The sequence below is a fragment of the Pseudomonas sp. HS6 genome (assembly GCF_023375815.1).
Taxonomy (GTDB): domain Bacteria; phylum Pseudomonadota; class Gammaproteobacteria; order Pseudomonadales; family Pseudomonadaceae; genus Aquipseudomonas.
The window spans coordinates 224647-335905 of sequence record NZ_CP067412.1 but is presented as its reverse complement, the minus strand read 5'-3'; the positions used below and the strand labels follow the sequence as shown (position 1 = coordinate 335905).

General features: G+C 60.5%; 121 protein-coding genes and 2 tRNA genes. 73 read left to right on the top strand and 50 right to left on the bottom strand.

Annotated elements, in window-relative coordinates:
- Positions 1 to 29 precede the first annotated feature (29 nt).
- Positions 30 to 1037: an RNA polymerase sigma factor RpoS gene (rpoS, locus tag JJN09_RS01700; protein WP_007954831.1), complete on the top strand. Its 1008-nt coding sequence runs from the start codon at positions 30 to 32 to the stop codon at positions 1035 to 1037.
- Positions 1038 to 1526: 489 nt separating this feature from the next.
- Here the strand turns inward: rpoS and fdxA are convergent, their stop codons facing one another.
- The 4 genes from fdxA to JJN09_RS01680 form a co-directional block, all read right to left on the bottom strand.
- Positions 1527 to 1850, bottom strand: a complete 324-nt coding sequence (gene fdxA / locus JJN09_RS01695) for a ferredoxin FdxA (protein WP_007908827.1) — start codon at positions 1848 to 1850, stop codon at positions 1527 to 1529.
- Between the two features lie 163 nt (positions 1851 to 2013).
- The gene (mutS, locus tag JJN09_RS01690) at positions 2014 to 4596 is read right to left on the bottom strand and encodes a DNA mismatch repair protein MutS (RefSeq protein WP_249485184.1); all 2583 of its coding nucleotides are present in this window, start codon (positions 4594 to 4596) and stop codon (positions 2014 to 2016) included.
- Between the two features lie 202 nt (positions 4597 to 4798).
- Positions 4799 to 4966 (bottom strand): hypothetical protein, encoded by a 168-nt coding sequence (locus JJN09_RS01685; RefSeq protein ID WP_249485183.1) that lies wholly within the window; start codon positions 4964 to 4966, stop codon positions 4799 to 4801.
- A gap of 11 nt (positions 4967 to 4977) precedes the next feature.
- Positions 4978 to 5688, bottom strand: a complete 711-nt coding sequence (locus JJN09_RS01680; protein WP_249490879.1) for a zeta toxin family protein — start codon at positions 5686 to 5688, stop codon at positions 4978 to 4980.
- A 205-nt stretch (positions 5689 to 5893) separates the two neighbouring features.
- Here JJN09_RS01680 and JJN09_RS01675 point away from each other — a divergent pair, with 205 nt between their 5' ends.
- The 49 genes from JJN09_RS01675 (at position 5894) to recX (ending at position 44286) form a co-directional block, all read left to right on the top strand.
- A complete protein-coding gene (locus tag JJN09_RS01675) occupies positions 5894 to 6628 on the top strand; it encodes an XRE family transcriptional regulator (protein WP_249485182.1) in 735 nt (244 codons plus the stop codon).
- Positions 6629 to 6776: 148 nt separating this feature from the next.
- Entirely contained in the window at positions 6777 to 6965 is a 189-nt protein-coding gene (locus tag JJN09_RS01670) for a hypothetical protein (RefSeq protein WP_134825654.1), read from the top strand.
- Between the two features lie 215 nt (positions 6966 to 7180).
- The gene (locus tag JJN09_RS01665) at positions 7181 to 7615 is read left to right on the top strand and encodes a tail fiber assembly protein (RefSeq protein WP_249485181.1); all 435 of its coding nucleotides are present in this window, start codon (positions 7181 to 7183) and stop codon (positions 7613 to 7615) included.
- Between the two features lie 129 nt (positions 7616 to 7744).
- Positions 7745 to 7942: a Com family DNA-binding transcriptional regulator gene (locus tag JJN09_RS01660; RefSeq protein WP_249490878.1), complete on the top strand. Its 198-nt coding sequence runs from the start codon at positions 7745 to 7747 to the stop codon at positions 7940 to 7942.
- Between the two features lie 5 nt (positions 7943 to 7947).
- Positions 7948 to 8526, top strand: coding sequence for a DUF642 domain-containing protein (locus JJN09_RS01655; RefSeq protein WP_249485180.1), 579 nt, complete (start codon positions 7948 to 7950; stop codon positions 8524 to 8526).
- Positions 8527 to 8633: 107 nt separating this feature from the next.
- On the top strand, positions 8634 to 8972 hold the full coding sequence (locus tag JJN09_RS01650; RefSeq protein ID WP_096819604.1) for a phage holin family protein: 339 nt from the start codon (positions 8634 to 8636) through the stop codon (positions 8970 to 8972).
- Positions 8973 to 9045: 73 nt separating this feature from the next.
- Positions 9046 to 9567 carry a hypothetical protein gene (locus JJN09_RS01645; protein WP_249485179.1) on the top strand — a complete coding sequence of 174 codons (522 nt, stop codon included), beginning with the start codon at positions 9046 to 9048 and terminating at the stop codon, positions 9565 to 9567.
- 3 nt (positions 9568 to 9570) lie between these two features.
- Positions 9571 to 10179 carry a phage baseplate assembly protein V gene (locus JJN09_RS01640; RefSeq protein ID WP_249485178.1) on the top strand — a complete coding sequence of 203 codons (609 nt, stop codon included), beginning with the start codon at positions 9571 to 9573 and terminating at the stop codon, positions 10177 to 10179.
- A gap of 14 nt (positions 10180 to 10193) precedes the next feature.
- Entirely contained in the window at positions 10194 to 10526 is a 333-nt protein-coding gene (locus JJN09_RS01635; protein WP_249485177.1) for a phage baseplate protein, read from the top strand.
- Positions 10523 to 11518, top strand: a complete 996-nt coding sequence (locus tag JJN09_RS01630) for a baseplate J/gp47 family protein (RefSeq protein WP_249485176.1) — start codon at positions 10523 to 10525, stop codon at positions 11516 to 11518. The genes JJN09_RS01635 and JJN09_RS01630 overlap by 4 nt, the downstream gene beginning before the upstream one ends.
- Positions 11515 to 12150, top strand: coding sequence for a phage tail protein I (locus JJN09_RS01625; protein ID WP_249485175.1), 636 nt, complete (start codon positions 11515 to 11517; stop codon positions 12148 to 12150). Before JJN09_RS01630 ends, JJN09_RS01625 begins: the two co-directional genes overlap by 4 nt.
- Positions 12151 to 15450, top strand: coding sequence for a tail fiber protein (locus JJN09_RS01620; protein ID WP_249485174.1), 3300 nt, complete (start codon positions 12151 to 12153; stop codon positions 15448 to 15450). It begins immediately after the preceding gene.
- Between the two features lie 9 nt (positions 15451 to 15459).
- Complete coding sequence (locus tag JJN09_RS01615; RefSeq protein WP_249485173.1) at positions 15460 to 15969, top strand: DUF4376 domain-containing protein; 510 nt, start codon at positions 15460 to 15462, stop codon at positions 15967 to 15969.
- Between the two features lie 86 nt (positions 15970 to 16055).
- Positions 16056 to 16475, top strand: coding sequence for a phage tail protein (locus JJN09_RS01610; protein ID WP_249485172.1), 420 nt, complete (start codon positions 16056 to 16058; stop codon positions 16473 to 16475).
- Between the two features lie 98 nt (positions 16476 to 16573).
- Positions 16574 to 16759 (top strand): hypothetical protein, encoded by a 186-nt coding sequence (locus tag JJN09_RS01605; protein WP_248744319.1) that lies wholly within the window; start codon positions 16574 to 16576, stop codon positions 16757 to 16759.
- A 2-nt stretch (positions 16760 to 16761) separates the two neighbouring features.
- Entirely contained in the window at positions 16762 to 17928 is a 1167-nt protein-coding gene (locus tag JJN09_RS01600) for a phage tail protein (protein WP_192559916.1), read from the top strand.
- Positions 17928 to 18434 (top strand): phage major tail tube protein, encoded by a 507-nt coding sequence (locus JJN09_RS01595; protein WP_249485171.1) that lies wholly within the window; start codon positions 17928 to 17930, stop codon positions 18432 to 18434. The genes JJN09_RS01600 and JJN09_RS01595 overlap by 1 nt, the downstream gene beginning before the upstream one ends.
- 153 nt (positions 18435 to 18587) lie before the next feature.
- Positions 18588 to 19169 carry a phage tail assembly protein gene (locus JJN09_RS01590; protein WP_249485170.1) on the top strand — a complete coding sequence of 194 codons (582 nt, stop codon included), beginning with the start codon at positions 18588 to 18590 and terminating at the stop codon, positions 19167 to 19169.
- Positions 19170 to 19321: 152 nt separating this feature from the next.
- The gene (locus JJN09_RS01585) at positions 19322 to 21487 is read left to right on the top strand and encodes a phage tail tape measure protein (protein WP_249485169.1); all 2166 of its coding nucleotides are present in this window, start codon (positions 19322 to 19324) and stop codon (positions 21485 to 21487) included.
- Positions 21484 to 21867, top strand: a complete 384-nt coding sequence (locus JJN09_RS01580; RefSeq protein WP_249485168.1) for a phage tail protein — start codon at positions 21484 to 21486, stop codon at positions 21865 to 21867. The genes JJN09_RS01585 and JJN09_RS01580 overlap by 4 nt, the downstream gene beginning before the upstream one ends.
- Positions 21860 to 22072, top strand: a complete 213-nt coding sequence (locus JJN09_RS01575) for a tail protein X (RefSeq protein WP_249485167.1) — start codon at positions 21860 to 21862, stop codon at positions 22070 to 22072. The genes JJN09_RS01580 and JJN09_RS01575 overlap by 8 nt, the downstream gene beginning before the upstream one ends.
- A gap of 9 nt (positions 22073 to 22081) precedes the next feature.
- Complete coding sequence (locus tag JJN09_RS01570; protein ID WP_249485166.1) at positions 22082 to 23110, top strand: phage late control D family protein; 1029 nt, start codon at positions 22082 to 22084, stop codon at positions 23108 to 23110.
- Between the two features lie 61 nt (positions 23111 to 23171).
- Positions 23172 to 23756, top strand: coding sequence for a hypothetical protein (locus JJN09_RS01565; RefSeq protein WP_249485165.1), 585 nt, complete (start codon positions 23172 to 23174; stop codon positions 23754 to 23756).
- The gene (locus JJN09_RS01560) at positions 23753 to 23932 is read left to right on the top strand and encodes a DUF2635 domain-containing protein (protein WP_007954893.1); all 180 of its coding nucleotides are present in this window, start codon (positions 23753 to 23755) and stop codon (positions 23930 to 23932) included. The genes JJN09_RS01565 and JJN09_RS01560 overlap by 4 nt, the downstream gene beginning before the upstream one ends.
- Positions 23932 to 25428: a phage tail sheath subtilisin-like domain-containing protein gene (locus JJN09_RS01555; protein WP_249485164.1), complete on the top strand. Its 1497-nt coding sequence runs from the start codon at positions 23932 to 23934 to the stop codon at positions 25426 to 25428. The genes JJN09_RS01560 and JJN09_RS01555 overlap by 1 nt, the downstream gene beginning before the upstream one ends.
- A gap of 67 nt (positions 25429 to 25495) precedes the next feature.
- On the top strand, positions 25496 to 25843 hold the full coding sequence (locus tag JJN09_RS01550) for a phage tail tube protein (protein ID WP_249485163.1): 348 nt from the start codon (positions 25496 to 25498) through the stop codon (positions 25841 to 25843).
- Positions 25840 to 26136 carry a phage tail assembly protein gene (locus tag JJN09_RS01545; protein ID WP_003222226.1) on the top strand — a complete coding sequence of 99 codons (297 nt, stop codon included), beginning with the start codon at positions 25840 to 25842 and terminating at the stop codon, positions 26134 to 26136. The genes JJN09_RS01550 and JJN09_RS01545 overlap by 4 nt, the downstream gene beginning before the upstream one ends.
- Before the next feature lie 130 nt (positions 26137 to 26266).
- The gene (locus JJN09_RS01540) at positions 26267 to 28375 is read left to right on the top strand and encodes an apolipoprotein A1/A4/E family protein (protein ID WP_249485162.1); all 2109 of its coding nucleotides are present in this window, start codon (positions 26267 to 26269) and stop codon (positions 28373 to 28375) included.
- Positions 28362 to 29597, top strand: coding sequence for a DNA circularization protein (locus JJN09_RS01535; protein WP_102621401.1), 1236 nt, complete (start codon positions 28362 to 28364; stop codon positions 29595 to 29597). Before JJN09_RS01540 ends, JJN09_RS01535 begins: the two co-directional genes overlap by 14 nt.
- Positions 29598 to 29600: 3 nt before the next feature.
- The gene (locus JJN09_RS01530; RefSeq protein WP_249485161.1) at positions 29601 to 30644 is read left to right on the top strand and encodes a phage baseplate assembly protein; all 1044 of its coding nucleotides are present in this window, start codon (positions 29601 to 29603) and stop codon (positions 30642 to 30644) included.
- A 28-nt stretch (positions 30645 to 30672) separates the two neighbouring features.
- A complete protein-coding gene (locus JJN09_RS01525) occupies positions 30673 to 31182 on the top strand; it encodes a phage baseplate assembly protein V (protein ID WP_249485160.1) in 510 nt (169 codons plus the stop codon).
- A complete protein-coding gene (locus tag JJN09_RS01520) occupies positions 31182 to 31580 on the top strand; it encodes a phage GP46 family protein (protein ID WP_085729851.1) in 399 nt (132 codons plus the stop codon). The genes JJN09_RS01525 and JJN09_RS01520 overlap by 1 nt, the downstream gene beginning before the upstream one ends.
- Complete coding sequence (locus JJN09_RS01515) at positions 31570 to 32616, top strand: baseplate J/gp47 family protein (protein WP_249485159.1); 1047 nt, start codon at positions 31570 to 31572, stop codon at positions 32614 to 32616. The genes JJN09_RS01520 and JJN09_RS01515 overlap by 11 nt, the downstream gene beginning before the upstream one ends.
- Complete coding sequence (locus JJN09_RS01510) at positions 32604 to 33203, top strand: YmfQ family protein (RefSeq protein WP_249485158.1); 600 nt, start codon at positions 32604 to 32606, stop codon at positions 33201 to 33203. Before JJN09_RS01515 ends, JJN09_RS01510 begins: the two co-directional genes overlap by 13 nt.
- Positions 33204 to 33214: 11 nt before the next feature.
- Complete coding sequence (locus JJN09_RS01505; RefSeq protein WP_249485157.1) at positions 33215 to 34372, top strand: phage tail protein; 1158 nt, start codon at positions 33215 to 33217, stop codon at positions 34370 to 34372.
- Entirely contained in the window at positions 34369 to 34884 is a 516-nt protein-coding gene (locus JJN09_RS01500; protein ID WP_249485156.1) for a phage tail protein, read from the top strand. Before JJN09_RS01505 ends, JJN09_RS01500 begins: the two co-directional genes overlap by 4 nt.
- Positions 34885 to 35024: 140 nt before the next feature.
- The gene (locus tag JJN09_RS01495; RefSeq protein WP_249485155.1) at positions 35025 to 36119 is read left to right on the top strand and encodes a phage tail protein; all 1095 of its coding nucleotides are present in this window, start codon (positions 35025 to 35027) and stop codon (positions 36117 to 36119) included.
- Between the two features lie 7 nt (positions 36120 to 36126).
- Positions 36127 to 36693: a tail fiber assembly protein gene (locus JJN09_RS01490; protein WP_249485154.1), complete on the top strand. Its 567-nt coding sequence runs from the start codon at positions 36127 to 36129 to the stop codon at positions 36691 to 36693.
- A 22-nt stretch (positions 36694 to 36715) separates the two neighbouring features.
- Complete coding sequence (locus JJN09_RS01485) at positions 36716 to 37642, top strand: hypothetical protein (RefSeq protein WP_249485153.1); 927 nt, start codon at positions 36716 to 36718, stop codon at positions 37640 to 37642.
- Positions 37642 to 38109, top strand: a complete 468-nt coding sequence (locus tag JJN09_RS01480; protein ID WP_249485152.1) for a phage tail assembly chaperone — start codon at positions 37642 to 37644, stop codon at positions 38107 to 38109. Before JJN09_RS01485 ends, JJN09_RS01480 begins: the two co-directional genes overlap by 1 nt.
- A 41-nt stretch (positions 38110 to 38150) precedes the next feature.
- A complete protein-coding gene (locus tag JJN09_RS01475; RefSeq protein WP_249485151.1) occupies positions 38151 to 39071 on the top strand; it encodes a phage tail protein in 921 nt (306 codons plus the stop codon).
- 2 nt (positions 39072 to 39073) lie between these two features.
- Positions 39074 to 39514, top strand: coding sequence for a phage tail assembly chaperone (locus JJN09_RS01470; protein WP_249485150.1), 441 nt, complete (start codon positions 39074 to 39076; stop codon positions 39512 to 39514).
- Positions 39515 to 39560: 46 nt separating this feature from the next.
- Positions 39561 to 40760: a carbohydrate-binding protein CenC gene (locus JJN09_RS01465; protein WP_249485149.1), complete on the top strand. Its 1200-nt coding sequence runs from the start codon at positions 39561 to 39563 to the stop codon at positions 40758 to 40760.
- Between the two features lie 8 nt (positions 40761 to 40768).
- Positions 40769 to 40987 carry a hypothetical protein gene (locus JJN09_RS01460; protein WP_249485148.1) on the top strand — a complete coding sequence of 73 codons (219 nt, stop codon included), beginning with the start codon at positions 40769 to 40771 and terminating at the stop codon, positions 40985 to 40987.
- Between the two features lie 33 nt (positions 40988 to 41020).
- The gene (locus JJN09_RS01455) at positions 41021 to 41584 is read left to right on the top strand and encodes a glycoside hydrolase family 19 protein (RefSeq protein ID WP_249485147.1); all 564 of its coding nucleotides are present in this window, start codon (positions 41021 to 41023) and stop codon (positions 41582 to 41584) included.
- Positions 41566 to 42096 carry a lysis system i-spanin subunit Rz gene (locus tag JJN09_RS01450; protein WP_249485146.1) on the top strand — a complete coding sequence of 177 codons (531 nt, stop codon included), beginning with the start codon at positions 41566 to 41568 and terminating at the stop codon, positions 42094 to 42096. The genes JJN09_RS01455 and JJN09_RS01450 overlap by 19 nt, the downstream gene beginning before the upstream one ends.
- A 68-nt stretch (positions 42097 to 42164) precedes the next feature.
- Entirely contained in the window at positions 42165 to 42665 is a 501-nt protein-coding gene (locus JJN09_RS01445; RefSeq protein ID WP_249485145.1) for a CinA family protein, read from the top strand.
- Between the two features lie 83 nt (positions 42666 to 42748).
- Positions 42749 to 43807, top strand: a complete 1059-nt coding sequence (gene recA, locus JJN09_RS01440; protein ID WP_249485144.1) for a recombinase RecA — start codon at positions 42749 to 42751, stop codon at positions 43805 to 43807.
- Between the two features lie 8 nt (positions 43808 to 43815).
- Complete coding sequence (recX, locus tag JJN09_RS01435) at positions 43816 to 44286, top strand: recombination regulator RecX (RefSeq protein WP_249485143.1); 471 nt, start codon at positions 43816 to 43818, stop codon at positions 44284 to 44286.
- Positions 44287 to 44358: 72 nt separating this feature from the next.
- Here the strand turns inward: recX and JJN09_RS01430 are convergent, their stop codons facing one another.
- Positions 44359 to 45477, bottom strand: a complete 1119-nt coding sequence (locus JJN09_RS01430) for a TIGR00730 family Rossman fold protein (protein ID WP_249485142.1) — start codon at positions 45475 to 45477, stop codon at positions 44359 to 44361.
- A 353-nt stretch (positions 45478 to 45830) separates the two neighbouring features.
- On the opposite strand from JJN09_RS01430, the gene JJN09_RS01425 reads away from it, so the two are divergent.
- On the top strand, positions 45831 to 46025 hold the full coding sequence (locus JJN09_RS01425) for a hypothetical protein (RefSeq protein WP_096819566.1): 195 nt from the start codon (positions 45831 to 45833) through the stop codon (positions 46023 to 46025).
- 17 nt (positions 46026 to 46042) lie between these two features.
- Here JJN09_RS01425 and JJN09_RS01420 read toward each other — a convergent pair whose 3' ends face one another.
- Positions 46043 to 46468, bottom strand: coding sequence for a PA3611 family quorum-sensing-regulated virulence factor (locus tag JJN09_RS01420; RefSeq protein WP_096819565.1), 426 nt, complete (start codon positions 46466 to 46468; stop codon positions 46043 to 46045).
- 189 nt (positions 46469 to 46657) lie between these two features.
- Between JJN09_RS01420 and JJN09_RS01415 the strand changes: the two genes are divergently transcribed.
- The 3 genes from JJN09_RS01415 to JJN09_RS01405 all read left to right on the top strand — a co-directional run bounded on the left by JJN09_RS01415 (position 46658) and on the right by JJN09_RS01405 (position 48719).
- Entirely contained in the window at positions 46658 to 47401 is a 744-nt protein-coding gene (locus JJN09_RS01415; RefSeq protein WP_249485141.1) for a tRNA-uridine aminocarboxypropyltransferase, read from the top strand.
- 229 nt (positions 47402 to 47630) lie between these two features.
- Positions 47631 to 48281, top strand: coding sequence for a response regulator transcription factor ErdR (erdR, locus tag JJN09_RS01410; protein ID WP_085647827.1), 651 nt, complete (start codon positions 47631 to 47633; stop codon positions 48279 to 48281).
- 75 nt (positions 48282 to 48356) lie between these two features.
- The gene (locus JJN09_RS01405) at positions 48357 to 48719 is read left to right on the top strand and encodes a diacylglycerol kinase (protein WP_003222276.1); all 363 of its coding nucleotides are present in this window, start codon (positions 48357 to 48359) and stop codon (positions 48717 to 48719) included.
- On the opposite strand, the gene JJN09_RS01400 is transcribed toward JJN09_RS01405, so the two are convergent.
- Positions 48716 to 49642: a LysR family transcriptional regulator gene (locus JJN09_RS01400; RefSeq protein ID WP_249485140.1), complete on the bottom strand. Its 927-nt coding sequence runs from the start codon at positions 49640 to 49642 to the stop codon at positions 48716 to 48718. The genes JJN09_RS01405 and JJN09_RS01400 overlap by 4 nt on opposite strands.
- 144 nt (positions 49643 to 49786) lie before the next feature.
- On the opposite strand from JJN09_RS01400, the gene fpr reads away from it, so the two are divergent.
- Complete coding sequence (gene fpr, locus JJN09_RS01395) at positions 49787 to 50566, top strand: ferredoxin-NADP reductase (protein WP_007908723.1); 780 nt, start codon at positions 49787 to 49789, stop codon at positions 50564 to 50566.
- Between the two features lie 68 nt (positions 50567 to 50634).
- On the opposite strand, the gene tsaA is transcribed toward fpr, so the two are convergent.
- The 6 genes from tsaA to rimO form a co-directional block, all read right to left on the bottom strand.
- On the bottom strand, positions 50635 to 51333 hold the full coding sequence (gene tsaA, locus JJN09_RS01390) for a tRNA (N6-threonylcarbamoyladenosine(37)-N6)-methyltransferase TrmO (RefSeq protein ID WP_249485139.1): 699 nt from the start codon (positions 51331 to 51333) through the stop codon (positions 50635 to 50637).
- 185 nt (positions 51334 to 51518) lie between these two features.
- A complete protein-coding gene (locus JJN09_RS01385; protein WP_249485138.1) occupies positions 51519 to 52289 on the bottom strand; it encodes an SDR family oxidoreductase in 771 nt (256 codons plus the stop codon).
- Positions 52290 to 52416: 127 nt separating this feature from the next.
- Positions 52417 to 52884 (bottom strand): DUF1456 family protein, encoded by a 468-nt coding sequence (locus JJN09_RS01380; RefSeq protein WP_249485137.1) that lies wholly within the window; start codon positions 52882 to 52884, stop codon positions 52417 to 52419.
- 73 nt (positions 52885 to 52957) lie between these two features.
- The gene (locus JJN09_RS01375; protein ID WP_096819560.1) at positions 52958 to 53668 is read right to left on the bottom strand and encodes an rRNA pseudouridine synthase; all 711 of its coding nucleotides are present in this window, start codon (positions 53666 to 53668) and stop codon (positions 52958 to 52960) included.
- Positions 53669 to 53750: 82 nt separating this feature from the next.
- Positions 53751 to 54224 carry a GNAT family N-acetyltransferase gene (locus JJN09_RS01370; RefSeq protein WP_166220962.1) on the bottom strand — a complete coding sequence of 158 codons (474 nt, stop codon included), beginning with the start codon at positions 54222 to 54224 and terminating at the stop codon, positions 53751 to 53753.
- A gap of 112 nt (positions 54225 to 54336) precedes the next feature.
- Positions 54337 to 55674 carry a 30S ribosomal protein S12 methylthiotransferase RimO gene (gene rimO, locus JJN09_RS01365; RefSeq protein ID WP_249485136.1) on the bottom strand — a complete coding sequence of 446 codons (1338 nt, stop codon included), beginning with the start codon at positions 55672 to 55674 and terminating at the stop codon, positions 54337 to 54339.
- A 289-nt stretch (positions 55675 to 55963) separates the two neighbouring features.
- On the opposite strand from rimO, the gene JJN09_RS01360 reads away from it, so the two are divergent.
- Complete coding sequence (locus JJN09_RS01360) at positions 55964 to 57865, top strand: potassium transporter Kup (RefSeq protein ID WP_249485135.1); 1902 nt, start codon at positions 55964 to 55966, stop codon at positions 57863 to 57865.
- 261 nt (positions 57866 to 58126) lie between these two features.
- Here the strand turns inward: JJN09_RS01360 and JJN09_RS01355 are convergent, their stop codons facing one another.
- The 4 genes from JJN09_RS01355 to JJN09_RS01340 form a co-directional block, all read right to left on the bottom strand.
- Positions 58127 to 59419, bottom strand: coding sequence for a virulence factor family protein (locus JJN09_RS01355; RefSeq protein WP_249485134.1), 1293 nt, complete (start codon positions 59417 to 59419; stop codon positions 58127 to 58129).
- Positions 59419 to 62058 carry a bifunctional lysylphosphatidylglycerol flippase/synthetase MprF gene (gene mprF / locus JJN09_RS01350; protein WP_249485133.1) on the bottom strand — a complete coding sequence of 880 codons (2640 nt, stop codon included), beginning with the start codon at positions 62056 to 62058 and terminating at the stop codon, positions 59419 to 59421. Before mprF ends, JJN09_RS01355 begins: the two co-directional genes overlap by 1 nt.
- 279 nt (positions 62059 to 62337) lie before the next feature.
- Positions 62338 to 62414 (bottom strand) — tRNA-Met (locus JJN09_RS01345).
- Positions 62415 to 62623: 209 nt separating this feature from the next.
- Positions 62624 to 62700 (bottom strand) — tRNA-Met (locus JJN09_RS01340).
- Between the two features lie 280 nt (positions 62701 to 62980).
- Here JJN09_RS01340 and dinB point away from each other — a divergent pair.
- Positions 62981 to 64042 (top strand): DNA polymerase IV, encoded by a 1062-nt coding sequence (dinB, locus tag JJN09_RS01335; RefSeq protein ID WP_249485132.1) that lies wholly within the window; start codon positions 62981 to 62983, stop codon positions 64040 to 64042.
- A 48-nt stretch (positions 64043 to 64090) separates the two neighbouring features.
- On the opposite strand, the gene JJN09_RS01330 is transcribed toward dinB, so the two are convergent.
- From JJN09_RS01330 to JJN09_RS01315, 4 genes are all read right to left on the bottom strand, one after another.
- Positions 64091 to 65044: a hypothetical protein gene (locus JJN09_RS01330; protein WP_249485131.1), complete on the bottom strand. Its 954-nt coding sequence runs from the start codon at positions 65042 to 65044 to the stop codon at positions 64091 to 64093.
- 17 nt (positions 65045 to 65061) lie between these two features.
- Positions 65062 to 66777, bottom strand: a complete 1716-nt coding sequence (locus tag JJN09_RS01325) for a proline--tRNA ligase (RefSeq protein WP_249485130.1) — start codon at positions 66775 to 66777, stop codon at positions 65062 to 65064.
- Between the two features lie 115 nt (positions 66778 to 66892).
- A complete protein-coding gene (locus JJN09_RS01320) occupies positions 66893 to 68452 on the bottom strand; it encodes an AmpG family muropeptide MFS transporter (protein ID WP_249485129.1) in 1560 nt (519 codons plus the stop codon).
- 43 nt (positions 68453 to 68495) lie between these two features.
- Positions 68496 to 68849 carry an MGMT family protein gene (locus tag JJN09_RS01315; protein ID WP_085729882.1) on the bottom strand — a complete coding sequence of 118 codons (354 nt, stop codon included), beginning with the start codon at positions 68847 to 68849 and terminating at the stop codon, positions 68496 to 68498.
- 164 nt (positions 68850 to 69013) lie between these two features.
- Between JJN09_RS01315 and JJN09_RS01310 the strand changes: the two genes are divergently transcribed.
- Positions 69014 to 70021, top strand: a complete 1008-nt coding sequence (locus JJN09_RS01310) for a DUF481 domain-containing protein (RefSeq protein WP_249485128.1) — start codon at positions 69014 to 69016, stop codon at positions 70019 to 70021.
- A gap of 122 nt (positions 70022 to 70143) precedes the next feature.
- On the opposite strand, the gene JJN09_RS01305 is transcribed toward JJN09_RS01310, so the two are convergent.
- Entirely contained in the window at positions 70144 to 70353 is a 210-nt protein-coding gene (locus JJN09_RS01305; protein ID WP_002554837.1) for a cold-shock protein, read from the bottom strand.
- Positions 70354 to 70707: 354 nt separating this feature from the next.
- Here JJN09_RS01305 and dcd point away from each other — a divergent pair, with 354 nt between their 5' ends.
- Positions 70708 to 71274, top strand: coding sequence for a dCTP deaminase (gene dcd / locus JJN09_RS01300; RefSeq protein ID WP_096819549.1), 567 nt, complete (start codon positions 70708 to 70710; stop codon positions 71272 to 71274).
- A gap of 106 nt (positions 71275 to 71380) precedes the next feature.
- A complete protein-coding gene (locus JJN09_RS01295; RefSeq protein WP_096819548.1) occupies positions 71381 to 71590 on the top strand; it encodes a hypothetical protein in 210 nt (69 codons plus the stop codon).
- A 39-nt stretch (positions 71591 to 71629) separates the two neighbouring features.
- Here the strand turns inward: JJN09_RS01295 and pdeM are convergent, their stop codons facing one another.
- From pdeM to JJN09_RS01240, 11 genes are all read right to left on the bottom strand, one after another.
- Positions 71630 to 72286 carry a ligase-associated DNA damage response endonuclease PdeM gene (gene pdeM, locus JJN09_RS01290; protein WP_249485127.1) on the bottom strand — a complete coding sequence of 219 codons (657 nt, stop codon included), beginning with the start codon at positions 72284 to 72286 and terminating at the stop codon, positions 71630 to 71632.
- Entirely contained in the window at positions 72286 to 74772 is a 2487-nt protein-coding gene (locus JJN09_RS01285) for a ligase-associated DNA damage response DEXH box helicase (RefSeq protein ID WP_249485126.1), read from the bottom strand. Before JJN09_RS01285 ends, pdeM begins: the two co-directional genes overlap by 1 nt.
- Positions 74773 to 74831: 59 nt before the next feature.
- Positions 74832 to 75596 (bottom strand): ABC transporter ATP-binding protein, encoded by a 765-nt coding sequence (locus JJN09_RS01280; RefSeq protein ID WP_249485125.1) that lies wholly within the window; start codon positions 75594 to 75596, stop codon positions 74832 to 74834.
- 13 nt (positions 75597 to 75609) lie between these two features.
- Positions 75610 to 76728, bottom strand: coding sequence for a succinylglutamate desuccinylase/aspartoacylase family protein (locus JJN09_RS01275; protein WP_249485124.1), 1119 nt, complete (start codon positions 76726 to 76728; stop codon positions 75610 to 75612).
- A 12-nt stretch (positions 76729 to 76740) separates the two neighbouring features.
- Positions 76741 to 77451 (bottom strand): ABC transporter permease, encoded by a 711-nt coding sequence (locus tag JJN09_RS01270; RefSeq protein WP_096819545.1) that lies wholly within the window; start codon positions 77449 to 77451, stop codon positions 76741 to 76743.
- The gene (locus JJN09_RS01265; RefSeq protein ID WP_249485123.1) at positions 77448 to 78176 is read right to left on the bottom strand and encodes an ABC transporter permease; all 729 of its coding nucleotides are present in this window, start codon (positions 78174 to 78176) and stop codon (positions 77448 to 77450) included. The genes JJN09_RS01270 and JJN09_RS01265 overlap by 4 nt, the downstream gene beginning before the upstream one ends.
- A gap of 56 nt (positions 78177 to 78232) precedes the next feature.
- On the bottom strand, positions 78233 to 79015 hold the full coding sequence (locus JJN09_RS01260; RefSeq protein ID WP_249485122.1) for a transporter substrate-binding domain-containing protein: 783 nt from the start codon (positions 79013 to 79015) through the stop codon (positions 78233 to 78235).
- Between the two features lie 219 nt (positions 79016 to 79234).
- Positions 79235 to 80923 (bottom strand): ATP-dependent DNA ligase, encoded by a 1689-nt coding sequence (locus tag JJN09_RS01255; protein WP_249485121.1) that lies wholly within the window; start codon positions 80921 to 80923, stop codon positions 79235 to 79237.
- The gene (locus JJN09_RS01250) at positions 80920 to 81954 is read right to left on the bottom strand and encodes a ligase-associated DNA damage response exonuclease (protein ID WP_249485120.1); all 1035 of its coding nucleotides are present in this window, start codon (positions 81952 to 81954) and stop codon (positions 80920 to 80922) included. The genes JJN09_RS01255 and JJN09_RS01250 overlap by 4 nt, the downstream gene beginning before the upstream one ends.
- A gap of 279 nt (positions 81955 to 82233) precedes the next feature.
- Entirely contained in the window at positions 82234 to 84684 is a 2451-nt protein-coding gene (locus tag JJN09_RS01245; RefSeq protein ID WP_249485119.1) for a penicillin acylase family protein, read from the bottom strand.
- A 146-nt stretch (positions 84685 to 84830) separates the two neighbouring features.
- Positions 84831 to 85475, bottom strand: a complete 645-nt coding sequence (locus JJN09_RS01240) for a glutathione binding-like protein (RefSeq protein WP_249485118.1) — start codon at positions 85473 to 85475, stop codon at positions 84831 to 84833.
- A gap of 147 nt (positions 85476 to 85622) precedes the next feature.
- Between JJN09_RS01240 and JJN09_RS01235 the strand changes: the two genes are divergently transcribed.
- Entirely contained in the window at positions 85623 to 86180 is a 558-nt protein-coding gene (locus JJN09_RS01235) for a cysteine hydrolase family protein (protein ID WP_249485117.1), read from the top strand.
- 145 nt (positions 86181 to 86325) lie between these two features.
- On the opposite strand, the gene JJN09_RS01230 is transcribed toward JJN09_RS01235, so the two are convergent.
- From JJN09_RS01230 to JJN09_RS01215, 4 genes are read right to left on the bottom strand one after another with little or no spacing between them, the layout of a single operon-like run.
- Positions 86326 to 86538, bottom strand: a complete 213-nt coding sequence (locus JJN09_RS01230; RefSeq protein ID WP_053155520.1) for an SEC-C metal-binding domain-containing protein — start codon at positions 86536 to 86538, stop codon at positions 86326 to 86328.
- A gap of 5 nt (positions 86539 to 86543) precedes the next feature.
- Positions 86544 to 87044: an LEA type 2 family protein gene (locus JJN09_RS01225; protein ID WP_249485116.1), complete on the bottom strand. Its 501-nt coding sequence runs from the start codon at positions 87042 to 87044 to the stop codon at positions 86544 to 86546.
- A gap of 31 nt (positions 87045 to 87075) precedes the next feature.
- The gene (locus JJN09_RS01220; RefSeq protein WP_096819536.1) at positions 87076 to 87552 is read right to left on the bottom strand and encodes a YchJ family protein; all 477 of its coding nucleotides are present in this window, start codon (positions 87550 to 87552) and stop codon (positions 87076 to 87078) included.
- A gap of 4 nt (positions 87553 to 87556) precedes the next feature.
- Positions 87557 to 88054: a DUF6231 family protein gene (locus JJN09_RS01215; protein WP_249485115.1), complete on the bottom strand. Its 498-nt coding sequence runs from the start codon at positions 88052 to 88054 to the stop codon at positions 87557 to 87559.
- 199 nt (positions 88055 to 88253) lie between these two features.
- On the opposite strand from JJN09_RS01215, the gene JJN09_RS01210 reads away from it, so the two are divergent.
- The 4 genes from JJN09_RS01210 (at position 88254) to JJN09_RS01195 (ending at position 90955) form a co-directional block, all read left to right on the top strand.
- A complete protein-coding gene (locus JJN09_RS01210) occupies positions 88254 to 88949 on the top strand; it encodes an OmpA family protein (RefSeq protein ID WP_249485114.1) in 696 nt (231 codons plus the stop codon).
- Positions 88950 to 89039: 90 nt separating this feature from the next.
- Positions 89040 to 89762, top strand: coding sequence for an OmpA family protein (locus tag JJN09_RS01205; protein ID WP_249485113.1), 723 nt, complete (start codon positions 89040 to 89042; stop codon positions 89760 to 89762).
- Positions 89763 to 89925: 163 nt separating this feature from the next.
- Positions 89926 to 90204: a DUF1145 domain-containing protein gene (locus tag JJN09_RS01200; RefSeq protein ID WP_249485112.1), complete on the top strand. Its 279-nt coding sequence runs from the start codon at positions 89926 to 89928 to the stop codon at positions 90202 to 90204.
- Positions 90197 to 90955, top strand: coding sequence for a collagen-like protein (locus JJN09_RS01195; RefSeq protein WP_249485111.1), 759 nt, complete (start codon positions 90197 to 90199; stop codon positions 90953 to 90955). Before JJN09_RS01200 ends, JJN09_RS01195 begins: the two co-directional genes overlap by 8 nt.
- A gap of 50 nt (positions 90956 to 91005) precedes the next feature.
- Here JJN09_RS01195 and JJN09_RS01190 read toward each other — a convergent pair whose 3' ends face one another.
- Positions 91006 to 91470, bottom strand: coding sequence for a CopD family protein (locus JJN09_RS01190; RefSeq protein ID WP_249485110.1), 465 nt, complete (start codon positions 91468 to 91470; stop codon positions 91006 to 91008).
- Positions 91471 to 91569: 99 nt separating this feature from the next.
- Between JJN09_RS01190 and dinG the strand changes: the two genes are divergently transcribed.
- The 5 genes from dinG to pdxH all read left to right on the top strand — a co-directional run bounded on the left by dinG (position 91570) and on the right by pdxH (position 99302).
- Complete coding sequence (gene dinG, locus JJN09_RS01185; protein ID WP_249485109.1) at positions 91570 to 93714, top strand: ATP-dependent DNA helicase DinG; 2145 nt, start codon at positions 91570 to 91572, stop codon at positions 93712 to 93714.
- Between the two features lie 95 nt (positions 93715 to 93809).
- The gene (locus JJN09_RS01180) at positions 93810 to 96167 is read left to right on the top strand and encodes a beta-galactosidase (protein WP_249485108.1); all 2358 of its coding nucleotides are present in this window, start codon (positions 93810 to 93812) and stop codon (positions 96165 to 96167) included.
- A gap of 94 nt (positions 96168 to 96261) precedes the next feature.
- Positions 96262 to 97407, top strand: a complete 1146-nt coding sequence (locus tag JJN09_RS01175; RefSeq protein ID WP_249485107.1) for a serine hydrolase domain-containing protein — start codon at positions 96262 to 96264, stop codon at positions 97405 to 97407.
- 113 nt (positions 97408 to 97520) lie between these two features.
- Entirely contained in the window at positions 97521 to 98630 is a 1110-nt protein-coding gene (locus tag JJN09_RS01170; RefSeq protein WP_249485106.1) for an OmpA family protein, read from the top strand.
- A gap of 24 nt (positions 98631 to 98654) precedes the next feature.
- Positions 98655 to 99302, top strand: coding sequence for a pyridoxamine 5'-phosphate oxidase (pdxH, locus tag JJN09_RS01165; protein WP_096819525.1), 648 nt, complete (start codon positions 98655 to 98657; stop codon positions 99300 to 99302).
- A gap of 5 nt (positions 99303 to 99307) precedes the next feature.
- Here the strand turns inward: pdxH and JJN09_RS01160 are convergent, their stop codons facing one another.
- Positions 99308 to 99544, bottom strand: a complete 237-nt coding sequence (locus JJN09_RS01160) for a hypothetical protein (RefSeq protein ID WP_249485105.1) — start codon at positions 99542 to 99544, stop codon at positions 99308 to 99310.
- 167 nt (positions 99545 to 99711) lie between these two features.
- Between JJN09_RS01160 and JJN09_RS01155 the strand changes: the two genes are divergently transcribed.
- Positions 99712 to 100176 carry a glycine zipper 2TM domain-containing protein gene (locus JJN09_RS01155; RefSeq protein WP_007969461.1) on the top strand — a complete coding sequence of 155 codons (465 nt, stop codon included), beginning with the start codon at positions 99712 to 99714 and terminating at the stop codon, positions 100174 to 100176.
- Between the two features lie 83 nt (positions 100177 to 100259).
- On the opposite strand, the gene JJN09_RS01150 is transcribed toward JJN09_RS01155, so the two are convergent.
- The 4 genes from JJN09_RS01150 to nhaA form a co-directional block, all read right to left on the bottom strand.
- A complete protein-coding gene (locus JJN09_RS01150; protein WP_249490877.1) occupies positions 100260 to 100493 on the bottom strand; it encodes a hypothetical protein in 234 nt (77 codons plus the stop codon).
- A 17-nt stretch (positions 100494 to 100510) separates the two neighbouring features.
- A complete protein-coding gene (locus tag JJN09_RS01145) occupies positions 100511 to 100741 on the bottom strand; it encodes a hypothetical protein (RefSeq protein WP_249485104.1) in 231 nt (76 codons plus the stop codon).
- On the bottom strand, positions 100738 to 101928 hold the full coding sequence (locus JJN09_RS01140; RefSeq protein WP_249485103.1) for a colicin E3/pyocin S6 family cytotoxin: 1191 nt from the start codon (positions 101926 to 101928) through the stop codon (positions 100738 to 100740). Before JJN09_RS01140 ends, JJN09_RS01145 begins: the two co-directional genes overlap by 4 nt.
- A 132-nt stretch (positions 101929 to 102060) precedes the next feature.
- Positions 102061 to 103248 carry a Na+/H+ antiporter NhaA gene (gene nhaA / locus JJN09_RS01135; RefSeq protein ID WP_249485102.1) on the bottom strand — a complete coding sequence of 396 codons (1188 nt, stop codon included), beginning with the start codon at positions 103246 to 103248 and terminating at the stop codon, positions 102061 to 102063.
- A 246-nt stretch (positions 103249 to 103494) separates the two neighbouring features.
- Here nhaA and JJN09_RS01130 point away from each other — a divergent pair, with 246 nt between their 5' ends.
- Positions 103495 to 104589, top strand: coding sequence for a PLP-dependent cysteine synthase family protein (locus tag JJN09_RS01130; RefSeq protein ID WP_096819518.1), 1095 nt, complete (start codon positions 103495 to 103497; stop codon positions 104587 to 104589).
- A 133-nt stretch (positions 104590 to 104722) separates the two neighbouring features.
- Here JJN09_RS01130 and JJN09_RS01125 read toward each other — a convergent pair whose 3' ends face one another.
- The 3 genes from JJN09_RS01125 to JJN09_RS01115 form a co-directional block, all read right to left on the bottom strand.
- Positions 104723 to 106336: an NAD(P)/FAD-dependent oxidoreductase gene (locus JJN09_RS01125; protein WP_249485101.1), complete on the bottom strand. Its 1614-nt coding sequence runs from the start codon at positions 106334 to 106336 to the stop codon at positions 104723 to 104725.
- Positions 106337 to 106431: 95 nt separating this feature from the next.
- Entirely contained in the window at positions 106432 to 107085 is a 654-nt protein-coding gene (locus tag JJN09_RS01120; protein WP_249485100.1) for a COG3650 family protein, read from the bottom strand.
- A gap of 59 nt (positions 107086 to 107144) precedes the next feature.
- Positions 107145 to 107744 carry a short chain dehydrogenase gene (locus JJN09_RS01115; protein ID WP_192559958.1) on the bottom strand — a complete coding sequence of 200 codons (600 nt, stop codon included), beginning with the start codon at positions 107742 to 107744 and terminating at the stop codon, positions 107145 to 107147.
- 103 nt (positions 107745 to 107847) lie between these two features.
- Here JJN09_RS01115 and JJN09_RS01110 point away from each other — a divergent pair, with 103 nt between their 5' ends.
- Entirely contained in the window at positions 107848 to 108762 is a 915-nt protein-coding gene (locus tag JJN09_RS01110) for a LysR family transcriptional regulator (RefSeq protein ID WP_249485099.1), read from the top strand.
- On the opposite strand, the gene JJN09_RS01105 is transcribed toward JJN09_RS01110, so the two are convergent.
- Genes JJN09_RS01105 through JJN09_RS01090 form a run of 4 tightly spaced genes read right to left on the bottom strand, consistent with a single transcriptional unit; the run spans position 108753 to position 111199 of the window.
- Positions 108753 to 109226, bottom strand: a complete 474-nt coding sequence (locus tag JJN09_RS01105) for a DoxX family protein (RefSeq protein ID WP_249485098.1) — start codon at positions 109224 to 109226, stop codon at positions 108753 to 108755. The genes JJN09_RS01110 and JJN09_RS01105 overlap by 10 nt on opposite strands.
- 2 nt (positions 109227 to 109228) lie before the next feature.
- Positions 109229 to 109981: a DUF2063 domain-containing protein gene (locus JJN09_RS01100; RefSeq protein ID WP_249485097.1), complete on the bottom strand. Its 753-nt coding sequence runs from the start codon at positions 109979 to 109981 to the stop codon at positions 109229 to 109231.
- Positions 109978 to 110865 (bottom strand): DUF692 domain-containing protein, encoded by an 888-nt coding sequence (locus JJN09_RS01095; protein WP_249485096.1) that lies wholly within the window; start codon positions 110863 to 110865, stop codon positions 109978 to 109980. The genes JJN09_RS01100 and JJN09_RS01095 overlap by 4 nt, the downstream gene beginning before the upstream one ends.
- 25 nt (positions 110866 to 110890) lie before the next feature.
- Positions 110891 to 111199 (bottom strand): DUF2282 domain-containing protein, encoded by a 309-nt coding sequence (locus JJN09_RS01090; RefSeq protein ID WP_096819509.1) that lies wholly within the window; start codon positions 111197 to 111199, stop codon positions 110891 to 110893.
- Between the last annotated feature and the right edge of the window lie 60 nt (positions 111200 to 111259).

Here is a 111259-nt window from a genome sequence, read left to right as displayed (position 1 = left end):
GGGGTCGAACTCACCAAAGGACTATAACAATGGCTCTCAGTAAAGAAGTGCCGGAGTTTGACATCGACGATGAGGTTCTCCTGATGGAGACCGGCATCGATTCGGATTCGATGTCGAATGATGAAGGGGCTGCTCCACCTTCCGTTCGTGCCAAATCCAAACACTCCGCTTCACTTAAGCAACACAAGTACATCGACTACACTCGGGCACTCGATGCCACGCAGCTGTACCTCAACGAAATCGGCTTTTCCCCATTGCTCTCTCCGGAAGAGGAAGTTCATTTTGCGCGTTTGTCGCAAAGTGGCGATCCCGCCGGGCGCAAGCGCATGATCGAAAGTAACCTGCGGCTGGTGGTCAAAATCGCCCGGCGTTACGTCAATCGGGGGCTGTCGCTGCTGGATCTGATCGAAGAGGGCAACCTCGGGCTGATCCGGGCGGTGGAAAAGTTCGATCCCGAGCGCGGCTTCCGCTTCTCGACCTACGCGACCTGGTGGATCCGTCAGACCATCGAGCGCGCGATCATGAATCAGACCCGGACCATCCGGCTGCCGATCCATGTGGTCAAGGAGCTCAACGTGTACCTGCGGGCTGCACGGGAGCTGACGCAAAAACTCGATCACGAACCTTCACCCGAAGAAATCGCCAACCTACTGGAAAAACCGGTGGGCGAGGTCAAGCGCATGCTGGGCCTGAACGAGCGGGTTTCTTCGGTCGACGTCTCGCTGGGTCCTGATTCGGATAAAACCCTGCTGGACACCCTCACGGATGACCGTCCGACCGATCCATGTGAACTGCTGCAGGACGACGACCTGTCGCAGAGCATCGATCAATGGCTCTCGGAGCTGACCGACAAGCAACGCGAAGTGGTGGTACGCCGCTTCGGCCTGCGCGGTCACGAGAGCAGCACGCTGGAAGATGTAGGCCTGGAGATCGGCCTGACCCGGGAACGGGTGAGACAGATCCAGGTGGAAGGCCTCAAGCGCCTGCGTGAAATCCTCGAGAAAAACGGCCTCTCGAGCGAGTCGCTGTTTCAATAAGCGCCTTGCATGATCGCCACAAAAAGCCCCGACTGGTTCGGGGCTTTTTGTTTTCTGCGGCAAAGCGGTTTGCTTCCCCGGGTTTGTAGTCTCGCGTTGTAAGCCCTGGCTTACTCTTTCGTAAGTGTTCGCTATTTTTACACTGCGGCAGACGTCCATTGAGTTTGCTGAAGGCATTCAAGCTGCTGATTTGTATGGTTATTTTTAAATATTAAGTGCTTATGACAGCCTGTTTTAGCTGAGCCGGCCGGTTGCGGCTGTCAGGGAAATCTCTAGTATCTGAGTTGTGTCGACGGACAGACACGCCCTTCAAGGAAGAGGGGAAAGGACATCGCAGGACGTGATTCATCAGGACGATGAAAAGGAACACAGGGAATAGGGAAAAAATGTGGGCGGGTCAAACCGCCCCTTTTTTTTGCCTGAAATAAAGCAAAACCCTGAAAAGCAAAAAAGGCCCGCGAGGGGCCTTTTCTTCAAACGCGGGACAGATCAGCGTTCGAGGTCTTTGATCTTGCCTTTGACGCCATCCCACTCTTCGGCATCCGGCAGCGATTCTTTCTTCTCGGTGATGTTCGGCCAGATTTCCGCCAGCTCGACGTTCAGTTGAATGAACTCTTGCATCTCTTCCGGGACTTCGTCCTCGGAGAAAATGGCGACGGCCGGGCATTCTGGTTCGCACAGGGCGCAGTCGATGCACTCATCCGGGTGAATCACCAGGAAGTTCGGGCCTTCGTAAAAGCAGTCCACCGGACAGACTTCTACGCAGTCGGTGTACTTGCACTTGATGCAGTTGTCGGTGACGACGAAGGTCATTTCTAATTTTCTCCTCAGGCGGCGGCAGCGTTGCCCCTTCACGGTTGGGGTCGCCAGGTTCGGGAGCGATGTCTGCCAGCCAGGCTATTAGCCAGCAGCATCCCAAACCGCGCGAGATTCTAACAGCTTGAAGCCGTTTGCGTTATATCCGGTTCTTTAGTGCTTAGATCCGGTTCTTAAGTGCATATAACATTTCGAGCGCACGGCGCGGTGTCATGTCGTCTATGTCCAGTTTAGCCAACTCATCCAGCACCGGATGCGGAAGGCTGGCGAACATGTCGCTTTGTTGCGGTGTCGCCGGTTTGCCCTTGGCGGCCGGTTTAGGCGCTTCATGCGGCAAAGCGGTGTCTTCCAGTCGGCTCAGGTGCTCACGGGCACGCACGATCACTTCGCTCGGCACACCCGCCAATTGCGCGACGGCCAGGCCATAACTCTGGCTGGCCGGCCCCGGCAGCACGTGGTGCAGGAACACGATGCGTTCGTTGTGCTCGGTTGCATTGAGGTGCACGTTGGCCACCAAGGGTTCGGCTTCCGGCAGCACGGTCAATTCGAAGTAGTGCGTGGCAAACAGCGTGTAGGCGCGCAGGTGCGCCAGTCGCTCGGCTGCCGCCCAAGCCAGGGACAAACCGTCGAAAGTGCTGGTGCCGCGCCCCACTTCGTCCATCAGTACCAAGCTGCGCTCGGTGGCGTTGTGCAGAATGTTGGCGGTTTCGCTCATTTCCACCATAAAGGTCGATCGCCCGCCGGCCAGGTCGTCGCTGGAACCGATCCGGGTGAAAATCCGGTCCACCAGCGACAATTCGCAACTGGCCGCCGGCACGAAGCTGCCGATATGCGCCAGCAACACGATCAGTGCAGTCTGGCGCATGTAGGTGGATTTACCGCCCATGTTCGGGCCGGTGATCACCAGCATGCGGGTGCTGTCGTCCAGGCTCAGGTCGTTGGCTACAAACGGCGTGGTCAGCACTTGCTCCACCACCGGGTGACGACCCTGGTTGATGCGCATGCACGGTTCGCTGACAAAAGTCGGGCAATTCAGGTCGAGATTCAGTGCACGCTCGGCGAGGTTGCTCAGCACGTCGAGTTCTGCAAGTGCACCAGCGGTGTCCTGCAATGGCGGCAACTGGCTGATCAGGTCTTCCAGCAGCGCTTCGTAGAGCATCTTCTCCCGAGCCAGGGCACGGCTCTTGGCCGACAGCGCCTTGTCTTCGAACTCTTTCAGCTCCGGCGTGATGAAGCGCTCGGCACCCTTGAGGGTCTGACGACGAATGTAGTCCGCCGGTGCTGACTCAGCCTGTTTGCTTGGCAACTCGATGAAGTAGCCGTGAATGCGGTTGTAGCCGACTTTCAGGTTGGCCAGGCCGGTGCGAGCCTTTTCCCGGGCTTCCAGATCGATCAGGAACTGGCCGGCGTTTTCGCTCAGCGATTGCAGGTCGTCGAGTTCGCTGTCGTAACCGGTTTTCAGCACGCCGCCGTCGCGGATCACCGCAGGCGGGTTGTCGATAATGGCTTTTTCCAGCAGCGCTGCCAGTTCGGGGTAAGTGCTGGTGGTGGTCGCCAGACGTTGCAGATGCGGCGCTTCCAGGTCGGTCATCGCCACTTGCAGTTCAGGCAGGGCGCCAAGTGCATCACGCAGGCGGGCAAGGTCGCGAGGACGGGCATTGCGCAGGCCGATCCGCGCCAGAATCCGCTCGATGTCGCCGATTTCCTTGAGCTGCGGTTGCAGGTTTTCAAAGCGATAGCGGTCGAGCAGGCAAGTGATCGAGGTCTGGCGTGCCAACAGCACGGTCAGATCGCGCAGCGGACGGTTGAGCCAACGGGTCAGCAAGCGGCTGCCCATGGCGGTCTGGCAACGGTCGACCACCGATTGCAGGGTGTTGTCGCGGCCACCGGCCAGGTTGGTGTCGAGTTCCAGGTTGCGGCGGCTGGCGCCGTCCAGCACCACGGTGTCGTCCAGCCGTTCATGACGCAGGCTGCGCAGGTGGGGCAGGGCGGTGCGCTGGGTTTCCTTAGCGTACGCCAGCAGGCAACCGGCGGCGCCGATGGCCAGGGTCAGGGTTTCGCAGCCGAAGCCTTTGAGGTCCTGAGTGGAGAATTGCTGGCAAAGACTTTTCAGCGCCGAATCACGCTCGAAATCCCACGGCGCGCGGCGACGAACCCCACGGCGTTTTTCCGCCGGCAGATCTTTTGGCCAGTCATCCGGGATCAGCAATTCCACCGGGTTGACCCGCTCAAGCTCCGCCAGCAGGTTCTCCCAACCCTTGATCTCAAGCACGCTGAAGTTGCCGCTGGTGATGTCCAGCACCGCCAGGCCGAACAGACGCTCGTCCCCCAGCACCGCCGCGATCAGGTTGTCGCGACGCTCATCAAGCAGTGCCTCGTCGCTGACCGTACCCGGGGTGATAATCCGTACCACCTGACGATCCACTGGCCCTTTGCTGGTGGCCGGGTCGCCGACCTGCTCGCAGATCACCACCGACTCGCCGAGCTTGACCAGTTTCGCCAGGTAGCCTTCCGCCGCGTGATACGGAATCCCGCACATCGGAATCGCCTGCCCCGCCGACTGCCCCCGGGCAGTCAGGGTGATGTCCAGCAACTTGGCCGCCTTCTTCGCGTCTTCGTAGAAGATCTCGTAGAAGTCGCCCATGCGGTAGAACATCAGCTGGTCCGGGTGCTGATTCTTCAGGCGCCAGTACTGCTGCATCATCGGGGTGTGGGAGGACAGGTCGGAGACGGCTTTATTCATCGGATTGTCAGGTAACTCGTTGGAAGGTGTGGGGCAAAAGCGGGGCAGTCGCCGGGCTTTTCCGCGATGGGCGCAAGGTTACCATGGGCGGTCTTGCAGGCGCTGCCCTGAGCAGGGTTGGATAGTGCGGTGTATCCGATTGCGGTCAGGAAATGACAAAACCCGGCACTTGGCCGGGCTTTCTGGGAAAAAATGTCAGGTGTCAGGCTCGTTTCACTTCGGCCTGCATCATGACGAGATTCTGTTGCTTGGTCGCCTCAGTCAAAACCTCACCATAAACACGCTTCTTTTGTTCGGCCTTCGCGTTACGAATAAAGTCGGCAAACGGGTTTTTGGCACCTTTGCTAGCGCCAAGCTTAATAGAAATCATGAATGCGCTCCTTAAGGTGTCCCGAGCCTGGCTTCAAGATCGGCTCGTGTGTATTTCTCAGGTATATGGTAGTCAATTTTGTCGACACCAGCCTTGTAAAGCCGCCCCGAGTTATCGATGTGCTTGAGCAACAGATCGACATGGATATCACCGCTGAACTCTAACTTAAGCGAGTTCACTACGTCACGTGCCGCAAAATATTGGTCGATGAAATGCCCTTTTCGGATCCTCCTGCCCTCAGCTTCCTCTCGGGCTTTCACAAAATCCCACGCCAGAAATGGGTTTTGATAGACATACAAAATTTGCACAAACCGGCCTTTTTTCAAGGATCGCTCAACATTTTTTCTGGCCACATCGATGTTTGAAAGGGTTCCATCCAGCAAAAATGACTGTCTTTGATCGATGGCGAAGTCGAGGATTTTTTCAACCAAAATCGAAACGCCTCCTTGGAAAAGCCACGAGTTCCCGCCTGAGTATTCAGAGAATTCGCTTCTCAGTTCGTCGGGGTCGATTCTCAGGATTTTTGTATCCGCGAAAAGGTTGATCAGAGCGATTGACGCTTCAGTTTTGCCTGCACCCGGTGAACCTGCCATGAATACGGATACCGGCGCTTCCTCCGGAAGAAAGACGGTTTTGTCTGTGAGGCGCTTCGCGATGGCTTTCTTGTTTGAGCGAGCAAAAACAATCGCTTGGGAGGAAATAATCTGTTCCGCCGGTGACATGGATCGCCTTGCGGGGTCGGTATCATTCACTTTGAAGATCCTTTCCAGGTTGATTTCGTGCTGATCAGGCTAGTCCGATTGATTGCGCTTCTACAGAAATCGATTGATTTGAAATGAAACAAGGTTTGAATTCGAAAAGGCCAAATGCACGATTTATGCAAATCAGCATTTGTCTTCCCGAAAAACTTCAAGCACTATGCGCGTTATGCAAAAACGCAACGTATCCTCCGTCTTAAGAGCACTGCTCGATCAGCACGGGATCTCCCCCACGGAGCTCCACCGTCGAACCGGCGTGCCTCAATCCACTCTCTCGCGGATTCTCAGCGGGAAGATCGTCGATCCTTCGGATAAACACATTTCGAAGATTGCCGAGTACTTCGCCGTGAGCACCGATCAGTTGCGCGGGCGCGCGGATGTTGCGCCGGTCGCCGGCGGTGGGCGCGAGGAGTTGCATTCCGAACTCAAGGACATAAGCCTTTGGGACGATGACACGCCCGTCGATGACGACGAGGTGTCGGTGCCCTTTCTTCGCGAGGTTGAATTGGCTGCTGGATCAGGAAGATTCGTCATCGAAGAGAGCGAACGCTCTAGCCTGCGCTTTGGCAAGCGCAGCCTGCGCCATAATGGCGTGCAGTTCGACCAGGCCAAATGCGTGACCGTACGGGGCAACAGCATGTTGCCGGTGCTGCGTGACGGCGCCACTGTCGGTGTCAACGCGGGCAAGTGCGGGATTGGTGACATCATTGATGGCGACCTTTATGCAATCAACCACAACGGCCAATTGCGGGTGAAGCAGCTCTATCGCCTGCCTACCGGCATCCGCCTGCGCAGCTTCAATCGCGATGAGCATCCGGACGAGGATTACAGCTTTCAGGAGATCCAGGAGGAGCAGATTGTCATCCTTGGTCACGTCTTCTGGTGGGGCATGTACGCCCGATAACGATCCCTCTCTCAGATAAAACCCGCCCACGGCGGGTTTTTTTTCGCCTGTAGAAAACCGGACAACCCTTGATTGGCGGGGCTTTCATGCATCTGCGCATTTCTCATGCATAAATAAATGCATTTGCGCATTGACTGGATATGCATACATGCATATTCTTGCCACCAAGCCGCTCGACAAAGCGGCTGGCAACAACAGCTCTTTAGTTCCACAAGAACAGGCAGCGATGAACCGGCCTCAACGGTTCAGAGGGTTGGCAACTGACCCGGGTGTGCAGCGTAAAGCACCAGAAGCAGTTATCCGGCGGGCAGGGACCGCGGTCGGAAAAACAATTTGAACGGACTCGTACCGCGCCAGTAGCGCCGAAAAGTCAGCTTCCTTCACGTACACAGGATCGAAGGAAGGCGAAGGAGCGCATTACTGAAAAGCCCGGTCAATGGCCGGGCTTTTTGGAATGCCTACCAGCGTAGTAACCGCAGAGATAAACCTAATCGTTCGTTTGCGCAGTGCGATGAGCCCGCGTTCAGGACAATCAAACCAGAAGGGAAACACATGAAACGATATGTACTTGTAAACGCAGCCTACGCAACCGGTTTTATGGTGGTTGAGCAAGTGTTGGATACCGATGAAGCCAAGCCGGCCAATTCGGAGGAGGGTCTATGGATCGATGTCACAGGCGACACGACAGCTCAGGTGGGATGGAAGGCCAAATCGTACTTTAACGGGTCGTCGGACTCGTGGGTCTTCACCGAACTGACGGCTGAAGAGCGAATTCAAATGGTGACCGGGCAGTGCGAGAAGCGCTATGACGAGGCTGCTCGTTGGTTGAAGTTCAATCCTTTGCAATACAAGGTCCTTCTGGGTGTTGCCACACCTGCCGAACAATCTGCATGGATTGCTTACCAGGAGTACTACATCGCTGTCAGCGAAGTGAAGAGTCAATCCGGTTATCCGACCACAATCAACTGGCCGGTAGCGCCGTTCTAGTTCAAGACGCGAGAGCGTATCACCGAGCAGCCCGGGGCATTACCGGGCTTTTTGGAATGCCTGCCTGATGCAGGCCGCTTAAACGAAGCTTCACGGCATAAACGCAGTCAGGCGGAGAAACAAAAGGATTTGCAGATGTTGAAGGACTGCCGCTGCGGCAATTGCAAAAGACTGCTCGCCCGGGTGGGCGAGTTCACAGAACTCCAGATCAAATGTTCCCGCTGCGGAACATTGAATCATGTGAAGGCCACGAGCCCCGAGCGATCGCCTGTGAGCGACATGTGTGCTGCGTCGTCAGCACAACCTGATCAATCACCTCATAGGTAAAAGACATGAACTTTCTGAAGAAATACGCTGCTCCGTTTCTTGCTATGGCACTGCTTGGCAACGGGGGCAGCGCAATCGCTGCAAACCTCCTGGTGAACGGCAGCTTTGAACAATCGACATGCGCTGGTGGCTGCATTCTGGACACCCCGGCAAAAACCAATGCCATTACGGGCTGGACGACGTTCTTGTCCGGTGCCGAATACTTCAACATGCCCAATGCCATCGGTGGTTCTGTGGCAGCAGATGGCGTGATGATCGTTGATCTCGCCAACTATGTTTACGGCAACGGTGGAGGAATTCAGCAGAATTTCGCCACCACCCCGGGCGCCCGATACCGATTGACCTTCAGCGCGGGTAACTCGCGATACGCCAGCCGCTCGGGAGACGGTGTCATTCAGGTGAAAGTGGCCGGGCAAACCGCCACGTTCAACACCCCGACAGCCAAAGGCGTCGCGGTCGAGTGGAGCATCGTCACTTACGAGTTCACCGCGATTACCGCGCAGACAACTCTGGCGTTTTCCAACGAGCAGAACCCATACGCCAACTATGCCTTTATCGACAACGTCATCGTTGAGCGCCTGTAACGCCCTGCGCAGAGTCGCTGCGGTGACTACCCGTGTGAAAGACAGCACCGCTTCGGTGCTGTCTGCTCACGCCCCTTTATTTCATCAACGCTTTCAGGAGGCGTGACATGACAAACGAGCAACAAGCGTTGGCGGACATGCCGATCTGGCTGGTCATCCTGCTGGCCGTGGCGGGCGGGGTCTCCGGCGAAATGTGGCGCGCCGACAAGGACGGCGCCCGCGGCTGGCCACTGCTGCGACGCCTCGCGCTGCGCTCCGGCGCCTGCATGATCTGCGGCGTCTCGGCGATCATGCTGCTGTACGCCGCCGGCATGTCGATCTGGGCCGCCGGCGCCTTCGGCTGCCTCACCGCAATGGCTGGTGCCGACGTGGCGATCGGTCTGTACGAACGCTGGGCCGCCAAGCGCATCGGCGTCTGCGAAGTACCTCCGCGCGACCCGCAGTAACCCCTTCACTTTCTTGTCTCGCTGCACGTCGTGCGGCGGGACTGCGCGTGGACATTTGAAAAGGAGGTCATGCATGCCCGCACCGATCCGGCAGCCATCGCAGCTGTTCACTGCGATGGCGACAGCCTTGCGCAACACCGTCGACCTGAACGTGCAGGTTGGTAAACACGATGATTTCACGGCACCCGGCGACAAGGCCTGGGTGCTGATCGACATCGAACGAAATGCACCGGGAGAGCGTGCAGCCAACGGGCGGATTGCCCATGTGCTGACGCTGTCGTTGCAGGTCATTCCGGCGGTTTCCGCCACGGCGTTTGCTGCCTGCGACCTGATCGCCATACTGAAAAACCTGATCACCGACAACCGCTGGGGCCTGCCCGGCGAGCAATGTGATTTGCCGATGAACATTGATGGCATGCCGTCGTTGGCCATTCGCGCCGATCAGCCAAACAAGGCATGGACCCTGACATTCAATCAGACCCTGTATCTCGGTCCGACCTTGCTCGACGATCCGCTCGGCACACCGAAATTCGCTCGTACCTGGGAAGTCAGCGACATCGATGACCCTGACCAATACACCTCGCTGGAGGCCTGACCGATGTTCGACGCACTACTGCGTATGCAACTGGGCCCGATCATCGAACGTCTGGCCGAGATGGAAGCGGAGATCGAAGACCTGCACCGGCGCGCCGAGAGTTATTGCCGCATCGGCATCTGTCAGGAGGTCGATGCGGCGAGCAACACCTGTCGGGTCAGCCACGGTGGATTGCTCACCCCGGCCATCAAGTTCTTCAACCCGAGCGCCGGTGCGCAAAGCGAGTCGCGAATTCCAAGCGTGGGCGAGCAGTGTCTGCTGTTCAACTACGGCAGCGGCGAAAGCGGTGCGCAAAGCGTGGCATTGTTCGGCTTGAACAGTGACCGTTTTCCACCCGCCGCCACCGTCCCCACGCTGACGCGGCGGGTGCATGTCGATGGCAGCGAAAGTGGCTACGACGATGCCTCTCACACCCTGCACTGGCAAAACGGCCCGGCGGCTTTCAACGGCTCTCGCGAATCGCTTGAACTGAGCATCGGCCCGGCGCGGCTGGCGATGACGCCGCAAGCGATCAACCTGCAACTGGGCGCCGTCGGCCTGACGATCGACGCTTCGGGCGTGCACTTCAGCGGCCCGTTGGTGGATCACCAGGGTCGCGTCATCAGCCCCTGAATCAAGAGCCTCCCATGATCGGAATCGATAGAAACACCGGGGCCACGGTCGACGACTGGCTGCAATTCGTGCAGCGCGCGACCCGAGCCCTGACCACGCCGTTGGGCACACGGCAGAAACGGCCTTTGTACGGGTCGCTGATTCCCACGTTGCTGGGACAGAACCTCGGTGACGACGTTCTGCTTCTGGCGCAAAGCCACGCCGCGCAAGCGTTCTACAACACACAGAACGGTATCGGCGACTTCCAGCCGCAAGTGATCGTCGCCAGCCGTCAGGGCGCCGGGTTGCTGCTGCGGTTTGCCGGCACCTGGAAAAACCGCCAACAGACTTTCGAGGTCGTGACATGAGCATGTTGATCCCTGGCCAGAACCAGTTGGCCGAACCTTCACTGATCAAGGTCGAGGCCTTCGAGGATCTGCTGGCCGAGTTCAAGACCTTCGTCCTCGAGTATGTCGGCACCCGCTCGCCGGACAGCGCCACGAAACTCAAGACCAGCCTGGAAAACGAAAGCGAACTGCTGACCATGGCCTTGGAAGCTTTCTGCGTTCGCTTGCAAACCCACGAACGCAAATACAACGCTCGCATCAAGCAGATGCTGGCGTGGTGGGCGACCGGCAGCAACCTTGATGCGCGGCTGGCGGACATGGGCCTGGAGCGGCAGTTGCTTGACCCGGGCGACCCGGCGGCATTCCCGCCGGTGCCCGCGATTTACGAAAGCGACGATGACGCCCGGTTGCGCTATTACCTGGCGCCCCATGCCCCGGCGGCGGGTTCGCGGATGCAGTACCGCCGCGAAGTCTTCACCCTCGGCGAACGGCCGGCGGTGAAGGTCGAATCCACCGATGCCGGTGTCGTCAACGTCACCTACACCTTCGCACCGGACGGTCTCGCCGCACAGGTCAAGGATGGCAACGGTCGCCGCACGGCCCCCGGCGAAGTGCAGGTGACGGTACTCTCCCGGGACGCCGACGGCACGCCGTCCGCAACGCTGCTCGACGGTGTGCGCCAACACTTCGCCCGGCCCGATGTCTGCCCGGAAACCGATAAGGTCACCGTCAAAGCGGCTGACATTCAGCGCTACAAAATCCGCGTCGTGGCGAAGATCAATTCCGGCCCGGATTCGGGCCTGACCAAAGTTGCCGCCGAACAACATCTGCAAGCCTACGCCGACAGTTGCCATCGTCTGGAAGGCCGGGTCGACCCGAGCTGGATCGACTACACGCTGCACAGCGCCGGCGCCGTGCAGTTGCAGATTCTTGAACCGCTGACACCCATCGTGTGCTCCGCGTTTCAAGCGCCGTACTGCACGGCGGTCGAGGTCGAGGTGCAGACGCTATGACGGACCAGACACCGCGTCCGACCCTGCTGCCGGCCAACAGCTCGGCGCTGGAGCGGGCACTCGACATCGGCTTCAGCACATTGATTGACCGCATCGCGCCACCGTTTCCCGAACTGATGAATCCAAGCTCGACACCGGTCGCGTTCCTGCCGTATCTCGCCGCAGATCGCGGCGTGGCCGAATGGAGCACCGACGCACCGGAAGCCGAAAAACGCCTGACCGTCGAACTGGCCTGGCCCACCGCGCGTCAGGCCGGCACCCGCAAGGCGCTGGAAAACGCCGCCAAGGGGTTGCAGCTCAGACCCGAAATCCGCGCCTGGTACGAACAGACTCCGCCGGGCACGCCTTACAGCTTCTCTGTACGGGCCTTCAGCGAACAACCTTACAGCGAAGCCATTGACGCCCGTCTCGACCGACGCCTGGCTGATGCCAAGAGCGAACGGGACGTGCTGTCGGTATCGGTCGGCCTCAGCGCCTTCGGCAACCACGTCATCGGTGCCGCGACCTTCTGCGGCGAACTGACCACGGTCTATCCGGTGTTCCTCGAAGGACTCGAAACCTCCGGCAAAGCCTTCATGGCGGCCGCTCTCTACACCGTCGAAACATCCACTATTTATCCTCAGGGGGCCTGAATGGCTGACTATTACACCCTGCTAACCAACGCAGGGATTGCCTACGAAACCGCCTGCAAGGCGGCGGGCGTACCGATCAAGCTGACGCAGATTTCCGTCGGCGATGGCGGCGGCGCGGTCTACAACCCGGCCGCGACGGCCACCGCGCTCAAGCGAGAAGTCTGGCGCGGACCGCTCAATGCACTGTTCCAGGACGAGAAAAACCCGAGCTGGCTGCTCGCCGAAGTCACCATCCCGCCGGACGTCGGCGGCTGGTACGTGCGTGAAGCCGGGCTGTGGACCGACACCGGCATTCTTTACGCCATCGTCAAATACCCGGAGTCGTTCAAACCGGTGCTGGCCACATCCGGCTCGGGCAAAGAGTTCTACATTCGCTCGATTTTCGAGACCAGCAATGCCTCGCTGGTGACGCTGCTGATCGACGACACTGTGGTCAAGGCCACCCGTGCCTGGGTCATGAGCTACCTCGCCGAAGAACTCGGCAAACTCGATGGCAAACAATCGGTACGTGTCGCCGCCACCGCCAACGTGGTGTTGAACGGTGCGCAGCAGATCGACGGTGTGGCGGTGATTGCCGGCGACCGCGTGCTGCTGCCGAGTCAGACTCTGGCGAAAGACAACGGTCTGTGGATCGTCGCCAACGGTGACTGGACTCGGGCCAACGATGCCAACGTCAGCGCCAAGGTCACACCAGGCCTGACGGTGATGGTGGAAGAGGGCACGCTCAACGGCGACTCGCTGTGGCATCTGACCACCAACGCGCCGATCACCCTCGGCACCACCGCGCTGGCATTCAAGATGCTGGCAGGGCGCACCGGGATTGCTGCCGGTACTTATAAGAGTCTGAGCGTCGACGAATATGGCCGCGCGACTGCGGGTTCGAATCCCGACACGTTGTCCGGTTTCGGCATCAAGGACTCCTACACCAAGGCTGAAGTCGAAGCGCTGATTGCCAAGGCCTCGGCGTTGCCGGTGGGCTCGATTGTGGCGTTCCCCGTTGATACGCCGCCACCGGGTTTCCTGGAGCTGGACAACAGCGTCAAGAGCAGCGCGACTTACCCGGACTTGAGCGCCTATCTGGGCAGCAAGTTCAACAAGGGGGATGAGGGTGTCGGGAATTTCCGGTTGCCGGAAGCGCGTGGGGAGTTTTTGCGCGGTTGGGATCATGGGCGTGGGGTAGATGGCGGACGTGCTCAAGGAAGTTCTCAGACGGATAGTCTGAAGGCTCACTACCATTTCCTTCCGACAGGCTCTGGAGGTGGACAGGCCGTTGACCCGAATGGAGAGATTCCGACAGTAGTGTTGAAGGATACGACTACTGATTGGGTATTGCGTACAGAAGGTGACAACGCTGATCTGAATATCGGTCGTGTAAGAACCTATAATTTCGGCGCTGCTACAGAAACCCGCCCCCGAAACATCGCCGTCATGTGGTGCATCAAAGCCTGGAACGCCCCGGTCAATCAGGGAAACATCGACGTGGCGGCATTGGTCAAGGAAGTCTCACGCCTCGGCTCGGCCGTTCCGGTCGGTGCTGTCATGGCGTTTCCGACGGGTATTGTGCCGCCCGGTTTTCTTGAGCTGGATGGCAGTGTGCAGAGCACTGCAACTTATCCGGATCTGGCGACTTACCTCGGTACGACCTACAACAAAGGCGATGAGGGTACGGGCAATTTCCGCTTGCCGGATTCGCGCGGTGAATTCCTTCGGGGCTGGGATCATGGTCGAGGCGTGGATGCAGGTCGCAATGTCGGTACTGCTCAGGCCGATATGCTCAAGGCGCACAACCACTCGGTCTCGTCCACCGGCAACGAAATGGTTCAGGGTAATGCCTCCGGGCTGGCTGTTACCAATTGGCGCGCCTCTCAGGGGGTGACTGGAAGTACCGGTGGAACTGAAACCCGTCCGCGCAACGTCGCAGTCATGTGGTGCATCAAGGCCTGGAACGCACCGATCAATCAAGGAAGCATCGATGTAGCTGCACTGGCGAAGGAAGTCTCGCAGCTTAAATCTTCTGTTCCGGTGGGTGCTGTACTGTCGTTCCCAACGGGCGTCGTGCCTGCCGGTTATCTGGAGCTGGATGGCAGCGTGCAGAGCATTGCGATCTATCCGGATCTGGCGGCGTATCTCGGTACGACGTTCAACAAGGGCGATGAGGGCGCGGGTAACTTCCGTTTGCCGGAATCGCGTGGTGAATTCCTGCGGGGCTGGGATCATGGGCGTGGGGTGGATGCTGGGCGTGGGCTCGGTACGAACCAAGGCCACTCAATGGTCGATCACTGTCACACGGTCCTGACTGCCGATACCGGAACAGTACCCAATCCCGTAGGCGGCAATCTGGTAGGTAGTTTCACCAATCTGGCTCCGATACCCAAGCCGGCGGGGGCAGGGGTGTTGGGTGCAACGCTGACCTCAAACATCCATATGCCGTCAGCAGAAAAAGGTGGCATTGAAACCCGCCCCCGCAACCTCGCCGTCATGTGGTGCATCAAAGCCTGGAACGCACCGGTCAATCAGGGAAGCATTGATGTCGCAGCATTGGCTGCAGATGCCAGGTCGGCTCGGCTTAACGGTGCAGAAGTCGGCGCCGCGCGTAATCTCAGAGTATCGCTGCCCGCTGCTGCATCGGTTGCAACGCTTACGGCCGACCAATTGATTGTCGAGCAACCAGGCGTTGGCCAGTACAAGTTATCGAACGTCAATCTCTCCATAAATCTGACCACCGTTGGCGCGGGCGGAATGGACTTCGGCGTTGCACCTGCAAGCGGTAGCGTCGGCATTTACGTTATTTATAACCCTGAGTTAAAAGTTGCAAAGTTGCTGGGCGTCAACGCCACGTCGGTATCGGTTCCCGAAAGCTATGCTGGCACTTATATGCCGACGGGATATACCTCCAGCGCATTGGTGAGCGTCTGGCAAACTAACGCCAGTGGTCAGTTGAACGCGGGTGTACAGAGTGGTCGCACAGTTACAACTGAGACAAAGAGATTTTTAATCAATGGTTCGGCCACTACATTCACTGCGCTTTCATTGACCGGTTTTGTTCCGCGAAATGCAAATTCGATAGGCGGTTATGTCCATGTTATCACCAGCGCAACCAATGCCGCAGGCAGCTCCATAACGCTTTGTTCGGATTCGACAGGCACTGGCTCCATTGTGTTTGGTTCTGGTGGAACTACGAATATGGGAAGCCTGACCCCCTTCTCCGGCCTGACGCTGGGGGGGACTTTGACACTCTATTATTCGGCGAACAGTGCCCCGGCAGCCAGTAATGGCTATGCGACCTCTTATACTTTCTAGGATTTACTTATGTATCGAGCATATTCAAACAATGGTGCGTCGTTGCGTTTTGTCGAGCCTGATTGGGTATTAAGCGAAAGCGAAGTTCTGTTTGATCACGAGCCAACTATTCAAGAGCTTGAGGCTGCTTTTGGATTTGACGCTGCGGAACTGGAGCGAGGGCGACAGGCGGTGCTGATCGCACAAGAGCGCTACCGACATGAAGGTGTCGGCGTTGTCGTCGATGGATTGTCGATTGATACGACCCGCGACAGCCAGGCGCTGATCGCCGGCACTGGGCTCTCTGCAGTTCTCGACCCTGAGTATCGCTGCAACTTCAAAACCCTCAATGGTTTTGTCGAGATCGGCGCCGAGCAGATTCTTGCCATTGCCAAGGCTGTCCGCGCTCACGTGCAGGCTTGCTTCGACCGTGAGTTGATCTTGCTGGAGGCGCTTGAGGCCGGCACCTTCACCGATGAAATACTCAAGGATGGCTGGCCGGAATCCTCACCCGGCACACCAGATCCGGCGCTTCAATAAACGCCCCGCACATCGGGGCGTTTTCATGTCCAGCCACCCAAGTGGGTGGTTTGGGATACGTTGGTTTATCAAACAAGGAAGAACCTATGTTTTATTCAAAATCCACGGGCGGTTTTTACGAACCTTTTGGGGGAGAGATTCCAGCCGATGCCGTTGAAATCACCCAGGAGTACTGGCAGGAGCTTTTGACCGGTCAGTCCATCGGCAAGCTGATCGTCGCGAATGATGACGGCTATCCGATCCTGGTTGACCGGCCGGGGCCGACGCCCGCCGAACTGGAAGGGTATGAGCGTTCGTGGCGCAACCTGCAGATCAAAGCCACGGACAGTGTTGTTGACCAGTACCGTGATGAAGTGGAGCGCTGGCCTACGCTGCTGACCCCGGCGCAATACCTCGAGCTGCAAACCTATCGCCGCACGCTTCGCATCTGGCCGGTGGGCGGTGAGTTGCCCCTGGCCGAACACCGGCCAGCAGCGCCGCAATGGCTCGCCAGCCTGCCTGCATAAAAACGCCCCGCACCGTCGGGGCGTTTTCTTATCTGCTGATCAGCAATTCAGCCCCTTCCTGAAAGCAGGGGGCTTTCCCGTTTATGGAGAAACGAAAAATGGCAACCCGCCAAACCTACACCGTGCTCGTTCCATTCCCCACCGGCGGTGGGCACTGGTCGAGCGTCGGCCAGGAACTCGATTTGCTCGATGTCGAGGCCAGTGCCTTGCACGGCGCCGGTCGACTGGAACTGAAAACACCTACCACCAAGGCCGTGAAGGCCGCTGCCAAGAAGGCTGACTGAATATGGCTGAGGTTCTGAACTTCGAGCACAACGGCATTACCGTCAATGCCACCGAATCCCCCGAGGCCATGGGTGGCCTGGGCGACAACGTCATCGGTCTGGTCGGCACCGCGCCGAAAGCCGATCCGCTGATTCCGCGCAACGCACCGTTTCGCATCAACAGCTTCACCACCCACGCACTGCTCGACCCGACCGGTTCGGAAGAGGGCACTCTGTACCACGCCGTTTACCAGATCCTCAAAGTGGTCAAGGTGCCGGTGTACGTGGTGATCGTCGAAGCGGGCGCAACCCCGGCCGACACCGTCAACGCAGTGATCGGCGGCGTTGAGCCGGCGACCGGCCGCAAGCTCGGTCTGGCTGCACTGGGCAGCGTCCCGGAAGACCTGACCATCATCGGCGCGCCGGGCTTCACCGGCACTAAAGCGGTGGCCAGCGAGTTCGCCTCGTTCGGCAAGCGCATCAAGGCCCGTGTAGTGCTGGACGGCAAGGATGCTTCGGTCGCTGACCAAGTGTTGTACAGCAAGGATCTGGGCGGCGCCGACCTCGGTTTCGACCGTTGCCTGGTGGTGCACAACATGCCGGCGGTGTACTCGAAAGCGGCGAAGAAAAACGTTTTCCTTGCGCCATCGAGCCTCGCGATTGCCGCGCTGGCCAAGGTCAAGCAGTGGGAGAGCCCGGGCAACCAGGTGACCTACGCCGAAGACGTGTCCCGCGTCGTTGAATACAACATCCTCGACACCTCCACCGAAGGCGATCTGCTCAACCGCTACGGCGTCAGCTACTACGCCCGCACCGTGCTGGGCGGCTTCTCGCTGCTGGGCAACCGTTCGATCACCGGCAAGTTCATCAGCTACGTCGGTCTGGAAGACGCCATCAGCCGCAAGCTGGTGAAGGCCGGCCAGAAAGCCATGGCCAAGAACCTGACCAAGTCGTTCATGGATCAGGAAGTCAAACGCATCAACGACTGGCTGCAAACCCTGGTCGCCGACGAAACCATTCCTGGCGGTAGCGTCTACCTGCACCCGGAACTCAACAGCGTCGAGAAGTACAAGAACGGCACCTGGTACGTGGTCATCGACTACGGCCGCTACGCGCCGAACGAACACATGGTTTATCAACTCAACGCCCGCGATGAAATCATCGAGCAGTTCCTGGAGGACGTTCTCTAATGTTTACCAACCGTAATCGCCAGGCCATCGCGGCCACGCTGCAAGGCCTGCCACTGTCGGCGACCGTGGAAGAATTCACGCCGCCGAAGATCGAATTCGATGTGGAAGAGATGCGTGGCGGCCGTTTCATTGTTGAAGAAATGGTCAAGGGCGGCAAAGCGCTCAACGCCAAGTTGACCCTGCAAGGCATGGGCCCCGAAGTCATGCTCGCGCTGGGTGTGAAGCTGGGCGACGACATCCTGCTGAACGTGCGTGAAGCCGGTCAGGACCAGGACGGCAACACCTGGTTCACCTACCACACGGTCGGCGGCAAGCTGAAATCCCTGGAAGAAACCGCGGTGAAGATGGGTGAAAAGCCCAAGACCAATCTGGAACTCTCCTGCCGTACCTACAACCGTCTGGAAAATGGCGTCCCGGTGATCGACATCGACGTGCGCACCCAGAAGTTCGTGCTCAACGGCGTCGACATCCTCGGTGACGCCCGTCGTGCGGTGCTGATGCCGTAAGACTCCGCTAGAAAAGCAACACCCAACCCTGTGGGAGCGAGCCTGCTCGCGATGAGGCCATCACATTCAAAATCAATGTTGACTGACCCGCCGCCATCGCCAGCAGGCTGGCTCTCACAGGTTGTACCCAAGAATCACCAAGGAATTCCTTTCATGTCGTGGATGCCACCCCAGCATGACCTGTTGTCGCCGATCACCGGTGACGACGGCTCGCAGATCGAAACGATTCAGCTCAAGCCACTGTTCTACGCCGCCCAGAAAGAAGCGCTGGAACGCGCCGGCGATGACGAAGACGATCAGTTCTTCGAACTGGCGCTGCTGGCCACCGGGCTGTCGGTCAAGGAGCTCGACCAGCTCAAGCGTCCGGACTACGTGACCATCGCGCAGTACGTGCACGAAATTTCGACCCGCCCGACGTCGTACTTTCTCGACCAGGTCGAAGACGCGGAAAAGTCCGAAGACCCCGACCAGGTGCAACTGCTGCAACCGCTCGCCGTCACCGGCCGCACCGTGACCTCGCTGAGCCTGGAAATGCCGGCGCTGCGGGCCACCAAAGTGATGAAGAAGCTGAAAACGGCCAAGGAACGCGCCGAGTTCATCACCGCCCATTGCACCGGCCTGATGATCCCTGATCTGGCCCTGATGAGCGTGCCGGACTGGACGCAATTGCAGGTGCGCATCGACGATTTTTTAAACCAGCCGGCGGCCTTCTTTCAGAGCGCGACATCGAAGTAATCCTCGATATCGTGCCGCTCATTTACCCGGTAAGTGAGGCGGAAATTCTGGAGTGGGACGCCGAAAAGGCGTTGCGCCGCTACGACATAGCGATCACTCGCCTTGGCGTGAAACAGGAGTAGAGCGGCATGGCAGAGAGCAGGTATGCGCTCATGAACGCGAGTGAGAGTGGTAATACGGCGGACGCACTCACGGCCAATCCCGGCAAATCGCTGCAGGATCTGAACCTGACGCTGTCCTTGGCCAGCGTGGATATTCGCTTGCTCACGCAGGAGCAGATCAAGCTGCGTGAACTGCTGGTCAGCCAGCAGTCGTTGTTCAAGGTCGTCACGGCGCCGCCAGCCGCCAATAGTGAGCCGAAGTCAAAACTCAAGGCGGAGATCGAGCAGCGCCCGCCACCGAAAACACTGCAATCGGCGATGGCCAACGAGACGGCGCTGGTTGAGTTGAATCAGGTGCTGCACCTGAGCAACAAATCACTTCAGGCATTCTCGGAAAAGAACCTGGAAATCGCCAGTGATAAACGGGTTGCCCCCAGCGGGGCTACTGGCGCGGATCTGCTGCAAGTGCAGCTCGCAGGCCTGCGCTCCGGCATCAGTGATGGTCTGAAGGGCGAGCAGAAAACGGAGGCGTTACAGGACTTCTCCCGTGATGCGGCCATCAATGCCTCGGCCTTCAGGATCGATGTCAAGGCTGCTGGCGAAATGTTGTCGGGCTGGGGCACTGCTCTGAAGCTTGATCGGGTGCAGAGCCAGGATCTGGCTGATGCGACCAGCTACCTTGGCAACAGTGGCCTGAACGTCAAAGCCGCGGACATCGGTTCCGTCGTTCAAAGCGCTGGTGAGGGCGCCAAGGCGGCAGGGATGACACCCGAGCAAGTGGCTGCACTTGCGGCGGCGTTCCTCAACAGCGGCGCCAGCAAGACAGATGCCGGAGCGGCGCTGAAGAGTTTCACGACGGTTCTGGGCAAGGGAGAGTCCGCATCGTCGGCGCAGCGCTCGGCCTGGGCCGACATAGGCCTGAATCCGGAGTCGCTCGCGCGTGGGATGAGTGACGATGCACCCGAAACGATCAAGCTGGTTCTGGAACAACTCAAGCAACAGCCTGAAGAGAAACAGGCTTCGCTGACTAAAACGCTGTTTGGCAACAATGATGCAATCCTCGAGTTGTTGAAGAAACCTGAGGATGTTCAAACGGCGTTCAAGCTGGTTGCTGACAAGTCCCTGTATGCAGGCTCGACGGGAAAAACCGCTGAGGCTTATGGCAATACATCGCAGGGACGCTGGAATGCGCTGGATGCGAGTCTCAACCGGCTGTCCACGGCAGTCGGCACTGCATTGGCCCCGGTGACGGACGGCTTTGCCATCGGGCTCACTGCGGTGGTCAATGGACTGAGCGCAGCCGCCGAAACTTTCCCGTTCGTCACCGCAGCACTGACATTGCTTGGTGTGGCTGCCACGCCGTTTGTGGCGGGCGCTCTGAAAACCGGCGTGTCTGCCGTGCTTGATGCGGTCTCCACGAGACTTCTGCGCCTGGCTGCGGCACGTTTACCGTCCGAAGTCGGCGATATGATCACCGGTGACGATGACAACGGTGGCGGCCGCAAAAAGAAACGATCGGCTCGCAAGTCGGGTCAGGGCAAGCAGGCCAAAGCCTCTGCGAAAGCTGCTCGGCCCCGCACGCCCGCTGTTCGTCAAAGCCTGGGCAGTCGACTGCGCGGTGCGGCGATGAAGGTCATGCCTTCGATCAAACGTGCGTCTGCCAGGGTCTTGCCTGCGGTGCGGAGCGTCGGAGCCAAGGTCATGCCGATGCTGTCCCGGATGGGACCTTTGGCGGGTAAGGTCGCTGTCCCGTTAATGGTGGCGCACGCCGCTTACACAGGTCTCAAAGGCGTGCGTGAAGGTGATGAAAAAGCGGTGGGAAGCGCAAAAGGTGAGCTGGCAGGGACAGCCATTGGCGCTGTGATCGGCGGGCTTCTTATTCCAGGTGCCGGCATAGCCATCGGGAGTGTCTTGGGTGGATTGGCGGGCTCATTGATAGGAGAAGCACTCGCAGACCCGCCCGCCGACAAACTCGCTGCGCCGGGAGATGTCGCGAAAAACCTGGTCAACGCTCCCACCCAAAGTCAAAACCAGCAAGTCACCTTCTCCCCACTGATCCAGGTCACTTGTCCGGCACCGGACACTGCCGAGCAGATTCGCACGATCATCGGGCAACAACTGAGCGGGCAATTCCACGGCCAGTTCCTGCCGCTGTTGACCAACAACCCGCTCGCCACCCGCCGTGACGCAGCCCTGACCGATGGAGTCGCCCAATGAAACAACAAATGGCACTGGGCAGTTTCATCTTCGGACTGTCCCGGGATTTCGCGTACAGCACGCTGTCGCGAAAATCCGAGGGCGGCTGGACCGAGCTGCAGATCCTTAACAGCAAGCCCAAAGCCCATCAGATCGGACAGAAACCCGAAAACCTGACCATCGGCGGTACTTCGATGTACGCCGTGGCGATGGACCGGCTCGATGAACTACGTGCGCTGCAAGCACTGAGAGCGCCACTGCCGCTGATTGACGGCATTGGCCGCAACTGGGGTTTGTGGCGGATCACCAGCATCGACGAAAACCAGAGCGAGGTCATCGATGACGGCACCGCGATGGTAATCAAGTGGGTGATCGTATTGACGGAGTTCAACAATGCGTAAGGTACGAAGCGTGGCCGGCGATTCCGTGAATCTGTTGCTCTACCGCGAAACCGGTCGCAGTGATGACACCGCCGAAGAAGCCCTGTGGAAACTCAACCCGACTTTGGCCGAACAGGGCCCGATCCTAGAGGCAGGTGTCTGGGTGACGCTGCCGGAACTCGACAGCAGACCCGCCGCGATCAAACCGGTTCTGGCCTGGGATTAAGGAGGCTGCATGACACAGGGATTTACGCCGACGATTGAAATCTACGGGGCCCACGAGGCCCTGCTGAATCAGCGCCTGATCAGTTGGGAACACATCGATGCCGCCGGGATGGAGTCCGATCAACTAACGCTGGTGATCGACCTGGAAGGCCTTGAAGGCTTGCCGACCCTGGGCGGGAAAATTGGTTTGCGGGTCGGCTATCTGGAGTCCGGGCTGGTCGAAAAGGGCCAGTTCAGGATCACTCGATTGACACCGACGCTGTTCCCGCTGCGCCTGACGCTGGTCGCTACGGCCGCGCCTTTCAGTGGCAAGGACGAGACCGGATTCAGGGAACGACGCACGGCCAGCCACGGGCCCACAACCCTTGGTGAACTGTTTGGCAAACTGGTCTCGCCGCATGGTTTTTCGCCGCGCGTCGATCCCGAACTGGCGTTGATCAGGATCGCTCATGTCGACCAGTCGAACGAAACCGACATGAGCTTCATCACGCGACTGGCGCGCAAATACGACGCGGTTGCCAAACCGGTCAACGAACTTTACGTACTGGCGAAACCGGCGCAGCTCAAAAACTTTTCAGGCCAGGTGATACCCGACGTCAGGCTTTCGGTGACCAGCAACAATCGGCCGGGCGATCACGCCTTCATCAGCGCCACGCTGGAAGAGACTGCCCGCACCCAGAATCAGGGTTGTAAAACCTGCTGTTGGGACCTCGATGCCGGCAAGCAGGTGGAGGTGAAAACCGGCAAGGAGCCCTACAAGGTCGTTCGTCAGAAACAGGCCAGTGTGGAGGAAGCCAAAGCCATCGGCGAAGCCGAAGTGCGCAAGATGCTGCGCGAGAAATACATGCTGAAGATCACCTGCCCGGGCGATCCGCTGCTGGTAGCGGAAGGTCTGTTGGTGCTCGATGACACCTGGCCGGACTTCATGCGCGGTCGCTGGTCGATTGAAAAAGTCACCGCCAGTGGCAAGCGCGAAGAAAGCTATCGCTGCCTGATCGAAGCGAAGGGCCAGGACTCCCAGGCGAAAGCCAAGGACTGATCCCTCGATCTCACCGCCACACTCATCACTGTGGCCACTCACAAAACCTGGAACGCTCCCAATGAAGATCTCCCCGATCCTCACGCAGCTGCGTGCGCAATGCCCAAGCCTTGCCGGCCATATTTCGACAGGTATTGACCTGACGCTTCTGCAAGGCGACCCGAATCTGCCGACGCCCTCGGCCCACGTTTTACCGCTGGCTGACGTGGCCAGCGCCAGCACCGCACAGAACTCCGCCAGCCAACCGATTCGCGACCGCTTCGAAATCGTCCTGGTGCTTGATGCCACTGACGCCACAAAAGCGCTGGATCTGTTGCACGACCTGCGCGCCGAAGTGTGGCGGGCGCTGGTGGGTTTCAAGCCCGGTTCCGACTACAGCGCCATCGTTTATGACGGCGGCGAAACGGTCTCGATCAACAGCAGCCGCGCGTTCTACCGGCTGCGCTTTTTTGCCGAGTTCCAGCTGGGCCGCAATCTGCCAAGTCAGCCTGCGGAAAGTTGGCACGAACGTGAACTGGACGGTTTGTCGTCCTTTACCGGGGTCACCGTGCGGGTCGATGCGATCGACCCGGCCGACCCCAACCTGAAACACCCCGGCCCTGACGGGCGCGTGGAAATGACTTTCTCTGGAGACGTAACCCCATGAGCAACCGCATCACCGTAGTGCCGGCCGCCGGCCGTGCCGTGCCGGACCCGGAAGCAGGCGACCTGCTGCCACTGGAAGGCCGTGAAGTGCTGGACAGCGCCTGGTGGCGCCGGCGTCTGGCCGACGGCGATATCACCCTCAAAACCGCAACAGCTAAACAAAAGGGAGCCAAATAATGGCGATCGGATTCAGCAACATCCCTGCGGACATTCGTGTACCGCTGTTCTATGCCGAAATGGACAACTCGGCCGCCAATAGCGCGTCCTCGTCCATGCGCCGCCTGATCGTGGCGCAGGTCAACGACAATATCGCCCCGAGCGAAGTCGGCAAACTGGTGCTGGTTTCCAGCGTGGCACTGGCCAAGAGCATTGGCGGCCAGGGCTCGATGCTGGCCTCGATGTACGAGACCTTCCGCAAGGCCGACCCGATCGGTGAGATCTGGTGCCTGCCGTTGCACAACGCCACCGGCGCCATCGCCAAAGGCGTGCTGACCCTGACCGGCACCGCGACTCAGGCTGGTGTGCTCAATCTGTATGTCGGCGGCGTCCGTGTACAGGCCACCGTGGTCAACGGTGCCACTGCTGCTCAGGCGGCTACCGCCCTGGCGCAGAAAATCAACGCCACCGCCGATCTGCCGGTGAGCGCTGCCGCCGCTGAAGGCGTGGTCACCCTGAACGCCAAATGGACTGGCGAGAGCGGCAATGACATCAGCCTGCAATTCAATCGCCTGGGCAAGAGCAACGGCGAAGAAACGCCTGCGGGCCTGACCACTGCCGTCACCGCCATGACCGGCGGCGTCGGTGTACCGGATCAAGTGGCTGCCGTTGCAGCACTGGGTGACGAGCCGTTCGAATTCATCGCGCTGCCATGGTCCGACCTGGCCACCCTCAACACCTGGCAAGCAGTGATGGACGACAGCACCGGTCGCTGGTCGTGGGCCAAGCAACTGTTCGGTCACGTCTACAGCGCCAAGCGCGGCACCGTTGGCACCTTGGTGGCGGCCGGTCAGGCTCGCAATGACCAGCACATGACCATTCAGGCGCTGGAGCCGGGCGTTCCGCAACCAGTATGGGTACAAGCCGCGGCACTGGCTGCGCGCACGTCGGTGTTCATCTCGGCTGACGCCAGCCGTCCGACCCAGAGCGGCAGCCTGCCAGGTGTCGATCCGGCCCCGGCCAGCGAGCGCTTCACCCTGACCGAGCGTCAGTCGCTGCTCAACTACGGCATCGCCACCGCGTACTACGAAGGCGGCTACGTGCGCATCCAGCGTTCGATCACCACCTACCAGAAGAACGCTTACGGCCAGGCCGACAACTCGTACCTGGACAGCGAAACCATGCACCAGTCGGCGTTCATCGTGCGTCGTCTGCAAAGCGTGATCACCAGCAAATACGGTCGCCACAAACTGGCCTCCGACGGCACCCGTTTTGGCGCCGGCCAGCCGATCGTCACCCCGGCGACCATTCGCGGTGAGCTGATCGCCCAGTACGCCAAGCTCGAACTGGAAGGTCACGTGGAAAACGCCGAGCTGTTCGCCGAGCACCTGATCGTCGAGCGCGACGTGCAGGACCCGAGCCGCGTGAACGTGCTGTTCCCGCCTGATTACATCAACGGTCTGCGCGTGTTCGCACTGCTCAACCAGTTCCGTCTGCAGTACGACGACGTCGCCTGATCGGCCCGTTTGACGCTGTGATTTCAGCCCACCTCGCGTGGGCTTTTTATTTGAAGGGAGTAACACCATGGGTCAACTGATTGCAGGCACCTGCTACGTCAAGGTCGACGGTGCACAACTGACCATCAATGGCGGCTGCGAAGCCCCGCTGATGGCCGTCAAACGCGAAACCGTCGTACCGGGTTTCTACAAGGAAACCGACATCGCGCCGTCGTTCAAGGTGACCGCGCTGCACACCCCGGACTTTCCGCTGAAGAAGCTGATCGAAGGCACCGACATTACCGTCACCTGCGAATTCAGCAACGGCAAAGTCTACGTACTGGCCGGTGCCTACCTGGTCGAAGAGCCAGTCTCCAAAGGCGATGACGCCACCATCGAACTGAAATTCGAAGGCATCAAGGGGACCTGGCAATGAGCGGCGCCGTGAAGCTTCAGGTTGCGATCGAAGCTCACGGCGAGCCCCTGACCGAACTCGTCCTGCGCCGTCCGACGGTGCAGGAGGTGCGAGCGATCAAGGCGCTGCCGTACAAGATCGACAAGAGCGAAGAAGTCAGCCTCGACATGGACGTGGCGGCCAAATACATCGCCGTGTGCGCCGGCATTCCGCCGTCGTCGGTCAACCAGCTGGATCTGGCTGACCTCAACGCGCTGAGCTGGGCCGTTGCGAGTTTTTTCATGAGTGCGGCGTCGGAGCCATCACCGACCTGATTTCGGTCGCCTATGACCTGGCCTGGTTCTGGAAGGTTGACCCCGAACAGATGATGGCCAGGCCACTGGATGTGCTCCGCGAATCGCTGGAGCACGCGCAACGGATCAATGCGATGCAGCAGGTGCAGTGATGGCTAATACACAATTGAGCCTGATCCCGCAGAACTTCCCCGTCACGGTCAACATGCTCGTGGTGCTCAAGGGCGCCGAGAAGATGGAGGCCGAGATGAAAGGGCTGCGCGGCAAGGTCGCGGCATTCAAGAAAAGCATGGAAGACAGCGGCCTCGAGCCGCTGGACGTCGCCGGATTCATCTCCGAAGGTGGCCTGCTCAAGCCGTTTCAGGATGGCATCAAGAAAGCCATCGAGGCGCAGGATGCGCTGGCGAAAAAAGTCCGGGCGAACAAGGGGCTGAAAGTCCCCAAGGTTGTCCACGGCGAAACCTCGGCCAACCTCGAGAAATTCAACGAGGCGCTGGACAAGATTTCGCTGAATATCGGCCAGGCGCTGTTGCCGGCCGTCAACGGCATCGTCACGGCGCTGACACCAGTGATCACCTCGGTTGGTCAGTTCGTCGCGAACAACCCGTACCTCGTCGAGGGACTGGCGGCAGCGGCGGTGGCGTTCACGGTGGTGACGGTCGGGGCGATGGGGCTGGTCGCGGTGTTGGGGATCCTGACGTCACCGATCGGCCTGATTGCGGCGGCCATTGCGGCGGCGGTGGCGCTGATCGTGATTGGAGCGCGGCTGATTACCGACAACTGGGCGTCGATCAGTGGATTCTTCAGCGAGACCTGGCAGTCGGTCAGTGATGCAACCCATCGCGGTATCGACAAGGTGCAGAAAGGCTGGGACGAGATGGCCACGGGCGCGAAGCTGAAATTCGACTCGATGCAAGCCTCGGCCAAACAGAAGTGGGAGGAAATGAAGGCTGACGCCGTTGCCGGTGCCAGTCGTCTTGCAGAGGGCGCGTCCGCCCGCCTGGATGCCTTCGGGGCGAAGATGGGCGAGCTGTGGGATTCCGCTGGCGCTGTCATCAAGGATTACTGGAACGAAGCAGTCGCCGGTAGCGTCGCCGGTCTTGAGGCACTGAAGGCCAATCTGTACACCTCGCCGAAGGCGAAACTGGCCGAAGTCTGGGGTTCGACTCAAACGGTGTTCAGCGAATTCTGGGACAGTGCGGCGGCCAAAGCCGCGACCGGCATGGAAACGCTGAAAGCCAATCTGTACACCTCGCCGAAGGCGAAACTGGCCGAAGTCTGGGATTCGACTCAAACGGTGTTCAGCGAATTCTGGGACAGTGCGGCGGCCAAAGCCGCGACCGGCATGGAAGCACTGAAGGCCAATCTGTACACCTCGCCCAAGGCGAAACTGGCCGAAGTCTGGGATTCCACGCAAACGGTGTTCAGCGGATTCTGGAATCGTGCAGCCACCAGCGCGACGACCGGTTGGGCCACGCTCAAGGCAACGTTCGATGGCTCGCTGGCGGAGAGATTTTCCGGCGTGTGGGGTTCGGCTCTGGGGATGTTCACCGGTGTGCTGGACAACCTGAAAGCCATCGCTTCAGCCGGGTGGGAGCAACTGAAGTCAACGTTCTCCTGGTCGCCGTTTGCCCTGATTCAAAGCAACTGGCAACCGCTGGGCGAGGTCTTTTCCGCGCTCTGGGATGTGTTGCGGGCGAGTGCGCTGACGCTGAAAAGCGAGTTCCAGAACCTGTTCAACTTCTCGCCGATGGCGTCGGCGATGGCGCAGTGGGATGGTTTGAAGGGTTACTTTTCCGGTTTATGGGCATCGTTAACGACAGATGCACTATCGGTCGCGAACGCCTTTGGCACATTGTTCAGTCAATCGCCGATGGAATCGATCAAGCAAGCCTGGGAGCCAATCCTCGGCTGGTTCAGCGAGCTGTGGGCAAAGCTGCAGAGTGTCGTCGCACCGATCCGGGAATTGCTCAATGGCAATCTTTCCGGTGTTGTGGCGACGATCACCGGGCAATCCCCGGCGGCCGCTTCCGGCACGTCAGCAATGACCAGTTCGTTGCCGCAGTCCTCCAGCGCACTGATCCAGCAAAGCGCCGCCAATAACCGCACGCAACTCGAAGGCGGCCTGACGGTGCGCTTCGAAAATGCACCGGCGGGGTTGCGCACCGATCAACCGCAAACCAATCAACCGGGGCTGGCGCTCAGTTCGCGCATCGGCTATCGCTCGCTATCGGCAGGAGGTTCCAATGAACTGGCGTGACCGTTTGTTGCCGGCATCCTTTCGGGGTGTCGGCTTCTGGATCGACCAGGCGAAAACCCCGGTCGGTCGCAAGGGGCAGTTGCACGAATATCCGCAACGCGATCTGCCGTTTTTCGAGGACCTCGGCCAGCAGGCCAAGACCCACGACCTGACGGCGTTCATCATCGGTGCCGATTGCCTGGAGCAGCGCGACAAACTGCTCCAGGCGCTGGAACAAGGCAGCGGCGAACTGGTGCATCCATGGCTGGGGCGCCTGCAGGTCAAGGTCGGCGAGTGCGACATGACCCACACCCGCCAGGACGGCGGGATGGTGACCTTCACTCTGAAGTTCTACCCGGACCGGCCGCTGCCGTTTCCGACAGCGACGGTCAGCACGCAAAAAGTCCTGCTGATCAAGGCCGACGGTTTGCTCGGCTCGGCGGTGGCGCGCTTCGAACAAGCAATGACTCTGATCAAGGCAGCGCGGATCGGCATCGCCAATCTGCGCAACAGCCTCACCGGCGTGTACGACGTGATCAAGGAGCAGCTCAAACCGCTGATCGCGCAGTACAAGCAAATCACCGAACTGGTCAGGGCCGTCAAGGAACTGCCCAAGGAAGTGGCAGCGGAATTCAAAGGTCTGCTCGGCGATATCAAGGAGCTGAAGGAGTTCGCGAAGGAGGGCTACCGTGGCGTGATTGCCGACGTGTCCCAACAACTCGAAGCCATCCGCAAGGCCGATGCACCGAAAATCACCACCGGCAAGGACACCAATGCCGCCGCGCAAGCGATGGCCAACCTGGTGCAAGACACGCTGATTGTGAAAGTGGCGCAGTGGGTTGCCTCGATGCCGGTGGCCTCTACGCCGGTAAAACTGAACTCGACCCCCTCGCTGGACCAACAATCGAAGCAGCCGATCACACGCCAGGAAGTCCCGGTCACCGACGATCTGCAAGCGCTGCAGAAAGAATTGAGCGAAGCGCTGCAAAAGGCCCAGGACAAGGCCGACCCCGCGCACTACCAGGCCATCGCCGATGTGAAGGAAGCGCTGATCGCGCACCTCAAGGCTGTGGCTTCGTCCGGTGTGCGACTGGTCAGTAAAACCTTCCAGGAAACCTTTCCGGCGGTGGTCGTGGCCTACAAGCAGTTTGGCGATGCCACCCGTGTGACGGAGGTCATTCAGCGCAACGGTCTGTCTCATCCGAGCTTCTCACCCAACGAAGTCAAAGTTTCCAGGGAGTGAGCCATGAACGAGACTGACAACCGCGTGACGCTGACCGTCGGCGACATGGAATACGGCGGCTGGAAAAGCGTGCAGATCACTGCGGACCTGGAGCGCCAGTTCCGCACCTTCAAACTCGACATCACCTGGCAATGGCCGGGGCAGACCGTGGATCAGCGGATCAAGGCCGGCGACCCGTGCGAAGTGCGGATCGGCAAGGATCTGGTGCTAACCGGTTATGTGTTCAAGGCGCCGATCAGCTATGACGGTCGGCAGATCAGCCTGAGCATCGAGGGCAGTTCCAAGACCCAGGATCTGGTCGATTGTGCGGCGCGAAACAACCCCGGCCAATGGCAGGATCAGTCGCTGTTGAACATCGTCCAGGCCCTGGCCATGGAGTACGCGTTGATGGTGGTCAACGAAATTCCCGAGACCGCACGCCTGAGCAAACACACGATCGTGCCGGGTGAAACGGCGTTCCAGTCCATCGACCGTTTGCTCTCGCTGTACCGGGTGTTTTCCACCGATGACGCCGAAGGCCGGCTGGTGCTCGCCAAACCGGGCAGCGGCGGCCGCGCCAGCGATGCACTAGAGCTGGGCAAGAACATTCTCTCGGCCAATGCACCGATGGATTACAGCCAGGTGTTCTCCGAATACCGGGTGATCGGCCAGCATAAGGGCAACGACAAGAAGAGCGGGGCAGCGGTCAGCGAAGTGGAGTCGGTGGCCGCCGACCTGAGCTTCAAGCGCCGGCGTACCACGATCATCAACGAAGGCTCGCAACTGACCTTCGAACTGGCCCAGCAACGGGCCCAATGGGAAAGCGCCACGCGCATGGGCCGGGCGCTGACTACCACGTATCAGGTGCAGGGCTGGCGTCAGTCCAATGGCGATCTGTGGCGTCACAACACGCTGGTGCGGGTCAAGGATCCGGTACTCGGGTTCGATGAAGACATGCTGATTTCCAAGGTGACGTACTCGCTGTCGGCGCAAGGCTCGGTCACCACGCTGCAAGTGGCGCCGCCGCATACCTTCGACGCGAATCCTTCGCCGCCGAAAAAAGCCTGAGCCCGACACCACCCTCCAAGGAAACCCTATGAGCCTACTGACACGCCTGCTGGCGCGCGGCACTGTCGTGCTCGCCAGTTCGGCCTCCAAGCTGCAATCGCTGCAAATGCGCCTCACCGCCGGTGAAGTGAACGACGACATGGAGCACTTCGAACCCTACGGCTTCACCAGCCATCCGCTGGCCGGTGCCGAAGGCGTCGTCACGTTTCTGGGCGGTGACCGTTCCCACGCCATCGCCCTGGTCGTCGCCGACCGCCGTTATCGCCTGCAATCGCTGGCGGCCGGCGAAGTGGCGATCTACACCGACGAAGGCGACAAGATCCACTTCAAGCGCGGGCGGATCATCGACATCGAAACCTCCACCCTCAACATCCGCGCCAGCACCGCCGTGAACTTCGAGACGCCGGTGATCAACCAGACCGGCAAGATCGTTTCCAAAGGCGATCAAGTGGCCGGTAGCATCAGCCAGATCAAGCACGTGCACGTTGGCGTGCAGGCGGGCAGTGGCCAGACCGGCGCGCCGGCGGGAGGTCAGTGATGCTCTTCAGTCAAAACCTTCACGCCGCGCTGACCCGCGCCGTGCTGATCAGCCTGTTCACCTGGCGCCGCGCGGCCGACGACGATGCCCTCGACGACGAGGAGCGTTACGGCTGGTGGGGCGACACCTTTCCGACCGTAGCCGACGACCGCATCGGTTCGCGGTTGTGGCTGCTGCGCCGGGTCAAACTGACCCGCCAGACCCAGATGGACGCCGAGTTCTATGCCCGCGAAGCCTTGCAATGGCTGATCGACGACGGCCATTGCAGCGCCATCGACATCATCAGCGAACGCCTCGACGCCCAGCGCCTGAACCTGCGTACGGTCCTGACCCTGGCCGACGGCGAACGTCTGGACATCAACCCCGATAACAGTTGGCAGGTGATCTATGCCGTTTGAAACCCCTTCGCTGCCGGTGCTGATCAAGCGCACCCAAAGCGACCTGGCCGGCGATTCGCTGCGCCAGTCCGATGCGCAAGTCCTGGCCCGTACACTCGGCGGCGCCGCGTATGGCCTGTACGGCTATCTCGACTGGATTGCCGAGCAGATCCTGCCCGACACCGCCGATGAATCGACCCTGGAACGCATCGCCGCGCTGCGCCTGAACCAGCCGCGCAAACCGGCGCAAGTGGCCACCGGCAACGTCAGCTTCAACGCGACGGCGGGCGCGGTGCTGGATGTCGATACCTTGTTGCAGTCGAGCGACGGTCGCACCTTCAAAGTCACCGCCGCGCGCACCACCGTCAATGGTGTTAACAGCACCTCCATTGCAGCGCTTGATGCCGGCAGCCTGGGCAATGCCGAGGCCGGTCTGGCGCTGACGCCGGTGCAGCCGATTACCGGTGTGGTCGGCAGCAGCTTTGTGGTGCTGGCGCCGGGGCTCAACGGTGGGGTGGCACGGGAAAGCCTGGAGTCGCTGCGCTCGCGGGTGATTCGCTCCTATCGCGTCATCCCCCACGGCGGTTCGGCCAGCGATTACGAGACCTGGGCACTGGAAGTGCCGGGCGTGACTCGCGCCTGGTGCCGTGGCGGCCTGCTCGGACCGGGCACGGTGACAGTGTTCATCATGCGTGATGATGATCCACAACCGGTGCCCAACGACGAACAGTTGGCGGAAGTTCAGGACTACATCGAACCGTTGCGTCCGGTGACGGCGGAAGTGCATGTGCAGCGACCGATTCAAGTGCCTGTGGTGTATCGCTTCAAGAGTGTCAACCCGGACACCACCGCTGTGCGCGCTGCCATCGAAGCGCAACTGCGTGACCTGCACAACCGTGAAGCCGATCTGGGTGTGCCGTTGCTGATCAGCCATATCCGCGAAGCCATCAGCAGCGCCGGTGGTGAGTACGATCACATCTTGACCGCACCGGCCGCTGACGTGTCTGCCGCTAAAAGCGAATTGCTCACGTTCGGAGGATGCGTATGGGGGGCATAAGAACCGCCGCGCAATACCAGGCGCAGCTTCGAGCACTGCTGCCCAGTGGGCCGGCATGGGATCCGGAGCGGGTGCCGGAGCTTGAGGAAGTGCTGCAGGGCGTCGCCGTCGAACTGGCACGCCTCGATGCTCGCGCCGCCGACCTGCTCAACGAGATGGACCCGGCCGGCGTCAGCGAACTGGTGCCGGACTGGGAACAGGTGATGAACCTGCCCGACCCGTGCCTGGGCGCAACGCCGCTGTTCGATGACCGACGCCTCGCCGTGCGCCGCCGCTTGCTGGCCGTCGGCAGCCAGGCCATCGGTTACTACCTGGAAATCGCCAGAAGCCAGGGTTACCCCAACGCCACCATCACCGAGCTCGAAGCCCCGCGCATGGGCCGTTCGCGTTTCGGCGCCGCGCATTGGGGCACCTGGGAAGCGCAGTTCATGTGGACGCTCAACACCGGCGGCCGCCTGCTGCTCGGCCGGCGTTTCGGTGCGAGTTACTGGGGCGAGCGCTTCGGCGTCAATCCGGGCTCGGCGCTCGAATGCATGATCCACCGGGCGGCACCGGCGCATACCAAGGTGCACATCAACTATGACTAGGGAATAACGCAATGGATTATCCGAAGAGTGTGCCCAGCGCCGGTCTGGTGAATGGGAAGTTTGTCGATGAAAACCCGCTGACCGGCACGCCGGGGTCGTTGATTCCGGCGGACTGGGGCAACAGTGTCACGCAGGAAATTCTCAGCGTGATCAAGGCTGGGGATCTGACCCCGGACGAGAAGAAATACGATCAGTTGTTGCAGGCGATTCAGACGGTGACGGCCAAGGGCTGGAATCAGGATCTGGCGTTGCCGTTGGCGGCGTTGCCTTTGCCGACCGTTGCCACGACGGATGCGCGGATGCCGATCACTCCGGCTGCGGCTTCGACCAGCGGCGGGCGGGTATCGGTGCCGGCGGGTATCTACGTCAGTATTGGCCAGGAAGTGGTGGCCGGTCAGTTGGGACGCTCTCGCACTTGCGTGACCCCGGCCTGGAGCAGCGCTGACCTGTTGCCCAGCTCCCACTACTTTCTGCGGGCGCAGGTGATTGGCGGTGTACTGAGTTTCTATACCCAGCGCGGGACTATCTATGACGTGACGCCGGACTCCCTGAAGGGCACGCTCAACGGTGCTGCCGGCGGTGGTTTCCAGAGTTCTGTGCTGGACATATGTCTGGCCTGGGTGGTCACTGGCGCGCCAGGTTCGGTGCCGGCGGTGCGCGCGATCTACAACCGGGCACGCCTGACCTGGACGCAGACGCTCAACGGCACGGGGGCAGTGTTTCTGCCGCTGGATCCTCATGCCCGCGCTGCACGGCTGGTGGTGGGTAACCCGACGCCTTCGTCGACCGCCATTACGACGGTTGCGTTTCCTTCAACTGGATGGGCGGGCGGCAACTACAGCTACCTTTCGCCCGTATCAACAGGCGTTTTCAATAATGCAGGGGGCTGGAATCCTGCCACTGCACAACCGTGCGTCATCTTCACTAGCAACATCGTCAATGACGTTACGGTCTCGACACTGACCGCCAGTTTCGATCACGCCAATGTGCGCTCGCTCTGGCAGTCCTATCAGGCCGAACACAACTTGGCACAGGCCAGCGCCGACAGCGATGAACTGTTGCTGAGCATGGGCATCAAGAGCCATCCGGTGACCGATTACATCGCCGGTATTCCGATCAACTTTAGCGAAGCTGTGAACGTGCAGCTGTCGTGGGAGCTCATTCGATGATCGTTATTCAGGAACTTCATCAGATCGATGGCGAGTTGCGTCCTGCGCAACCATCCGCCGCCCACGACTGGGACGGTGAGCAGTGGGTCGTCAATCCCGAGAAAGTCGCGCTGCTGGAACAGCAGGAAACCGAACGCCTGTGCACCCGGGTCGATGCCGTCGCCGACAGCGCCCGCACCGCGCTGGCCGGTGATCCGCTCAAAGCCCTCGAGTACGCCCAGGCGGCCATCGATGCTCAGGCCTTTCAGGACGCCGGTTACCCGAAAAAGGAAGTGCCGTTGTCCGTCGCTGCCTGGGTTGCCAAGGGCCGGTCGGCGAAACAGTCGGCCGAGCAGATCCTCGACAAGGCTGCCCAACTCAGCGAGAACCTGCTGACCCTGCGAACCGTGCGCCTGAAAGCCAAGAGCCAGATCCGTGCGTACGCGAACAAGAGCCAGATGGATCAGGCTCGCGCTGCCGCCGATGAGGCGCTGCAGGCCATTCGTGAACTGACGGCCAACTCGAACCTGTAATCGCAACACGCTTCACCCAAGCCCACTTCGTTGTGGGCTTTTTATTTTCAGGAACAGAAGCGTTTGCGCCCGCCGTTGAACAAGCCAAAAGCCCGCGTGCAGCCACGTTTCATTTTTCATTCAAGAGGAACGAACATCCAATGGATTATCCAAAGAGCGTCCCCAGCGTCGGCCTGGTCAATGGCCGCTTCGTCGATGAAAACCCGGTGGCGGGAACCCCCGGGTCGTTGATACCGGCGGTTTGGGGCAACGGCGTTACACAAGAGATTCTCAACGTGATCACCGGCGCCGGGATGACTGCCGCCGAGGCTGATACCGGGCAGTTGTTCAAGGCCATTCAGTCGATTGTCGGTAACGCCAGTCCGATGCGTTCGGTAGTCACGCGGCTGGCGGCTTCCAAGACGCTGGCCGACTCGGAGCTGGGCCTGGTACTGATCGATGGCGGTTCCAGTGCCGTGACGGTGACGTTGCCGCCGGCGAACGCCTCGCTGGGTATACGCGATGTGATTGTTCGGCGCATGGACAACAGCGGCAACCGCTTGATCGTTCAGGCGTCGGGTTCCGACCGCATTCGTTTTCACACTCACCTGTCACCCAGCGGCTACCCGTTTCTGGTGTTGATGGGCGGCGGCGACTGGTGGCAGTTGCGCAGCGATGCTGCCGGTAGCTGGTGGCCGGTCGGTCGATTTGACAACACCCCCCTTGGCCGGCCGTTTTTCGAGACGACAACGTTGCTCAGCCCCGGTGGTTACGGCGCGCTCAACGGCACGGTCATGAAGCGTGTCGAGTGGCCGTGGCTGTGGGATCACGCTCAGCTATCCGGAATGTTGGGCACCGAAGCCGCGCGCGCGGGCAACGAAGGTAAATGGACGTCGGGCGATGGCGCGGCGACCTTCCGTGGGCCGGAAGGGCGAGGCGAGTTTTTACGGGTTCTGGACGAGGGCCGTGGCGTGGATACAGGTCGTGCCATGGGCTCCTTTCAGGTCGGGTCGACTCATTCGTATGCCATGGGTGCAAATGGTGCAGGGGCGGTTGGGGCGTGGTGGTCGGACGCCCTGACGGGTTTCGGTGCCGATACCCGCGAAGAACCCCAATACGTGTCTGGACTAATCAACGGTGGCCCTGTCTTCCCCGCCGGTACGAGCTACCAGCGAGATACTGCCAATGCGCTGCTATTAGCCTTCAAGTCTCGCCCTCGCAACATCGCCTATCCCGGCCGTATCAAACTCATCTGAGGTGCCTATGTTCAATTATCTGTTTGACGGCTCGGGCGCCTTGTCCGGGCCTGTCGAGTTTTTCGTGACGCCCGGTATCGGTATTCAACTGCCCAGCAACGCGGTTGAGTTGTCGTTTGAATTACCCGCGCCTGAAACCGGTCGCATCTGGGCGTTGATCAATGGTGTACCGCGAGAGGTGATTGATCGACGTGGTCCGGTCTTTCGCAAGGAGGGTGGCGGGCAACAGATCTGGAATGAGTTGGGCGAGTTACCCGATACCTTGACAGCGCAGCCTTGGCCCGGGGAATTCCACGTGTGGCGCGAAAACGCCTGGCAACCGGATCAGCAAGCCCGATTGCTCAACATCAGCCAGCAGGCGCTGGAAAAGCGCGACACGCTGCTTCGCGACGCAGTGCTGCGCATTGCGCCTCTGCAATACGCCGAAGACATCGGCGATGCCAGCCACGACGAACAACTGCATTTGATCGAATGGAAACTCTACAGCGTCGAGCTGAACCGCATCGAAAAACAGGCCGGTTTCCCGGAAGAAATCACTTGGCCGGCTGTGCCCGGCGCAACCGTAACCCGCTGATTACCGCACAGGGAGCAGTGCAATGGATTATCCGAAAAGCATCCCCGGCGTCGGCCTGGTCGACGGTGGTTTTATCGATGAAAACCCGGTTGCCGGCACGCCCGGATCGTTGATCCCCGCCGCCTGGGGCAACAGTGTCACGCAAGAAATTCTCAATGCCATCAAGGCTGCCGGACTGACGCCGGATGAGACGAAAACCAACCAATTGGCAACGGCCATTGGCGCGCTGGTCGACTTTACCAAACTGAAGAACACCCCGACCACGCTGGCAGGCTACGGCATCACCGATGCCGTGGGACGGTTGCTGGCGGTCCGGCAGATCGACGCGGTCGGCATCACGGTTTACAAGCCGAACCCGAGAGCCAAGCGGATTCGCGTGCGGCTGGTCGGGGCGGGTGGATCGGGTGGGGGATGTGCGCTTGTAGCCGCAACTTATCAAAGCCTCGGCGGCGGTGGTGGTGCAGGGGCTTATGGCGAAAGCCTGTTCGATGTGACGGCGGAGATGCAGGCCGGCGTTCCTGTTTCACTGGGCGCCGGTGGTGCTGCACGCACTGCGATGGGCGTGTCGGGCGGCGGTGCCTCCTTCGGCAGCTACATGAGCGTTGCGGGAGGTGCCGGTGGGCAAAGCCTGTCGATCGTGCTGACGGGAACTTCGTCCGGTTGTGTTCAGGGCGGTACGGGTGGGCAATCGGTTTCTGGCGGGAATCTTACTGGTGCGCGTGGTCAGCCAGGTGGTTATGCCATGAGCAATGCCAACTGGGGTCTGCTGTCGGGCTACGGTGGTGCAAGCCAGTTTGATGGAGGGGCTCCGTTCACAGGGGCAAATATGAATGCCAACTCGGGTTCCCGTGGTTCGGGTGGTGGCGGGGCTTGCTCCAACAGCGCATCCGTTGCGTATCCGGGTGGGGTGGGCGGTAACGCTTTCTGTGAAATCTGGGAGTACGAGTAATGGCCCGTTATGCACGTATTGAAAACGGTGTCGCGGTCGAAGTGATCGACACCGGTGACTTCGCGATCGAGCAACTGTTCGCACCTGCTTTCGTCGCGGCGATGGTGCCGGTGCCCGTTGGCACGAATATCGAAATCGGCGCGCGAATGGTCGAGACACCTCCCGCTGTCGAGCCTGCATACGAACCGCAAACCCCTGCTGTCACCACGCTCTCCGTATTCGAAGACAACGAGCCTCTGATGGCGGAGCGTACCTGGCGTCAGTCCGCACTGGCTACCACCGAATGGCGGGTCACCCGCCATCGCGACGAGCAGGAACTGGGACGCGGGACAACACTCAAGGCCCAGCAATATCTGGAACTGCTCGAGTACCGCCAGGCCTTGCGCGACTGGCCAGACTCCGGCGCATTTCCTTCCTCCGTTTCGCGGCCATCAGCGCCGCATTGGCTGGCCGGTCAGACTGGCTGACGCCATCACGCAACCCAAGTTTTCAGATAAGGAGATAAACCTTGGACTATCCCAAGAGTGTGCCCAGCGTCGGGCTGGTCAATGGACAGTTTGCCGATGAGGAACCGATCGCCGGAAAACCCGGCTCGCTGATTCCGGCGGCGTGGGGCAATGGCGTCACGCAGGAAATTCTCAGTGTCGTCCAGGCCGCCGGCATGACGCCGAACGAGGGGAACACTCATCAACTGCTAGACGCATTGCGCAGCCCGGCGTTGTTCACGACAGCTGCACAATTTGATGTCAGTCGCTCTGCCGCAACCGCCGAGTTTGTTCAGCGGGCGCTGGGCAGCTCCGCCAGTTCGCGTGGTATTTCCGGTGCAGCCCAACTGACGGTGGCCGATGTCGGCTGTTCGATCGGCCTGGGCGGAATTGCTGCTTACACGGTGACGCTGCCGGACGCGGTTCCGCTGCCCAGCGGCGCAACGATCCGCCTGCATTGTCGCAACGTGGCAGGGATCACCGTTGCCAGTAAAACCGGTACGCAGATCAGTCCCCAGGGGGCCTATCTGGGTTCGATCACGATGAACGCCGGCGAGAGTGCGACCTTTGTCCGGGAATCCGGTGTCTGGGTGGTTTATGGCACCGCCGCGCTGAAATATTCGGCGGCCTACGGGGCTCAGTTCGCTACGACGGGCTGGCAGAAATTTCCCAGCGGTTTGATCGTGCAGTGGGTGGTAGGGGGCTCCGATGCAAATGGCAACATGACGGTGTCGTTGCCGACGATGTTTCCCAATGCGGTCCTCGGTGGTATCGCGAACGAGGCCAACCCGGCGGGTTGGGGCACCGCCAACGTGACTGTCTGGGCGTTCGACCTGGGAGCTTCCAATACAACCACGGCTGTTGCCAGGGTTCGCAGTGTTCTGGCGTCAAGCGTGAAGCCCGACCCGGGAATTTCAGGACGCATATTGGTTTGGGGGCGATAACCATGACTATTTACTTTTACGCACAGACACGCGGATTCCATCTGGTCGACAGCCCCTATCCGGAACCGCCTGAAGGGGCTGTGGAAATCACCCGTGCCCAATACGCCGAACTGTTTGCCGGACAGGCAACGGGCAAGGTCATCAGCGCCAGTGCCAGCGGGCAACCCGTACTGATCGATCCGGTCATCTCCCCTGAGGTTGCGGTCAGTCATGAACGCGCATGGCGCAATGCTGTTCTTCGTGACACCCAATGGCTGGTATGGCGTGACGCGGAAGAGCTGGAAGTCGGCGAGGGCACGACGCTGCGCACTGAAGAGTTCAAACAGCTACTCGCCTATCGGCAGGCATTGCGCGACTGGCCCGATGATCCGGAGTTTCCGGATGCGCGCGCCCGCCCGGTAGAGCCGGATTGGCTGGAAGGTCTGCTGCGAGCAAACAACTGAGCGGATTGCCCGATGTGGCAAAACCGGACTATCAAGGAAAACCATTATGGACTACCCAAAAAGTGTTCCGGGGTCAGGTTTGGTCGACGGCAGATTCGTCGACGAAGACGCGATCGCCGGCACCCCTGGATCGCTGATTCCTGCGAGCTGGGGCAACAGCGTTACTCAGGAAATTCTCGGCGCGATTACCGCCGCCGGTCTTAAGCCTGACGAGCAGCAGACCGATCAATTGGCGCAGGCGATTCGTCAATTGGCGAAGCCCGATCCGCTGCAACAATTTCCGGTGCAGGTGTATCGCCGGAACGTACTGATCAATGGCGGGTTTGATATCTGGCAACGCGGTCCAACCAACCTCGGGCCAAACATTGGCGGCTATGTGGCTGATCGCTTTCGCTGCGACTGGAATGGCAGTGCAGGAGTCGCCATATCTCAGCAGGGTTTTGCACCCGGTCAAACTGAAGTTGCCGATGAACCGCAGTTTTTTCTGCGTTGGCAGCAGACTCAGGTGGGAGCTGGAGCCACGATCCACAGAATCTCCCAGGCTATCGAATCGGTACGAACCCTGGCAGGCAAAACCGCTACCGTAACATTCTGGGCGCGGTCCGATGCGGCACGGCAGCTGAGAGTGTCGGTCACTCAGAACTTCGGTACCGCAGGTTCCGAGTCTGTTGAAAAAACGGTCGATGTCTTTCAACTGGGCACGTCGTGGAAGAAGTACAGCGCGTCATTTCGCCTGCCAGGTATTGCCGGGAAGATGCTGGGGGCCAACAACTTCGTGAGGCTTGCGTTCGACTTGCCATTGAATGTTTTGCAGACCGTGGATCTGGCGCAGATCCAAATGGAGGAGGGGCCGGTATCCACACCTTTCGAGTATCGTCCAGTGGCTGAAGAGTTGATGCTTTGCCAGCGTTACTTCGAGAAGTCCTTTGCCACTTGGTTACCGGTCCGGGCGAACAATGGCTCCAACACCTGCATTTCAACGTTCACGCAAGCGGCGCCTGCTAATAGCGGTCAGTTCGCGATGACGACAGGCATGTTGGTGCAAAAGAGGGTGTTACCTACCGTCGTCATGTATTGCCCTGGCAATACCAGCAATCAAGTATGGAATCAGGCCGTGGGGCCATGTACCGGCAGTGTTCTGCAGGGATTGACGGAGCGCGCCATTTCGTTTGCCACCGTTACTCCGGTCGGCAGCTTGCCCGGCCAGACCTTGCAGATCGAATGGACTGCCGACGCTGAACTTTAGGAGAAACAATGAGTTATCAATTGACCGCCAGCGGCGTTCTTCGTCTGAGCGACCTGGCATATGTTCCACAGGATCCTTCCAATAGGGATTGGCTGGAATATCAAGCGTGGCTTTTGTCCGGGGGCCAGGTGTTGCCCTTGAATGAAGCATTGGAGGAATCTGCACCGAACAGCACCCTGACAACTCTGGCAAAAAAATGGCTGGGGGGCGTTGGCCGCCAATCATGATTCAATCGGCGCATCCAGGGAGGATCAAGCATTATGCAAATTACTGAAGACAACTTACTCAACATCATGCCCAACGCCCGCCGACAAGCGGGCGTTTTTGTTTCACCGCTAAACGATGCCATGGCTCGCCATCGCATAGACGCGCCCAAGCGTATCGCCGCGTTTCTCGCTCAGATCGGACATGAGTCCGGCCAATTGCAGTACGTGCGTGAGTTGGGCAACAACCAGTACCTGAGCAAGTACGACACCGGTACGCTGGCCTTGCGTCTGGGCAATACACCGGAAGCCGATGGCGACGGGCAGAAGTATCGCGGCCGCGGGCTGATCCAGATCACCGGTCGCACCAGCTATCGCCAGTGCAGCCTCGGGCTGTTCGGCGATGAACGACTGCTGGCGTTGCCGGAGTTGCTGGAACAACCGCAATGGGCGGCTGAGTCTGCCGCGTGGTTCTGGGAACAGAACGGCCTGAACGCACTGGCCGACCGTGATGAGTTCAACAGCATCACCCGGCGTATCAACGGCGGGTTGAACGGTTTGCAGGATCGGCTTGAGCTTTGGGGACGGGCGAGGGCGGTGCTATGCCTGCCTTCAGTCTGAATACCTGGCGGCTGATTGGCGTAGTGTTGCTGGCTGCGGGGGCAGCGGCGCTGGCCTGGCAGTTTCAGGACTGGCGCTACGGCCGACAACTGGCCGAGCAGGCCCGGCTGCACGCTGAAACCCTCAACCAAATGACCCTGGTGGCCGCCACTGCGCAACAGGCCGAGCAGGACAAGCGTCTGGCCCTGGAGCAACGGCTCGCGGCCAGTGAACAAACCCACTATCGAGCACTCAGCGATGCCCAACGTGATCAGGATCGCCTGCGCGATCGCCTTGCCACTGCTGATCTGCGCCTGTCAGTCCTCATCGATGCAGGCGACGCCGCCCAAGGCTGCGGTGTGCCAGCCGCCTCCGGCGCCGGCGGCGTGGATCATGCAACCGTACGCGCCCGACTTGACCCGGCGCATGCTCAACGAATTGTCGCCATCACCGGCGAAGGCGACCGCGGACTGATTGCCCTCCAAGCCTGTCAGGCCTATATCAGAGCGCTGGCGCCTGCACATTTTGAATGAGTCTGTGTATTGAAAGCGCAACCGGCTCGTGTACGGTGGTACGCATTCCATCCGATCCGGAGCGCGCCGTGAAAGAAATCACTCAATTGGCGGCCGAACTTGGCCGACGCCTGCAATTGCTCAACGCCCACGTCACCACCGCCGAGTCCTGCACCGGTGGCGGGATTGCCGAAGCCATCACCCGGATCCCTGGGAGCTCGGCGTGGTTCGAGGCCGGTTATGTCACGTATTCCAACCGACAGAAAACCCAGCAGTTGAATGTGCCGGCGGATCTGTTTCCCACGGTCGGTGCAGTCAGTCGCGAGGTGGTCGAGGCCATGACGCGCGGCGCCCAGGAAAAAAGCCGAGCACGATTTGCCGTGGCGGTCAGCGGCGTGGCCGGGCCGGACGGCGGTTCGCCGAACAAACCGGTGGGCACGGTGTGGCTGGCCTGGGGGGTGGGTGATGCGGTTTCCAGTGAGGTTCAGCACTTCCCCGGCAACCGCGACGAAGTCCGCCGACAAACGGTGAAGGCCGCGCTAGAGGGGCTCCTGCGACTAGCGGCACGAGAAATCGAAAATCAGGGGTAGGCGATCCGCAAACGCTGTGGAATAATACTGGCTACTTATACAGGTGTTGGCCGTCAGGCCTTATTGATTACGTGAGGACTTTAATGGACGACAACAAGAAGAAAGCCTTGGCTGCGGCCCTGGGTCAGATCGAACGTCAATTCGGCAAGGGTGCCGTAATGCGTATGGGCGATCAGGATCGTCAGGCGATCCCGGCCATTTCTACCGGCTCTCTGGGTCTGGACATCGCGCTCGGCATCGGCGGCCTGCCAAAAGGTCGTATTGTTGAAATCTACGGTCCTGAATCTTCCGGTAAAACCACACTGACGCTGTCGGTGATCGCCCAGGCCCAGAAGGCCGGCGCGACCTGCGCATTCGTCGACGCCGAACACGCCCTCGACCCTGAGTATGCCGGCAAACTGGGCGTCAACGTCGACGACCTGCTGGTTTCCCAGCCGGACACCGGCGAACAGGCCCTGGAAATCACCGACATGCTGGTGCGCTCCAACGCCGTTGACGTGATCATCGTCGACTCCGTGGCTGCACTGGTACCGAAGGCTGAAATCGAAGGCGAAATGGGTGACATGCACGTGGGCCTGCAAGCCCGTCTGATGTCCCAGGCGCTGCGTAAAATCACCGGTAACATCAAGAACGCCAACTGCCTGGTGATCTTCATCAACCAGATCCGCATGAAGATCGGCGTGATGTTCGGCAGCCCGGAAACCACCACCGGTGGTAACGCGCTGAAGTTCTACGCTTCGGTTCGTCTCGACATCCGCCGTACCGGCGCGGTGAAGGAAGGCGACGAAGTGGTCGGCAGCGAAACCCGCGTCAAGGTTGTAAAGAACAAGGTGGCTTCGCCGTTCCGTCAGGCCGAGTTCCAGATTCTTTATGGCAAGGGCATCTACCTGAACGGCGAGATGATCGACCTGGGCGTGCTGCACGGTTTCGTTGAGAAGTCCGGCGCCTGGTATGCCTACGAAGGCACCAAGATCGGTCAGGGCAAGGCCAACTCGGCCAAGTTCCTGGCAGACAACCCGGAAGTCGCTGCCAAGCTCGAGAAGCAACTGCGTGACAAGTTGCTGACGCCGACAGTGATCGCCGACTCCAAGACGTCTGCGGTCAAAGAGACCGAAGACGACCTGGCTGACGCTGACATCTGATTGCACCGATGACAACCGCCGTACTCGATACCCTCGTCGCGGTGCGGCGAACCTCAATGGACCTGCTCGCACGTCGCGAGCACGGTCGAGTCGAGCTGACGCGTAAACTGCGTCAGCGCGGCGCCCAACCCGAAATGATCGAAACAGCCCTCGACCGCTTGACGGAAGAAGGGCTGCTATCCGAAGCCCGTTATCTGGAAAGCTTTGTTTCTTACCGCGCCCGCTCAGGTTATGGCCCGTTACGGATTCGTGAGGAGCTCAGCCAGCGCGGCTTGCAGCGTGCCGATATCGAACTTGCCTTGCGCGAGAGCGGTATCAGCTGGCAGGAACAGCTCACAGACACGTGGCAACGGAAGTTCTCCGGACAGCTTCCCGTCGACGCCAAGGAGCGAGCCAGACAAGGCCGGTTTCTGGCGTATCGAGGGTTCTCGATGGAGATGATCAACCGCTTGTTCAGCGGCAGAGGGATGGACGATTAAATCGGCTCCAGCTTCAATCAAAAAATAAAAAAACGGCCCGCTATTTCGATAGCGGGCCGTTTTTTTTTGCCTTCAGATTACCTTCGACGGTTCGCGGTTGTGCTGCGCCGTTTGGGGTCTGGACTGGGCCCAGTTTTCCGGCAGGTTGATGAAGTCCACCAGCTCGCGCAGGCGCCCGTGATCCCGGGCGTTGAAGGCGAAGGCCAGTCGTGCCAAGTGGCTGAACCGGGCCTCGTCATGTTCCTCGCCGCTGTAGGCGTGTTGATGGAACCTGTCGCTCAGGCACAGATCGGCGAAGGCTTCCTGCATGTGATCGAGTGCCTGATCGCTGAGCTTGTGGTTCATCCGAATCACGAATTGACGCTTGAGCCAGCGGCTGGAGTGGAAGTTGCTGTAGAACTGATTGATCTGCTGCACCGCCTCTTCAACGCTGTAGACCAGGCGCATCAGCTTCAGATCGGTTGGCAGGATGTAGCGGTTCTCCTCCAGTTGTTGGCGGATGAAATCCAGCGCCCCTTGCCAGAACGTGCCGCCCGGCGCGTCCAGCAGTACCACTGGCACCAGCGGGCTCTTGCCGGTCTGGATCAGGGTCAGGACTTCCAGCGCTTCGTCCAGCGTGCCGAAGCCGCCGGGGCACAGCACCAGTGCATCGGCTTCCTTGACGAAGAACAGTTTGCGCGTGAAAAAAAAGTGGAAGGGCAGCAGGTTCCCGGTGCCGTCCACGGTAGGGTTGGCATGCTGTTCGAAGGGCAGGGTGATGTTGAACCCCAGGCTGTGATCGCGGCCGGCCCCTTCATGCGCGGCGGCCATGATTCCACCACCGGCACCGGTGATGACCATCATGTCTGATCTGGCCAGGGCTGCGCCCAGTTCACGGGCCATGGCGTACAGCGGATGCTCGACCGGAGTGCGCGCCGAACCGAATACGGTGACCTTGCGCCGGCCCTTGAACTGCTCCAGCGTTCGAAACGCCTGCTCCAGTTCACGCAGGGCTTGTAGGGTGATCTTGGCGTTCCAGCGATTGTGGTCTTCCTGGGCCATGCGCAGCACGGTCAGGATCATGTCGCGGTAGATGGGGATGTTCGGACTGTTAGGGGAAACCAGGTTGAGTTGTTCTTCGACCTTGCCGGTGAGGTCGTGGCCGCTTTCCTGAAAATGACGGCTGAGCAGGTCATTCGGTTGGTAAGGCATGCAACTTCTCCTTCTGCACAGAGCCTTCGGCCCTGACGTGCGGCGTCAGTGCCGCGCTGCAAGAAAACAAATAGCCGGCAGCTCCTTTCCTGCCGTTAATAAATTGATCGGGAATACTTTGAATCTAGACCCTCAAAGCATTTCTCGCTCATTGAGCATCGCGCCGCAAAGTCTTTCCTGGCAACTGCTTATTGTCGCTTTGCGAAGTGTTTTCACCGCTCGTCTGATGCCACGTCGAGGGCTGAATGCTCTGATTTACTAAGTTAAAGGCGCCGTACGACAACTTTGCGTCAAAGACCGTACGCAAGGTGCACGCTCTTCAAGGATTTGTGGATGGCAAGGAGGCGGGACACATGACCAGAGTCATTCTGGAGATCGATACACAGCTGTATCGAATGTTGAAAGCATCGGCCGAGACCAATCATGTGAGTCTCGAAGAGGAGTGCTGCCGGCGCTTGTCGGGAGGGGATCGCCGTTCGCGTTATCTGCAGGCCTTGTTGGCCGAACTGCGCGCCGAGGATGAACAGCGGCGCGCCAATTCCAGATAGTTACTTTTTCCGGATAGTTACTTTTTCTTCGCCGGGGCGGCTTTCGGGCAATCCGATTCCTGATAGCTGGCGGAGCCGATGGCCTTGTTGGTCTTCACTTCGCTGAAGTCGTAACGCATCACGGCACCCTTGGCCATCAGCTTGCGGTACGACGGGTTGTTGCAGACCGAAGCGCCCAACTGGAAATAAACGGCTTTGGGATCGGCGCGCATTTTGTCGGCATGGCTTGCCTGCACGCTCAGGTGATTGATCAGCGTGGTGCCTTCGACGGTGTAGCCCTGATCGAGAATGTCTTCGTTGATCGCTCGTGGCGTACCGGCACTGCTTTGAGCGGCGACGTTTTGCAGTTCCTTGTTCAGGTTCTGCTCTTTCAGGGACGCAGCCTGTGCGCTGAAGGACAACGCCAGCGCAATGGCCGCGGTAGGAACGATAAGGCGCAGCATGAAACTCTCCTGATTCAGTGACTGGTGGTTCGACCAGCCCCGTGGCTGTGCGTTCAGTGGCGGCGAATTATAGGGGAGCCGGTCGGGAGGGTACAGGCTTGTGCCCGTCGCTCTGATAAACTGCCGGCCTTTATTGCCTTGCCGAGAGTTGTTCGTGTCGAGTTTTCCTGTCAGTCGGCGTCGCCCGCAATGAACCATGCCCCCAACGCCGTGGCCCGCCTGCGCGATCAGCGCGAGGATGAGGGCATCAAGCCGATTCAGGCCCGTGGTTTTCGCTCCGAGCGTTGCCGTGACTGTCGGGTGATCATCAGCCATTGCCTGTGCGCCTGGCGCCCGACTGTCGACACTCGCTCCGGTGTCTGCCTGATCATGACCGGCAAGGAAGTGTTCAAGCCAAGCAACACCGGCTGGTTGATCGCCGACATCGTGCGGGACAATCACGCTTTCATCTGGTCGCGGACCGAACCGGACGAACAACTGCTGGCGCTGCTGAACGACCCGCAATGGCAACCATATCTCGTGTTCCCCGGCGAGTACGTCGAACCTTCGCGGGTGACCAACACCGTGGATCTCGATACCAGCAAGCGCCCGCTGTTTATCCTGCTGGACGCAACCTGGACCGAGGCGCGCAAGATCTTCCGCAAAAGCCCGTACTTCGACCGCTTGCCGATCCTAAGTCTGTTGCCCGACAAACTGTCGCGTTATCGCCTGCGCCGTTCGACCCGCAGCGAGCACTTGTGCACCGCCGAAGTGGCGGCGCTGTGCCTGGAACTGGCGGGCGATACGGATGGCGCCTCGGCGCTGGACGCCTATTTCGATGTGTTCAGCCAGCATTACCTGGGCGCCAAACAGCAGCTTGATGTGAACGTGTCGACGCCGGCCCATGTCGAGTTGCTGCCATTCATTCAAAACGCGCAACCGGTCGCCGTCTGATACTGGCCCATACTGCTAAAGCAGTGGCCGTGTTGCTTGACCACCCCGGCTTCGCTGGGCATGCTTGGCGCCGATTGGGGTGCGGCCAAGGTTTGAAACGCCGTTTTTGTCCGTGATTGGCGTTGAACGTGCCCCTGTGGATGCCGCTGCAAAAGCGCCGGCATCTTGAGTTGCTTTGGTGAGACTCGAATGCATCGGGTCTGCCATCAAAAACAGGATCATTTGAAAAATGGCCACATACGACATCCTGATTGCCGATGATCACCCACTTTTTCGTAGCGCACTGCATCAAGCGGTGACGATGGGCCTTGGCCCGGATGTGCGAATGGTGGAAGTGGCGAGCATTGCCGAACTGGAAGCCCGCCTGACCGAAAAGGCCGACTGGGATCTGGTGCTGCTGGACCTGAACATGCCGGGCGCTTTTGGATTTTCCGGGCTGGTGATGTTGCGCGGGCAGTACCCGCAGATTCCGGTGGTGATGGTTTCGGCGCAGGAAGAAGCTTCGGTGATGGTCAAGTCGCGGGAGTTCGGCGCCAGTGGTTTCATTCCCAAGTCGAGCGACTTGAGCGTGATTCAGGAAGCGGTGCGCAAAGTACTGGACGGCGATGTATTCTGGCCGCCACAGGCGTTCGAAGCCGTCAGCGTCTCCGACGAAGCCAAAGCTGCCAGCGACGGCCTGGCAAGCCTGACGCCTCAGCAGTTCCGGGTGTTGACCATGGTCTGCGAAGGCCTGCTCAACAAGCAGATCGCCTATGAGTTGAGCGTGTCGGAAGCGACCATCAAGGCCCACGTCACGGCGATCTTTCGCAAGCTGAACGTGCGGACCCGGACTCAGGCGGCTTTACTCTTGCAACAACTTGAGTCAATTCCGAGCCAGTAATAGCTGGCGTCTTCACGCTTTTTTGACTTTCGTTGATCTAGCTTCCCCACTTCTTTTTGGTCGGTTATCTATTTTATGTCACCTTTCAAGGGCCAGACGGGCCTGAAACGCATCCTCAACGCTTCCGGTTACTCGCTGGACGGTTTGCGCGCAGCCTTCACCGGCGAAGCGGCGTTCCGCCAGCTGGTGCTACTTAACGTGGTGCTGATTCCACTGACGTTCTTCCTGAATGTCAGCCGTGTCGAGCAGGCGTTGCTGATCGCTGTGTGCCTGCTGGCGCTGATCGTCGAGCTGCTGAACTCTGCGGTGGAGGCGGCCATCGACCGCATTTCCCTGGAGCTGCACCCACTGTCCAAGAACGCCAAGGACATGGGCAGCGCCGCGCAATTCGTGGCACTGAGCATGATTGCCCTGGTGTGGGCGGTGATTCTGCTTTAAGCGATCGTCGGCAAGACGATCTCGTCGCTGCGCTGGACCCCGGCGGTGAAGGCGCGGCACAGCTCGAGAAACTCGCGCATGGCGGAGGTCTGGTACTTCTGTTTGTGCCAGATAAAGTAGAACTGCCGCGCCAGATCCAGATCCGGCGTCTCTACCGGCACCAGACTGCCGCGCCGGAAGGCGTCACGCAGCGCCAGGCGCGAAATGCAGCCAATCCCCAGACCTGATTCCACGGCGCGCTTGATCGCTTCCGTGTGTTCCAGTTCCAGACGAATGTTCAGCGCACTGCGATGGTGGCGCATGGCCTGATCGAAGGTCAGGCGAGTACCGGAGCCTTGTTCACGCAGAATCCACGCTTCATGCGTCAACTCTTCCATGGTGGCGCTGCCGCGTTTGGCCAACGGGTGCTGCGGGGCGCAGAACACCACCAGTTCATCTTCGACCCAGCTTTGCACTTCGATGTCCGGGTGGCTGCAATCACCTTCGATTAGACCCAGATCAATTTCGTAATGCGCCACTTGTTGCACGATATTGGCAGTGTTCTGCACGTGCAGCTTCACTTGGCTTTCCGGGTGACGCTGCATGAAACCGCCGATCAGCAGGGTCGCCAGGTAATTGCCGATGGTCAGGGTTGCGCCCACCGACAGCGAGCCGAAACCGGATTTGCCGTTGAGCAGATCCTCGATTTCCTTGGCCTGATCGAGCAGGGCCACCGCTTGCGGCAATAATTGTTTGCCGAGGGCGTTGAGGCTCAGGCGTTTGCCGGCGCGGTCGAACAACTGGCAGCTGGATTGGCGCTCCAGTTCGGTGATGGACGTGCTGGCGGCCGATTGCGACAGGTTGAGCAGACCCGCAGCACGGGACACACTTTCCTGCTGGGCGACGGCGACGAAGACTTGCAGTTGACGAAGAGTAAATCGCATATCGATATAACCGATAACCCTTATCTTAATAATCCAGTTAACAGATATTGTCGGCGCTATTAGAATGCGATGCAATTGCGCACCGTCGGCATTCTTCATGACCAGCCGGGCAAGCGCAGATCAATCTCCAGGAGTCCCACGTACATGAGCAACATGAACCACGAGCGTGTCCTCAGTGTTCATCACTGGAACGACACTCTGTTCAGCTTCAAGTGCACCCGCGATCCGGGCCTGCGCTTCGAGAACGGTCAGTTCGTGATGATCGGCCTGCAACAGCCCAACGGCCGCCCGCTTATGCGCGCATACTCGATCGCCAGCCCGAACTGGGAAGAGCATCTCGAGTTCTTCAGCATCAAGGTGCAGGACGGTCCGCTGACCTCCCAGCTGCAGCACTTGAAGGAAGGCGACGAGATCATCATCTCGAAGAAGCCGACCGGCACCTTGGTGCTGGATGACCTGAACCCGGGCAAGCATTTGTACCTGCTGAGCACCGGCACCGGTCTGGCGCCGTTCATGAGCGTGATCCAGGACCCTGAAACCTACGAGCGCTTCGAGAAAGTGATCCTGGTTCACGGTGTTCGTTACGTCAACGAAGTCGCCTACCGCGAGTTCATCACCGAGCATCTGCCGCAGAACGAGTTCTTCGGCGAGGCGCTGCGTGACAAGCTGATCTACTACCCGACCGTAACCCGCGAACCGTTCGAGAATCAGGGTCGTCTGACCGACCTGATGCGCAGCGGCAAGCTGTTCAGCGACATCGGCCTGCCACCGATCAACCCGCAGGACGACCGCGCGATGATCTGCGGCAGCCCGAGCATGCTCGACGAGACCAGCGAAGTGCTCGACAGCTTCGGCCTGAAGATCTCGGCGCGTATGCGCGAGCCGGGTGATTACCTGATCGAGCGCGCATTCGTCGAGAAGTAATCCCGACGATGCCAAAGAAAAGCCCGCGTTGCCTGAGAAGGCAGCGCGGGCTTTTTCGTTTCCGGGGTTCACGCCTCGGCGGGGATGACTTCCAGGACGCGGATCTGCTCCGGCGTCGGATAGTGCCAGCGCACATCCAGATCCCAGAACTGCGCGCCGTATTCGCGCTCTGGCGCGGGCGTCTGGTACGCCGGACGCGGATCCTGGGCCAGGCATTGCTCGATCAGCTCGACCAACGGCTCGGCAAGGCGCTGAGCGTGCGTGTGCGCCTGTAGCAGCGCCGTGTCCGCCCACCGCACGTCGATCAGTTGCGGCGCAGCACTGGCGATACTGTTGGAGGCGTCAGTGATGATGTCGGCGTAAGGCACGTAGGGTTTGATGTCGAGAATCGGCGTGCCGTCCAGCAGGTCAATGCCGGAGATGAACAGGCGATTGGCCTCGACCTTGTCCAGTTTCACCACCGACTGGCCGATGCCGTTCGGCCGGTGAGTGGCGCGGGTAGCGAACACGCCCATGGACTTGTTGCCACCGAGACGGGGAGGGCGGACTTTGAGGCGTGGCTTTTCTTCCAGCGCCTGATGGAACACGAACAGCAGCCAGACGTGACTGACCTGCTCCAGTCCCTGCACGGCATCGCCCTGATCGAACGGTGCCACCAGTTCCAGCACGCCACGGGCAGCGGGGGCCAGTTGCGGCTGGCGCGGGATGGCGAACTTCTCCTTGAAGCAGGAGCGGACGAAGCCGATGGGGGAGACGCTGTAAGTCATGGTCTTGGGTCAGGGCAGGAAACAGGGCGGGCATGATAACCCGGCAGGCTTCAAGACTGGTGGTAGCAGGGCTTTCGCAATCGCCGGCAAGCCGGCTCCCACAGGGTTCGCGGGAGTTCGCATCATGTGTGTACACCACAAGACCTGTGGGAGCTGGCTTGCCAGCGATAGCCGCACCGACGATGTCAGAGGCTGAACCCACCATCCAGCGGAATGATATTCCCGGTCATGTAGGCCCCGGCGGTACTCGCCAGGCTGATCGCCAGCGCCGCCATTTCCTCTTCGCGGCCCCAGCGTTTCATCGGGATCAGCGCGGTGTCTTCGGCCAATGCCTGCTGATCACTGCCGATGTGTTGGGTCATCTTGCTCGGGAAGCGCCCCGGCGCGATGACGTTGACATTGATGTGCTGGCTCACCAGTTCCCGGGCGAGGATTCGTGACAGTTGATGCAGGGCCGCTTTGCTCGGCCCGTAGGCGTAGGCCTGTTCGCCGAAAGATGAAATCCCCGCCACTGAACCGATGTTGATGATCCGCGCGGGATTCGCCGCCGAGCCAGCCTTGCGCAGCAGTGGCAGGAATTGCTGGATGCAACTGAATACCGAGGTCACGTTGAGCTGCATCACTTTTTCCCAACCCTTGACCGGGTAGCTCTCCAGTGGCGCCCCCCACGTGGTGCCGGCGTTGTTCACCAGAATGTCCAGATGGGTGATCTGCTCGCCCAGTCGCTCGGCCAGCTCCTTTACGCCGTCTTCAGTCGCCAGATTCGCCGCCACCCCATGACAAGTGCCCAGGTTACTGAGTTCTTCAGCGGTCTGGTGACAGGCTTCTGCGTCCCGCGAGCAGACGTACACGCGGGCGCCTGCCTCGACAAACGCTTTGGCGATCATTTTGCCGATACCACGGGTGCCGCCGGTCACCAGTGCGGTGCGGCCTTGCAGGGAGAAATACGGGTGCATGGCGAATCCTGAGGGCTAGGGTTCAGTACACCCTAGTCGCCGGCCGCGAAAAGCGGAGCCACTATTTTTGGAAGGAATGGAGGGGCATGCATGAAAACGGCGACCGAAGTCGCCGTTCTCGGAGGGATCAGCCGCGAACGCGCAGGGTCAGACCCTTGAGGAAATTGCGCAGCAACTGGTCGCCGCACGGACGGTAGTTGGTGTGGCCGACCTTGCGGAACAGCGCGCTCAACTCAGGCTTGGACACCGGGAACTCGGCGGCCTTGAGGATCGCGTGCATGTCGTCTTCCTTCAGTTCGAAGGCCACGCGCAGCTTTTTCAGGATGATGTTGTTGGTTACCGGCACTTCGATCGGCTGCGGCGGACGGCTTTCGTCCTTGCCGCGCTTGAACACCACCAGGCCATCGAGGAAGTGCGCGATGACGTCGTCCGGACAGCGCACGAAACCTTCTTCGTCTTCTTCCTTCTTGTCGAGCCAGGTCACCACGTCGGCGAGGGTTACGTCCAGACCGCCGAGTTTGATGATCTCGACGACTTTCTTGTCGCTGATGTCGAGCATGTAGCGCACGCTGCGCAATACGTCGTTATGAACCATGTTTGCAATCCTGATCGTTCGCTGTGGGCACCGCGCAGACGCGATGCCGGAATGTATGGCGGCAACAGAGGCCTTAGAACTTCTCTTTGCCGGACAGGTAGCGCCATTGGCCGGCCGGCACCTTGCCGATCGATACGCCGCCGATGCGGATGCGGCGGATGCCGACGACCTTCAGCCCGACCGCTTCACAGAACTGGGCGATGATCCCCGGCTGCGGATTTTTCATGGCGAAGCGCAGGCGGTTTTCGTTCTGCCAGCTGGCCTTGACCGGCGGCAGCTCCTTGCCCTTGTGGGTAAGGCCGTGCTGCAGGCGATTGAGGCCGTGGGCGACCATGTCGCCTTCGACTTCGACCACGTATTCCTGCTCGATCTTGGCCGCATCGGCAGTGAGCTTGCGCAGCACCTTCCAGTCCTGGGTGAACACCAGCAGGCCGCTGGCCTTGGGTTGCAGGTCGGCGCTGGCGGTCAGACGCAGGAAGTGCCCGCGCAGTGGACGCTTGCCGTAGCGGTGCTCTTCGCTGAGGGTCTCGGCGTTCAGCGACTGCATGGCAGTGTCGATGTCCATGCCCGCCGGTACGTTGAGCAGAATGGTCACCGGCTCCGGTGCGGTGGCCTTGGCGTCCTTGTCGAGCTCGACTTTCTGGTCGCCGACCTTGAACTGCGGCTCGTCGATGACTTCGCCGTCCACGGTGACCCAGCCGCCCTCGATGAACAGCTCGGCCTCCCGGCGGGAGCAACCGACCAGTTCGATGAGGCGTTTGGAGAGGCGAATCGGGTCAGTCATGACAGGGCCGTAACAAAAAAGGGGTGGGCATTGTACCTGCCTGGCGCCGGTTAATCGCGATTGCATTTGTACGCTGTGGCTTTTAGCCGCGTACGGCGCGCTGTTCCGGCTGTTTCAGACGCATGTGCAGCAACGGATAAGGCTGGCCCATGCCGTCGACTTCCGACCGGCCGATCACTTCGAACCCCTGCTTGAAGTAGAAACCCAGGGCCTGCGGGTTCTGTTCGTTGACGTCCAGTTCATCGGCGTTCAAGTGCTGCATCGCATAATTGAGCAGCTTCTTGCCCAGCCCTTGGCCACGATGTTCGGGGTCAATGAAGAGCATTTCGATCTTGCCTGCCGCTACGCCGGCAAACCCGGTGATGCGTTGTTCGCGATCCTTGGTGCAAATCAACATCACTGCATCGAGGTAGCGGGTGAGCACCAGATTGCGCAGCAGCTCGATGTAACTGTCCGGCAGAAAATCATGGGTCGCGCGGACCGAGGCCTCCCAGACCCGGGTCAGTTCCTGGTAATCGCTGAGTTTCGGCGTGTGGATGACCGAATGGTGACGCATGCCCGTTAGCCTCTTTGTCATGAATGAGGGGAGTCCTTCCCCCCACAAACGATAGCCGTAAAAAAGCCCCGCATCTCGTAAAACAGAGCGGGGCTTTTCGTATTTTTCGCGTTTAGATCTGTTCGGCCCAGAGGTCGTATTCGTCGGCGTCGGTCACCTTGCACCAGACCTTGTCGCCCGGCTTGAGGTTGCTGCCGTTGTCGATGAATACGTTGCCGTCGATTTCCGGGGCATCGAAGAAGCAGCGGCCGACCGCGCCTTGCTCGTCGACTTCGTCCACCAGCACTTCGATTTCACGGCCGATGCGCATTTGCAGGCGTGCCGAGCTGATTTCCTGCTGGTGCGCCATGAAGCGATCCCAGCGATCCTGCTTGACGTCGTCCGGGACGATGTCGAGGTTCAGGTCATTGGCCGGCGCGCCTTCGACTGGCGAGTACTGGAAGCAGCCGACGCGGTCGAGCTGGGCTTCGGTCAGCCAGTCCAACAGGTACTGGAAGTCTTCTTCGGTTTCGCCCGGGAAGCCGACGATGAAGGTCGAACGGATGATCAGGTCCGGGCAGATTTCGCGCCAGTTCTTGATCCGCGCCAGGGTCTTGTCTTCGAACGCCGGGCGTTTCATCGACTTCAGGACTTTCGGGCTGGCGTGCTGGAACGGGATGTCCAGGTACGGCAGGATCTTGCCGGCGGCCATCAGCGGGATCAGCTCGTCGACGTGCGGGTACGGGTAAACGTAGTGCAGACGGACCCAGACGCCGAGGGTGCTCAGCGCTTCGCACAGTTCGGTCATGCGGGTTTTCACCGGCGCGCCGTTCCAGAAACCGGTGCGGTACTTGACGTCAACGCCGTAGGCGCTGGTGTCCTGGGAAATCACCAGCAGCTCTTTGACGCCGGATTTGACCAGACGCTGGGCTTCGTCAAGCACGTCGCCGACCGGGCGGCTGACCAGTTTGCCGCGCATCGACGGGATGATGCAGAAGCTGCAACTGTGGTTACAGCCTTCGGAAATCTTCAGGTACGCGTAGTGGCGCGGGGTCAGCTTGATGCCTTGTGGCGGCACCAGGTCGATCAGCGGGTTGTGATCCTGACGTGGCGGCACGACTTCGTGCACGGCGTTGACCACTTGCTCGTACTGCTGCGGACCGGTGACGGCCAGTACGCTCGGATGCACGTCACGGATGTTGCCTTCTTCCACGCCCATGCAGCCGGTCACGATGACCTTGCCGTTTTCCTTGATCGCCTCGCCGATGACTTCCAGCGATTCGGCCTTGGCCGAGTCGATGAAACCACAGGTGTTGACCACGACCACGTCGGCGTCCTGATAGGTGGACACCACGTCATAGCCTTCCATGCGCAGCTGGGTCAGGATGCGCTCGGAGTCGACCAGTGCTTTCGGGCAACCCAGAGATACGAAGCCAACCTTTGGATTGGCCGGCGCAGGAGTGGTGGACATGTCTAACCTCGGTGTTTTGTGACATCGATCGCCTGGCTCGGGAATCGATGGATGGGCGCTTGAACTGCGCCTCTGATCAAAAAGTGCGCAATTCTAGCGGCGAGCAGCGCACTTGACCAGCTTTATGCAGGGAAATGCGACGAGTGCTGCGCTATGCTTCGCGCCAAGACGCTTTACCAATTTTTTACAGTCAACAAAACGACTGTAACAACAGGTAAAACAGCGCATGCTGCATCAAAAAGCATAGTGCTTCGTTCAAAGAAGCCGGTCTGGAAATCAGGAGTGTTGGATGGGTCAGGCAAGTAGTCACGCGGCAGGCACCGAGCATTCGGCAGCGAAACCGCTGAGCATGCTGGTCGCGGCGGTCGGGGTAGTTTACGGCGACATCGGCACGAGCCCGTTGTACACCCTCAAAGAAGTGTTTTCCGGCGGTTACGGCGTGCCCGTCAACCACGACGGGGTGCTGGGCATTCTGTCGCTGATCTTCTGGTCGCTGATCTGGGTCGTATCGATCAAGTACATGATGTTCGTCCTGCGCGCCGACAACCAGGGCGAAGGCGGGATCATGGCACTGACCGCACTGGCGCGGCGGGCAGCGGGGGAGCGCAGGAAGTTGCGTTCGCTGCTGGTGGTCTGTGGCTTGATCGGCGCGGCGCTGTTCTACGGCGACAGCATGATCACCCCGGCGATCTCCGTACTCTCGGCCATCGAAGGTCTGGGTCTGGCGTTTGACGGGATCGACCATTGGGTCGTGCCATTGTCGCTGGTGGTGCTGGTGGGCCTGTTCCTGATCCAGCGTCACGGCACAGCGCGGATCGGCATTCTCTTCGGGCCGATCATGGTCACCTGGTTCCTGGTGCTCGGCGCCCTCGGCGTGTACGGCATCAGCCATTCCCCGGAAGTACTGAAGGCACTGAACCCGATCTGGGCCGTGCGCTTCTTCATGGTGCATGCCGGCATGGGCGTGGCGATCCTCGGCGCCGTGGTGCTGGCGCTGACCGGTGCCGAAGCGCTGTACGCTGACATGGGCCACTTCGGTCGCAAGCCGATTGCCCGGGCGTGGTTTCTGCTGGTGCTGCCGGCACTGGTGCTCAACTACTTCGGTCAGGGCGCCTTGCTGCTGGACAATCCGGAAGCGGCGCGCAACCCGTTCTATCTGCTGGCGCCGAGTTGGGCGTTGATTCCGCTGGTCGGCCTGTCGACCATGGCCACGGTGATCGCGTCCCAAGCGGTAATCTCCGGCGCGTTCTCCCTGACCCGTCAGGCGATTCAGCTCGGTTACATTCCACGCATGTACATCCAGCACACCTCCAGTGATGAGCAGGGCCAGATCTACATCGGTGCCGTGAACTGGTCGCTGATGGTCGGTGTTGTCTTGCTGGTGATCGGTTTCGAATCTTCCGGCGCCCTGGCCTCGGCCTACGGCGTGGCCGTGACCGGAACCATGCTGATGACCACGATTCTGGTGTCGGCGGTCATGCTGCTGCTGTGGAAGTGGCCACCGGTGCTGGCCGTGCCGGTGCTGATCGGCTTCCTGCTGGTGGACGGTCTGTACTTCGCCGCCAACGTGCCGAAGATCGTGCAGGGCGGCGCGTTCCCGGTGATCGCCGGTATCGCGCTGTTCGTGCTGATGACCACCTGGAAGCGCGGCAAGCAATTGCTGGTCGAGCGCCTGGACGAAGGCGCGCTGCCGCTGCCGATCTTCATCAGCAGCATCCGCGTCCAGCCACCGCATCGGGTTCAGGGCACTGCAGTGTTCCTCACCGCCCGCTCCGACGCCGTCCCGCATGCGCTGTTGCACAACCTGCTGCACAACCAGGTACTGCACGAGCAAGTGGTGCTGCTGACCGTGGTCTACGAAGACATCCCGCGTGTGCCGCCCGCACGTCGCTTTGAAGTGGATTCCTACGGCGAAGGCTTCTTCCGGGTGATCCTGCACTTCGGCTTCACCGACGAGCCGGACGTGCCGCAGGCGCTGAAACTGTGCCATCTGGACGACCTGGACTTCAGTCCGATGCGCACCACCTACTTCCTCAGCCGCGAAACGGTGATCGCCTCGAAACTCGAAGGCATGGCCCGCTGGCGTGAAGCGCTGTTCGCGTTCATGTTGAAGAATGCCAACGGGAACCTGCGGTTCTTCAATCTGCCGCTGAACCGGGTGATTGAGTTGGGGACGCAGGTGGAGATGTAGGCTCCGCCTTAATTGAAAAGCCCCCGTCGGCCTTGTGGCTGGCGGGGGCTTTTTTGTGTCTCTGCACTTATCAGAATCCAGTGGAGATCCCTGTGGGAGCGGGCTTGCCCGCGAATGCGGTGTATCAGTTTATAAATCAGTTGTCTGACCCACCGTCATCGCGGGCAAGCCCGACTCCCACAAGGATCTCTGGCGTTTGCTAGAACGAAAAAGCCCCCGCAACCCTAAGGCTGCGGGGGCTTTTCGTTGGAGCGCATCAGATCACTCTGCCGGCTGATCCTTGACCTGACGCTTCTCGATCAGATCCACCAACCGCTTGGCCAGCGCCGGGTAGTTCTCGTCGAAGTGGTGGCCGCCAGGCAGTTTCACCGCTTCGCCCACCGCCGTCTTGTCGGTGCAGCCGCTTTCATCCGTCTCTTCTTCGCCGTAGATGCACACGACCTTGGCCGGTGGCAGTTTGGCCATTTCCGGGCCGGTGGCGGCTTCTTTGCCGGCGTTGCCGAGCCAGCCTTCGACTTCGATTTCGAAGCTGCCGGTGCGGGCGAAGGCCAGCAGGATGATTGCGTCGATGCGTTGCTGCTCGGTGTCCGGCAGGCGGTTGTAGATCGCCGGCAGGACGTCGGCACCGAACGAGTAGCCGGTCAGGATGAAGCGTTTGGTGCCCCATTTCTGGCGGTAGTGCTGCATCAGTTCGGTCAGGTCCAGCGCGCTCTGTTCCGGGCTCTTGTGCTGCCAGTAGTAGCGCAGGGTGTCGATGCCGACGACCGGATAGCCGATCTTGGCCATCTCACCGGCCACGTCGCGGTCGAGGTCACGCCAGCCGCCGTCACCGGAGAGGAACAGGGTCACGGTGTCCTTGGCCTGGCCGGCCGGGACTTCCACGACCGGGATCTGCAGGCCGCCAGCGGCTTTGTCGCCACCGACGAGGATCTTGCGCAGTTCGTTGTTCAGCACTTGCGGCAGGTTGATGTCGTAGTCGCTGATGCTGGTTTCGGCGTTCGGTTGATCACGCACGAAACCGGCGCTGGTGTCATCCGGGTTGTCGTTCCAGGCCACCAGCCAGTGGCCGTGGGCGGCGGATTTCGGCAGCAGGTGGGTGCAGCCGCCTTTTTCCAGCGCCAGGTCGACCGACACGGCCTGGGCCTTGTCGTCTTTCTGTTCGGACAGCCAGCGCCAGGCCAGCACGGCGCCAGGGCCGATGCCGCTGACCAGGGTCGCCGGGCCGTTCAGCTCACGCAGGCCGCTTTGCAGCGCGCGGCTTTGCAGCAGACAGTCCTTGGGCAGAATCACCTGAACGATCTGCGCCGAGGCGCTGCGGCTCAGGGTGGTCAGCTGGTTGTCGGTGAGTTTCTTGTCGTCCTCGACCGCCACCAGCACCTGAGCCTTGGGCTTGGTGCCGGGGATGACCCGGGTCATGGCGATGCCATCAGTCGGGGTGAGCTGTTCGAGGGTCGGTTCCGGTGCCGGGCGTTTGAGGTACCAGTAACCGCCGCCGGCAATCACGGCCAGCACGATCAGTGCGGCCAGGATGTACTTCAGGGAGCGTTGAATCATCAGCGTTTCACCAATCCAGTCAAGCCGCCCGCGATCAGGGCAGCAGTATCGGCCAGTGCCACCAGCGGATCGAGTCCGGCGGGCACCGCCATATAACGGGGTTCCCAGTCAGGCTGGAACTTGTCTTTGAAGCGGCGCAAGCCTTGGAAGTTGTACAGCTGCTCACCACGGCGGAAAACCATCGAGCCCAGACGCTGGGTCAGCGGTGCACCACGCCGGGGTTGCAACCCCGACAACGGCACCATGCCCAGGCTGAAGCGCGCGTATCCGTGACTCTTATAGTGTTGAATCAGGCCGACCATCAGAAACTCCATGGTCAGCTTGGGGGCGTCCGGGTGCGAGCGCATCAGGTCGAGGCTGGCCAGGTCATGGCTGTAAGTCTCGAGCAGGTTGGCGAACGCCACCGGACGGCCTTCGAAGCGAATCACCGCGATGCGGAAATGCTTCAGGTAATCGTCGCTGAAACGGCCGAGGGAGAAGCCTTTCTCGCGCACGTTCTTGCCGGTCAGCCAGGCATCGGAAATCACCTTGAGCTCATCCATCGGCGCCTGGCCCGGCTCGTGGATCTCCAACGACAGGCCGTCGCGGGTGCCGCGGTTCCAGGTGTAGCGCAGGTCCTTCATCTCTTTGCCCTTGGCTTCCAGGTCAAAGCGATGCAGGTCGACCCGGGCTTCTTCGCCGAGCTTGATCGCGGTCAGGCCGATGTCCATGTAGTACGGCAGGTTCTCGGCGCGCACTTGATAGAACACGGGACGGGCGTGGTGGATGTCGCACAGGTCGCGGAACTGCCAGATCATTTCCGCCCGTTGTTGGCCGGGACCGATCGGGTCGTACAGCGCCACCAGACTGCGGCCACGACGGGCGTACATCAGGAAGGCTTCGTCGTTGGGGTGAAACAGCAACGCCTTATCACCGGTCAGGGCCAGGCCACCATCCGGTTGCGAGGAGGCCATCAGAATCTTCGTGGCGCGCTCCAGTTCGTCCGGGGTCGGCAGATGAATCACCGGGCGTGCGGTGCGCAGCAACCAGGTCAGGGCGATCACCAGCAACAGCACTGCGGCGCCGAGCAACGAACGCAGGCCGCGCGGAGCGTCGGCGTCGAGGGTGAACTGCCACCACAACTGATGGCTATACGGCACGTCCTGATAGGCGAACAGCAACAGCCAGGTCGAAGCACCGAGTACGCACAGGCTCGCCACCAGATACAGCGGCGAGAACGGCACTTCGGTCAGGCGACTAGGGCGATAGAAAGAACGACGGAACACCCCCAGCAGCGCCGCAGTAAGGGTCATCAGCGTAGCTTCTTCCCAGTCGAAACCCTTGAGCAGTGAGAGCAGGGCGCCTACCAGCAACAGAATGGTGGTCAGCATCCACGCCGCAGACAGTCGGCGACGCAAGCCCTGGGCGAGCATCAGGCACAGCACGCCGATCAGGCTGGCGCCGAAGTGCGAGGCATCGACCAGGCGATGGGGGATCAGGTAAGCGATGTGTTCCAGGCGGGTATCGATTTCAGGCGTCGCACCGGAAAACAAAAGCACCACACCGGACAGGAACACCAGCACCGCGAGGATCGGTGCCGCCAGACCGGAGGCAGCTCGCATGGTTTGCGTCTGGAACAGGCGCTGACCTTCGTTGATCAGCAGCAATACGCAGGCCACCAGCAATGGCAGTACCACGTAGATCATGCGATATAGCAGCAGGGCGGCGGCCAGTGGCGCAGCACCGAGCTTGTCGGCGAACGCCGCGAGCAGGATGGCTTCGAAGACGCCGACCCCACCCGGTACATGGCTGAGAACACCGGCAGCCAGGGCCAGCAGATACACCAGCAGGAACGCGCCGAATGGCGGGGCTTCCGGCAGCAGCAGATAGAGCACGGTGGCGGCAGCGGCCACGTCGAGAGCGGTGATGACCAGTTGCAGGAAGGTCAGGCGTCGACCCGGCAGGCGCAGGGTGCGGCGACCGACCTTGACCAGCAGGTTGTCACGCAAAGGCTGCTCCGGCAGGCGTCGACGGTAGATGCCGATGGCCAGAATCGCGCCGAGCAGCAGCACTGCCGAGGCAATCGTGGCCAGCAGACCCTCGGACAAGCCCAGCGCCTGGGAAGCGGCCGGCAGGTCACTCAGGGTCGCCAGCGCTGCCAGCGGCGGCAGGGCACAGCCCAGCGACAGGCTGGCGAACAGGGTCATGTGCGCCACTTCCGAAGCGCCCAGGCCAAGTCGTGCATATAAACGGTAACGCACCGAACCGCCGGACAGCATCGACAGGCCGATGGCGTTGCCGATCGCGAACGCCGTGAAGCCGCCGAGAGCAAGCGTGCGCGGCGGAATGGTCACGCCGGCATAGCGACTGGCCGACCATTCGTAGCCCAGCAGAATGATGAAGCCGACAACGGTCGCGCCGAAAGCGCCAAGCAGGGCGGGCTTCGGTACATCGAGAATCGAGTCGTGCAAGGCATAGAGGTCGAGTTCGCTGAGCAGATGGCGACAGGCAATCAGTGCGATAGCGAACAGCAGCAAAGTGACCGCCAGACCAATCGGCTGCCGGTATTTGCTGATTCGATCCAGCAGGCGCATGCGCTCAGGCTTGATCGGTGGATTCACGGTGAGGGTGTCTTGTGGATCAGACGAGTTGGCGCGCATCAATCACCTCTTGGATTGTGCGCGACAGGATGGGGGTATCCAGCCAAGTTACCAATCCCTGTAGAAAAAAATAATCACAAAATACTACGCCTCTCGTCGGGTATCGGCGAGGGCAGGTCTTGGATTGCAGACGTCTTGCCTGCGACTCAAGCATAGTCGCAAGTTGGCAGGTCTGAAGATCCTGAACGGTTCACTGCACAGTGACAGATCATTGTTGCGAAAGGACTTTTTCAACAGATACAAAAAAGGCCACTCTTTCGAGCAGCCTTTTTTGATGTTTGGTTGCGGGAGCCGGATTTGAACCGACGACCTTCGGGTTATGAGCCCGACGAGCTACCAGACTGCTCCATCCCGCGTCTGTGTGGCGGCATTCTACAGGCGAACGGCGGGGTGTCAACCGTTAATGCTGCGAAGGGTCAAATAAGCGTGAAAACGCGTCAATCCGTCGCGGGAGGGCGGTAAGTATCGGAATTGCAAAGGATTCCTGTTTGGCCCGGAGGATGCCTGAATGAAAAACAGACGCGCACAAAAAAGGCCACTCTTTCGAGTAGCCTTTTTTGATGTTTGGTTGCGGGAGCCGGATTTGAACCGACGACCTTCGGGTTATGAGCCCGACGAGCTACCAGACTGCTCCATCCCGCGTCTGTGTGTCGGCATTCTACAGAGGAACGCCGGGGTGTCAACCTTGAATCTGGATAAAATCTGTTCTGGTTCAATTGGTTAGCGATTTTCAGGGAAGGCTGGCGGGGTCGCAGGTCAGGCGGGGCAAGGGTTTCAGCTCTATTGGCAGGTCGATTTCGATTGAGAAAATAAATTCAAAGGAAGTTTCCTACCAATGGAAAAGAACCTTCATACCACTGGTGCTATATACAGGTGCCAGTGAGATACTGCCGTTCCGGCTTGCCATATTTCCTTTTCTGCCATGACTCAGCGAAAAATCATCCACGTCGACTGTGACTGTTTCTACGCCGCCATCGAGATGCGGGACGATCCGCGTCTGGCCGGCAAGCCGTTGGCGGTGGGTGGTTCAGCGGACCGGCGGGGGGTGATCGCCACCTGCAATTATGAGGCGAGGGCATACGGCGTACGTTCGGCGATGTCTTCCGGGCATGCCTTGAAACTGTGCCCGGACCTGACCATCGTCAAGCCGCGAATGGATGCTTACCGTGAGGCATCGAAGGAAATACACACGATCTTTCGCGATTACACCGACCTGATCGAGCCGCTGTCACTGGACGAGGCCTACCTCGATGTCTCGGACAGCGCGCATTTCGGTGGCAGCGCCACGCGAATCGCCCAGGACATTCGGCGCCGGGTTTCCAATCAATTGCACATTACGGTCTCGGCCGGCGTCGCGCCGAACAAGTTTCTGGCCAAGATCGCCAGCGACTGGAAAAAACCCAACGGCCTGTTTGTCATCACCCCTGACCAGGTCGAAGACTTCGTCAGCGGTCTGCCGGTGAGCAAGTTGCACGGTGTCGGCAAAGTCACTGCCGACAAGCTGGGCAAGCTCGGTATCAACGACTGCCTGCAACTGCGTGAGTGGGACAAATTGGCGCTGGTGCGTGAATTCGGCAGTTTTGGCGAGCGGATGTGGAGCCTGGCGCGTGGGATAGATGACCGTCAGGTGCATAACGACAGTCGTCGTCAGTCGATCAGTGTCGAAAACACCTACGACGTGGACCTGCCGGATCTGCGCAGTTGCCTGGACAAGCTCCCTGAACTGCTGGAAACCCTGAAAACCCGCATGGCGCGGATCGACAGCAGCTACCGCCCGGGCAAGCCGTTCGTCAAAGTGAAGTTTCACGACTTTACCCAGACCACACTGGAACAGGCCGGGGCAGGGCGGGATCTGGGCAGTTATCAGTTGATGCTGACGCAGGCGTTCAATCGGGGTGGCAAACCGGTGCGGTTGCTGGGGGTGGGCGTGCGGCTGGAGGATTTGCGCGGCGGTTTTGAACAGATGGAGTTGTTTGATCGGTAGGGCGCATAAAAAAGCCCGAAACAGGTTCGGGCTCCTATAAAGCAGCTTTCAGTTAGGACCTGGATCCGCCACCAATCGCCCGGCATCCTTGGTCAGAGACTTGAGAAACTCAGCCTGCAACTCGGGATCGTTACGCGTCAGCTCGATCAGGCTTTGCTCCAGCTCACTGGCTTCTTCTTCCAGACCCAGTTCCGACAGGCGCTTGACCCGGTGAACCCACTGGCTCACTTCGTCGTCTTCCAGATCATCGTAAATCAGCCCGTGTGCTTCCAGCAATTTGCCACGCAGGTGACTGCTGATCGTCAGGGACGAGTCGGAATGCACGTCGTCCTTGGCGTCTTCGACGCTGATTTGCAGTTTGCCCACGTGATTCAGATCGTTTTCGGCAAACGGACTGTCCAGCAGGTTCAATCGCAGCACGCCGTTACGGTCGGTGGTCATGTCGAAAGACTGCTTGCCAGCCTTGACCTGCACCGGACGCTCGCTCCATGGCAGGCTCGAATACTCCATGCGCTTGTCGCGCTGGACTTCATCGATTCCCGCCAGGTTTTGCTGCGCACGACCGTGGGACTGCACGTTCATGAACGGGTTGAGCCCGGCGAATCCGTAGCTCAGCCAGTCCTTGGTCACGCTGTCCGGCAGGGTGCCGAGGGCGAACACATTGACCACGTTGGCGCCGACGCCGGCCACCACCGCTACTGCACCCAGTGGGATCTCGTAGATTTCGCGCCAGGGTTGGTAAGGCGTGTAGCGGTCATAACGACGGGTGACTTCGAACTCGGTGACTTCGAAGGTTTTCTGCTCGTTGATCTTCACGCGTCGTTGCGGCAGCTCAAGCACCTTAGGCTCACCGACATCGATCTGCAGGCTGTGATCGAGCAACTTTCGCTCGACCCGCTCTTCGTGCTCGCTGCGCTGTGACATGTGATTGGCACAGCCGCTGACCAGCAGGGCGCCACACAGGGTGGCGCCTCCGAGGCCTAAGGTGTTTCGCTTGAACATGACGTCTCTATCTGGTTTCAGCGGCGGATACGGGCCTGAAGGAAGGACAGCACGTCGGCAACCGGCAGCGCTTGCGCCTGGCCTTCGGTACGGCTCTTGTATTCCAGGTTGCCTTCGGCGAGGCCGCGGTCACTGACTACGATCCGGTGTGGAATGCCGATCAGCTCCATGTCCGCGAACTTGATGCCCGGGCTGGTTTTCTTGTCACGATCGTCCAACAGCACTTCGAAGCCGGCCGCGGTGAGTTCCGCGTACAGCTTGTCGGTGGCTTCACGCACCAGCTCGGTTTCATAGCGCAGTGGTACCAGGGCGATCTGGAACGGCGCCAGGGTGTCGCTCCAGATGATGCCGTTTTCGTCGTTGTTCTGCTCGATGGCTGCAGCCACAACGCGGGAAACGCCAATGCCGTAGCAACCCATTTCCAGGGTCACAGGCTTGCCGTTATCGCCCAGCACTTCGCACTTCATCGCCTGGCTGTACTTGTTGCCCAGCTGGAAGATGTGCCCGACTTCGATGCCGCGTGCGATGGCCAGGGTCCCTTTGCCGTCCGGGCTCGGGTCGCCGGCCACGACGTTGCGCAGGTCGGCCACGGCCGGAACCGGCAGATCACGCTCCCAGTTCACGCCGAAGTAGTGCTTGTCGTCGATGTTGGCACCGATGCCGAAGTCGCTCATCAGCTCGACCGAGCGGTCGATGATGATTGGCAGCGGCAGGTTCAGCGGGCCGAGGGAGCCGGCGCCGGCGCCGATGGCGTCACGCAGCTCTGCATCGGATGCCATGACCAGCGGGCTGGCGACGCCAGGTTGCTGGGCAGCCTTGATTTCGTTCAGTTCGTGGTCGCCACGGATGACCAGGGCGATCAGCTTGCCTTCTTCTTCGGCATGCACGATCAGGGTCTTGATGGTCTTTTCAATCGGCAGATTGAATTTCTCCACCAGGGCCGCGATGGTCTTGGTGTCCGGGGTGTCGACCAGGCGCAGCTCTTCGGCCGGCGCAGCGCGGGAAGTTTCACGCGGTACGGCTTCGGCTTTCTCGATGTTCGCCGCGTAGTCGGAGCCGTTGCTGAAAACGATATCGTCTTCACCGGACTCGGCCAGCACGTGGAATTCGTGGGAACCGGCACCACCGATGGAGCCGTTGTCGGCTTCAACCGGACGGAATTTCAGGCCAAGACGTGTGAACACGTTGCAGTACGCCTCGTGCATGCGGTCATAGGTGACCTGCAGCGACGCCTGATCGGCGTGGAACGAGTAAGCGTCCTTCATGATGAATTCACGGCCGCGCATCAAACCGAAGCGTGGGCGGATTTCGTCACGGAACTTGGTCTGGATCTGGTACAGGTTGATTGGCAGCTGCTTGTAGCTGCTCAACTCGTTGCGCATCAGATCGGTGATCACTTCTTCGTGGGTCGGGCCCGCGCAGAAATCGCGACCATGACGGTCTTTGAAGCGCAGCAACTCAGGGCCGTATTCTTCCCAGCGACCCGATTCCTGCCACAGCTCGGCCGGTTGGGTGCTCGGCATCAACACTTCCAGAGAGCCGGCGGCGTTCATCTCTTCGCGAACGATGGCTTCTACCTTGCGCATTACCCGCAAGCCCATCGGCAGCCAGGTGTACAGGCCCGAGGCGAGTTTGCGGATCATGCCGGCGCGCAGCATCAGCTGATGGCTGATCACGACCGCGTCGGAAGGCGTTTCTTTCTGTGTGGCGAGCAAAAATTGACTGGTGCGCATGGTTGGCCGTTGTCGGTTGCTATGACTGGAAATGACGGAGCAGTGTACCGGCGAGAGCTGCCGACGTACAGAAGTGCAGGCCCGGCGGGAACCCTCCCGCGGGGTGCGAGATGTCTTACGACTCTTCGGCGACCGGCGTCGGTACGGGTTCCGGTGTCGGCGTCGGGCCTTCGCGGCGGCTCTCCTGGAACCAGTGCAGAGCGATCAGCACCAGGGTCGGTACACCGAGCAGCGCGGTGATCATGAAGAAGTTGTGATAGCCGAACTTCTCTACCATCACCCCGGAGTAGCCGCCGATGAGGCGAGGCAGCAGCAGCATGATCGAGCTGAGCAAGGCGTACTGGGTGGCGGAGAACTTCAGGTTCGTCAGGCTGGACAGATAAGCGACAAACGCCGAAGTGGCCATGCCCGAGCTGAAGTTGTCTAGGGAGATGGTCACGATCAACATCTTCAGATTCGGGCCCATGTCGGCCAGCATCACGAACAACAGGTTGGTGCCTGCCGATGCCGCGCCGCCAATGAACAGGATCGGCAGGATGCCGAAGCGCACGATCAACAGGCCGCCCATGCCGGCACCGACCAGCGTCATGATCAGGCCGAAGATCTTGCTGACGCTGGCGATCTGGTCCTTGGTGAAGCCCTGGTCGATATAGAACACGTTGGCCATCACGCCCATGACCGTATCCGACATCCGATAAGTCGCGATCAAGCCCAGCAACAGCAGTGCTTGCCAGCGGTAGCGCAGGATGAAGTCGTTGACCGGGGTCAGTACCGGCGCCAGTCCACGGCGGCCCATGGTCGAGAGGCACAGGCCGGTGAGCAGGGTATAGAGGATGGCGCGCAGGAAGGCCCGGTCTTCCAGCAGCAGGTCCAGCGGGCTCATGGTGCCGAACAGCACGCTGGCGAAATCGGTGTTGTAGAGCTGGGTGAACATGGCCGGTACAGAGACCAGCAGGACGATCAGCACGAACACCGACATCAGTTGATGCATGAAGGTATAGCGTCCGGCCTGCAATTGGGTGCGCAGCGGTACTGGCGGTTCACGCATCAGGAAGGTTGTGAGCAGGGCAGGGATCATCAATGCACCGAACAGCACGTAGGTGCCGGTCCAGGCGGAATGCTGATAGTTGAACCCGGTGGAGCCGAAGCCTTCGGCGAAGAACAAGGCGCCAGCGGTCGCGAGCAGGGCAGCGACCCGATAGCCGGACATATAACTGGCGGCCAGTGCGGCCTGGCGGTTGTCTTCGGCGATTTCCAGGCGATAGGCGTCGACAGCGATGTCCTGGGTGGCGGAGGCGAAGGCGACGATCACGGCGATGGCGATCAGCCAGGACAGGTGTTTCTGCGGGTCGCAGAAGCCCATGCCGATCAAGCCGAGGATCACCAGCGATTGCGAAAGCACCAGCCACGAACGGCGTCGACCCAGCTTGCCGAGCAATGGCAGGCGCCATTGATCGAGCAGCGGTGACCAGACCCATTTGAAGGCATAAGCCAGACCGATCAGGCTGGCATAGCCGATCGTCTCGCGGGCCACACCGGCTTCACGCAGCCAGACCGAAAGTGTCGAGAACACCAGCATGTACGGCAGGCCGGCGGCGAAACCCAGCAACAACAGCACGAGCGTCGAAGGACTGGCATAGGCGGCGAGCGCGGCGCGCCAGGTTTTACGGGGCATGGGCTGAAGTCTGCCTCAAGATTGCGAAAACAAAGCGCGCACTCTAACCGCTGTGCTCTACCGGACGCCAGCCATGGCGCCGAATATCCACACGATTGTTCAGGATCGTAACGCCCTCCATACGCAATCGTGCCCGCTGCTCATCCCCCGAAGGGCTGCCAACCGGCAGGCTGATCCGACCGCCGGCACCGAGTACCCGGTGCCAGGGCAGCTTTGTGTCGCCGGGCAGCTGGCTCAAGGTACGGCCGACCCAGCGGGCGGCGCGCCCCAACCCGGCCAGTTCGGCCAACTGACCATAGCTGACGACCTTGCCCTCAGGTACCTGGGCAAGGGTCGAGTAGAGTGCCGTGCGTCGGATTTGCGGATCGTTTTCGCAGGCTTGTATCGGGTCTGTCACGTGCGCCGTTCCTGAACAGGGTCGATTCATGGGGTAAAGGTTAATCCGTGATCGGGCAATTGAGAAATGAACTCAACAGAAATAGCCGAGTCATTCCTTGTCAGGGGATTATTCCTACGGATAATGCCGACCCTTTTTCGCAAACTTGAGCTCCCGATTCGCTTATGTTGTCCAGAACCCTGCTGTGCCTTGCTGTCTTCAGTGCGTCCACGCCCTTGCTTGCCGATACCGTCTGGTTGAAGAACGGTGACAAGCTTAGCGGCAAAATTACCCTGTTCGACGGCGGCAAGTTGCTGGTCCAGACCCAATACGCTGGCGCGGTCACCATCGACTGGAAGCAGGTGAAAACGCTGGAAAGCGATCAGGAATTGCTGGTCAAGCAGGACGCCTACAATGGCGAGAAAGCCAAGTCGCTGACCGCCGCCGAAGACGGCAAGGTCACCCTGGCCAACGGTGAGGCACCGAAAACCGTCGAGCTGGCGAGCATCCAGCAGATTCTCAAGCCAAAACCCGTGGTCGAGGATCTGGTCTGGAAGGGTAATGTCGATCTGGCCCTGGATTATCAGCGCGCCGAAAAGGACACCGACGACTACGACATCGGTTTCAAGACCTCCGCGCGTCACGGGCGCTGGCGACACACCGCCGAGGGCGAATACAACCGTGAAGTCCAGGATGAGGTGGTGACCACCAACAACTGGCGTGCCGAATACGCCCTGGACCGCTTCCTGACCGACAAGTGGTTCTGGCAGGGGCGTCTGAACTACAAGCGTGATTACGTCGAAGAGCTGTCGCGTCAGCGGGTGGTCGGTACCGGTCCGGGCTACCAGTTCTGGGATGACGAACTGGGGGCGTTCTCGCTCGGCTCGCTGCTCAACCGCACCGATTACGAGTACAGCGATGGCGGCAAGGACAACTTCTATTCCGTCGCGATGAAGTGGGACTACAACCGCTACCTCATCGGTAAAAAGGTTCAGTTCTTCACCACCGGCGAGATCGGCAAGCCACTGTCGGACGTCGCCAACTATGCGCTGGATTCGGAAGTGGGCCTGCGCTACAAGGTGACAGACTGGGCCTCGCTCAATCTCAAGGCCGAGCGTGACATCATCAGTGGTACCAAGGACGCTGATCTGAACAAGACCCGCTACACCGCCGGGTTTGGCGTGGCCTGGTAAGGTCATCCAGAAAAAGAATCGCAACCCTCATCAGGTTGCGATTTTTTTTGTCGGTACAAAACAGACGCCCACAAAAAAGCCCCGCTTTTGAGGGCGGGGCTTTTTACTAAAGAAGCTACAAGTTAGATAACTTGTACTTCTTCAGCTTGCATGCCTTTCTGACCGCGGGTAGCGATGAAAGAAACCTGTTGGCCTTCTTTCAGGCTTTTGAAGCCGTCGGATTGGATAGCTTTGAAGTGAACGAACAGGTCGTCACCGGATTGTGGAGTGATGAAGCCGAAGCCTTTTTCATCGTTGAACCACTTAACGGTACCGGTTTGGCGATTAGACATGGTGTAACTCCTTGAACAAAGATAACTGCGACTCAGGAAGAACCCTGGCCGAGACTGAGTGCAAAGAGCAGGAAAAATTCTTGTAGATGGTTGGATCGAAATTCAACATATCGTGTAGAGATTCTCAGTGACACAAGCAGCACAGTGGCGCCACCTTAACCCTTTTTCCGGAACGTGCCAATGCTTCTTGCGAAGGTTTCTCCGTTTTAAGGATCGGCGGTGTGACGGTTCGTCGCCAGGCCGCGTAATTCCCGCATGTTCGGCGAGAATTGCAGCGCGGACTTTGAACCCGGCGGCGCGCCCGGTAAGATGCCGGACAGATTTTTTCCACCTCGCTATTCAGGACACCCCGCCATGAGCATCAAATCGGACAAGTGGATTCGCCGCATGGCGCAGGAACACGGCATGATCGAGCCGTTCGTCGAGCGCCAGGTACGCGGCAGCGACGACAGCCGTGTGATCTCCTACGGTGTGTCGAGCTACGGCTACGATGTGCGTTGCACCAGTCATTTCAAGGTGTTCACCAACATCAATTCGGCCATCGTCGATCCGAAAAACTTCGACGCCGGCAGCTTCGTCGACGTTCACAGTGACGTCTGCATCATCCCGCCGAACTCCTTCGCTTTGGCCACGACCGTTGAATACTTCCGTATTCCACGCAATGTCCTGACCATCTGCCTGGGCAAAAGCACCTACGCCCGTTGCGGCATCATCGTCAACGTCACCCCGCTCGAGCCTGAGTGGGAAGGCCAGGTGACCCTGGAGTTCTCGAACACCACTAACCTGCCGGCGAAGATCTACGCCAACGAAGGTGTGGCGCAGATGCTGTTCCTCGAATCCGACGAGGAATGCGAAGTCTCCTACAAGGACCGTGCTGGCAAGTATCAGGGCCAACGCGGCGTGACCCTGCCGCGCACCTGAACCGCCCATCCGGCAGTTACCGGGAATTCTTCGGCAGGTAGACACTCTATGAGGTGTACTGCCCGTTTCGCGAACAGCGCAGCGGGCCTTCGCCGAGGAGTGCTCCATGAAGATCGATCCGCAAATCACTGCCGAACTGGCAAGGCTCGAGCCCAATCAGGTTGGCGTATTGGCCTGGTCCTTGTTGGCACACCCGCCCATCACCACGGCCGGCGGAATCCCTCACCAGCCCGATCCCGATACCCCCAACGAAGAGCCGACCGAACCCGGTGAACCGACGTTGCCGGACAAGCCTCCACCTGCGCCTGTGGCTTGATTGAATGTATGGCCCGTCGACTGAATCCTGAACAGGACTTCAGCCGACGGGCCATATTTCGTTGTCGCCAATGACAAAGATCCGACAGCTGCCTTCCTTCTCCACCGGATAACCTCCCGTGAACGCACCGAAGGCCGGCAGCAGACTGATGCGTTCTCCCAGCCTGAAACACGCCAGCCGCAAACGCTGGCGCCCCTTGCCGTTCAATCGATAAACCGGATGCACGTGCCCGGCGAGGACATGCCGTTCAGGATGTGGGTCAGGTTCGTGTTGCAACGCGAAGGGCCCGAGCAGCAATGGCTCCGGCACCACCCGTATGTTCAGCGTCTGCGGCGGATCACCGGCACGTTTATCGTGATTGCCGCGAATCAGCGTAATCGGCAGATCGGCATGACGCGCCCGCCACTGCGCCAGCTCATTCAAAGTGTCGGGGGCATGGGAGCCAGGCCCGTGCAGGAAATCGCCGAGAAAGATCAGTTGCCGGCACGGCAGTTTCGCCAGCAGCTGCTCAATCACGGCGATATTGCTCGCCGTGGTGCCCTGCGGAACCGGCTGCCCAAGACGACGGTAAGCGGCCGCTTTGCCGAAATGCACATCGGCGATCAGCAGCGCCTGTTGCGCCGGCCAGTACAACGCTTTTTCCGGCAGCAGCCAAAGCTCTTCGCCTGCCAGATGCACGGGGTAGGGCGCGTTCATCAGGATTTACCCGAGTCAGCGGTTTTCTCCAGATCGCCGACCATGCGCCGGATGCGGTCAGCGAGTTTTTCCGAACTCATGCTTTCGCGCATGCGCTCTACCAGTAATGGAAAGCCGAGCGGCGTAGGACGTTTGATCAGGTGCATGTCCAGTTTCATCCGGTTGATCCGCTCCAGTGTCTGTTCCAGTCGACGAATATCCAGTTCTTCACGCAGGACTTCTTCCCCGGCCTGAGCCAGCAACAGATTGTCGGCGTCGTATTGTTTGAACACTTCGAAAAACAGCCCGCTGGAGGCCTGCACCTGACGGGTGCTTTTCGGTGCGCCCGGGTAGCCGGCAAACACCAGGCCGGCGATCCGAGCGATTTCTCGGAACCGTCGCAACGCCAGTTCGCCGGCGTTGAGGCTGGCCAGCACGTCCCTCAATAAATCTTCGGGACTGAGCAGCGCGCTATCCAGTTGCACAGACCAGTCAACGTGCGTGGCACTGAGCAACTCCAATCCGTAATCGTTGACAGCAATCGAGAAGGTCACAGGCAGGCGCTGGCTGACCCGCCACGCCAGCAGGCTGGCCAGCCCCAGATGCACTTGTCGACCGGCAAACGGGTAGAGGAAAAGGTGCCAGCCTTCGCGGGATTTCAGCACTTCGGCCAGCAGATTGTTCACTGTCGGCAGGCCCGACCAGTGCATCTGGGTTTCCAGCAACGGTCTCAAAGCCTGCATTTCCGGGCCGGCAAACTCGCCTTGTGCTGCGGCGCTGAATCGGCTGACCACCGCTTCGGCGAGTTCGCTGGACAGCGGCATGCGCCCCCCGTTCCAGCGCGGCACGGCGGCTTTTTTCGCCGTGCTGCGCTTGACGTAGGCGGTCATGTTTTCTACCCGCACCAGTTCCAGCAAGCGCCCGGCGAACAGGAAACCGTCGCCGGGTTTGAGGCGGGCGATGAAGCCTTCTTCTACGCTGCCCAGTTGCTTGCCGCCTCCGCCCTTGCTCCAGAATTTAAGGTGAATGCTGGCATCGCTGACGATGGTGCCGATGCTCATGCGATGGCGGCGCGCCAACCGTGCATCGGGGACGCACCAGATCCCGTGCTCGTCCGGCTCGACCCGGCGGTAGTCCGGGTATGCGGTCAGCGACATTCCGCCGTGGCGTACGAACGCCAGCGCCCAGGCCCAATCCGCATGCGTCAAGTCGCGGTAAGCCCAGGCGCCACGGACTTCTTCGTACAGCTCATCTGGAACAAAACCACCACCAAGCGCCATGCTGACCAGATGCTGCACCAGTACATCCAGCGGTTTGTGCGGTGAGAGTCGCGGTTCGATCCGCCGCTGCGCCACGGCATCACGGGCGGCAGCGGCTTCGATCAGCTCCAGGCTGAGGGTCGGCACCAAAGTGACCCGCGAGGTTCTACCGGGCGCATGACCCGAACGCCCAGCGCGCTGCATCAAGCGGGCCACACCTTTGGCCGAACCGATCTGCAGCACGCGCTCCACCGGCAGGAAATCCACCCCCAGATCCAGGCTTGAAGTACAGACCACGGTTTTGAGTTGACCATTCTTCAACGCCTGCTCGACCCAGTCCCGGGTATCGCGGGACAGCGAGCTGTGGTGCAGCGCGATCAACCCGGCCCAGTCCGGCCGCGCTTCCAGCAAGGCCTGATACCAGATTTCCGATTGCGCCCGGGTGTTGGTGAACACCAGGCTGCTAGCGCAGTCCTCAAGTTCGGCGACCACCTGTGGCAGCATTTTCAGACCGATGTGCCCGGCCCAGGGAAAACGTTCGATCTGCGGTGGGAGCAGGGTGTCGACCTTGAGCGACTTTTCGCTTTGCCCCTGAACACTCACGCCACCGCCCTGTGGGATCAGTACCTGTTCGGCGTGGGACTGATTGCCGAGCGTCGCGGAAACGCCCCAGACGATCAGCCCCGGATGCCAGCGCCGCAACCGGGCAAGGGCCAGTTGCAGTTGCACGCCGCGTTTGTTGCCGAGCAATTCGTGCCACTCATCCACTACGACCATGCGCAACGTCGACAGCGCCGTTTGTGCGTCGGCGCGGGCGAGCATCAGGGTCAGGCTCTCCGGGGTGGTGATCAGCGTGGTCGGCAGGCGCCGGTTCTGGCGGGCGCGTTCGCTGCTGCCGGTGTCGCCGGTGCGCAGGCCGATGCTCCAGGGAATGTGCAGATCGTCGAGCGGCGTTTGCAGGGCACGCGCGGTGTCGGCGGCCAGCGCGCGCATCGGCGTGATCCACAAGACGGTCAGCGGTTCGGCGAGCGGAGGTCGTTTACGGGGAGTTTCAACAATAGGCCCGGAGCGGGCAAGCCGATTGAGCGCAGCAAACCACACTGCATAGGTTTTACCGGCGCCCGTGCTGGCGTGCAGCAGGCCGGATTCGCCCCGTTTGACCGCCGCCCACACCTGTTTCTGAAAGGCGAACGGCTTCCAGCTGCGGGCGCTGAACCAGTGTTTGGCGAAGTCGGTGGAAGTGCCCATGCCGGCGACGTGTGCTCTGAAGGTGTTCCTTCAGTGACCGCGCCGGCAGGGCAATAGTTTTACTTGAGATTGCCGCTCAGGAACTGCTTCAAGCGTTCGCTCTTCGGGTTGCCCAGCACGTCTTCCGGCGCGCCTTCTTCTTCCACCAGCCCTTGGTGCAGGAACAGCACCTGGCTCGACACTTTGCGCGCAAAACTCATCTCGTGGGTGACCATGATCATGGTCCGGCCTTCTTCGGCCAGGCCCTGAATCACCTTGAGCACCTCGCCGACCAGTTCCGGGTCGAGTGCCGAAGTCGGTTCGTCGAACAGCATGACTTCCGGCTCCATCGCCAACGCGCGGGCGATGGCCACCCGTTGCTGCTGGCCGCCAGACAGGAAGGCCGGGTATTGATCGGCCACCCGTGCCGGCAGGCCGACCTTTTCCAGATAACGACGAGCGCGGTCGTCGGCTTCCTGTTTGCTGCAACCGAGCACCCGGCGCGGGGCCATGGTGATGTTTTCCAGCACCGTCATGTGGCTCCACAGGTTGAAGTGCTGGAACACCATCGCCAGCCGCGTGCGCAGGCGTTGCAGTTCATCGGCGTCGGCGACGTGCATGCCGTGGCGGTCGGTGACCATGCGGATCGCCTGGCCGTCGAGGCTCATCGCGCCGTCGTTGGGTTGTTCGAGAAAGTTGATGCAGCGCAAAAAGGTGCTTTTGCCCGAGCCGCTGGCGCCGATCAGACTGATCACGTCGCCGGTTTTGGCCTTGAGCGAAACGCCTTTGAGCACCTGATGGTCGCCATAGCTTTTGTGCAGGCCTTCTACGGTCAGTTTGTACATGGGACAGGCATCCTCAAGGCGAAAGTAAGTAGCCGCTGCGATAGGCTTCGGCGCCCGCGACGTGGGCGATCACCATGCCGGCCGTCGCCATGCGCCGCAGCGAGCGGGCGTAGAGAAGACCGGAAGCGGTGCAATGGACAGGCGTGACACGATCAGTGATCGGATCAATGATTTCGGCGATTTTCTGCCCGGCTTCCAGGTGTTGGCCGGGCGTGGCGGTGTACACCAGCAGCCCGCCGAGCGGTGTCACGACCGGCTCCACACCCGCCAGCGGCGTGGCGGGGAACGGCAGGTGCGGCAGCGGTTTCGGCTCGCCGGCGATGGCGCCGAAGTGGATCAGGTAATCGAGCAACGCTTCACAGTCACGGCTGGCCAGCGGATGGGTGACGTCCCCTTGACCACGCAACTCTACGGTGACCGAGAAACTGCCCAGCGGAATCTCGAAGTGTTCGCCGAAGCGCTCCTTCAATTGCCACCACAGCAGGGTGAAGCACTCATCGAACGACTGGCCGCCGGAGTCGGTGGCCAGCAGGCTCGCTTGGGATTCGATATAGCGCGCCAACGGCTCGACCTGCGGCCAGGCTTCGGGCGTGGTGTAAAGGTGAACGACGGATTCGAAATCGCAGTGCAGGTCCAGCACCATGTCCGCATCGCACGCCAGCCGTTGCAGCGTCAGGCGCTGGGATTGCAGCTGAGTCGTGGCGGTGTGGCGGGCGAGGGCGTTGCGCAGGCTGGTGCGGATCAGTTCGAGGTTGCGCTGCGGGTCGTCGCAGAGCTGCGATTCGATTTCGTTACCGATTTCTTCGCTGAGGTCGACGAACCAGCGGTTGAAGTTCTGCCCGCTCTCCAGCTCGTAACGGCCCAGTGGCACGTCCATCAACACTTGTTCGAGGCCGACCGGGTTGGCCACCGGCACCAGCACGATTTCGCTGCGCAGGCGGCCGGCGGCTTCCAGCTCCGCCAGGCGCTGCTTGAGGTGCCAGGCCACGAGCATGCCGGGCAGTTCGTCGGCGTGTAGCGAGGACTGGATGTAGATCTTGCCTTGGGCCTTGTCCGGGCCGAAGTGAAAGCTGTGGATCTGTCGTGCGGTCCCCGGCAGCGGGGCCAGCAGATCATGTATCTGGTGGCGCATCTGAAAAAGGTCCTAGTGGGTCGGGCCAAGGAAGGCCAGCCATCGGCGTTCGGCGAGGCGGAACAGGCCGACCAGCGCAAAGGTGATGGTCAGATAGATCAGCGCGGCGATCCCGAACGACTGGAACGTCAGGAAGGTCGCCGAGTTGGCGTCCCGCGCGACTTTCAGAATGTCCGGGATGGTCGCGGTGAAGGCCACGGTGGTCGAGTGCAGCATCAGGATCACTTCGTTGCTGTAATACGGCAGCGAACGACGCAGCGCTGACGGCATGATCACGTAGGCGTACAGCTTCCAGCCGGTCAGGCCGTAGGCCTTGGCCGCTTCGACTTCGCCGTGGTTCATGCTGCGGATCGCCCCGGCGAAAATCTCCGTGGTGTAGGCGCAGGTGTTGAGGGCAAAAGCCAGGATCGTGCAGTTCATCGCATCGCGAAAGAAACTGTCGAGCAGCGGTTGCGCGCGCACGGCGGCCAGGCTGTAGATCCCGGTGTAGCAGATCAGCAGCTGGATATAGAGCGGCGTGCCACGGAACAGGTAGGTGTAGAACTGCACCGGCCAGCGAATGTAGAAGTGCGACGAGACGCGGGCGATCGACAGCGGAATCGACACGATGAAACCGAAGAAGATCGAAGCGCTGAGCAGCCACATCGTCATCGCCAGCCCGGTGATGTTCTGGCCGTCGGTATAAAGGAAGGCTTTCCAGTAGTCCTGCAGGAGTTCGATCATCGTACGGCCTCCCGGGCACCGGCGGCGTAGCGGCGTTCGAGCCAGCGCAGGATGACGTTGGAAACACTGGTGATCAGCAGATAGATCAAGGCGGCGAGTACCAGGAAGAAGAACAGTTGATAACTGCTTTTACCGGCGTCCTGGGCAGCCTTGACCAGATCGGCCAGACCGATGATCGAGACCAGCGCGGTGGCCTTGAGCATCACCATCCAGTTGTTGCCGATGCCGGGCAGGGCGAAACGCATCATTTGCGGGAACACCACGTAGCGAAAACGCTGTCCGCGCTTGAGCCCATACGCAGTGGCGGCTTCTACCTGGCCACGCGGTACGGCGAGGATCGCGCCACGGAAGGTTTCGGTGAAATACGCGCCGTAGATGAAGCCCAGGGTCAGGACCCCGGCGCTGAACGGGTCGATCTCGATGTATTCCCATTCCATGTAGTCGGTGAGCGTCGTCAGCCAGGTTTGCAGGCTGTAGAAGATCAGCAGCATCAGCACCAGGTCCGGCACCCCGCGAATCAGCGTGGTGTAGAGCTGGGCGGGCAGGCGCAGCAGTTTGACTTTTGACAGCTTGGCACTGGCGCCGAGCAGGCCGAGCAACACGGCCACCAACAGCGACAACGCCGATAATTTGATGGTCATCCAGGTGCCTTCCAACAGCAAAGGACCGAAGCCCTTGAGGCTGAAGGCGGAGAGCCCCAGATTTTGTAAGAGGTTTTCGAACATAAATCAGCAACCTGACTGAATGAAAAAGGCGCCCATCGAGGATGGGCGCCGGGGCATTATTTGCCGCTGTACAGATTCAGATCGCCAAAGTGTTTCTTTTGAATCTCGGCGTATTTGCCGTCGTCGTGTAACGCTTTGATACCTTTATCCAAAAGTGCCTTCAGCTCAGTGTTACCTTGTTTGATACCGATAGCGGTTTTGGCTGGCAGCAAAGGTGCGTCAACCGGCTCGCTGACTGCGTATTCGGCACCCTGCGGCGACTTCAGAAAGCCCAATTCGGCCTGCAACATGTCCTGAATGCCCGCATCGAGGCGGCCGGAAGTCAGGTCGGAATACACCTGGTCCTGGTTGGCGTAGGCCTGGGTTTTCACGCCAGCCTTGTCCAGCACGGCTTTGGCATAGGCTTCCTGAATGGTGCCTTGCTCGTAGCCGACGGTTTTGCCTTTCAGGGAGGCCACGTCGTTGGTGATGCCCGAACCTTTCTTCGACACGTACGCAGTCGGGCCGGAGAACAGCTCGCTGGAGAAGTCGATGACTTTTTCGCGGGCTTCGGTAACGGTCATCGACGAGATCACACCGTCGAATTTATTGGCCTTGAGGCCCGGAATCATGCCGTCGAAGTCGCTTTCTACCCATTTGCACTTGACCTTCAGCTCGGCGCAGATCGCGTTGCCCAGATCGATGTCAAAGCCCACCAGACTGCCATCGGCCGCTTTCGACTCGAACGGTGCGTAGGAAGGGTCAACGCCAAAACGCAGCTCTTTGTATTCCTTGGCCAGTGCGGAACCGGCGGCCATGCACAACGCCAGTGCAGAAAGGGTCAGCAATGCTTTTTTCATTATTCAATCCCTAAGAACCAATATGAGCGCTTGTGGCGCAGAATTATTGTTACTGGAACGCTTACGACTTATAGAAAGTAGCAATTTCCGAACCAGAGTCCCGAACAAGTGTTTTAAAAGGTGTAGGAAGTGAGGGTGCAGTCGCAACAGTGCCCGAAAACGGGCACCGAAAAATCGTTGCACCTTTTAAGCGCAGGGAGGGCTTTCAGGGGACAGGAATCAGGCCAACAGATTCTGCAGGGTCGCCAGACTGTCCGCCTCGTCGACGGTCTTGTCCTGGCGCCAGCGCAGCATGCGCGGGAAGCGCACGGCGATGCCGCTCTTGTGTCGGCGCGACAGGGCGATGCCTTCGAAACCCAGCTCGAAGACCAGGCTGGGCGTCACGCTGCTGACCGGGCCGAATTTTTCCACGGTGGTCTTGCGCACAATGCTGTCGACTTCGCGCATTTCCGCGTCCGTGAGCCCGGAATAGGCCTTGGCGAACGGCACCAGTGCGCGCGGGCTGGCGCCGGGCGGGCCGTCCCACACCGCAAAGGTGTAATCGCTATACAGGCTGGCGCGCCGGCCATGGCCGCGCTGGGCATAGATCAACACCGCGTCGACACTGAACGGGTCGACTTTCCATTTCCACCAAACGCCCATGTCCTTGGTGCGACCGACGCCGTACATCGCATCCCTGGCCTTGAGCATCATGCCCTCGACGCCCAGTCGCCGTGAGGCTTCGCGCTGGCGGGCGAGGTCGAACCAGTCGCTGCCGGTCAGCACCGGGGAGGGCAGCAGTGCCGGGTCGTTGCACTGCGCGATGACGCGCTCCAGTTGTTCGCGGCGCCGGGCCTGGGGCTGGTTGCGCCAGTCTTCGCCCTGCCACTCCAGCAAGTCATAGGCGAGGACGACCACGGGCACGTCTTCGAGGATCTTTTTGTCCAGGGTCTTGCGACCAATTCGTTGCTGGAGCAGGGCAAAAGGTTGCACCGCCGGAGGTGCCGTCGATTGCGGGTCGAAGGCGTCTTCGGTGGTGGGATGCGGATTTTTCCAGACCACGATTTCGCCGTCGATCACCGTGCCGTCGGGCAACCCATGGACAAGAGTATCGAGTTCGGGGAAGCGCTCGGTCACCAGTTCTTCGCCGCGAGACCAGATCCACAGCCGCCCATCACGCTTGACCACTTGCGCGCGGATGCCGTCCCACTTCCATTCAACTTGCCAGTTGCTGGCCGGGCCGAGCAGGGCTTCGAACTGTTCGACCGGTTGCGACAAACCGTGGGCGAGAAAGAATGGATAAGGCTGACCGCCACGCTGAGAGTGCTCATCGCTGGATTCAGGGGCGATCAGTTTCAGGTAACTGGCGGCGTTCGGCCGGTTGGACAGGTCGGTGTAACCCACCAACCGTTGCGCCACGCGTTTGCTGTCCAGCCCGGCCATCGACGCCAGAGCACGGGTCACCAGCAGTTTGGACACACCGACCCGAAAACTGCCGGTGATCAACTTGATGCACAGCATCAGACTGGGCCGGTCGAGTTGCGCCCACAGCGCTGGCAACTGGCGGGCCAAGTACTCAGGGGTTTCACCCCGCAGCGGCAACAACTTTTGCTCGATCCATTCAGCGAGACCGGCCTCGGAAGTGTGCGGATTTTCCGGCAGCACCAGTGAGATGGTTTCCGCCAGATCGCCGACAGCTTGATAGCTCTCCTCGAATAGCCACGGCTCCAAACCGGACACCTCGACCGCCAGATCACGCAGGATCCGCACCGGGACCAGTTGCCGAGGCCGCCCGCCGGACAGAAAGTAAACCGCCCAGGCAGCATCTTCCGGAGCGGCCTGAGCGAAATAGCTTTGCATGGCCGCGAGTTTCGCGTTGCTGGAGGTGGTGGCGTCGAGTTCGGCGTACAACCCGGCGAAGTCTTTCATGGTTGCACCTCGGCGACGGCGGGTTCGACAGTAATGTTGTCTTGTTCATCGTCACCGTATTCGGTGTTGAAGCCCTGGGCGTCCAGACCTTTTTCGCGCAAGTGGCGGACCAGCACGCCGATCGAACCGTGGGTGACCATCACTCGCTCGGCGCCGGTCTGTTCGATGGCCCACAACAGGCCGGGCCAGTCGGCGTGATCCGAGAGCACGAAACCGCGATCCACGCCGCGCCGGCGGCGGGTGCCGCGCAGGCGCATCCAGCCACTGGCGAAACTGTCGCTGTAGTCGCCGAAACGTCGCATCCAGCTGCTGCCACCAGCCGAGGGCGGGGCGATGACCAGTGCCTGACGCATCAAGGGATCGTTTTTCTTCACGTCGCCGGCGTAGATCGTCGGTGGCAAGTACACGCCAGCCTCGCGATAGACCCGGTTCAGCGGTTCGACCGCGCCGTGGCTGAGGATCGGGCCGAGGGTTTCGTCGATGCCGTGCAGGATTCGCTGCGCTTTGCCGAAGGAATAGCAAAACAGCACGCTGGCCTTACCGGCGTCGATATTCGCCTGCCACCACTGATTGATCTCGCCAAATACCTGCGCTTGCGGCTGCCAGCGGTAGATCGGCAGGCCGAAGGTCGATTCGGTGATAAAAGTGTGGCAGCGCACGGGTTCGAAGGGCGCGCAGGTGCCATCGGGCTCGATCTTGTAGTCGCCGGATGCAACCCAGACTTCACCACCGTATTCCAGACGCACCTGAGCCGAGCCCAGAACGTGTCCGGCGGGGTGAAAACTCAAGGTGACGCCGTGGTGAGTCAGGCGCTGGCCGTACCCGAGCGTTTGCAGGTTGATGTCCTGACCCAGTCGTGCACGCAGAATCCCTTCGCCGGCGCTGGCGGCCAGATAGTGTGCGTTGCCGGTGCGGGCGTGATCGCCGTGGGCATGCGTGATCACCGCGCGTTCGACCGGGCGCCACGGATCAATGTAGAAATCCCCGGCGGGGCAGTACAGGCCTTCGGGGCGGGCGATAACAAGGTCCATGGCGTTACCGGAATGGAGGGACTTGTTAGCTATGAGGTTTGCGCGAAGTCAGAAGTTCGATTGATTTTTAAAAGCACCCTCACCCCAGCCCTCTCCCGGGGGGAGAGGGAGCCTACGGAGGTGTCTGGCGGGATACATCGACCTGTGAAATCGAGTCGATTATGGATTCGCCAAAGATCTTTCACGTCGGCGTATTTCTCAACTATCCCCCGATCAGTCCCCTCTCCCTAAGGGAGAGGGTTAGGGTGAGGGGGCTTTTGATCTTGTGGGGGGCGACGACTATTTCCCGGGAGTAAGCGTCAACCGCGTCTTGCCATACACCCGATCAAAGTTCTGCGGCTGCATCGGCAACCCGATGTACTGGCCCTTCAGCCAAGGATCGATCCCGTTCAGGTAGTTCGGGCTCACCGGATTACCCGATTGCCCCGTACCGTTCTGCCCCATCAGCGGTTCGCTCTGACCGAAGTCGACGATAAAGCGCATCGACGGCGCACGCGTGGTGTTGAAGTCCTGACCCCAAGCAAACGCCGCCGTATTCAGCGTCGTGTGATCGCCACCGGCCGCGAGCGGTCCGCGAACAGTCTGGCCGTTGGCATTCTTCCATTCGTAACGGTGCAGTTTGCCCCACTGCCAGGCTTTGTGGTCGCCACCCAACTGACTGTCGCCGGCACTGATCGCCGCCGCCAGGCTACGGGCGAGGATGGCCGGTTTATCTTCTTTTTGCGGTGTGCGGGCGTCGTCCCAGAACGGACTGTCCTCACGGCCCAGCAGGTGGTCGGCTTGTGCCGAGTAGGACAAATCGCCATTGGCGATAAACGCTTTCCACGCCGGGCTGCTTTGCGGGCCGAGTTCGTCGAGGAAGATCTGTTTCATGCTTTCCTGCAGGAACAGCTCGTAGATTGCTGCGTCAGCGGAGGTCGGGCTGAGCTTGCCGTCGAACGCCATCAGACGGGTGTAGGCCTCGCGAGCCTTGCTGCGGTCAGCTTCCGGCAGGGCGTCGATCGCCTGTTTCAGCGGTTGCGCCATGCCAGGGGCTTCGAACATTTTCTTCAGCTTGGCGGCGAAGGTTGTGGTCTGGTCGTACTGCATGGCGATCATGCTGCGACCGTCATGCTTGGCGCCGCCGGCCAGTTCGGCCAGGCGTTCGCCGCGCTCCGGCGCTGCCCAGGAGTTGGACAGTTGCATGCCGTAACCGTGAGGAATGACGCGCTGGTTGGCGGTGCCGAGCCAGCCCTGGCTCGGGTCCTGATCGTACGGGTGCAGCATCGGGTCGGCGTAACCGTCCCAGTCGTAGCGACCTTCCCAGCCCGGCGATGGCAGCAGGCCTTCGCCTTCGCGGCGGTTCGGGAAACGCCCGGTGACTTGCCAGCCGATGTTGCTGGCGTCGGCGAACACAAGGTTCAGCGCGATGGCGCGGATTTCCCGGCTGGCGTCGGACGCGCGTTCAACGGTTTGCGCACGGCTCAGATCGAAAAACGCATCGAGGGATTTGTCGTCGGTGAAGCTCGGCGTCTGCAAGGCCAGGCCGAAACCTGCGCCTTGAACGGCGGCCTGGGCACTGTTGAGCAGCGCGCCGTGGCGGGTTTCGTACACCGCTTCGCGAATCGGCCGCTGGCCTTTGACGAAGTAGGTTTCGTTGCGCACGCCCAGTGGCTGCCATTTACCGTTGACCTCGTAGGTCAGGCTGCTGCCCTGGCGACGGATTTTTTCCAGGAACAGGTCCTGGTTGTCACCGAACACGCTGGTCAGGCTCCACGCCACTTTGCCATTGAAACCGCCCAGCACCATCGGCAGACCGGCCACTGTTACGCCAGCGGCTTGATACTTCGGTGCGTGAATCTGTACGAAACTCCACAGCGACGGCGCGGCCAGCGGCCCATGACTGTCGCTGGCCAGCAGGCTCTTGCCGCTGCGGCTGCGTTGCGGGGCAATCGCCCAGTTGTTCGAAGTGCTGGCGCCGAGCAGGTTCATCGCCGCCAGTTGTTCGCTGGCGTTGCTCAGTTCGTTCAGGCCTGGAATCTGCCCGTTGAGCTTGATGCCTTGCAGCTTGTCGGCTTCGGCCATCGGCAGCTTCTCGTCGGGCGCAGACGGGGTCAACCAGGCCAGTTTGTCGGTGGTCACGGTCTGCGCCAGCACCAACGAAGCGATTTCTTCCGGCAGGTTGGCCGACTGGCTGAAGTTCAGCAGGCAGAAAATCAGCGCTGAATCTTCCGGTTTCCAGTATTCCGGCTTGTAACCGCTGGAGACCAGATCGCCCGGCAATTTGTCGGCGTAGCGGAACAGGTAGGCGTTGACGCCCCGTGCATAAACTTCGAAGAAGCGCTTGAGCCGTGGCGACGAGGCCTTGTACAGCTCGCCGGCGCTTTTCTTCAGGTTGACGGCGCGCATGTAGCGGTCGGCGTCGAGCATCGACGCACCGGACATTTCCGCCAGACGACCCTGAGCCAGCAGGCGCAGGGTGACCATTTGATTGATACGGTCGCTGGCGTGCACATAGCCGAGGGCGAACAGCGCATCGTGGAAGCTGTTGCTTTCGATCAGCGGCATGCCCATGGCGTTGCGGCGTACCGAAACGTTCTGCGCCAGGCCCTTGAGCGGCTGCACACCGGAGGTTGGCGGGAGGGTGTCCTGAGCGTTCCAGGTCTGGCAACCGGAGAGGCTCAAGACACCGGTCACTGCTGCGGCAACGCCGAACCGGGGAAGAAAATGTGAAAGGGCTGGCGAGGCCATGGCAAAGCTCCTGCGGGGGTATAGAGGCTGGGGGGGCGCAATAAAGCCGCTACGTTAGTGAGCAGGAGGGGGCCGCGCAAGCGGGGCGAGCGGTTATTTCTTCCCGTTGATCGTTCCCGCGTACGGGAACGATCGTGCTGGGTGACTCAAGCCTTCGGCGGATTGATCTTTTGCACCAGCGCGTAGGCCTTCACGGTCGCCGGGCGATCCTTGATGTGATTGAACCAGCGCTGCACATTCGGGAAGTCTTCCAGGTTCTGGCTCTGCCATTTGTGGGAGACGATCCACGGATAGATCGCCATGTCGGCGATGCTGTATTCGCTGCCGGCGACGAACGTGTTGTTGGCCAACTGCTTGTCCAGCACCCCGTACAGACGCGCGGTTTCATCGATGTAGCGCTTGATCGCGTAGGGGATTTTTTCCGGGGCAAATTGGCTGAAGTGATGGTTCTGCCCGGCCATCGGCCCCAGCCCGCCCATCTGCCAGAACAGCCATTGCAGCGCCACCTGGCGGCCACGCAGATCCTTGGGCAGAAACTTCCCGGTCTTTTCCGCGAGGTACAGCAGAATCGCCCCGGACTCGAACAGCGACAACGGCTCGCCGCCGTCGGCCGGTTCATGATCGACGATGGCCGGGATGCGATTGTTCGGGGCGATCTTCAGGAAGTGCGGCTGGAACTGCTCGCCCTGACTGATGTTGATCGGGTGCACGTCGTAGCGCAGGCCGGCCTCTTCGAGGAACAGGGAAATCTTGTGGCCGTTGGGCGTGGTCCAGTAATACAGGTCGATCATGGAAAGCTCCAAATCAGGAAAATGGCTTACGTGCGGACAGCAAACGCCGGCTTCAGGTCGTCCTGTTTGCGTTCGATAGCTTGCTTAGTGACAGGAAGTGATGCTCAAGTGCGAGAAATTCAATGACCCCGCGTGAGAAAAATCGCCATGGAACTCAAGGCCAACGCAGCACTGATCATCATCGACCAGCAAAAAGGCATTCTGGAACCGCGTCTGGGGCGGCGGAATAATCCGTTGGCCGAAGAGCGAATCCTCGACTTGCTGAACTTTTGGCGGCGCAGCGGGCGGCCAGTGATCCACGTGCAGCACTTGTCGCGCTCACCGGATTCGGTGTTCTGGCCCGAGCAGTCAGGCGTGGATTTCCAGGAAAGGTTCTTGCCGAAGGATGGAGAATGGCTGATCCAGAAAAAGGTGCCGGATGCGTTCTGTGCGACGGGGCTTGAAGTGAAGTTGCGTGAGGCGGGGATCGGGCAACTGGTGATCGTCGGCGTGGCGACGAACAACTCAGTGGAGTCCACGGCACGCACGGCGGGCAATCTGGGGTTCGATACGTGGGTGGCGGAGGATGCGTGCTTTACCTTCGACAAGGCCGATTATTTCGGCACGCCGCGTTCGGCTGAAGAGGTGCACGGGATGTCGCTGGGGAATCTGCACGGGGAGTATGCGACGGTGATCAGTAGCGCTGAGATTCTGGCGGCCCGATAAGGCTTTGCTGAATGGGCCGTCGCCATCGCTGGCAAGCCAGCTCCCACATTTGACCGAGTTGCTCCTGACGGAACGCGATCCCTGTGGGAGCGAGCTTGCTCGCGATTGGTGGTGTATCAGGCGAAGAAAGTATTTACCTGAAACATCAAGCGCCGTGGCACTTCTTGAATTTCTTGCCGTTGCCGCATGGGCAAGGGTCGTTGCGGCCAACGTCTTTCAGGGCGTTGCGCACCGGTTCCTGGTGGGCGTGGCCGCAGTTCGGGCCGTGCACATGGCCGTGGTCATGATCGTGATCATGCTGGTGATGGTCATGATCGTGGTTGCAGTCAGGGCCATGGACATGAGGTTGCTGGGTCATCGGGGTCACTCCGTAATCAAATCGGCGGGGATTATCACGCCATTGCGCTCCAGGTGCACGTAGTGGGCGATGAATAAACCGGTTTCCATCTCGCCCTGCAGGCGATAGGGAATCTGCTGGTGCGGATTCTTCAGCATTTTCACCACCTCTTTGACCTTCGGCCACAGGTTGGTGCGGATCGGCACTTTATAGAAAGCACTGCTTTTGGGGCCGACCGTGATCCAGTGCTCATGCTCGCCCTCGGCCAACAACATGTCGGACAGATGCACGCGGTATTCCAGGCCGCGCACGGTCAGGTCGCTGTCGTTGGGGTTGTCGATGCGAAAGTGCAGGATGAATTTCTGCTCCAGCAACTTGGCGCGCACCACTTCGACTTTCACCAGATGCACGGCGGGGTCGAGGGTGTCGTCGGCGAACCATGAGGCGCAGCCGCCGAGCCCCGAGAAGCTGATCCCCAGGAGCATGAGCAGTGTGAAAGCCTTGAACGTGCGCCATTGACCGAGCATGGTTTAACTCCCTTTGCTGCCCAGTCTAGCCTCAGCTGCCGAAATACCCCGCACAGCACTTCTTGAACTTCTGGCCGCTGGTGCACGGGCAGGCATCGTTGCGGCCCAATTTGAGCTGCACGGTCGGGTCAATGAAGTACCAGTGACCGGCGTTCTGCACGAAGGATGAGCGCTCGCGGTGGCTGTGCTCACCCTGGCTATCGTGCCAGCGCGCGGTGAAGGTGACGAAGGCGTGTTCCGGCTGGCCGCCGAAGACTTCCGAACTTTCGACGTCCAGCCCGAGCCACGTGCTCGAAGCGCTCCAGGCGCTGATCGACTGGCGATCGAGCCCTGTCTGCTGGGCGGGCAGGGTGGTCGCCACCAGATAATCGATCAGGCCCAGCACGTAGGCGCTGTAGCGCGAACGCATCAGGGCTTCGGCGCACGGTGCGGGGTGGCCCGCATGATAATGGCCGCAGCAGGCATCCAGCAGGTTGCCGCTGCCGCAAGGGCAAATGGCTGTACTCATTGCATTACCACCAGTATTTCCCGAAGTTTTCCGGATTGGCCCAGAACCGCGAGTTGAGCCAGTCGGGGACTTGTTTGTAGTCAAGCAGATCATAGGTGAACAGGGTCAGAACCTGCTCGTCGCGGGCAAAACGCTCGCTGGCCTGCAGGGCCAGCGAGTAGAAGTCGGTTTCCTGCCAGCCGCTGGCCGACAGATCCGCCAGCACCGCGATGCGGCTGGCGTTGAGGTTGCGAATCCCGCCGAGCAGATTCAGGCCGTCGCGCTTGGGCAAATGTTCGAGGCAATCGACCACCAGCGCCAGGTCGAAACGCTGTGCGGCCAGTTCCGCCGGCAAGGTGCCGGGCGCGGCGTGAGCGACGCGGGTGTCCGGGTGCGCGTCCTTGAAAGCGGCCAGTGCCGGGAATTCGCTGGCACCGATCAACAGCAGACGGGCCGGGGCGTAGCGGTCCAGCAGGGCGGCCAATGCCTGCTGCGGCGTGCGGGAAGACAGGGCGACGTTCATCGAAGTTCCTCAATCAGATCGCCAAGACTAGCCTGCCCGAGCGTCGAGGCCTAGATCTCTGTCCTGCGGGTTTGCGCCCAATGCGTCGAAGTCCTGTGAACACGCTCGCAAACAGCAGTGGCCTATTGCTGGCGGAGATTAAAACTCCGGTCTTTACTCCCTGAATCGGTTCTAAGCCGATCCCTCAGGAGAAAACTAGATGAGCATAGTTCGGACAGCATTACCCTTGGTTCTGCTAACCAGTGTGTTGACTGGTTGCGCAGGTTTGCAGAAAACCGACTGGCCGACCTGTGCGGCAGTCGGCGGTGTCGTTGGTGCGGGTATCGGCGCGACGGAAAGTTCGTCGTGGGCCGGTTATGGTGCATTGTTGGTCGGCGGTACGGCGGCAGCCTACTGCTGGGTACACGGTGATGGCGACGAAGACGGCGACGGTGTGCCGGACAGTCGTGACAAGTGCCCGCACACACCTCGAGGCACCAAAGTCGACGCGGACGGTTGCCCGTTCCCGGCCCCTGCACCAGTGGTTGAAGAAGCTGTAGTGGTCAAGGAAGAAACCATCGTCATCCGCGATGTTCACTTCCAGTTCGACAAAGCCACGCTGACGCCTTCCGACAAGCAAGTACTCGACAAGGTCGCCACGCGCCTGAAACAGGAATCGACCACGGCGCAACTGACCGTGACCGGCCACACCGACAGCGTGGGCAGCGATGCCTACAACAAGAAACTGTCGGATCGTCGGGCGCACTCGGTGGTGGAATACCTGATCCATGAAGGTGTGCCACGTTCAAGCTTCGTCTCGGTGACCGGTGCCGGTGAAAGCCAGCCAGTGGCGGATAACAAAACCGCCGATGGCCGCGCGCTCAACCGTCGCACGGAAATCAAAATCAACCGCTAAGCCCCCTCGCATCCGCGGCTTGTGCAGTCGCGGATGCGGGTCTTTACTCCTGTGTAACCGGTATGGGCCGGTGACACAGGAGCTTTCACAATGAGTGTTTTCTCAAGGTCCGTCTTGCCGGTTCTGCTGCTTGGCAGCCTCTTGACCGGTTGCGCTACTCACAGCGATGGCACTGCCCCCCTCAATCAACGTACCTGGCCGATCTGCAGCCTCATTGGCGGACTGGTCGGCGGTGGTCTGGGCGCAATTGAAAGTGGTGGCTGGGCCGGTGGTGGCGCAGCGCTGGGTATCCTCACCGGCGGATTGATCTGTTACGCCCAGGATGGCGATGAAGACGGCGACGGCGTGTTCGACCGCCGCGACCGTTGCCCGGACACACCGGCCAACACCCCGGTCGACCACCGTGGTTGTCGGTTGCCGCAATACCCGGTCGCCGAGAAACCGGCCGAACCGGCTCCGCAATCCGAAGTCATTACGCTCAACGATGCTGGCAACGTGCTGTTCGACTTCGACAAATCCGACCTCAAACCTGCGGCGAAAAGTCAGCTGGATTCGCTGATGGACAAGTTGCGCAACGCCGACGTGGTGAGCATCAAGGTGATCGGCCATACCGACGGCAAGGGTTCGGACGCTTACAACCAGGCGTTGTCGGAACGTCGCGCGAGCAGCGTGGCGGCCTATCTGCTGAGCCAGGGGCTGGCGCCGGACAAACTCACCAGCGAAGGGCGTGGCAAACGTGAACCGGTGGCTGACAACGATACCGAAGAGGGGCGCGCGCAAAACCGTCGCGTGGAATTGCACATCAATCGCTAGGAGTCTTCTGTAGTCCGCAGGCTAGAGCTGTCGGTCGACGTTCATCGTCGATCCGGCAGCCATCCGACGAGTGCCCGGAACTTTTTTATTTGCCCCTCTGGCTTATCCCGTACGGAAGCCGTTACTGTGCGCCCAAAGAATAATTCGCAACACGGGGGAGCGTATGAAGGTGTTCTGTGGGCTGGGGCGATTGTTGACCCTGGTGTTCTGCTGCGTGGTGCTGGCCAATCAGCTGGTGCCGTTTGTTCATCCGTTGCATCTGCTGGTCAATCTGGCCGCTGTTCTGCTGCTGGCCATCCATCTACTGGAAGTGCTGCTGTGCAATCGCAGCCTCCAGGGGCTTCCGCACCCTTGGCGTGATCGTGGCCGTGTCCTGCTGTTCGGCGTTTTCCACCTGCAAACCATCCCGGCCCCGGCCGCTCCGGAGGCTTCCCATGCGTAAACTTTGCCTGCTCGCTGCATTCATCAGCCCTCTGGCCTGCGCTCAGGTTGTGAATGTCGAACCCAATTCCCTGATGCGTTTGCCCAACACCGCCAGCACCCTGCAACTGGAGAAACTGGTGGTCGCCGATTACGGCACCTTGCTGGTGCCCTCCAACGTGACCGAGTTGAGCGTCGGCGAATTGCAGTTGGGCCGTGACGCACGTATCGCCATCGTGCCGGGTGAACAGGCACTGGATCTGAAAGTCACCCGTGCCGCGCTTGCCGAAGGCAGCCGGATCACCGCTCGCGGTGCGCCGGGGACGTATGAAAAAGCCGCCCGTGCCGGGCGTAACCTGAATCTGCAATTCAAGGCGCTGAATGCACCGCAGCTGATCGTCGATGCGCGCGGCGGCACCGGTGCGCCGGGCTTTGTCGGCCTCGACGGCGCCAACGGTCAGGAACCGGGCTGCACCTGGGGTCAGGCGGGGCACGGTTTCGATGGCAGTGACGGCAGTAATGGCCAGGCGGGCGCACCGGGTGCGCTGGTGCGACTGGAAGTGCCCCGTGAGTTTCCGGCCGAGCTGATCAAGGTTGAAGTCGCCGGTGGTGCCGGTGGTCCCGCCGGGCCTGGTGGCAAACCGGGGGCGGGCGGCAAGTCCAAGGGTTGCCTGGTGTATCGCGCCGATGGCGGCAAGAGCGGCAAGCCTGGGGCTGACGGTCAGCCGGGGCCTGCGGGGGCGGCGGGGTCTGTCACCGTTCAGCGCCTGTAAGCCGTTCCCTGTCTGATCGTTCCCACTGAGTGGGAACGATCAGCGTCACTTCAGAACGACGGCCGCGCCGCGGCAATCGCTACCAGCACCAGCCCGACCAACAGATTGAACCCCACCACCTTGCGAATCCGCCCCAGCACTGCCGCACCGGCCGGCCAGTCCTTCGCCTGCACCGCCGTGCGCAATTCGGGCAGCATCAATGCCTGAATCCGAATGAACAGCGCAGTCATCACCACATACAGTCCCATCATCACCTGCACATAACGCGGCGCGTTGTCGAAGGCGATGTGCTGCAGATGCAACATGCCCACCCCGGTGACCGGAAGCAGAATCACCGCGCCCCACACCCAACGAAAAAAACCTTGAAACACTTCCACCCAGAGCGTCAGGCGTCCGGGACCGTCCAGTGCCTTCATCGCCGCAGGGCGCAGCACCATCCAGGCGAAAAACATACCGCCAACCCACACCAGCGCGGCCAGTACATGGATGGGGTAAACGAGGCTAAAAGGTGTCATTGGGGTACTCCGTTCTGCGCGGGATCGATTCGCGGGGTATGATAGCCGCCGAACCGAACCACTGAAAATTTATCCAGCGTTTTTTGCGCCCGACACTCAATGATCAGCACTGAACTCAAAACCACGATCCAGGGCGCCTATTCGCGTTTTCTAGAGGCCAAGAGCCTCAAGCCGCGTTACGGCCAGCGTCTGATGATCGCTGAAATTGCCAAGGTCCTCGGGGATATCGACACCGACGACGAAGGCCGGCGCAGTGGCGACCCCGCGATTGTCGCGGTGGAAGCCGGCACCGGTACTGGTAAGACCGTGGCCTACAGCCTGGCTGCGATCCCGACCGCCAAACTGGCCGGCAAGCGCCTGGTGATCGCCACCGCGACCGTCGCGCTGCAAGAGCAGATTGTCTACAAGGACTTGCCCGACCTGATGCGCAACAGCGGGCTGAACTTCAGCTTTGCCCTGGCCAAGGGCCGTGGCCGCTACATGTGCCTGTCCAAGCTCGACATGCTGTTGCAGGAAGGCCACGCGCAGACCGCCACGGCGCAGCTGTTCGAAGAAGAAGGCTTCAAGATCGAGGTCGATGAGGCCAGCCAGAAGCTGTTCACCAGCATGATCGAGAAGCTCGCCGGCAATAAATGGGACGGCGACCGCGACAGCTGGCCCAACGCGCTGGAAGACGCCGACTGGGCGCGTCTGACCACCGATCACAGCCAGTGCACCAACCGTCATTGCCCGAACTTCGGCCAGTGCGCCTTCTACAAGGCCCGCGAAGGCATGGGCAAGGTCGACGTGATCGTCACCAACCACGACATGGTGCTGGCCGACCTCGCGTTGGGCGGCGGGGCGGTATTGCCCGATCCGCGCGACACCATTTACGTGTTCGACGAAGGTCATCACCTGCCGGACAAGGCCATCGGCCACTTCGCCCATTACACGCGTCTGCGTTCCACCGCCGACTGGCTGGAAACCACCGCCAAGAACCTCACTAAACTGCTGGCCCAGCATCCGTTGCCGGGCGACCTCGGCAAGCTGATCGAGCAGGTACCGGAGCTGGCGCGGGAGATCAAGACTCAGCAGCAATTCATGTTCACTGCGTGTGAACAGATCGCCGATTTCAAACCCGGCGAAGATGTCGAAGGCCGCGAGCGCCCGCGTCATCGCTTCGTTGGCGGGGTGATTCCCGAGCACATGCGCGAAATGGGCATCGAGCTGAAAAAAGGTTTTTCCCGTCTCAATGATCTGTTCACTCGTCTGACCGACCTGCTCAAGGAAGGCATGGACGGCGAGGTCAACATCGGCATCGCCAGCAACCAGGCCGAAGAATGGTATCCATTGTTCGGCAGCCTGTTGTCCCGCGCGTCCGGCAACTGGGAGCTGTGGACCGCGTTCACCGCCGAAGACCCGGAAGACAACCCGCCGATGGCCCGCTGGCTGACCCTGGCGGAAAGCGGTTCGCTGTTCGACATCGAGGTCAACGCCAGCCCGATCCTCGCCGCCGAAACCCTGCGCCGCAGCCTGTGGAACGTAGCTTACGGCTGTCTGGTGACCTCGGCGACGTTGACCGCGCTCGGCACGTTCGACCGTTTCCGCATGCGCGCCGGCCTGCCGAAAAAAGCCGTCACAGCCGTGGTGCCGAGCCCGTTCCATCACGCTGACGCCGGCGTGTTGCGAGTGCCGGATCTGAAGGCCGATCCGCGTGATGCCGCCGCTCACACCGCTGCGATCATCCGCGAATTGCCGGATCTGGTCGAAGGTTCGCGCGGTACGCTGGTGCTGTTCTCTTCGCGCAAACAGATGCAGGACGTGTTCGACGGTCTCGACCGCGACTGGCGCAAGCAAGTGTTCATTCAAGGCAACCTGTCGAAACAGGAAACCCTGAACAAGCACAAGGCGCGGGTCGATGGTGGTGATTCCAGCGTGCTGTTCGGTCTCGCCAGTTTCGCCGAAGGGGTGGACTTGCCGGGGGCCTATTGCGAACACGTGGTGATCGCCAAGATTCCGTTCTCGGTCCCGGACGATCCGGTCGAGGCCGCGCTGTCGGAGTGGATCGAAGCCCGGGGAGGCAATCCGTTCATGGAAATCTCGGTGCCCGACGCCTCGCTGAAACTGGTTCAGGCCTGCGGTCGTCTGCTGCGTACCGAAGAAGACCGCGGCACCATCACTTTGCTGGATCGGCGGCTGGTCACCCAGCGCTACGGCAAGGCGATCCTCAATGCGTTGCCTCCTTTCCGTCGAGAAATTTCCTGAGACATCGGTGGGCAGTTTTGCCCGCCGCGTTGTCTATCTCTGCGCCATCGCTTTTCCATTGGCCATTGCTGGTCGTTAGGGAGAAATCCGTTCTCATGATTCGTCGTTCGTTGCCTGCCGTTTTTGCCCTGGTTTTCGCTGCGCCTTTGCTGGCGGCACCGGCCGGGCAGCAGACCTTGTTCAACTTTGTCCGCCCCGCCGACGTGGTGAAAGTGGCGACCGAAAACGCCGACCTGCCGCAAGCCAACGCCGAGCAGACCCCCGAAGGCGAAGTGCTGCGCCGGGTGACGTTCAACCCGACGGCGCACCCGACCTTGCGCCTGAGCCCTCAGACCGGTGCCTGGGACTGGTCACAGTCCGGCATGATGAGCCTGCGCATCCAGAGCGCGATGAACTGGGCGGTGACCGTTTACGTACAAATCCAGAGCAACGACGGCAAGACCCTGGTCAGCCGCGTTGATCTGCCGGCCGGCCCGGCGCAGACCTTGCTCGTGCCATTGACCGCGACCTCGCCGCTGAGCCAGGGCATGAAGGCCGGGCCGTTGATGCCGATGACGGTCGACGGGCAGCGCATCTTGCTGGCCAGCAGTTCCGGTGAGCTGGATCGCAGCCAGGTAGTGTCCGTCAGCCTGTCGATGGACCAGCCGAAAGCCGCGCAGAGTTTGTTGCTCGAGCGTTTTGGCGTGCAGGACGAGGGAGACGTGATCAAAGCCGCCTACGGCAATCTGGTGGATGCCTATGGTCAATCGACCCGCAGCAAATGGCCGGAGAAAGTCGCCAACGATGAACAACTGAAATCCGCCGCCGCCAAGGAACAGCAACAGCTGAAAACCTGGCTGGCCGAGCGCGAAAAGTCGTCGCTGGACAAATTCGGCGGCTGGAGCAAAGGCCCGGCATTCAAGGCCAGCGGCTTTTTCCGTACCGAAAAACGAGATGGCCGCTGGTATCTGGTGACGCCGGAGGGCCATCCGTTCTATTCCCTGGGCGTGAACACCGTCAGCCCCGAGGTCAATCAGACCTATGTGGCCGGCCGCGAGTACATGTTCGAATCCCTGCCAAAACCTGACGAGCCATTGGCCAGTCACTTCGGCGAGGGCGACAACCGTGGCGGCAACGGCGCCGATCAGGGCCGTGGCTACGGCAACGGGCGCTGGTACGACTTCTATGGCGCCAACCTGCAACGCCTTTACGGCGAACCTTGCGCGACTCCGGCGGCGACTGAGCAAGCGCCTGCTGCCCCGTGCAAAGTCGCCATCGATGAGCAGAAGTGGGCCGCCCACACCCTCGACCGTCTGCAGGCGTGGGGCTTCAACACCGTCGGCAACTGGAGCGCACCGCAACTGAGCGACGCCGAGCGCGTGCCGTACACCTTGCCGCTGTCGATCGTCGGCGATTACACCAGCATCAGCACCGGCAACGACTGGTGGGGCGGCATGCCTGACCCGTTCGATCCGCGTTTCGCCATGGCCACCGAACGTGCCGTGGCGATTGCCGCCCGTGATCATCGCGACGATCCATGGCTGATCGGCTACTTCGCCGACAACGAACTGGCCTGGGCCGGCCCCGGTGACGATCCGAAGTCGCGTTACGCGCTAGCCTACGGCACGTTGAAAATGACTACCGACGTTCCGGCCAAGCGTGCGTTCCTCAAGCAGTTGCGCGACAAGTATCGCAATCAGGCGGGGCTGTCGAAGGCTTGGGGTATCGATCTGCCGGCGTGGGAGTTGATGGAAGACCCGGGTTTCGAAGCGCCGCTGCCGAATCCTGAGCACCCGGAAATCGAGGCCGACTTCAAATACTTCCAGAAGGTTTTCGCCGACACCTACTTCAAGACCATTTCCGATTCGCTGAAATGGCACGCGCCGAACCAGTTGCTGCTCGGCGGCCGCTTCGCCATCAGCACACCGGAAGCCGTGGCTTCCTGCGCGCAGTATTGCGACGTGCTGAGTTTCAACATGTACACCCTGCAACCGCAGGACGGCTATGACTTCGCCGCGCTGCGCAGCCTCGATAAACCAGTGCTGATCACCGAGTTCAACTTCGGTTCGACCGATCGCGGCCCGTTCTGGGGTGGCGTGACGCCGTTGAACAAAGAAGAGGACCGTGGCCCGGCCTACGCCAACTTTCTCAAGCAGGCGCTGAGCGAGCCGTCGATTGTCGGCGTGCACTGGTTCCAGTACCTCGACCAACCGGTGACCGGACGCCTGCTCGATGGCGAAAACGGCCACTTCGGTCTGGTCGGTGTGACCGACTTGCCGTACCAGGGGTTTGTCGAAACCGTGCGCAAGAGCAATCTGGCGACGATTGATCAGCTTGGTAAAGAGGCCGAGAAGGCCGCCGCGGCAGCGGACAAGACCGGTCACGAAACCGAAGGCGGGCGCAAAGGCGAGGCTGGCAAAGGCCCGGGGCAGGGCGCCGGCCATACCGGCGGGCATTCCGGCAACGGCCACTAAGGCAGAACCGCCCGGCCCGCCGCTGTTCCCAAAACCCTCAAGGGCTGGAACAATGCGGGCCACTTTGTAGAGCGTTTTCGCGGGGGAGTTGCGGGTGCAGATTCAGGGACATTACGAGCTTCAATTCGAAGCGGTGCGCGAAGCCTTCGCGGCGCTGTTCGACGATCCCCAGGAACGTGGCGCCGCGTTGTGCATCAGGGTCGGCGGGGAGACTGTCCTCGACCTCTGGTCCGGCACCGCCGACAAGGACGGTAGCGAAGCCTGGCACAGCGACACCATCGCCAACCTGTTCTCCTGCACCAAGACCTTCACCGCCGTCACCGCCCTGCAACTGGTGGCCGAAGGCAAGTTGCAACTCGATGTTCCGGTCGCCCGCTACTGGCCGGAATTCGCCGCCGCCGGCAAGGAATCCGTGACCCTGCGTCAACTGCTCTGCCATCAGGCCGGTCTGCCGGCCCTGCGCGAACTGTTGGCGCCTGAAGCGCTGTACGACTGGCAAACCATGGTCGACGCCCTTGCGGCCGAAGCACCGTGGTGGACGCCGGGCACCGGTCACGGTTATGCCGCGATCACTTACGGCTGGCTGATCGGCGAATTGCTGCGGCGTGCCGACGGTCGCGGGCCGGGGGAATCCATTGTGGCGCGGGTCGCCAAACCGCTCGGACTGGATTTCCATGTCGGCCTGGCCGACGAAGAGTTCCATCGCGTGGCGCACATCGCACGGGGCAAGGGCAATGTCGGCGATGCTGCCGCCCAGCGCCTGTTGCAAGTGACCATGCGTGAACCGACGGCCATGACCACTCGCGCCTTCACCAATCCGCCGTCGGTGCTCACCAGCACCAACAAACCGGAATGGCGCCGCATGCAGCAACCGGCGGCCAATGGCCACGGCAATGCGCGCAGCCTGGCCGGGTTCTATGCCGGTCTGCTCGACGGCAGCCTGCTGGAAAGCGAAATGCTCGACGAGCTGACTCGCGAGCACAGCCTCGGCGAGGACAAAACCTTGCTGACCCGTACCCGTTTCGGTCTCGGTTGCATGCTTGATCAGCCTGACGTGCCGAACGCCACCTACGGCCTCGGCTCCCGGGCATTCGGGCATCCGGGGGCGGGCGGTTCCATTGGATTTGCTGATCCGGAGCACGATGTGGCCTTCGGATTTGTGACAAATACCCTGGGGCCGTACGTCTTGATGGATCCGCGCGCGCAGAAGCTGGCGCGGGTACTTGCCACTTGTCTGTAAAGCGTTACCAGAGGTTCCAGGGCCGGAACCTCGACCGGTTTTTCGATTCAAAGCGTCTGTTTATCCGGGCGAAAGTCCTCTGATTTTCCATTACTTATTTTTGTGGGTTACCAATGTCGTCCAAACAAACTCTCGCCCTGGCCCTGTGTTTCGCGATTACCGGTTGTGCACAGACTCCGAAGAATGACGCCGATGGCGGCAGCTGGTGGCCGTTCGGTTCTTCCGACAAAGTCGCGGCCAAGGAGCCGGCCCCGGCACCTGCACCGTTGAAACCGGCCGCCACCGCGCCGGTGGCCAAGGCCGAGAGCAGCAGCCATTGGTACTGGCCGTTCGGTTCCGATGACTCGGCGGACAAGGCCAAGGCCGACGTGAAACCCGAAGTCAAACCTGAAGCCAAGCCTGCCGTTGTTGCCAAGGCCGATGCCGACACCGGCACCAAGTGGTGGTGGCCGTTCGGCGGCAAGTCGCAGGACACCGCCAAAGTCGTGCCGATGCCGGATCCAAAGGTCACCCAGGCCTGGCTGGACGACTACGAGCCGCGCCTGCGCACGGCGATCAAGGACAGCAATCTGCAACTGGAACGCCGTGAAAACGTGCTGGTCGTGATCGCACCGGTGGAAGGCTCGTTCAACCCGGATCGTCCGGCGATGTTGCTGCCGGTTACCCTCGGCCCGTTCACCCGTGTGGCAAAAATCCTGGAAGTCGATCCTAAAACCGCCGTATTGGTCCTTGGTCACAGCGACACGACTGGCTCTGCCCCGGCGAACATCAAGCTGAGCCAGGAACGTGCTCAGGCCGTGGCGGCGATCTTCCGCCTCAGCGGTTTGCAGCGTGATCGCCTGATGCTGCGCGGCATGGGCTCCGAAGCACCGCGTGCGGCCAACGACAGCGTTGAAGGCCGAGCCCTGAACCGTCGTGTCGAACTGCTGGTGACCCCGCAAAACACCATGGTTGCGCTGCTGAGCAAGTACAACATGCCGGCTCCGGCACCCGTGACCCTGGTCGCTGCCCAGGACGTCAAGCCTGTCGCCAAACCGGTTACCCCGGCGCCGGCGGCGAAGAAAGCCGCTGTACCGGCAACCAAAAAGGCCCCGGCCAAGAAAGCGGCCGCCAAGGCCCCGGCCAAGAAGGCACCGGCAAAGACTCCAGCCAAGAAAACCACGCCGGCCAAAGCCGCCGCAACCGACAAGAAAGTCGTTGCGACCGATGCCGCAAAACAGTGATCCGCTAACGAAAAGGAATGCGACATGACCCAGGCTCTGGCAGATATGCGTCGTGATTACACCCGGGATGGCCTGACCGAGGCGCAAGCCCCGGCCGAGCCATTTGCGTTGTTCCACCAGTGGTTTGCCGATGCGGTGAAAACCGAGCAGGCGCCCGTGGAGGCCAACGCCATGACCCTGGCCACGGTCGATGCGGACGGTCGTCCGCACTGCCGCATTCTGCTGCTCAAGGGCCTGGACGAGCAGGGTTTCACCTTTTTCACCAACTACGAAAGCGCCAAGGGCCAGCATCTGGCCGCGAATCCGTTCGCGGCCATGACGTTCTTCTGGCCGACCCTGGAGCGTCAGGTGCGCATCGAAGGCCGAGTGGTGAAGGTCACGCCCGAGGAGTCCGACGCGTACTATCAAGTGCGCCCGCTGGGCAGCCGACTGGGCGCCTGGGCTTCACCGCAGAGCCGGGTGATCAACGGTCGGGGTGAACTGGAAGATTTGCTCAAGGCCACCGAGCAACGCTTCACCGACACCCAACCCGACTGCCCGGAACACTGGGGCGGCTATCGTTTACTCCCCGAGCGCATCGAATTCTGGCAGGGCCGCGCGAGCCGTCTGCACGATCGCCTCAACTACCGTTTGCAGGGTGCTGACTGGATTCTTGAACGTCTGGCACCTTAAGCAGTCTACCGAGCGGGATAGCCTGCCGCAGTGGCCTCGAGCCATTTCGGCAGGTCCCGACGCTTGATCTTCTGCGCCTGGGCCTGCGCCAGCCGCTCCAGCATGTAGGCGCGTTTGCCTTCATCCTTGCCGGCCAGCGACAGCGCCAGATCGCGATCCATCCAGCGTTTGATCCGCACGTACAGCCACCAGTGGAAGTACAAACCGGCGACGGTCGTGACGACAATGATGAAGTAATCCATGAAAATCCTTGGGTCTGCGGCGCAAGCTTTGTATTTTGGCGCTACTGTTGGGTGAATTCGCGGAGGCCCTGTACCGGGCCTGAATGAAACCAAACTTATCCGGGCGACGCCGTGACAGGCGTCAAGCTGCGGAGTTTAATGAATACCTGTCCTTTGGAGTTGATCCTATGCGTAAGTCTGTTCTGCTGGTTGCTTCCTTTTCCACGATGGCGATGTTGCTTACCGGCTGCCAATCGAGCCTGACCGGTGACTCCTACTCCCGTGACGAAGCGCGTCGCGTGCAGACGATTCGCATGGGCACCATCGAATCCCTGCGTCCGGTGAAAATCGAAGGCACCAAGACCCCGATCGGCGGCGCTGCCGGTGCAGTGGTCGGCGGTGTCGGCGGCAGCGCCATCGGCGGCGGTAAAGGCAGCATCGTTGCAGCCGTTATCGGTGCCGTGGCCGGTGGCCTGATCGGTTCCGCCACTGAAGAAGGCCTGACCCGTACCCAAGGCGTTGAAATCACCGTGCGTGAAGACGACGGCAGCATGCGCGCCTACGTGCAGCAAGTGCAGGAGAATGAAGTGTTCCGCGTCGGTGAGCGCGTACGGATTTCGACTGTTGGCGGGACCAGCCGCGTTTCGCATTAAGCGGGAACGAGCGGTAAAGGAAAACCCCGATCAGGTGACTGGTCGGGGTTTTGTTTTTAAAGACTGTATTGGCACATTACTTCTTAATAGGTGTTGCAGCTCAACTGAAAGAGATAGGCGGGATCAGAAACATTTTTTTCCAATAGTTTCTCCAACGCTGCGAGCTGATCACTGGTCAGGTCGTAGCCTTCCCAACCTTGCTGTTCTGCTGTCCATCCCATGATGGCAGCGATCTTCTCATCGCATCCTTCAGGCAATTGCTCCTCAAATGCGAGCAACTCTGTTTTTTTATCAAAGGCTTCGATGACGTATTTCAGTTCCGCATGGCGAAAAGTCATTCGGTACATACCAGTTGAATTATACGATTTGCTCCTGAGAGTTTTTCCCCGGTCCATTCTTCCAGAATTTTGATCTGGTCTTCAGACAGGTCGCAACCATCGAATTCGTCTTCCGGATGTTGCCAGTTCATCAGTACCTTCAACGCTTCTGTATGGCATGCAGCAATCTTGACGCTGAAGAGCAGGTCTTCGGTTTTCTGATCAAAGACTTCAACTACATGAATCATTTCTCTACGCTCCTTGTGGGATCGGCAGGTTTTGTCTGTTCGCCTGTTTCAGGGTCGTACTCTCCTAGGTGCTTTCCTTGCTTGGTATACATCTCGACTTTGCCATGCTGAGAGTCCCACTCATAAATTTTTCCAGAAGCATCTTTCCATCGTCTGCGCTTTTTCCCTCCACCTCGAACCGACGTTTTCATTGGTGCAGATTTGACATCAGGAAATGCTGACAGTGATGTTGGGGCGGGATGATATTTGATGTCTCCACGAGCATTGACGACGATGTATAACGGTTTTACTCCCGAGCCCGCCGGAAACACCAATATGAAATCCCGATACTCCGGCGGATAAATCGGATTCACCAGAATCCCGTCCGCCGCTTTCGTCGGTGGGTACACCCAGATATGCGGTGCTTGCGGAGCGGCTTCCAGCGCGGGGATGCCGAGGATATCGGAGCCGTCCACGGCGGGCGTCCAGATCAGTTCGATGCCTTCGCCGAGGTCTGCGATAAACCGGTTACCGCGTGCGGTGAACTGCGCGACATCGACCATTTCCCAGTCGCGGTTCTTGCCGGTGTAGAAGCCGTAACCCTTGAGGCTGCCATCGGCCTGTTGTTCAACGTGCAAGCGCACGCGGGTGCGGGCCTGTTTGAGGGCGCGCAACTGGTCTTCGGTGTAGAGGGCGCTGTCGCCGAGGGTTGGCGTCCATAACGCAGCGACCAGGCCCGAGAGTAAGGCAGCTCCGCCCGCCCCGAGTGCCGTGATCGTTGGAAGCGCGAGTGTCGGTGCCCGGAGTGCAAGTCTGCCGATTTCGAGTGAGACCGTGCTGCCGCTGATGGTTTCAAGATTCAGCAGGCCTGCTTCGTCAACTTCACGAGCACCGAGCCAGACGACCTCGCCGTAATCTTTCAGGCTGTCAGTCGGCACCATCCCCGAAGAATTCGAGTAATCGATGATCGCGTCCGGCAACTTGCAGGACTTGGCGAACACGCAGCCAGCACGCACCGGCTCAGGCTTGTTCGCCGCGACCTCACGGTTGCGCTCGAAGGCGTCCTGTCTCGCCAGCATGGCGTCGTATTTGTCTTGTCGCTCTTGCTGATCGGCCAGTTCGGTGGCCGTCAAGTAGCGGTAGGTGACGTGATGGCCGTCGCCTGCCGGTGGGTTGGGAACCCGGGGAATGTCCTTTTGACCAGCCACTGATTGTCCTTTCGTTCATGCATCGGCAGCCCCTCGAAAGGGGCTGCACGACGTTAACGAAGCAGGAAAATCGTGGCTGTAGGACGCGTCTCTAAAGACGTGGGGATTGTTCGCTACGGCGATCCTGAAGTATCAGGAAGGCAGCGCGGTGTTCTTTCTGCTCGCCGCCAAGGTCACCGCATAACCGATCAATGCAGCGAACACCGAGCCGGTGAGAATGCCCATCCGGTCCATCCCGGCGTATTCACTGGCACCCGGCACGAAAGCTAGGGAGCCTACAAACAGGCTCATGGTGAAGCCGATCCCGCAGAGGATCGCCACGCCCAGCACCTGGCCCCAATTGGCGTTCTGGGGCAGGGCGGCGATGCCGGTCTTGACCGAGAGCCAGGTCAGGCCGAACACGCCGACGGTCTTGCCCAGCAGCAGGCCGACGGCGATGCCCATCGGGACGTGGTGGGTGAAGCTTTCGGCGGTCACGCCGGTCAGCGATAGACCAGCGTTGGCGAAGGCGAACAGCGGCAGGATGCCGTAGGCCACCCACGGGTGCAGCGCGTGTTCCAGGGTCAGCAGCGGTGAAGGCTCGGCGTTTTTCGTCCGCAGCGGGATGCAGAACGCCAGGGTCACGCCGGCCAGCGTCGCATGGACACCGCTCTTGAGGACGCAGACCCACAGGATCAGACCAATGATCATGTACGGCCCGAGCTTGACTACCCCGAGCCGGTTCATCGCCACCAGCGCCGCGATGCACGCGGCCGCCAGGCCCAACGACAGGGTCGACAGCTCACCGGAGTAGAAGATCGCAATGATCACGATGGCCCCGAGGTCGTCGATGATCGCGAGAGTCATCAGGAACAGCTTCAGCGACACCGGCACTCGTTTGCCGAGCAAGGCCAGCACGCCGAGGGCGAAGGCGATGTCAGTGGCGGTCGGAATCGCCCAGCCATCGAGGGCTGCCGGGTTGTCACGGTTGAGGAACCAGTAGATCAGCGCCGGCACCAGCATGCCGCCGATCGCTGCTGCACCGGGCAGGACGATCTGCGAAGGTTTCGACAGCTGACCGTCGAGTACTTCGCGTTTCACTTCCAGGCCGATCAGCAGGAAGAACAGCGCCATCAGGCCGTCGTTGATCCACAGCAGCAAGGGTTTGGCGATCTTCAACGCGCCGATCTGCGCCACCACGGGGGTGTCGAGCAGGCCGTTGTACAACCACGACAGCGGCGAGTTGTTGATGATTAAAGCCAGGATGGCCGCGGCGATCAGTAACAGACCGCTGGCAGCTTCCAACTGAAAGAAACGCGTGAAAGTGCTACGCAGAGGCAAGGTCGCTCTCCATCGATTAAGTCAAAAGGTGGGACACCCTAACCCGTACCGTTAGTTGTTAAAACAAAAGTTATATTCTTTTTTGTTATATGTGGTTACAGAGCGTCAAGTCGACGTGCAGCAGAGCCTAGCAGTTGCCAAAGGTATTGAAGCTCAGCTGTATCTGTCAGTGCCGTAGGTTTTTTCCTAAGCTTGAGGGCTGAGCCTGTGAAGGCACTTCTGCCCGATTCAACGAGATCAACAGCCATGAGCGACAACCGACAGTGGGCCCGCGAAGCCATCCGGATCATCGAAGCTGACTTCCAGCGCAGCGCCGACACCCACCTGATCCCCTTGCCGCTGCCGGGTTTTCCGGGCATCGAGTTGTATTTCAAGGACGAGTCCAGCCATCCCACCGGCAGCCTCAAGCACCGTCTGGCCCGTTCGCTGTTCCTCTACGCCTTGTGTAACGGCTGGCTCAAGCCTGGCGCGCCGGTGATCGAGGCGTCCAGCGGTTCGACGGCGATTTCCGAAGCGTATTTTGCGCGGATGCTCGGGCTGCCGTTCATTGCGGTGATGCCGGCGACCACGTCCAAGGAGAAGATTGCCCAGATCGCCTTCTATGGCGGCAAGAGCCATCTGGTGGACGATCCGACGCAGATCTACGCCGAATCCGAACGTCTGGCTCGCGAACACGACGGGCACTTCATCGACCAGTTCACCTACGCCGAACGCGCCACCGACTGGCGGGCGAACAACAACATCGCCGAGTCGATTTTCCAGCAGATGCGCTACGAGCAGCACCCGTGCCCGGCCTGGCTGATTTCCAGCCCCGGCACCGGCGGCACCACCGCGACGCTCGGCCGTTACGTGCGCTATCGCCAGCACTGCACCCGCGTGCTGTGCGCCGATGCCGAGCGTTCGGTGTTCTTTGACTTTTACCAGACCGGCGACGCCAGCCTGCGTCTGGACCACGGTTCGCGAATCGAAGGCATCGGCCGACCACGGGTAGAGGCGTCGTTCCTGCCGAAGGTGATCGATGCGATGGTCAAGGTGCCGGATGCGTTGTCGCTGGCGGCCATGCATTACCTGGCGCAACGTCTGGGGCGTCATGTCGGTGGGTCGAGCGGGACCAACCTGATCGGTGCGCTGATGGCGGCGCAGCAGATGAAAGCGGCGGGGGAGTCGGGGTCGATCGTGGCGATTCTGTGCGATGGCGGCGAGCGCTATGCGGACACGTATTACGATCAGGCGTGGCTCAAGGCGCAGGGCTATGAGCTGGATGGATTGATGGCGGCTGTGGCGGCGAGTGCCGAGAAAGGTGAAGCTCTGCCGGCTTCAGTGTTACGCGCAAATATCTGAGTTACCGGTAACCAATGTGGGAGCTGGCTTGCCAGCGATAGCGGAGTGTCAGTCAACATTAATTGTGAATCTGAGTCCGTCATCGCTGGCAAGCCAGCTCCCACAGTTTTTGCAGTGTTTCAGGTCGTGCGGATCAGGCTTCCAGGCCCAGGATGTCGCGTGCGACAGCTTCCGCGATACGAATCCCGTCAACACCCGCCGACAGAATCCCGCCCGCATAACCCGCGCCTTCACCGGCCGGGAACAGACCTTTGACATTCATGCTCTGCAGCGTTTCATCTCGAGTGATGCGCAGCGGCGACGAGGTGCGCGTCTCGATCCCGGTCAGCACTGCATCGTGCAGCGAATAACCGCGAATCTGCTTCTCGAACGCCGGCAGTGCTTCGCGGATCGCTTCGATGGCGAAATCCGGCAAGGCCAGGGCCAGATCGCCCAGCGCTACACCTGGTTTGTACGACGGCTCGACTTCGCCCAGTTCGGTCGAAGGAATGTCGTTGATGAAGTCGCCGACCAGTTGTGCCGGCGCCTTGTAGTCGCTGCCGCCGAGGATGAAGGCGTGGGACTCCAGACGTTCCTGCAACTCGATCCCGGCCAGCGGGCCGCCCGGATAATCGACTTCCGGGGTGATGCCGACGACGATGCCGGAGTTGGCGTTGCGCTCGTTACGCGAGTACTGGCTCATGCCGTTGGTGACCACGCGATTCGGCTCGGAAGTCGCCGCCACCACGGTGCCGCCCGGGCACATGCAGAAGCTGTAGACCGAACGGCCGTTCTTGGCGTGGTGCACCAGTTTGTAGTCGGCAGCGCCGAGTTTCGGGTGACCAGCGTATTTGCCCAGTCGCGCACGGTCGATCAGCGATTGCGGGTGCTCGATCCGGAAACCCACCGAGAACGGCTTGGCTTCCATGAACACGCCACGGCTGTGCAGCATGCGGAACGTATCGCGGGCACTGTGGCCTAGGGCCAGGACCACGTGTTTCGAATGCAGGGTTTCGCCGCTGGCCAGTTCGACGCCGACCAGTTGGCCGTCTTCTATCAGCACGTCGGTGACGCGTTCCTGGAAGCGCACTTCACCGCCCAGTGCACGGATCTCTTCACGCATGGTTTCGACCATGCCGGTCAGACGGAACGTACCGATGTGCGGTTTGCTGACGTAGAGGATTTCTTCCGGCGCGCCGGCCTTGACGAACTCGTGCAGGACTTTGCGGCCGAGGAATTTCGGATCCTTGATCTGGCTGTACAGCTTGCCGTCGGAGAACGTGCCCGCGCCGCCTTCGCCGAACTGCACGTTGGACTCGGGGTTGAGCACACTTTTGCGCCACAGGCCCCAGGTGTCCTTGGTGCGCTGGCGCACTTCGGTGCCGCGTTCGAGGATGATCGGCTTGAAGCCCATCTGGGCCAGCAGCAGCCCGGCGAAGATCCCGCACGGGCCGAAACCGACCACGATAGGACGCTGACTCAGGTCGCTCGGCGCCTGGCCGACGAATTTGTAGCTGACATCCGGCGCCACGTTGACGTTGCGGTCATCGGCGAACTTGCCCAGCACCTTGGCCTCGTCGCGCACCTCGAGGTCGATGGTGTAGATGAAGCACAGTTCGGAGGACTTTTTGCGCGCATCGTAGCTGCGCTTGAACAAGGTGAAATCGAGCAGGTCATCGCTGGCGATGCCCAGGCGCTGCACGATGGCGGGGCGCAGGTCTTCGTCGGGATGGTCGATCGGCAGCTTGAGTTCAGTGATTCGTAACATGACAGGATCCGGTTCGCGGGGCGCACAACTGCGCCAGGGCGTTTGAAGGCGGCGATTATAAGCCGCAACGGCCGGATCCCGTGAGGGTAAAACGATCAGTCGTTGCGCGATCCGCCGAAATACCCGCAACCGCGCTGTACCTTGCCGTCGATCCGCAACTCGGCGCTCATGTGCTGCACGCTGCCGGTGCTGCTGTCGACACAGCGCTGCGGCGCCACCCACAACTCGATACGCTGGTTGTTGGCTTCGCTGCTGAGGTTGAAACGGCCGTCGCCCAGTTGCTCTTCGACGTAGGGCACGGCGAGCGGTGGCTGGCCTTCGCGGTCGATGACCATGCCTTTGCCGCTGACTTTGACGTTCCATTCCGGGCCATGGCCGGCGGCGCGCAGGATCAATTGCTTGAAGTTCGGATCATCGCAAGCAGTGCCCGAGCGTTCGACGCGGTACAACTGGGTCAGGTCGAGACGGTCGCCGACGATCTTTCCGCGCACGTCGGCGAACAGCTTGCCCTGTTGATCGGCCAGCGTGGCGGCCTCTTGCAGGACGCTGGTGCCGCCGATGTCGTTGACCACGTATTGGCGTTGCTCGCCGCAGGCCTGGAACACCAGTTTGCCGTCGGCAGCGGTCAGTTGCCCTTGCATCCGCGTCTGGCCGACGTGGGAGGCGCTTTCCCGCGCGCCATCGAACAACTGGCACGCGGCAAACAGAGGGAGCAGGGCAACAACGATCAGGGAACGGGCAACACGCATCTTTGGCTCTCCAGACAAGTGCCGCCACGTTACGCAGGCTGACTGTTCATCACAAGGGTTTAGCCCACGTGAAATGTCTGACCTGTCTGCAAGCCTTCGACACTTTTGGCGTAGGCCAATGCCACGTCCGCCGCAGGAACCGGCTTGTAGCCACGGAAGTACGGGGCGTAGCTGCCCATGGCTTCCACCAGCACGGTCGGGCTGATCGAGTTCACGCGCAGGCCGCGTGGCAGTTCGATAGCGGCGGCACGGACGAAGCTGTCCAGAGCGCCGTTGACCAGAGCTGCCGAAGCACCGCTACGGATCGGGTCGTGGCTGAGCACGCCAGTGGTGAAGGTGAACGACGCGCCGTCGTTGGCGAATTCGCGGCCGATCAGCAGCAAATTGACCTGGCCCATCAGTTTGTCCTTGAGGCCGAGGGCGAAGCTGTCTTCGTTCATTTCGCCCAGCGGGGCGAAGGTCACGTTGCCGGCGGCGCAGACCAGGGCGTCGAACTTGCCGGTCTGTTCGAACAGCTTGCGGATCGATGCGCTGTCGCTGATATCTACCTGGAAATCGCCGCTGCTGCGACCGATGCGAATGACTTCGTGACGCTGCGACAGTTCTTTGTCCACGGCCGAACCGATGGTGCCGCCTGCGCCGATCAACAGAATTTTCATCGTGCTTGCCTCAAGTGATTGAACGAGGTTTCAGTCTAGAGTGGTTTTTTTCGTTGATAAGCGCGCTAATGGGCAACCTTTGGTTTTCAAATGGAAACAATCCATGAGCGAGATGGATGATCTGGCGGCGTTCGCGGTGTTGATCGAGGCGGGCAGTTTTACCTTGGCAGCGCAGCAACTGGGGTGCAGCAAGGGGCAGTTGTCCAAACGCATCAGTCAGCTGGAAACGCGGTTTTCCGTGGTGTTGCTGCAACGTACGACGCGCCGGCTCAGCCTGACGGCGGCCGGTGCGGCGTTGTTGCCGCAGGCCCAGGCGCTTGTAGTCCAGGTCGAAAGGGCACGTCAGGCATTGGCGCGCTTGAAGGACGATATGGCCGGCCCGGTGCGTATGACGGTGCCGGTGTCGCTGGGGGAAACGTTCTTCGATGGACTGTTGCTGGAGTTCTCCCAGAAATACCCCGAAGTACAGATCGAGCTGGAGTTGAACAACAGCTACCGCGATCTCTCCCGCGATGGCTTCGATCTGGCGATTCGCACCGAAGTCGCCAATGACGAGCGACTGGTGGCCAAGCCTTTGCTGGCCTGGCAGGAAATGACCTGTGCCAGTCCGGCGTACCTGGAGCGTTTCGGCGAGCCGCTGACCCCGCAGGCACTGGCCGAACACCGTTGTCTGCTCAACAGTCACTACAGCGGTCGCGAGGAATGGCTGTACCACCAGCAGCACGAGTTGTTGCGGGTGCGGGTCTCGGGGCCATTCGCCAGCAATCACTACAACCTGTTGAAGAAAGCCGCCCTGGCGGGCGCCGGCATCGCCCGCTTGCCATCCTATTTGTTGCAGGCGGAATTGGCTGACGGCCGATTGCGCTGGCTCCTTCGTGATTTTCAGACCCGGCGCATGCCGATGTATCTGGTTCACCCGTATCAGGGCGGGTTACCGAAACGTACCCAGGTACTCGCGGACTACCTGATCGGCTGGTTCAAGCGTAGCGGCGAGGCGCTGGACCGGCTTCAGCGGTAACGCCGGGCGATCAAATGATCGATCGACAGTTTGCCCGGCCCGGTGCTCATCAGGTACAGCAGAACCGCCGCCCAGGTGCCGTGAGTGGGGTAGGCGTCGGGGTACACGAACAACTCGATGACCAACGTCATGCCCAGCAATGCCAACGCCGAAAACCGCGTGGCGAAACCCATCAGTATCAGGATCGGGAAAAAGTGTTCGGCGAACGCTGCCATGTGAGCGGCGATTTCCGGTGACACCAGCGGCACGTGGTATTCGCTCTGGAACAGCGGAATCGTCGAGTCGGCCAGATGCGGCCAGCCGATCTGAAAGGTGCCGTCGATCAGGTCGATGGCCAGCCCCTCGACCTTGGTCTGCCCGGATTTCCAGAACACCGCCGCGATGGAAAAACGTGCGATGAAAGCGATCAGGCTGTGTGGGATTTTTTCCAGCAGTGCAATGGCGCTGGCAACGAGGCTGTTCATGGCTAAACCTTGTGATGTAAATGGGTGATGGCCTGGCGGCTGATCAACAGGGCCAGGGTCTGGCTGAGATCGAAGGCTTCTGCGGATTCCAGCGCCTGGGTGAGTGACAGGCCGGCCTTGAGCTGGCGAATGAACTGGCTGGCGCCGGGATCCACGGCGAACACCTCGACCTCCAACCCGTTGCGCAGGATCAACGCCTGTTGGGCCTGATTCAGATCGATCCCGGCCAGCGTGGCGTCGTGCTGATGCGCGGCCCAGATATCCACCACGGCAAAGACTGAATCGAGCACATGCAGCGAAGGATGCAGACCAATTTGCAGACTGCTCAGCGCCTCTTGATCGGCGAAGGCAGCGGCAATCTGTTCCTGGCTCGACGGTGATGCATCAGCAGCGTGATAGGCCAGCGTGCGCAAGCGTTCCAGCCGCGCGACATCGGCCAGGTAAGGCACGCTCGACGCCGGTTCGAATCCACTGATGAAGTCCGCCAGATCACTGCCGTAGTCGCTCATCAACGGACTGTGTGGTGGATGGTTTTGAATGAAAACTCCGGCCATGGCGCGGAAAAATTCCTCTCCCACCAACTGCATTACCACGGGAAAACTGTCGGCCAGTGCGTTGCTCAACGAACCCTGCACGTTGTTGCGGTACACCGCGAATCGACTGGCCGGATCGGCCCCGTTAGTGCTGTACAAACCGTGGGGGCAGGGCAGGCCAACATCGAGAAGTGCTGCGCTGAAAGTGGCTTGAGTAGTCATGGCTGAGCTCCTGCGCAAAGCAGAAGCTCATCGGTTTGTTGTGCTTCGGCCAACAGCACGTTGAAGGCCGGCACCTGATTGTCCCGCTCGATCAACGTCGCAACCGGGCCGACGCGCTCCAGCGCCTGCCGGTACAACGACCAGACGGCCTGATCGATCGGTGCGCCGTGATCGTCGATCAGCATGCGATCACCGAGGCTGTCGGAATCTTCGGCAAAACCCGCGAGATGAATCTCGCCGACGGCGTGCAATGGCAGCGCGTCGAGGTAGGCCAGGGGATCGCGTTGATGGTTGATGCACGAGACGTAGACGTTGTTGACGTCCAGCAACAAACCGCAACCAGTGCGCCGGATGACTTCACGGATGAAATCCGCTTCGTCGATCGTCGAGCGCTGGAATGCCAGATATGTCGCCGGGTTTTCCAACAACATCGGGCGCTTGAGGGTGTTCTGCACCTGGTCGATGTGAGCGCAGACGCGATTCAGCGTCGGCGTGTCGTAAGCCAGGGGCAATAGATCATTGAGGAACACCGGGCCGTGGCTCGACCAGGCCAGGTGTTCGGAAAAGGAGTGGGGTTGATAACGCTCGATCAGCGTGCTCAGACGTTTGAGGTGTTGAATGTCCAGCGGGCCTTCGGCACCAATGGACAAGCCGACGCCATGCAGCGACAGCGGATACGCCTCGCGGATCAAACCCAGAAAGTGATGGAACGGGCCGCCGGCCACCATGTAGTTTTCGGCGTGGACTTCGAAGAAACCGATGTCCGGTAAAGAACCGAGCACTTCACGAAAGTGCCCGGTCTTGAGCCCCAGCCCGGCACGGGGCGGGAGCCCGGGGAGGGCTGCCCGAGTGCGGGTGGAGGCATGGTCGCAGGAAGTGATCACGATCAACACTCGGGCAGCCGCCGGATCAGGACTTGGCCTTGAAGGCTTCCATCTGACCGAAACCGGTCGGCGAGGTTTTGCTTTCGGTGGTGGCGCAGGTGCCTTTCGGAACGAATTTCCAGGAGTTGGCCTGGTAATCCATTTTTGCCGTGCCTGCGCAGGTGGTGCCGGCACCGGCGGCGCAATCGTTATGACCTTTCATGGCCACGCCGAAGCATTTTTCCATGTTGGTGTTGTCGGCAGCCTGGACAGTCGAAACGGCGGCCATGCTCAGAGCAGAACCAAGGGCCAGAACCAGGGCGGTGGCGGACAGGGTGCGGGTGGTAGCAGTCATGATGTTTCTCCGGTTTCAACTTGGGTTGGAACAAGCGATGTGCGCTTGCTTACCCCACTA

Coding starts and splice junctions, on each gene's coding strand:
- rpoS (WP_007954831.1), top strand. CDS start 30: ATGGCTCTCAGTAAAGAAGTGCCGGAGTTTGACATCGACGATGAGGTT.
- fdxA (WP_007908827.1), bottom strand. CDS start 1,850: ATGACCTTCGTCGTCACCGACAACTGCATCAAGTGCAAGTACACCGAC.
- mutS (WP_249485184.1), bottom strand. CDS start 4,596: ATGAATAAAGCCGTCTCCGACCTGTCCTCCCACACCCCGATGATGCAG.
- JJN09_RS01685 (WP_249485183.1), bottom strand. CDS start 4,966: ATGATTTCTATTAAGCTTGGCGCTAGCAAAGGTGCCAAAAACCCGTTT.
- JJN09_RS01680 (WP_249490879.1), bottom strand. CDS start 5,688: ATGTCACCGGCGGAACAGATTATTTCCTCCCAAGCGATTGTTTTTGCT.
- JJN09_RS01675 (WP_249485182.1), top strand. CDS start 5,894: ATGCAAAAACGCAACGTATCCTCCGTCTTAAGAGCACTGCTCGATCAG.
- JJN09_RS01670 (WP_134825654.1), top strand. CDS start 6,777: ATGCATATTCTTGCCACCAAGCCGCTCGACAAAGCGGCTGGCAACAAC.
- JJN09_RS01665 (WP_249485181.1), top strand. CDS start 7,181: ATGAAACGATATGTACTTGTAAACGCAGCCTACGCAACCGGTTTTATG.
- JJN09_RS01655 (WP_249485180.1), top strand. CDS start 7,948: ATGAACTTTCTGAAGAAATACGCTGCTCCGTTTCTTGCTATGGCACTG.
- JJN09_RS01650 (WP_096819604.1), top strand. CDS start 8,634: ATGACAAACGAGCAACAAGCGTTGGCGGACATGCCGATCTGGCTGGTC.
- JJN09_RS01645 (WP_249485179.1), top strand. CDS start 9,046: ATGCCCGCACCGATCCGGCAGCCATCGCAGCTGTTCACTGCGATGGCG.
- JJN09_RS01640 (WP_249485178.1), top strand. CDS start 9,571: ATGTTCGACGCACTACTGCGTATGCAACTGGGCCCGATCATCGAACGT.
- JJN09_RS01635 (WP_249485177.1), top strand. CDS start 10,194: ATGATCGGAATCGATAGAAACACCGGGGCCACGGTCGACGACTGGCTG.
- JJN09_RS01630 (WP_249485176.1), top strand. CDS start 10,523: ATGAGCATGTTGATCCCTGGCCAGAACCAGTTGGCCGAACCTTCACTG.
- JJN09_RS01625 (WP_249485175.1), top strand. CDS start 11,515: ATGACGGACCAGACACCGCGTCCGACCCTGCTGCCGGCCAACAGCTCG.
- JJN09_RS01620 (WP_249485174.1), top strand. CDS start 12,151: ATGGCTGACTATTACACCCTGCTAACCAACGCAGGGATTGCCTACGAA.
- JJN09_RS01615 (WP_249485173.1), top strand. CDS start 15,460: ATGTATCGAGCATATTCAAACAATGGTGCGTCGTTGCGTTTTGTCGAG.
- JJN09_RS01610 (WP_249485172.1), top strand. CDS start 16,056: ATGTTTTATTCAAAATCCACGGGCGGTTTTTACGAACCTTTTGGGGGA.
- JJN09_RS01605 (WP_248744319.1), top strand. CDS start 16,574: ATGGCAACCCGCCAAACCTACACCGTGCTCGTTCCATTCCCCACCGGC.
- JJN09_RS01600 (WP_192559916.1), top strand. CDS start 16,762: ATGGCTGAGGTTCTGAACTTCGAGCACAACGGCATTACCGTCAATGCC.
- JJN09_RS01595 (WP_249485171.1), top strand. CDS start 17,928: ATGTTTACCAACCGTAATCGCCAGGCCATCGCGGCCACGCTGCAAGGC.
- JJN09_RS01590 (WP_249485170.1), top strand. CDS start 18,588: ATGTCGTGGATGCCACCCCAGCATGACCTGTTGTCGCCGATCACCGGT.
- JJN09_RS01585 (WP_249485169.1), top strand. CDS start 19,322: ATGAACGCGAGTGAGAGTGGTAATACGGCGGACGCACTCACGGCCAAT.
- JJN09_RS01580 (WP_249485168.1), top strand. CDS start 21,484: ATGAAACAACAAATGGCACTGGGCAGTTTCATCTTCGGACTGTCCCGG.
- JJN09_RS01575 (WP_249485167.1), top strand. CDS start 21,860: ATGCGTAAGGTACGAAGCGTGGCCGGCGATTCCGTGAATCTGTTGCTC.
- JJN09_RS01570 (WP_249485166.1), top strand. CDS start 22,082: ATGACACAGGGATTTACGCCGACGATTGAAATCTACGGGGCCCACGAG.
- JJN09_RS01565 (WP_249485165.1), top strand. CDS start 23,172: ATGAAGATCTCCCCGATCCTCACGCAGCTGCGTGCGCAATGCCCAAGC.
- JJN09_RS01560 (WP_007954893.1), top strand. CDS start 23,753: ATGAGCAACCGCATCACCGTAGTGCCGGCCGCCGGCCGTGCCGTGCCG.
- JJN09_RS01555 (WP_249485164.1), top strand. CDS start 23,932: ATGGCGATCGGATTCAGCAACATCCCTGCGGACATTCGTGTACCGCTG.
- JJN09_RS01550 (WP_249485163.1), top strand. CDS start 25,496: ATGGGTCAACTGATTGCAGGCACCTGCTACGTCAAGGTCGACGGTGCA.
- JJN09_RS01545 (WP_003222226.1), top strand. CDS start 25,840: ATGAGCGGCGCCGTGAAGCTTCAGGTTGCGATCGAAGCTCACGGCGAG.
- JJN09_RS01540 (WP_249485162.1), top strand. CDS start 26,267: ATGGCTAATACACAATTGAGCCTGATCCCGCAGAACTTCCCCGTCACG.
- JJN09_RS01535 (WP_102621401.1), top strand. CDS start 28,362: ATGAACTGGCGTGACCGTTTGTTGCCGGCATCCTTTCGGGGTGTCGGC.
- JJN09_RS01530 (WP_249485161.1), top strand. CDS start 29,601: ATGAACGAGACTGACAACCGCGTGACGCTGACCGTCGGCGACATGGAA.
- JJN09_RS01525 (WP_249485160.1), top strand. CDS start 30,673: ATGAGCCTACTGACACGCCTGCTGGCGCGCGGCACTGTCGTGCTCGCC.
- JJN09_RS01520 (WP_085729851.1), top strand. CDS start 31,182: ATGCTCTTCAGTCAAAACCTTCACGCCGCGCTGACCCGCGCCGTGCTG.
- JJN09_RS01515 (WP_249485159.1), top strand. CDS start 31,570: ATGCCGTTTGAAACCCCTTCGCTGCCGGTGCTGATCAAGCGCACCCAA.
- JJN09_RS01510 (WP_249485158.1), top strand. CDS start 32,604: ATGGGGGGCATAAGAACCGCCGCGCAATACCAGGCGCAGCTTCGAGCA.
- JJN09_RS01505 (WP_249485157.1), top strand. CDS start 33,215: ATGGATTATCCGAAGAGTGTGCCCAGCGCCGGTCTGGTGAATGGGAAG.
- JJN09_RS01500 (WP_249485156.1), top strand. CDS start 34,369: ATGATCGTTATTCAGGAACTTCATCAGATCGATGGCGAGTTGCGTCCT.
- JJN09_RS01495 (WP_249485155.1), top strand. CDS start 35,025: ATGGATTATCCAAAGAGCGTCCCCAGCGTCGGCCTGGTCAATGGCCGC.
- JJN09_RS01490 (WP_249485154.1), top strand. CDS start 36,127: ATGTTCAATTATCTGTTTGACGGCTCGGGCGCCTTGTCCGGGCCTGTC.
- JJN09_RS01485 (WP_249485153.1), top strand. CDS start 36,716: ATGGATTATCCGAAAAGCATCCCCGGCGTCGGCCTGGTCGACGGTGGT.
- JJN09_RS01480 (WP_249485152.1), top strand. CDS start 37,642: ATGGCCCGTTATGCACGTATTGAAAACGGTGTCGCGGTCGAAGTGATC.
- JJN09_RS01470 (WP_249485150.1), top strand. CDS start 39,074: ATGACTATTTACTTTTACGCACAGACACGCGGATTCCATCTGGTCGAC.
- JJN09_RS01465 (WP_249485149.1), top strand. CDS start 39,561: ATGGACTACCCAAAAAGTGTTCCGGGGTCAGGTTTGGTCGACGGCAGA.
- JJN09_RS01460 (WP_249485148.1), top strand. CDS start 40,769: ATGAGTTATCAATTGACCGCCAGCGGCGTTCTTCGTCTGAGCGACCTG.
- JJN09_RS01455 (WP_249485147.1), top strand. CDS start 41,021: ATGCAAATTACTGAAGACAACTTACTCAACATCATGCCCAACGCCCGC.
- JJN09_RS01450 (WP_249485146.1), top strand. CDS start 41,566: ATGCCTGCCTTCAGTCTGAATACCTGGCGGCTGATTGGCGTAGTGTTG.
- recA (WP_249485144.1), top strand. CDS start 42,749: ATGGACGACAACAAGAAGAAAGCCTTGGCTGCGGCCCTGGGTCAGATC.
- recX (WP_249485143.1), top strand. CDS start 43,816: ATGACAACCGCCGTACTCGATACCCTCGTCGCGGTGCGGCGAACCTCA.
- JJN09_RS01430 (WP_249485142.1), bottom strand. CDS start 45,477: ATGCCTTACCAACCGAATGACCTGCTCAGCCGTCATTTTCAGGAAAGC.
- JJN09_RS01425 (WP_096819566.1), top strand. CDS start 45,831: ATGACCAGAGTCATTCTGGAGATCGATACACAGCTGTATCGAATGTTG.
- JJN09_RS01420 (WP_096819565.1), bottom strand. CDS start 46,468: ATGCTGCGCCTTATCGTTCCTACCGCGGCCATTGCGCTGGCGTTGTCC.
- JJN09_RS01415 (WP_249485141.1), top strand. CDS start 46,658: ATGAACCATGCCCCCAACGCCGTGGCCCGCCTGCGCGATCAGCGCGAG.
- erdR (WP_085647827.1), top strand. CDS start 47,631: ATGGCCACATACGACATCCTGATTGCCGATGATCACCCACTTTTTCGT.
- JJN09_RS01405 (WP_003222276.1), top strand. CDS start 48,357: ATGTCACCTTTCAAGGGCCAGACGGGCCTGAAACGCATCCTCAACGCT.
- JJN09_RS01400 (WP_249485140.1), bottom strand. CDS start 49,642: ATGCGATTTACTCTTCGTCAACTGCAAGTCTTCGTCGCCGTCGCCCAG.
- fpr (WP_007908723.1), top strand. CDS start 49,787: ATGAGCAACATGAACCACGAGCGTGTCCTCAGTGTTCATCACTGGAAC.
- tsaA (WP_249485139.1), bottom strand. CDS start 51,333: ATGACTTACAGCGTCTCCCCCATCGGCTTCGTCCGCTCCTGCTTCAAG.
- JJN09_RS01385 (WP_249485138.1), bottom strand. CDS start 52,289: ATGCACCCGTATTTCTCCCTGCAAGGCCGCACCGCACTGGTGACCGGC.
- JJN09_RS01380 (WP_249485137.1), bottom strand. CDS start 52,884: ATGGTTCATAACGACGTATTGCGCAGCGTGCGCTACATGCTCGACATC.
- JJN09_RS01375 (WP_096819560.1), bottom strand. CDS start 53,668: ATGACTGACCCGATTCGCCTCTCCAAACGCCTCATCGAACTGGTCGGT.
- JJN09_RS01370 (WP_166220962.1), bottom strand. CDS start 54,224: ATGCGTCACCATTCGGTCATCCACACGCCGAAACTCAGCGATTACCAG.
- rimO (WP_249485136.1), bottom strand. CDS start 55,674: ATGTCCACCACTCCTGCGCCGGCCAATCCAAAGGTTGGCTTCGTATCT.
- JJN09_RS01360 (WP_249485135.1), top strand. CDS start 55,964: ATGGGTCAGGCAAGTAGTCACGCGGCAGGCACCGAGCATTCGGCAGCG.
- JJN09_RS01355 (WP_249485134.1), bottom strand. CDS start 59,419: ATGATTCAACGCTCCCTGAAGTACATCCTGGCCGCACTGATCGTGCTG.
- mprF (WP_249485133.1), bottom strand. CDS start 62,058: ATGCGCGCCAACTCGTCTGATCCACAAGACACCCTCACCGTGAATCCA.
- dinB (WP_249485132.1), top strand. CDS start 62,981: ATGACTCAGCGAAAAATCATCCACGTCGACTGTGACTGTTTCTACGCC.
- JJN09_RS01330 (WP_249485131.1), bottom strand. CDS start 65,044: ATGTTCAAGCGAAACACCTTAGGCCTCGGAGGCGCCACCCTGTGTGGC.
- JJN09_RS01325 (WP_249485130.1), bottom strand. CDS start 66,777: ATGCGCACCAGTCAATTTTTGCTCGCCACACAGAAAGAAACGCCTTCC.
- JJN09_RS01320 (WP_249485129.1), bottom strand. CDS start 68,452: ATGCCCCGTAAAACCTGGCGCGCCGCGCTCGCCGCCTATGCCAGTCCT.
- JJN09_RS01310 (WP_249485128.1), top strand. CDS start 69,014: ATGTTGTCCAGAACCCTGCTGTGCCTTGCTGTCTTCAGTGCGTCCACG.
- JJN09_RS01305 (WP_002554837.1), bottom strand. CDS start 70,353: ATGTCTAATCGCCAAACCGGTACCGTTAAGTGGTTCAACGATGAAAAA.
- dcd (WP_096819549.1), top strand. CDS start 70,708: ATGAGCATCAAATCGGACAAGTGGATTCGCCGCATGGCGCAGGAACAC.
- JJN09_RS01295 (WP_096819548.1), top strand. CDS start 71,381: ATGAAGATCGATCCGCAAATCACTGCCGAACTGGCAAGGCTCGAGCCC.
- pdeM (WP_249485127.1), bottom strand. CDS start 72,286: ATGAACGCGCCCTACCCCGTGCATCTGGCAGGCGAAGAGCTTTGGCTG.
- JJN09_RS01285 (WP_249485126.1), bottom strand. CDS start 74,772: ATGGGCACTTCCACCGACTTCGCCAAACACTGGTTCAGCGCCCGCAGC.
- JJN09_RS01280 (WP_249485125.1), bottom strand. CDS start 75,596: ATGTACAAACTGACCGTAGAAGGCCTGCACAAAAGCTATGGCGACCAT.
- JJN09_RS01275 (WP_249485124.1), bottom strand. CDS start 76,728: ATGCGCCACCAGATACATGATCTGCTGGCCCCGCTGCCGGGGACCGCA.
- JJN09_RS01270 (WP_096819545.1), bottom strand. CDS start 77,451: ATGATCGAACTCCTGCAGGACTACTGGAAAGCCTTCCTTTATACCGAC.
- JJN09_RS01265 (WP_249485123.1), bottom strand. CDS start 78,176: ATGTTCGAAAACCTCTTACAAAATCTGGGGCTCTCCGCCTTCAGCCTC.
- JJN09_RS01260 (WP_249485122.1), bottom strand. CDS start 79,015: ATGAAAAAAGCATTGCTGACCCTTTCTGCACTGGCGTTGTGCATGGCC.
- JJN09_RS01255 (WP_249485121.1), bottom strand. CDS start 80,923: ATGAAAGACTTCGCCGGGTTGTACGCCGAACTCGACGCCACCACCTCC.
- JJN09_RS01250 (WP_249485120.1), bottom strand. CDS start 81,954: ATGGACCTTGTTATCGCCCGCCCCGAAGGCCTGTACTGCCCCGCCGGG.
- JJN09_RS01245 (WP_249485119.1), bottom strand. CDS start 84,684: ATGGCCTCGCCAGCCCTTTCACATTTTCTTCCCCGGTTCGGCGTTGCC.
- JJN09_RS01240 (WP_249485118.1), bottom strand. CDS start 85,475: ATGATCGACCTGTATTACTGGACCACGCCCAACGGCCACAAGATTTCC.
- JJN09_RS01235 (WP_249485117.1), top strand. CDS start 85,623: ATGGAACTCAAGGCCAACGCAGCACTGATCATCATCGACCAGCAAAAA.
- JJN09_RS01230 (WP_053155520.1), bottom strand. CDS start 86,538: ATGACCCAGCAACCTCATGTCCATGGCCCTGACTGCAACCACGATCAT.
- JJN09_RS01225 (WP_249485116.1), bottom strand. CDS start 87,044: ATGCTCGGTCAATGGCGCACGTTCAAGGCTTTCACACTGCTCATGCTC.
- JJN09_RS01220 (WP_096819536.1), bottom strand. CDS start 87,552: ATGAGTACAGCCATTTGCCCTTGCGGCAGCGGCAACCTGCTGGATGCC.
- JJN09_RS01215 (WP_249485115.1), bottom strand. CDS start 88,054: ATGAACGTCGCCCTGTCTTCCCGCACGCCGCAGCAGGCATTGGCCGCC.
- JJN09_RS01210 (WP_249485114.1), top strand. CDS start 88,254: ATGAGCATAGTTCGGACAGCATTACCCTTGGTTCTGCTAACCAGTGTG.
- JJN09_RS01205 (WP_249485113.1), top strand. CDS start 89,040: ATGAGTGTTTTCTCAAGGTCCGTCTTGCCGGTTCTGCTGCTTGGCAGC.
- JJN09_RS01200 (WP_249485112.1), top strand. CDS start 89,926: ATGAAGGTGTTCTGTGGGCTGGGGCGATTGTTGACCCTGGTGTTCTGC.
- JJN09_RS01195 (WP_249485111.1), top strand. CDS start 90,197: ATGCGTAAACTTTGCCTGCTCGCTGCATTCATCAGCCCTCTGGCCTGC.
- JJN09_RS01190 (WP_249485110.1), bottom strand. CDS start 91,470: ATGACACCTTTTAGCCTCGTTTACCCCATCCATGTACTGGCCGCGCTG.
- dinG (WP_249485109.1), top strand. CDS start 91,570: ATGATCAGCACTGAACTCAAAACCACGATCCAGGGCGCCTATTCGCGT.
- JJN09_RS01180 (WP_249485108.1), top strand. CDS start 93,810: ATGATTCGTCGTTCGTTGCCTGCCGTTTTTGCCCTGGTTTTCGCTGCG.
- JJN09_RS01170 (WP_249485106.1), top strand. CDS start 97,521: ATGTCGTCCAAACAAACTCTCGCCCTGGCCCTGTGTTTCGCGATTACC.
- pdxH (WP_096819525.1), top strand. CDS start 98,655: ATGACCCAGGCTCTGGCAGATATGCGTCGTGATTACACCCGGGATGGC.
- JJN09_RS01160 (WP_249485105.1), bottom strand. CDS start 99,544: ATGGATTACTTCATCATTGTCGTCACGACCGTCGCCGGTTTGTACTTC.
- JJN09_RS01155 (WP_007969461.1), top strand. CDS start 99,712: ATGCGTAAGTCTGTTCTGCTGGTTGCTTCCTTTTCCACGATGGCGATG.
- JJN09_RS01145 (WP_249485104.1), bottom strand. CDS start 100,741: ATGATTCATGTAGTTGAAGTCTTTGATCAGAAAACCGAAGACCTGCTC.
- JJN09_RS01130 (WP_096819518.1), top strand. CDS start 103,495: ATGAGCGACAACCGACAGTGGGCCCGCGAAGCCATCCGGATCATCGAA.
- JJN09_RS01125 (WP_249485101.1), bottom strand. CDS start 106,336: ATGTTACGAATCACTGAACTCAAGCTGCCGATCGACCATCCCGACGAA.
- JJN09_RS01120 (WP_249485100.1), bottom strand. CDS start 107,085: ATGCGTGTTGCCCGTTCCCTGATCGTTGTTGCCCTGCTCCCTCTGTTT.
- JJN09_RS01115 (WP_192559958.1), bottom strand. CDS start 107,744: ATGAAAATTCTGTTGATCGGCGCAGGCGGCACCATCGGTTCGGCCGTG.
- JJN09_RS01110 (WP_249485099.1), top strand. CDS start 107,848: ATGAGCGAGATGGATGATCTGGCGGCGTTCGCGGTGTTGATCGAGGCG.
- JJN09_RS01105 (WP_249485098.1), bottom strand. CDS start 109,226: ATGAACAGCCTCGTTGCCAGCGCCATTGCACTGCTGGAAAAAATCCCA.
- JJN09_RS01100 (WP_249485097.1), bottom strand. CDS start 109,981: ATGACTACTCAAGCCACTTTCAGCGCAGCACTTCTCGATGTTGGCCTG.
- JJN09_RS01090 (WP_096819509.1), bottom strand. CDS start 111,199: ATGACTGCTACCACCCGCACCCTGTCCGCCACCGCCCTGGTTCTGGCC.